Annotated in this window: 99 protein-coding genes and 3 tRNA genes (2 of these 102 only partly in view); 64 read left to right on the top strand and 38 right to left on the bottom strand. The window is 72.3% G+C overall.

Features of this window, described 5'->3' with window-relative positions; all coding sequences use genetic code 11:
* Positions 1-273, top strand: partial view of a radical SAM family heme chaperone HemW gene (hemW, locus tag ACWC97_RS12485; protein ID WP_450649036.1) — the 3' end only. Its footprint begins 960 nt before the window's first position; 273 of the gene's 1,233 nt are visible here — the last part of the coding sequence; its start codon lies beyond the left edge, outside the window; the stop codon is at positions 271-273.
* Positions 274-288: 15 nt separating this feature from the next.
* On the opposite strand, the gene ACWC97_RS12480 is transcribed toward hemW, so the two are convergent.
* Positions 289-1,110: a DUF3097 domain-containing protein gene (locus ACWC97_RS12480; protein ID WP_450649034.1), complete on the bottom strand. Its 822-nt coding sequence runs from the start codon at positions 1,108-1,110 to the stop codon at positions 289-291.
* A 32-nt stretch (positions 1,111-1,142) separates the two neighbouring features.
* Positions 1,143-1,877, bottom strand: a complete 735-nt coding sequence (locus ACWC97_RS12475) for an MBL fold metallo-hydrolase (protein WP_352275240.1) — start codon at positions 1,875-1,877, stop codon at positions 1,143-1,145.
* A gap of 211 nt (positions 1,878-2,088) precedes the next feature.
* On the opposite strand from ACWC97_RS12475, the gene hrcA reads away from it, so the two are divergent.
* From hrcA to ACWC97_RS12430, 9 genes are all read left to right on the top strand, one after another.
* The gene (gene hrcA / locus ACWC97_RS12470) at positions 2,089-3,105 is read left to right on the top strand and encodes a heat-inducible transcriptional repressor HrcA (RefSeq protein WP_352275239.1); all 1,017 of its coding nucleotides are present in this window, start codon (positions 2,089-2,091) and stop codon (positions 3,103-3,105) included.
* The gene (dnaJ, locus tag ACWC97_RS12465; RefSeq protein WP_352275237.1) at positions 3,106-4,242 is read left to right on the top strand and encodes a molecular chaperone DnaJ; all 1,137 of its coding nucleotides are present in this window, start codon (positions 3,106-3,108) and stop codon (positions 4,240-4,242) included.
* A gap of 124 nt (positions 4,243-4,366) precedes the next feature.
* Positions 4,367-5,440, top strand: a complete 1,074-nt coding sequence (locus ACWC97_RS12460; RefSeq protein WP_450649031.1) for a nitronate monooxygenase — start codon at positions 4,367-4,369, stop codon at positions 5,438-5,440.
* Positions 5,437-6,183: a 16S rRNA (uracil(1498)-N(3))-methyltransferase gene (locus tag ACWC97_RS12455; RefSeq protein ID WP_352275233.1), complete on the top strand. Its 747-nt coding sequence runs from the start codon at positions 5,437-5,439 to the stop codon at positions 6,181-6,183. Before ACWC97_RS12460 ends, ACWC97_RS12455 begins: the two co-directional genes overlap by 4 nt.
* A 174-nt stretch (positions 6,184-6,357) precedes the next feature.
* Positions 6,358-6,831, top strand: a complete 474-nt coding sequence (locus ACWC97_RS12450; RefSeq protein ID WP_352275232.1) for a hypothetical protein — start codon at positions 6,358-6,360, stop codon at positions 6,829-6,831.
* Positions 6,832-6,913: 82 nt separating this feature from the next.
* The gene (locus ACWC97_RS12445; RefSeq protein ID WP_450649028.1) at positions 6,914-10,156 is read left to right on the top strand and encodes a S41 family peptidase; all 3,243 of its coding nucleotides are present in this window, start codon (positions 6,914-6,916) and stop codon (positions 10,154-10,156) included.
* Positions 10,157-10,230: 74 nt separating this feature from the next.
* Positions 10,231-10,590, top strand: a complete 360-nt coding sequence (locus tag ACWC97_RS12440) for a histidine triad nucleotide-binding protein (protein ID WP_352275229.1) — start codon at positions 10,231-10,233, stop codon at positions 10,588-10,590.
* A 310-nt stretch (positions 10,591-10,900) separates the two neighbouring features.
* Positions 10,901-11,809 carry a ribonuclease Z gene (locus ACWC97_RS12435; protein ID WP_392278989.1) on the top strand — a complete coding sequence of 303 codons (909 nt, stop codon included), beginning with the start codon at positions 10,901-10,903 and terminating at the stop codon, positions 11,807-11,809.
* Positions 11,810-11,852: 43 nt separating this feature from the next.
* Positions 11,853-12,845 carry an adenosine deaminase gene (locus tag ACWC97_RS12430; RefSeq protein ID WP_450649025.1) on the top strand — a complete coding sequence of 331 codons (993 nt, stop codon included), beginning with the start codon at positions 11,853-11,855 and terminating at the stop codon, positions 12,843-12,845.
* On the opposite strand, the gene ACWC97_RS12425 is transcribed toward ACWC97_RS12430, so the two are convergent.
* Positions 12,809-14,164, bottom strand: a complete 1,356-nt coding sequence (locus ACWC97_RS12425; RefSeq protein ID WP_352275226.1) for an MFS transporter — start codon at positions 14,162-14,164, stop codon at positions 12,809-12,811. The genes ACWC97_RS12430 and ACWC97_RS12425 overlap by 37 nt on opposite strands.
* Positions 14,165-14,517: 353 nt before the next feature.
* Between ACWC97_RS12425 and ACWC97_RS12420 the strand changes: the two genes are divergently transcribed.
* From ACWC97_RS12420 to era, 9 genes are all read left to right on the top strand, one after another.
* Positions 14,518-15,624: a carbohydrate kinase family protein gene (locus ACWC97_RS12420; protein ID WP_352275224.1), complete on the top strand. Its 1,107-nt coding sequence runs from the start codon at positions 14,518-14,520 to the stop codon at positions 15,622-15,624.
* A gap of 142 nt (positions 15,625-15,766) precedes the next feature.
* Positions 15,767-17,878, top strand: coding sequence for a PhoH family protein (locus tag ACWC97_RS12415; protein WP_450649022.1), 2,112 nt, complete (start codon positions 15,767-15,769; stop codon positions 17,876-17,878).
* A 9-nt stretch (positions 17,879-17,887) separates the two neighbouring features.
* Positions 17,888-18,385 (top strand): rRNA maturation RNase YbeY, encoded by a 498-nt coding sequence (ybeY, locus tag ACWC97_RS12410; RefSeq protein WP_352275221.1) that lies wholly within the window; start codon positions 17,888-17,890, stop codon positions 18,383-18,385.
* A complete protein-coding gene (locus ACWC97_RS12405; RefSeq protein WP_385204317.1) occupies positions 18,382-19,674 on the top strand; it encodes a hemolysin family protein in 1,293 nt (430 codons plus the stop codon). Before ybeY ends, ACWC97_RS12405 begins: the two co-directional genes overlap by 4 nt.
* Entirely contained in the window at positions 19,671-20,024 is a 354-nt protein-coding gene (locus tag ACWC97_RS12400) for an MmcQ/YjbR family DNA-binding protein (protein WP_352275219.1), read from the top strand. Before ACWC97_RS12405 ends, ACWC97_RS12400 begins: the two co-directional genes overlap by 4 nt.
* Positions 20,025-20,092: 68 nt before the next feature.
* Entirely contained in the window at positions 20,093-20,446 is a 354-nt protein-coding gene (locus ACWC97_RS12395; protein ID WP_352275218.1) for a cytidine deaminase, read from the top strand.
* A gap of 164 nt (positions 20,447-20,610) precedes the next feature.
* Positions 20,611-21,993 (top strand): beta-xylosidase, encoded by a 1,383-nt coding sequence (locus tag ACWC97_RS12390; RefSeq protein WP_450649019.1) that lies wholly within the window; start codon positions 20,611-20,613, stop codon positions 21,991-21,993.
* A gap of 101 nt (positions 21,994-22,094) precedes the next feature.
* Positions 22,095-23,072 (top strand): WxL protein peptidoglycan domain-containing protein, encoded by a 978-nt coding sequence (locus ACWC97_RS12385; RefSeq protein WP_450649252.1) that lies wholly within the window; start codon positions 22,095-22,097, stop codon positions 23,070-23,072.
* Between the two features lie 216 nt (positions 23,073-23,288).
* The gene (gene era / locus ACWC97_RS12380; RefSeq protein WP_352275215.1) at positions 23,289-24,263 is read left to right on the top strand and encodes a GTPase Era; all 975 of its coding nucleotides are present in this window, start codon (positions 23,289-23,291) and stop codon (positions 24,261-24,263) included.
* Between the two features lie 30 nt (positions 24,264-24,293).
* Here era and ACWC97_RS12375 read toward each other — a convergent pair whose 3' ends face one another.
* Positions 24,294-24,560, bottom strand: coding sequence for a protealysin inhibitor emfourin (locus tag ACWC97_RS12375; protein ID WP_352275213.1), 267 nt, complete (start codon positions 24,558-24,560; stop codon positions 24,294-24,296).
* A gap of 35 nt (positions 24,561-24,595) precedes the next feature.
* Complete coding sequence (locus ACWC97_RS12370; protein WP_352275212.1) at positions 24,596-25,672, bottom strand: M4 family metallopeptidase; 1,077 nt, start codon at positions 25,670-25,672, stop codon at positions 24,596-24,598.
* Positions 25,673-25,966: 294 nt separating this feature from the next.
* Here ACWC97_RS12370 and leuA point away from each other — a divergent pair, with 294 nt between their 5' ends.
* From leuA to ACWC97_RS12350, 4 genes are all read left to right on the top strand, one after another.
* Entirely contained in the window at positions 25,967-27,718 is a 1,752-nt protein-coding gene (leuA, locus tag ACWC97_RS12365) for a 2-isopropylmalate synthase (protein ID WP_450649016.1), read from the top strand.
* A 171-nt stretch (positions 27,719-27,889) separates the two neighbouring features.
* Positions 27,890-28,588, top strand: a complete 699-nt coding sequence (locus tag ACWC97_RS12360; protein ID WP_450649014.1) for a TerB family tellurite resistance protein — start codon at positions 27,890-27,892, stop codon at positions 28,586-28,588.
* Between the two features lie 46 nt (positions 28,589-28,634).
* Entirely contained in the window at positions 28,635-29,381 is a 747-nt protein-coding gene (gene recO, locus ACWC97_RS12355; RefSeq protein WP_352275207.1) for a DNA repair protein RecO, read from the top strand.
* Positions 29,382-29,417: 36 nt separating this feature from the next.
* Positions 29,418-30,236, top strand: coding sequence for an isoprenyl transferase (locus ACWC97_RS12350; protein WP_352275205.1), 819 nt, complete (start codon positions 29,418-29,420; stop codon positions 30,234-30,236).
* Between the two features lie 40 nt (positions 30,237-30,276).
* Here the strand turns inward: ACWC97_RS12350 and ACWC97_RS12345 are convergent, their stop codons facing one another.
* From ACWC97_RS12345 to ACWC97_RS12330, 4 genes are read right to left on the bottom strand one after another with little or no spacing between them, the layout of a single operon-like run.
* Positions 30,277-30,723: a Fur family transcriptional regulator gene (locus ACWC97_RS12345; protein ID WP_450649012.1), complete on the bottom strand. Its 447-nt coding sequence runs from the start codon at positions 30,721-30,723 to the stop codon at positions 30,277-30,279.
* A 59-nt stretch (positions 30,724-30,782) separates the two neighbouring features.
* Entirely contained in the window at positions 30,783-31,682 is a 900-nt protein-coding gene (locus ACWC97_RS12340; protein ID WP_352275202.1) for a metal ABC transporter permease, read from the bottom strand.
* Positions 31,683-31,684: 2 nt separating this feature from the next.
* Positions 31,685-32,467: a metal ABC transporter ATP-binding protein gene (locus ACWC97_RS12335; RefSeq protein ID WP_352275201.1), complete on the bottom strand. Its 783-nt coding sequence runs from the start codon at positions 32,465-32,467 to the stop codon at positions 31,685-31,687.
* Between the two features lie 38 nt (positions 32,468-32,505).
* A complete protein-coding gene (locus ACWC97_RS12330; RefSeq protein ID WP_352275200.1) occupies positions 32,506-33,459 on the bottom strand; it encodes a metal ABC transporter substrate-binding protein in 954 nt (317 codons plus the stop codon).
* Between the two features lie 154 nt (positions 33,460-33,613).
* Here ACWC97_RS12330 and ACWC97_RS12325 point away from each other — a divergent pair, with 154 nt between their 5' ends.
* From ACWC97_RS12325 to ACWC97_RS12315, 3 genes are all read left to right on the top strand, one after another.
* A complete protein-coding gene (locus tag ACWC97_RS12325) occupies positions 33,614-34,996 on the top strand; it encodes a glycine--tRNA ligase (protein WP_450649009.1) in 1,383 nt (460 codons plus the stop codon).
* A 106-nt stretch (positions 34,997-35,102) separates the two neighbouring features.
* Positions 35,103-36,278 (top strand): UDP-N-acetylglucosamine--N-acetylmuramyl-(pentapeptide) pyrophosphoryl-undecaprenol N-acetylglucosamine transferase, encoded by a 1,176-nt coding sequence (locus ACWC97_RS12320; protein WP_450649007.1) that lies wholly within the window; start codon positions 35,103-35,105, stop codon positions 36,276-36,278.
* Positions 36,279-36,495: 217 nt separating this feature from the next.
* Positions 36,496-36,720 carry a DUF6243 family protein gene (locus ACWC97_RS12315; protein ID WP_352275198.1) on the top strand — a complete coding sequence of 75 codons (225 nt, stop codon included), beginning with the start codon at positions 36,496-36,498 and terminating at the stop codon, positions 36,718-36,720.
* 147 nt (positions 36,721-36,867) lie between these two features.
* Here the strand turns inward: ACWC97_RS12315 and ACWC97_RS12310 are convergent, their stop codons facing one another.
* Both ACWC97_RS12310 and ACWC97_RS12305 read right to left on the bottom strand, forming a co-directional pair.
* Positions 36,868-37,005: a hypothetical protein gene (locus ACWC97_RS12310; RefSeq protein WP_450649005.1), complete on the bottom strand. Its 138-nt coding sequence runs from the start codon at positions 37,003-37,005 to the stop codon at positions 36,868-36,870.
* Positions 37,006-37,126: 121 nt separating this feature from the next.
* Positions 37,127-38,614, bottom strand: coding sequence for an MFS transporter (locus tag ACWC97_RS12305; RefSeq protein ID WP_450649003.1), 1,488 nt, complete (start codon positions 38,612-38,614; stop codon positions 37,127-37,129).
* Between the two features lie 70 nt (positions 38,615-38,684).
* On the opposite strand from ACWC97_RS12305, the gene dusB reads away from it, so the two are divergent.
* The 4 genes from dusB to ACWC97_RS12285 all read left to right on the top strand — a co-directional run bounded on the left by dusB (position 38,685) and on the right by ACWC97_RS12285 (position 45,171).
* The gene (gene dusB / locus ACWC97_RS12300) at positions 38,685-39,833 is read left to right on the top strand and encodes a tRNA dihydrouridine synthase DusB (RefSeq protein WP_450649001.1); all 1,149 of its coding nucleotides are present in this window, start codon (positions 38,685-38,687) and stop codon (positions 39,831-39,833) included.
* A gap of 591 nt (positions 39,834-40,424) precedes the next feature.
* The gene (ppdK, locus tag ACWC97_RS12295; RefSeq protein ID WP_450648999.1) at positions 40,425-43,172 is read left to right on the top strand and encodes a pyruvate, phosphate dikinase; all 2,748 of its coding nucleotides are present in this window, start codon (positions 40,425-40,427) and stop codon (positions 43,170-43,172) included.
* 488 nt (positions 43,173-43,660) lie between these two features.
* Complete coding sequence (locus tag ACWC97_RS12290) at positions 43,661-44,635, top strand: ArsR/SmtB family transcription factor (RefSeq protein ID WP_352275192.1); 975 nt, start codon at positions 43,661-43,663, stop codon at positions 44,633-44,635.
* A gap of 119 nt (positions 44,636-44,754) precedes the next feature.
* Positions 44,755-45,171: a VOC family protein gene (locus tag ACWC97_RS12285; protein WP_450648997.1), complete on the top strand. Its 417-nt coding sequence runs from the start codon at positions 44,755-44,757 to the stop codon at positions 45,169-45,171.
* 10 nt (positions 45,172-45,181) lie between these two features.
* On the opposite strand, the gene ACWC97_RS12280 is transcribed toward ACWC97_RS12285, so the two are convergent.
* A complete protein-coding gene (locus tag ACWC97_RS12280; RefSeq protein ID WP_450648995.1) occupies positions 45,182-46,114 on the bottom strand; it encodes an oxidoreductase in 933 nt (310 codons plus the stop codon).
* Positions 46,115-46,223: 109 nt separating this feature from the next.
* Here ACWC97_RS12280 and ACWC97_RS12275 point away from each other — a divergent pair, with 109 nt between their 5' ends.
* Positions 46,224-47,012, top strand: coding sequence for a sulfite exporter TauE/SafE family protein (locus tag ACWC97_RS12275; protein WP_352275186.1), 789 nt, complete (start codon positions 46,224-46,226; stop codon positions 47,010-47,012).
* Between the two features lie 34 nt (positions 47,013-47,046).
* Here the strand turns inward: ACWC97_RS12275 and ACWC97_RS12270 are convergent, their stop codons facing one another.
* Positions 47,047-47,715, bottom strand: a complete 669-nt coding sequence (locus ACWC97_RS12270; protein ID WP_450648993.1) for a class F sortase — start codon at positions 47,713-47,715, stop codon at positions 47,047-47,049.
* A gap of 117 nt (positions 47,716-47,832) precedes the next feature.
* Entirely contained in the window at positions 47,833-48,609 is a 777-nt protein-coding gene (locus ACWC97_RS12265) for a hypothetical protein (RefSeq protein WP_352275471.1), read from the bottom strand.
* Between the two features lie 598 nt (positions 48,610-49,207).
* Here ACWC97_RS12265 and ACWC97_RS12260 point away from each other — a divergent pair.
* The 5 genes from ACWC97_RS12260 to ACWC97_RS12240 all read left to right on the top strand — a co-directional run bounded on the left by ACWC97_RS12260 (position 49,208) and on the right by ACWC97_RS12240 (position 55,665).
* Positions 49,208-50,191, top strand: coding sequence for an ABC transporter permease (locus ACWC97_RS12260; protein WP_352275454.1), 984 nt, complete (start codon positions 49,208-49,210; stop codon positions 50,189-50,191).
* A gap of 1 nt (position 50,192) precedes the next feature.
* On the top strand, positions 50,193-51,107 hold the full coding sequence (locus ACWC97_RS12255; RefSeq protein ID WP_450648991.1) for an ABC transporter permease: 915 nt from the start codon (positions 50,193-50,195) through the stop codon (positions 51,105-51,107).
* A complete protein-coding gene (locus tag ACWC97_RS12250; RefSeq protein WP_450648989.1) occupies positions 51,104-53,188 on the top strand; it encodes a dipeptide ABC transporter ATP-binding protein in 2,085 nt (694 codons plus the stop codon). The genes ACWC97_RS12255 and ACWC97_RS12250 overlap by 4 nt, the downstream gene beginning before the upstream one ends.
* A gap of 60 nt (positions 53,189-53,248) precedes the next feature.
* Positions 53,249-54,931, top strand: a complete 1,683-nt coding sequence (locus ACWC97_RS12245) for an ABC transporter family substrate-binding protein (RefSeq protein ID WP_450648987.1) — start codon at positions 53,249-53,251, stop codon at positions 54,929-54,931.
* Positions 54,932-55,053: 122 nt separating this feature from the next.
* The gene (locus tag ACWC97_RS12240) at positions 55,054-55,665 is read left to right on the top strand and encodes an NADPH-dependent FMN reductase (RefSeq protein ID WP_352275180.1); all 612 of its coding nucleotides are present in this window, start codon (positions 55,054-55,056) and stop codon (positions 55,663-55,665) included.
* A 7-nt stretch (positions 55,666-55,672) separates the two neighbouring features.
* On the opposite strand, the gene ACWC97_RS12235 is transcribed toward ACWC97_RS12240, so the two are convergent.
* A complete protein-coding gene (locus ACWC97_RS12235) occupies positions 55,673-56,353 on the bottom strand; it encodes a SanA/YdcF family protein (protein WP_450648985.1) in 681 nt (226 codons plus the stop codon).
* 216 nt (positions 56,354-56,569) lie between these two features.
* On the opposite strand from ACWC97_RS12235, the gene ACWC97_RS12230 reads away from it, so the two are divergent.
* From ACWC97_RS12230 to ACWC97_RS12215, 4 genes are all read left to right on the top strand, one after another.
* Positions 56,570-57,871, top strand: coding sequence for a deoxyguanosinetriphosphate triphosphohydrolase (locus tag ACWC97_RS12230; RefSeq protein ID WP_352275177.1), 1,302 nt, complete (start codon positions 56,570-56,572; stop codon positions 57,869-57,871).
* 154 nt (positions 57,872-58,025) lie between these two features.
* Positions 58,026-59,285, top strand: a complete 1,260-nt coding sequence (locus ACWC97_RS12225) for an NAD(P)/FAD-dependent oxidoreductase (RefSeq protein ID WP_450648983.1) — start codon at positions 58,026-58,028, stop codon at positions 59,283-59,285.
* A gap of 79 nt (positions 59,286-59,364) precedes the next feature.
* Positions 59,365-61,272, top strand: coding sequence for a DNA primase (gene dnaG, locus ACWC97_RS12220; protein WP_352275174.1), 1,908 nt, complete (start codon positions 59,365-59,367; stop codon positions 61,270-61,272).
* A gap of 212 nt (positions 61,273-61,484) precedes the next feature.
* Entirely contained in the window at positions 61,485-62,561 is a 1,077-nt protein-coding gene (locus tag ACWC97_RS12215) for an RNA polymerase sigma factor (protein ID WP_450649250.1), read from the top strand.
* A 72-nt stretch (positions 62,562-62,633) separates the two neighbouring features.
* Here the strand turns inward: ACWC97_RS12215 and ACWC97_RS12210 are convergent, their stop codons facing one another.
* The 4 genes from ACWC97_RS12210 to ACWC97_RS12195 all read right to left on the bottom strand — a co-directional run bounded on the left by ACWC97_RS12210 (position 62,634) and on the right by ACWC97_RS12195 (position 68,437).
* A complete protein-coding gene (locus tag ACWC97_RS12210; protein WP_352275172.1) occupies positions 62,634-64,565 on the bottom strand; it encodes an ABC transporter ATP-binding protein in 1,932 nt (643 codons plus the stop codon).
* Positions 64,565-66,298 (bottom strand): ABC transporter ATP-binding protein, encoded by a 1,734-nt coding sequence (locus ACWC97_RS12205; RefSeq protein ID WP_450648980.1) that lies wholly within the window; start codon positions 66,296-66,298, stop codon positions 64,565-64,567. Before ACWC97_RS12205 ends, ACWC97_RS12210 begins: the two co-directional genes overlap by 1 nt.
* 323 nt (positions 66,299-66,621) lie before the next feature.
* On the bottom strand, positions 66,622-68,067 hold the full coding sequence (locus ACWC97_RS12200; RefSeq protein WP_450648978.1) for an FGGY family carbohydrate kinase: 1,446 nt from the start codon (positions 68,065-68,067) through the stop codon (positions 66,622-66,624).
* A gap of 76 nt (positions 68,068-68,143) precedes the next feature.
* The gene (locus ACWC97_RS12195) at positions 68,144-68,437 is read right to left on the bottom strand and encodes a YtxH domain-containing protein (RefSeq protein WP_352275167.1); all 294 of its coding nucleotides are present in this window, start codon (positions 68,435-68,437) and stop codon (positions 68,144-68,146) included.
* Positions 68,438-68,611: 174 nt separating this feature from the next.
* Here ACWC97_RS12195 and ACWC97_RS12190 point away from each other — a divergent pair.
* Positions 68,612-68,684: transfer RNA gene (locus ACWC97_RS12190), tRNA-Asn, on the top strand.
* A 5-nt stretch (positions 68,685-68,689) separates the two neighbouring features.
* A tRNA-Asn gene (locus ACWC97_RS12185) sits at positions 68,690-68,762 on the top strand.
* A gap of 229 nt (positions 68,763-68,991) precedes the next feature.
* Here the strand turns inward: ACWC97_RS12185 and ACWC97_RS12180 are convergent.
* A tRNA-Ile gene (locus ACWC97_RS12180) sits at positions 68,992-69,065 on the bottom strand.
* 387 nt (positions 69,066-69,452) lie between these two features.
* Here ACWC97_RS12180 and ACWC97_RS12175 point away from each other — a divergent pair.
* The 6 genes from ACWC97_RS12175 to ACWC97_RS12150 all read left to right on the top strand — a co-directional run bounded on the left by ACWC97_RS12175 (position 69,453) and on the right by ACWC97_RS12150 (position 81,277).
* Positions 69,453-70,280 (top strand): glycoside hydrolase domain-containing protein, encoded by an 828-nt coding sequence (locus ACWC97_RS12175; RefSeq protein ID WP_352275165.1) that lies wholly within the window; start codon positions 69,453-69,455, stop codon positions 70,278-70,280.
* Positions 70,281-70,594: 314 nt separating this feature from the next.
* On the top strand, positions 70,595-76,789 hold the full coding sequence (locus ACWC97_RS12170; RefSeq protein ID WP_450649248.1) for a DNRLRE domain-containing protein: 6,195 nt from the start codon (positions 70,595-70,597) through the stop codon (positions 76,787-76,789).
* 134 nt (positions 76,790-76,923) lie between these two features.
* Positions 76,924-77,538 (top strand): hypothetical protein, encoded by a 615-nt coding sequence (locus ACWC97_RS12165; RefSeq protein WP_352275163.1) that lies wholly within the window; start codon positions 76,924-76,926, stop codon positions 77,536-77,538.
* A gap of 186 nt (positions 77,539-77,724) precedes the next feature.
* The gene (locus tag ACWC97_RS12160; protein ID WP_352275161.1) at positions 77,725-77,907 is read left to right on the top strand and encodes a hypothetical protein; all 183 of its coding nucleotides are present in this window, start codon (positions 77,725-77,727) and stop codon (positions 77,905-77,907) included.
* A 124-nt stretch (positions 77,908-78,031) separates the two neighbouring features.
* Positions 78,032-79,915, top strand: a complete 1,884-nt coding sequence (locus ACWC97_RS12155; protein WP_352275159.1) for an ABC transporter ATP-binding protein — start codon at positions 78,032-78,034, stop codon at positions 79,913-79,915.
* A gap of 93 nt (positions 79,916-80,008) precedes the next feature.
* Positions 80,009-81,277: an MFS transporter gene (locus ACWC97_RS12150; RefSeq protein WP_352275157.1), complete on the top strand. Its 1,269-nt coding sequence runs from the start codon at positions 80,009-80,011 to the stop codon at positions 81,275-81,277.
* Positions 81,278-81,323: 46 nt separating this feature from the next.
* Here ACWC97_RS12150 and ACWC97_RS12145 read toward each other — a convergent pair whose 3' ends face one another.
* Genes ACWC97_RS12145 through ACWC97_RS12135 form a run of 3 tightly spaced genes read right to left on the bottom strand, consistent with a single transcriptional unit; the run spans position 81,324 to position 85,351 of the window.
* On the bottom strand, positions 81,324-82,670 hold the full coding sequence (locus tag ACWC97_RS12145) for a carboxyl transferase domain-containing protein (RefSeq protein ID WP_450648975.1): 1,347 nt from the start codon (positions 82,668-82,670) through the stop codon (positions 81,324-81,326).
* On the bottom strand, positions 82,663-84,120 hold the full coding sequence (locus tag ACWC97_RS12140; protein WP_352275155.1) for an acyl-CoA synthetase: 1,458 nt from the start codon (positions 84,118-84,120) through the stop codon (positions 82,663-82,665). The genes ACWC97_RS12145 and ACWC97_RS12140 overlap by 8 nt, the downstream gene beginning before the upstream one ends.
* Before the next feature lie 22 nt (positions 84,121-84,142).
* Positions 84,143-85,351 carry an MFS transporter gene (locus ACWC97_RS12135; RefSeq protein WP_450648973.1) on the bottom strand — a complete coding sequence of 403 codons (1,209 nt, stop codon included), beginning with the start codon at positions 85,349-85,351 and terminating at the stop codon, positions 84,143-84,145.
* A 125-nt stretch (positions 85,352-85,476) separates the two neighbouring features.
* Between ACWC97_RS12135 and ACWC97_RS12130 the strand changes: the two genes are divergently transcribed.
* The gene (locus tag ACWC97_RS12130; RefSeq protein WP_352275152.1) at positions 85,477-85,908 is read left to right on the top strand and encodes an Lrp/AsnC family transcriptional regulator; all 432 of its coding nucleotides are present in this window, start codon (positions 85,477-85,479) and stop codon (positions 85,906-85,908) included.
* Positions 85,909-85,926: 18 nt separating this feature from the next.
* On the opposite strand, the gene ACWC97_RS12125 is transcribed toward ACWC97_RS12130, so the two are convergent.
* Both ACWC97_RS12125 and ACWC97_RS12120 read right to left on the bottom strand, forming a co-directional pair.
* Positions 85,927-86,964 (bottom strand): rod shape-determining protein, encoded by a 1,038-nt coding sequence (locus tag ACWC97_RS12125; protein ID WP_352275151.1) that lies wholly within the window; start codon positions 86,962-86,964, stop codon positions 85,927-85,929.
* 128 nt (positions 86,965-87,092) lie between these two features.
* Positions 87,093-87,536: a MarR family winged helix-turn-helix transcriptional regulator gene (locus tag ACWC97_RS12120; protein WP_352275150.1), complete on the bottom strand. Its 444-nt coding sequence runs from the start codon at positions 87,534-87,536 to the stop codon at positions 87,093-87,095.
* Positions 87,537-87,677: 141 nt separating this feature from the next.
* On the opposite strand from ACWC97_RS12120, the gene ACWC97_RS12115 reads away from it, so the two are divergent.
* The 3 genes from ACWC97_RS12115 to ACWC97_RS12105 all read left to right on the top strand — a co-directional run bounded on the left by ACWC97_RS12115 (position 87,678) and on the right by ACWC97_RS12105 (position 90,082).
* Positions 87,678-88,697 carry an NADP-dependent oxidoreductase gene (locus ACWC97_RS12115; RefSeq protein ID WP_352275148.1) on the top strand — a complete coding sequence of 340 codons (1,020 nt, stop codon included), beginning with the start codon at positions 87,678-87,680 and terminating at the stop codon, positions 88,695-88,697.
* A gap of 76 nt (positions 88,698-88,773) precedes the next feature.
* On the top strand, positions 88,774-89,205 hold the full coding sequence (locus ACWC97_RS12110; RefSeq protein ID WP_352275146.1) for an organic hydroperoxide resistance protein: 432 nt from the start codon (positions 88,774-88,776) through the stop codon (positions 89,203-89,205).
* Positions 89,206-89,293: 88 nt separating this feature from the next.
* Positions 89,294-90,082, top strand: coding sequence for an EI24 domain-containing protein (locus tag ACWC97_RS12105; protein ID WP_352275144.1), 789 nt, complete (start codon positions 89,294-89,296; stop codon positions 90,080-90,082).
* Between the two features lie 91 nt (positions 90,083-90,173).
* Here ACWC97_RS12105 and ACWC97_RS12100 read toward each other — a convergent pair whose 3' ends face one another.
* Both ACWC97_RS12100 and ACWC97_RS12095 read right to left on the bottom strand, forming a co-directional pair.
* On the bottom strand, positions 90,174-92,123 hold the full coding sequence (locus ACWC97_RS12100) for a flavin monoamine oxidase family protein (protein ID WP_352275142.1): 1,950 nt from the start codon (positions 92,121-92,123) through the stop codon (positions 90,174-90,176).
* A 120-nt stretch (positions 92,124-92,243) separates the two neighbouring features.
* A complete protein-coding gene (locus tag ACWC97_RS12095; protein ID WP_450648969.1) occupies positions 92,244-92,888 on the bottom strand; it encodes a TetR/AcrR family transcriptional regulator in 645 nt (214 codons plus the stop codon).
* 170 nt (positions 92,889-93,058) lie between these two features.
* Between ACWC97_RS12095 and ACWC97_RS12090 the strand changes: the two genes are divergently transcribed.
* Positions 93,059-95,539, top strand: a complete 2,481-nt coding sequence (locus ACWC97_RS12090; protein WP_450648967.1) for a glycoside hydrolase family 3 protein — start codon at positions 93,059-93,061, stop codon at positions 95,537-95,539.
* A 6-nt stretch (positions 95,540-95,545) separates the two neighbouring features.
* On the opposite strand, the gene ACWC97_RS12085 is transcribed toward ACWC97_RS12090, so the two are convergent.
* Both ACWC97_RS12085 and ACWC97_RS12080 read right to left on the bottom strand, forming a co-directional pair.
* Positions 95,546-96,550, bottom strand: coding sequence for an aldose epimerase family protein (locus ACWC97_RS12085; RefSeq protein WP_450648965.1), 1,005 nt, complete (start codon positions 96,548-96,550; stop codon positions 95,546-95,548).
* An 11-nt stretch (positions 96,551-96,561) separates the two neighbouring features.
* Positions 96,562-97,521, bottom strand: coding sequence for an SGNH/GDSL hydrolase family protein (locus ACWC97_RS12080; protein WP_450648964.1), 960 nt, complete (start codon positions 97,519-97,521; stop codon positions 96,562-96,564).
* 350 nt (positions 97,522-97,871) lie between these two features.
* Between ACWC97_RS12080 and ACWC97_RS12075 the strand changes: the two genes are divergently transcribed.
* Positions 97,872-98,366: a DUF3145 domain-containing protein gene (locus ACWC97_RS12075; protein ID WP_450648962.1), complete on the top strand. Its 495-nt coding sequence runs from the start codon at positions 97,872-97,874 to the stop codon at positions 98,364-98,366.
* A 97-nt stretch (positions 98,367-98,463) separates the two neighbouring features.
* Here ACWC97_RS12075 and fabF read toward each other — a convergent pair whose 3' ends face one another.
* From fabF to ACWC97_RS12050, 5 genes are all read right to left on the bottom strand, one after another.
* Positions 98,464-99,729, bottom strand: coding sequence for a beta-ketoacyl-ACP synthase II (fabF, locus tag ACWC97_RS12070; protein WP_352275135.1), 1,266 nt, complete (start codon positions 99,727-99,729; stop codon positions 98,464-98,466).
* 77 nt (positions 99,730-99,806) lie between these two features.
* Entirely contained in the window at positions 99,807-100,055 is a 249-nt protein-coding gene (locus ACWC97_RS12065) for an acyl carrier protein (protein ID WP_352275134.1), read from the bottom strand.
* A 63-nt stretch (positions 100,056-100,118) separates the two neighbouring features.
* Positions 100,119-101,150 (bottom strand): beta-ketoacyl-ACP synthase 3, encoded by a 1,032-nt coding sequence (locus ACWC97_RS12060; protein ID WP_450648959.1) that lies wholly within the window; start codon positions 101,148-101,150, stop codon positions 100,119-100,121.
* A 12-nt stretch (positions 101,151-101,162) separates the two neighbouring features.
* Complete coding sequence (locus ACWC97_RS12055) at positions 101,163-102,077, bottom strand: ACP S-malonyltransferase (protein ID WP_450648957.1); 915 nt, start codon at positions 102,075-102,077, stop codon at positions 101,163-101,165.
* An 89-nt stretch (positions 102,078-102,166) separates the two neighbouring features.
* A complete protein-coding gene (locus ACWC97_RS12050; RefSeq protein ID WP_352275131.1) occupies positions 102,167-103,366 on the bottom strand; it encodes a PucR family transcriptional regulator in 1,200 nt (399 codons plus the stop codon).
* 156 nt (positions 103,367-103,522) lie between these two features.
* Here ACWC97_RS12050 and ACWC97_RS12045 point away from each other — a divergent pair, with 156 nt between their 5' ends.
* Positions 103,523-104,185: a pirin family protein gene (locus tag ACWC97_RS12045; RefSeq protein WP_450648955.1), complete on the top strand. Its 663-nt coding sequence runs from the start codon at positions 103,523-103,525 to the stop codon at positions 104,183-104,185.
* A gap of 112 nt (positions 104,186-104,297) precedes the next feature.
* Complete coding sequence (locus ACWC97_RS12040) at positions 104,298-104,684, top strand: hypothetical protein (protein ID WP_450648953.1); 387 nt, start codon at positions 104,298-104,300, stop codon at positions 104,682-104,684.
* Between the two features lie 76 nt (positions 104,685-104,760).
* Here the strand turns inward: ACWC97_RS12040 and ACWC97_RS12035 are convergent, their stop codons facing one another.
* Positions 104,761-105,366, bottom strand: coding sequence for a GNAT family N-acetyltransferase (locus ACWC97_RS12035; RefSeq protein WP_450648951.1), 606 nt, complete (start codon positions 105,364-105,366; stop codon positions 104,761-104,763).
* 382 nt (positions 105,367-105,748) lie between these two features.
* On the opposite strand from ACWC97_RS12035, the gene ACWC97_RS12030 reads away from it, so the two are divergent.
* The 5 genes from ACWC97_RS12030 to ACWC97_RS12010 all read left to right on the top strand — a co-directional run bounded on the left by ACWC97_RS12030 (position 105,749) and on the right by ACWC97_RS12010 (position 110,888).
* Positions 105,749-106,852, top strand: a complete 1,104-nt coding sequence (locus ACWC97_RS12030) for a hypothetical protein (RefSeq protein ID WP_450648949.1) — start codon at positions 105,749-105,751, stop codon at positions 106,850-106,852.
* A gap of 72 nt (positions 106,853-106,924) precedes the next feature.
* On the top strand, positions 106,925-107,788 hold the full coding sequence (locus tag ACWC97_RS12025; RefSeq protein WP_450648947.1) for a DUF3592 domain-containing protein: 864 nt from the start codon (positions 106,925-106,927) through the stop codon (positions 107,786-107,788).
* 66 nt (positions 107,789-107,854) lie between these two features.
* Complete coding sequence (locus ACWC97_RS12020) at positions 107,855-108,403, top strand: YciI family protein (protein WP_450648945.1); 549 nt, start codon at positions 107,855-107,857, stop codon at positions 108,401-108,403.
* Positions 108,404-108,629: 226 nt separating this feature from the next.
* Positions 108,630-109,742 carry a polyprenyl synthetase family protein gene (locus tag ACWC97_RS12015; protein WP_450648943.1) on the top strand — a complete coding sequence of 371 codons (1,113 nt, stop codon included), beginning with the start codon at positions 108,630-108,632 and terminating at the stop codon, positions 109,740-109,742.
* A gap of 69 nt (positions 109,743-109,811) precedes the next feature.
* Complete coding sequence (locus ACWC97_RS12010; protein WP_450648941.1) at positions 109,812-110,888, top strand: terpene synthase family protein; 1,077 nt, start codon at positions 109,812-109,814, stop codon at positions 110,886-110,888.
* On the opposite strand, the gene ACWC97_RS12005 is transcribed toward ACWC97_RS12010, so the two are convergent.
* Positions 110,845-111,669, bottom strand: coding sequence for a serine hydrolase domain-containing protein (locus ACWC97_RS12005; protein ID WP_450648939.1), 825 nt, complete (start codon positions 111,667-111,669; stop codon positions 110,845-110,847). The genes ACWC97_RS12010 and ACWC97_RS12005 overlap by 44 nt on opposite strands.
* 43 nt (positions 111,670-111,712) lie before the next feature.
* Positions 111,713-112,117, bottom strand: coding sequence for a winged helix-turn-helix transcriptional regulator (locus ACWC97_RS12000; RefSeq protein ID WP_392278946.1), 405 nt, complete (start codon positions 112,115-112,117; stop codon positions 111,713-111,715).
* Positions 112,118-112,255: 138 nt separating this feature from the next.
* Here ACWC97_RS12000 and ACWC97_RS11995 point away from each other — a divergent pair, with 138 nt between their 5' ends.
* The 3 genes from ACWC97_RS11995 (at position 112,256) to ACWC97_RS11985 (ending at position 114,868) form a co-directional block, all read left to right on the top strand.
* The gene (locus ACWC97_RS11995; RefSeq protein ID WP_450649246.1) at positions 112,256-113,152 is read left to right on the top strand and encodes an NADP-dependent oxidoreductase; all 897 of its coding nucleotides are present in this window, start codon (positions 112,256-112,258) and stop codon (positions 113,150-113,152) included.
* Between the two features lie 238 nt (positions 113,153-113,390).
* Positions 113,391-113,852, top strand: a complete 462-nt coding sequence (locus ACWC97_RS11990) for a MerR family transcriptional regulator (protein WP_352275119.1) — start codon at positions 113,391-113,393, stop codon at positions 113,850-113,852.
* The gene (locus tag ACWC97_RS11985) at positions 113,852-114,868 is read left to right on the top strand and encodes an aldo/keto reductase (protein WP_450648937.1); all 1,017 of its coding nucleotides are present in this window, start codon (positions 113,852-113,854) and stop codon (positions 114,866-114,868) included. Before ACWC97_RS11990 ends, ACWC97_RS11985 begins: the two co-directional genes overlap by 1 nt.
* A 10-nt stretch (positions 114,869-114,878) precedes the next feature.
* On the opposite strand, the gene ACWC97_RS11980 is transcribed toward ACWC97_RS11985, so the two are convergent.
* Positions 114,879-115,343: the 3' end of an alpha/beta hydrolase gene (locus tag ACWC97_RS11980; RefSeq protein ID WP_450648935.1), read on the bottom strand. 579 nt of this gene lie beyond the right edge of the window; 465 of the gene's 1,044 nt are visible here — the last part of the coding sequence; its start codon lies off the right edge, out of view; the stop codon is at positions 114,879-114,881.

Below are 115,343 nucleotides of genomic sequence, written 5' to 3'. Positions count from 1 at the left end.
GCCTACGCCCAGGCCCTCGCCGAGGGGCGCTCGCCCGGCGCCGGCCGGGAGATCCTCTCCGCCGAGGACCGGCGCGTCGAGCGCATCCTGCTGGAACTCCGGCTCTCCGACGGCTGCCCGCTGTCGCTGCTGGCCCCGGCCGGTCTCGCCGCCGCCCGCCGCGCCCTGGCCGACGGCCTCCTGGAGCCCGCCCCGTACGAGGACGGACGGGCGGTGCTCACCCTGCGCGGGCGGCTCCTGGCGGACGCGGTGGTGCGGGACCTGGTTGACTGAGGGCCCCGGGGAAGGCTACTGCGGCGGCGCCGTGACGAAGTCGATCAGGTGCTCCACCGAGCCCAGCAGCGACGGCTCCAGATCCCGGTAGGAGCGGACCGAGGAGAGGATGCGCTGCCAGGCCGCGCCGGTGTTCTCCGGCCAGCCCAGCGCCCGGCACACCCCAGTCTTCCAGTCCTGCCCGCGCGGCACCGCCGGCCACGCCGGGATGCCCACCGAGGACGGCTTCACCGCCTCCCACACGTCGATGTACGGGTGCCCCACCACCAGCACGTCCGCCTCCGTCACCCGCTCGGCGATCCGGGACTCCTTGGAGCCGGGCACCAGGTGGTCGACCAGCACGCCCAGCCGGGCGTCCGGGCCGGGGGAGAAGGCGCGCACGATGCCCGGCAGGTCGTCGATGCCCTCCAGGTACTCCACGACCACGCCCTCGATCCGGAGGTCGTCGCCCCAGACCCGCTCCACCAGCTCCGCGTCGTGCCGCCCCTCCACGTAGATCCGCCCGGCCCGCGCGACCCGGGCCCGCGCCCCGGGGACCGCGACCGACCCCGAGGCCGTACGGGACGGGCGCGCCGGGGCGGCGGCCGCCGGGCGGACGAGGGTGACCACCCTGCCCTCCAGCAGGAAGCCGCGCGGCTCCATCGGGAACACCCGGTGCTTGCCGAAGCGGTCCTCCAGGGTCACCGTCGGACCCTGGGCCGTCTTCTCGCACCGGATCACCGCACCGCAGAATCCGGTGGACACCTCCTCCACCACCAGATCGGGCTCGGCGGGGATCTCGGGAACGGGGGCGGACCTCTTCCACGGCGGGGTCAGGTCCGGCTGGTAGCTGCGCATCGCACGACGATAGGACGACCGGACCCCGGGGGTCACGACACGCCGAAACGTCCGGCCAGTCGCCCGCGCTGCTCCCGTACGAACCCCGCGTCCACCACCGCCCCGTGCCCCGGCACGTACACCGCGTCCTCGCCGCCCAGCGCAAGCAGCCGGTCCAGCGCGCCCGGCCAGCGGGCCGGATGCGCGTCCTCGCCGGCCTGGGGCTCGCCGGACTCCTCGACCAGGTCGCCGCAGAGCACGACGGCGGGCGATCCGGGGGAGCCGGGGACGACCGCCACCAGGTCGTGGCCGCTGTGCGCGGGGCCCAGCTCGGCCAGCACCACCTCGCGCCCGCCGCCCAGGCCGACCGTCCACTCCCCGCGCACCGGGTGCCCCGGCACCACCAGCGCGTCGACGGCCTCCGCCGCGTCGCGCTCCGCGACCCCGTGGCGCACCGCCGAGGCGCGCAGCTCCGCCGCGCCGTCCTTCCGCAGGAACTCCGCCAGCCCGGCCGCCCCGTACACCTGGACGCCGGAGAACGCGGCGGTGCCCAGCACGTGGTCGAAGTGCGGATGGCTGAGTGCGACATGTGTCACCCTCCGGCCCAGCAGCGCCTCGGCCTGGGACCGCACCTCGGCCCCCTCGCGGAGCGTCGAGCCGGTGTCGAAGAGCAGCGCGCCGTCCGCCCCGACGACCAGCGCGACCGTCGCATCCCATCCGGGAAGGCGCCGCCGGCCCACTCCGTGGCCGATCCGTTCCCACCCGAACTCTTCCCAAGAAGCGTCCATACCGCGACGCTATCGGCAAAACACCCGCGGGGTCCCGTGACGGGCTGGCCGGTCGCCCTTGCTAGGCCCCCACTCGGCCGCCGTACACTGGCGGGGGATTGCTGGCACTCGGGGTGACAGAGTGCCAGGCGAAATCCTGGACAGGGACACTGGACAGGGACACGGGAACGGCCCGGGAACCACCGAGGAAACACAGCTGGAGGTGTGCGCGATGCTCAGTGAACGCAGACTCGAAGTGCTCCGCGCCATCGTCCAGGACTATGTCGGCACGGAGGAGCCCGTCGGCTCCAAGGCGCTCACCGAGCGGCACAAGCTGGGGGTCTCCCCGGCGACCGTCCGCAACGACATGGCCGTGCTGGAGGACGAGGGGTTCATCGCCCAGCCCCACACCAGCGCCGGACGCATTCCGACGGACAAGGGCTACCGGCTCTTCGTCGACCGGCTCGCGGGGGTCAAGCCCCTCTCGTCGCCGGAGCGCCGCGCGATCCACAACTTCCTCGACGGAGCGGTCGACCTCGACGACGTCGTGGGCCGCACCGTACGGCTGCTCGCGCAGCTGACCCGGCAGGTCGCCATCGTGCAGTACCCCTCGCTGACCCGGTCGACGGTGCGGCACGTGGAACTGCTCTCGCTGGCGCCCGCCCGGCTGATGCTCGTGCTCATCACGGACACCGGCCGGGTCGAACAGCGCATGATCGACTGCCCCGCCCCGTTCGGCGAGACCTCTCTCGCCGACCTGCGGGCCCGGCTCAACAGCCGGGTGGTGGGGCGCCGTTTCACGGACGTCCCGCAACTGGTGCAGGATCTGCCGGAATCCTTCGAGAGCGAGGACCGGGGCACCGTCTCCACCGTGCTCTCCATCCTGCTCGAAACCCTCGTCGAGGAGACGGAGGAGCGGCTGATGATCGGCGGCACCTCCAACCTCACGCGCTTCGGGCACGACTTCCCCGTGATGATCCGGCCGGTGCTGGAGGCTCTGGAGGAGCAGGTCGTGCTGCTGAAGCTGCTCGGCGAGGCCAAGGACTCGGGCATGACCGTACGCATCGGGCACGAGAACGCCCACGAGGGGCTCAACTCCACGTCCGTCGTCGCGGTCGGCTACGGTTCGGGCGACGAGGCAGTCGCCAAACTCGGCGTGGTCGGACCGACCCGCATGGACTACCCCGGAACGATGGGAGCGGTACGCGCAGTGGCACGTTACGTCGGACAGATCCTGGCGGAGTCGTAAGTGGCCACGGACTACTACGCCGTACTCGGCGTACGCCGCGACGCGTCCCAGGACGAGATCAAGAAGGCATTCCGTCGGCTCGCCCGCGAGCTGCACCCGGATGTCAACCCCGATCCGAAGACCCAGGAGCGGTTCAAGGAGATCAACGCCGCCTACGAGGTGCTGTCGGACCCGCAGAAGAAGCAGGTCTACGACCTCGGCGGCGACCCGCTGTCCTCCTCCGGCGGCGCCGGCGCGGGCGGCTTCGGACAGGGCGGCTTCGGCAACTTCTCCGACATCATGGACGCGTTCTTCGGTACGTCGCAGCAGCGCGGGCCCCGGTCGCGCACCCGGCGCGGCCAGGACGCGATGATCCGGCTGGAGATCGACCTCGCCGAGGCCGCGTTCGGAACGACCAAGGACATCCAGGTCGACACGGCCGTCGTCTGCACCACGTGCAGCGGCGAGGGTGCCGCGCCCGGTACCTCCGCCCAGACCTGTGACATGTGTCGCGGCCGCGGCGAGGTCTCGCAGGTCACCCGGTCCTTCCTGGGCCAGGTCATGACCTCGCGGCCCTGCCCGCAGTGCCAGGGGTTCGGCACGGTCGTGCCGACGCCGTGCCCGGAGTGCGCCGGTGACGGCCGCATCCGCTCGCGGCGCACGCTCACGGTGAAGATCCCCGCCGGTGTCGACAACGGCACCCGCATCCAGCTCGCGGGCGAGGGCGAGGTCGGCCCCGGCGGCGGCCCGGCCGGCGATCTGTACGTGGAGATCCACGAGCTGTCGCACGCGGTGTTCCAGCGTCGCGGCGACGACCTGCACTGCACGGTCACCATCCCGATGACGGCGGGCGCGCTCGGCACCAAGGTGCCGCTGGAGACGCTCGACGGGCTGGAGGAGGTCGACATCCGGCCCGGCACCCAGTCCGGCCAGTCCGTCCCGCTGCACGGCCGCGGTGTCACGCATCTGCGGGGCGGCGGGCGCGGCGACCTGATCGTGCACGTCGAGGTGATGACCCCGACGAAGCTGGACCCGGAGCAGGAACGACTGCTGCGGGACCTGGCGAAGATGCGGGGCGAGGAGCGGCCCACCGGCCAGTTCCAGCCCGGTCAGCAGGGGCTGTTCTCCCGGCTGAAGGACGCCTTCAACGGCCGCTGACCCGCGGTGTCCGGACGCCGGGCGGGCCCCCTCGACGGGGCCCGCCCGGCGTCCGCGCGTACCCGGGTCGCGGCCGGTGCGTCCCGGCGGGTCCGGTCCGGCCCGGACGTGACACGATGCGGTCATGTCATCCGCATTGACCGATCTCTGCCGGTATCCGATCGTGCAGGCCCCGATGGCGGGCGGCGCCTCCGGCCCCCCGCTCGTCGCGGCCGTCTCCGGGTCGGGCGGTCTCGGCTTCCTCGCCGCCGGCTACAAGACGGCGGACGGGATGTACCAGGAGATCAAACAGGTCCGCGGGCTGACCGCCCGGCCCTTCGGCGTCAACCTCTTCCTGCCGCAGCCCGGGCTCGCCGACCCGAGCGCCGTCGAGGTCTACCGCCACCAGCTCGCGGGCGAGGCCGCCTGGTACGAGACCCCGCTCGGTGACCTGGACGTCGACGGGGACGACGGCTACGAGGCCAAGCTGGCCATCCTGCTGGACGACCCGGTTCCGGTCGTCTCGTTCACCTTCGGCTGCCCCACCCGGGACACCCTGGACGCCCTCGCCGACGTCGGCACGTACACCGTCGTGACGGTCACCACGCCCGAGGAGGCCCAGGCCGCCCAGTGGGCCGGGGCCGACGCGGTCTGCGCCCAGGGCGTCGAGGCGGGCGGCCACCAGTCCACCCACCGCGACGACCCGCAGGCCGACGGCTCCGGGATCGGGCTGCTCTCGCTGGTGTCCCAGGTCCGCGAGACCGTGCAGATCCCGGTTCTCGCCGCCGGCGGGCTGATGCGCGGTGCGCAGATCGCCGCGGTCCTCGCCGCGGGCGCCGACGCGGCCCAGCTCGGCACGGCCTTCCTCGTCTGCCCCGAGTCCGGGGCGAGCCCGCTGCACAAGCAGGCGCTGACCAACCCGCTGTTCGTCCGGACCGCCCTGACCCGGGCGTTCTCCGGTCGCCCGGCCCGGGGCCTGGTCAACCGCTTCATGCGCGAGCACGGCCCGTACGCCCCCGCCGCCTACCCGCAGGTCCACCACCTGACCGCCGGGCTGCGCCGGGCGGCGGCGAAGGCCGGGGACGCGCAGGGCATGGCGCTGTGGGCCGGGCAGGGCCACCGGATGGCCCGCGAGCTGCCGGCCGGCCGGCTGGTCGGACTGCTCGCCGAGGAACTGGACGCCGCGCGTACGGCACTGAGCACCGGAGGCACCAAGTGACCGCACCCGTCTTCGTCGTCGAACAGGTCCCCGAGGGGCCCGGGTTCGTCCTGGAGGGCCCCGAGGGCCGGCACGCCGTGTCGGTGAAGCGGCTGCACGCGGGCGAGGCCGTCGTGCTCACCGACGGGCGGGGCCGCTGGACGGAGGGCGTCGTGGCCGCCGCCGAGGGCAAGGACCGCCTCGTCCTCGCCGAACTGGCTCCGGTCCGGGAGGAGGCGGCGCCCGCCCCGCGCATCACCGTCGTCCAGGCCCTGCCCAAGGGTGACCGGGGCGAGGTCGCCGTGGAGACCATGACGGAGACCGGCGTCGACGTGATCGTGCCCTGGCAGGCGGCCCGCTGCATCACCCAGTGGAAGGGCGACCGCGGCCTCAAGTCCCTGTCGAAATGGCGCGGTACGGCCCGGGAGGCGGGCAAGCAGTCCCGCCGGGTGCGCTTCCCCGAGGTGACCGACGCGATGACGACCAAGCAGGTCGCGGCGTTGCTGGCCGGGGCGGACTTCGCGGCCGTGCTGCACGAGGACCGGGACCACGACAGCGAACCGCTGGCCACCGTCGAACTCCCCGAGCGGGGCGGGATCGTGCTGGTCGTCGGGCCCGAGGGCGGGGTGTCGCCGCAGGAACTCGCGGTCTTCGCCGAGGCGGGCGCCCGGACCTGCCGGCTCGGTGCGAGCGTGCTGCGCACCTCCACCGCGGGCACGGCGGCGACGGCCCTGCTCCTGGGGCGCACCGGCCGCTGGTCCTAGGGGTGTTTCGAAAGTAGCGCCGCGCGATCCCCGGTTGTGCGCCCGGCGCCATTTGCGGCGCGCCCGCATGCCGTCTACCGTCCGGCGGGCGATCGGTGGGAAGCTGCCCGTATGGGGACAACAAGGGCATGGATTCAGGGGCGAGGCCGACGTGTTCCGGCCGCGTCCGCACTCGTGGTCGCGGCCGTCCTGGGCGTCGCCGCCTGCGAACCCACGGGTGGGCTGAACTCCGCCTCCATCGCCGTGACCACCGACCGGGTCGGCACCGGCGCACTGGAGAGCAACGGGGTGAACGTGCGGTGGCTGAGCTGCTCCGCCGGGGTCGACGGCGCCCGCGCCTGGGGCGCCTCGCCCGCCGCGTCCGTACCCCGCAGCGCGAACGTCGACTGCACGGGCCGGACCGGCAGCGGTGAGGCGATCACGCTCAGCGGCAAGGTGACCCAGGAGCTCGGCGGCCGGTGCGTACGGGGCGATCTGACCGCCAGGACGGGCGGGCGGTCCGTCTTCCGGGCCGATGTGCTCGGCGACTGCAACGCCCCGCCGCAGACCTCCGTGATCACCCCGGCCCCGCCCGCCGCGGGCGGGAACGGCTTCCGGCCCACCGTCACGGTCACCGTCACGGTGACCGAGACCACCCGGGGAAAGTGAGTGCGAACCGGAGCCCGGCCCACCCGTCGGACTCCGGCCAACCCGGTTACGGGCGGCACAGCGGCGTCCTAGGGTGAGCGGTGTGACGCAGCTTTCCTACCTCCGGTATCCCCATCTCCACGGCGACACGGTCGCCTTCACCGCCGAGGACGACGTCTGGCTGGCTCCGCTGGACGGGGGCCGGGCCTGGCGCGTCAGCGCCGACAACCGGCCGGTCGGCCCGCCGCGGATATCGCCGGACGGGACCCGGGTCGCCTGGACGACCACCCGGGACGGGGCGCCGGAGGTCCACCTCGCGCCGGCCGACGGCGGCCCCGCCACCCGGCTCACGTACTGGGGCGACAGCCGGACCGAGGTCCACGGCTGGACGCCCGGTGGCGAGGTGCTCGTCGTCAGCGCCCAGGGGCAGCCGTCGTTCCGCCGCACCCGGGCGCACGCCGTTCCGGTCGACGGCGGCCCGGCGCGGGTCCTCCCGTACGGACAGCTCGGCTCGCTCGCGTACGGGCCCGGCGGCCGGGCCCTGCTGCTCTCCGCCACCATGGGGCGCGAGGCCGCCTGGTGGAAGCGCTACCGGGGCGGCGCCGCGGGCAAGTTGTGGATCGAGGGGGAGACCCCGGGCGACGGCCCGGCGCGGTTCGTCCGGCTCCACGAGGAGCTCGACGGGAACATCGAATGCCCCATGTGGGTCGGCGACCGGGTCGCCTTCCTCTCCGACCACGAGGGCACCGGCGCCGTCTACTCCTCCCTCCCCGACGGATCCGGGCTGCGCCGCCACACCGGCCTCGACGGCTTCTACGCCCGCCACGCGAGCACCGACGGCACCCGTGTCGTCTACGCCTCGGGCGGTGAACTCCGGGTCCTGGACGATCTGACGGGCAGCGAGCCCCGCCGCCCGGACATCCGGCTCGGCGGCCAGCGCACCGACCTCCAGCCGTTCCCCGTGCACGCCGGGAGCCACGTCGAGTCCGTCTCCCCGGACCGCACCGGGCGCGGCAGCGCCGTCGTGACGCGCGGCGCCGTCCACTGGGTCACCCACCGGAGCGGCCCGGCCCGCGCGCTCGCCGCCGAACCCGGCGTACGCGCCCGGCTGGCCCGTACCTTCCAGGCCGAGGGCGACCCGCACGTCGTCTGGGTCACCGACGCCGAGGGCGAGGACGCGCTGGAGTGCGCCCCCGCCACCGGCGCCGCCCCGGGCACCGCGCCGCACCGGCTCGCCGCCGGCCGGCTCGGCCGGGTCCACGAACTGGCCGCCGCCCCCGACGGCAGCCGGTTCGCCGTCGCCACCCACGACAGGCGCGTCCTGGTCGTCGAACGGGAGAGCGGCGAGGTCCACGAGGTGGACCGCAGCGAACACGGCGACGCCTCCGGACTCGTCTTCTCGCCCGACTCCGCCTGGCTCGCCTGGTCCCACCCCGGCCCCCGCCCGCTCAGCCAGCTCAGACTCGCCCACCTCACCGACCTGTCGGTCGCCGAGGCCACCCCGCTGCGCTTCCGGGACTTCTCGCCCGCGTTCACCGCCGACGGCAAGCACCTCGCCTTCCTCTCCGAGCGCTCCTTCGACCCGGTCTACGACAGCCACGTCTTCGACCTGACGTTCCCCGCCTCCTGCCGCCCGCACCTGCTGACGCTCGCCGCCACCACCCCCTCCCCGTTCGGACCGCAGCGCCACGGCCTGCCCGTCGAGAAGGAGAAGAGCGGCGGCGAGGGCGACCAGGACAACCCGACCGCGCTGCCCATCACCCGGATCGACCTCGACGGGCTCGCCGACCGGATCGTGCCGCTGCCCGTCGCGGCCGCCGGGTACTCCACGCTCCGCGCCGCGAAGGACGGCCTGCTCTGGCTGAGCCACCCGACGACCGGGGTCCTCGGCACCAGCGCCGCCACCCCCGACGCAGCCCGCCCCGAGACCACCCTGGAGCGGTACGACCTGGAGAAGCTGCGCTCCGAGGAGATCGCCTCGGACGTACGGGACTTCGAAGTCAGCGGGGACGGCAAGCGGCTCGTCCTGCACACCCGCGGCGCCCTCCGTGTCGTCCCGTCCGACAGCCATGTCGCGGCCGACGACGAGGACGGCGGCAGCGACGGCGGGATCACCGTCGACCTCTCCCGCGTCCGGCGGCTCCTCGACCCGGCCGCGGAATGGCGCCAGATGTACGCCGAGGCCGGCCGCCTCATGCGGGACAACTTCTGGCGCCCCGACCTGGGCGGCGTCGACTGGGACGGCGTCCTGGACCGCTACCGCCCGGTGCTGGCCCGGGTCGCCACCCACGACGACCTGGTGGACCTGCTGTGGGAGGTCCAGGGCGAGCTCGGCACCTCGCACGCCTACGTCCGCCCCTCCTCCGGCTGGTGCGACGAGTCGACCCGGCAGGGACTGCTCGGAGCCGACATCTCCCGCACGGAGGAAGGGAGTTGGCGCATCGACCGGATCCTCCCCTCGGAGACCTCGGATCCGGAGGCGCGCTCACCGCTCGCCGCGCCCGGCGTGGCGGTACGCGCCGGGGACACCCTCCTCGCCGTCGACGGCACCCCGGTCGACCCGGTGACCGGCCCCGCCCCGCTGCTCACCGGCTCGGCGGACCACCCGGTCGAACTGACCGTCGCCCCGGCGGACGGCGGGGACCCCCGCCATGTCGTCGTCGTACCGGTCGACGACGAGGAGGCGCTGCGCTACCACGACTGGGTCGCCGGCCGGCGGGCCCGGGTGCACGAGCTCTCCGGCGGCCGCCTCGGCTACCTCCACGTCCCCGACATGAGCGGCGCGGGCTGGGCGCAACTCCACCGCGACCTGCGGATCGAGATGGCCCGCGACGGGCTGGTGCTGGACGTCCGGGAGAACCGCGGCGGCCACACCTCCCAGCTCATCGTGGAGAAGCTGGCCCGCCGGGTGATCGGCTGGGACGTACCGCGCGGGGCGCGGCCGCACAGCTACCCGCTGGACGCGCCGCGCGGCCCGGTGGTCACCGTCGCCGACGAGTTCGCCGGATCGGACGGCGACATCGTGACCGCCGCGGTCAAGGCGCTCGGCATCGGCCCGGTCGTCGGCACCCGCACCTGGGGCGGAGTGATCGGCATCGACAGCCGCTACCGCCTCGTCGACGGAACCCTGGTCACCCAGCCCAAGTACGCGTTCTGGTTCGAGCGGTACGGCTGGGACGTGGAGAACCACGGGGTCGACCCCGACGTCGAGGTCGTCGTCACCCCGCAGGACCATGTGGCGGGCCGCGACCCGCAGCTCGACGAGGCGGTCCGGATCGCCCTCGAAGCGCTGACCCGCAACCCGGCCGTCCGGGCACCCGGGCTGCCCGCACTGCCCGGGGCATAGCCGCCGAGGTGGCGGGGCGAACCGCCCCGCTACCATGCCGTACAACGATCACCAGCTACCGAGGAGCCAGTCCCATGGCGGGAGAACCGCAGCCCGACTGCCTGTTCTGCAAGATCGTCTCGGGCGAGGTCCCGGCCACCATCGTCCGGGAGACCGAGACCACCGTCGCCTTCCGGGACATCAACCCGCAGGCCCCCGTCCACGTCCTCGTCATCCCGCGCCTCCACCACCCCGACGCCGCCTCGCTGGCCGCCGCCGAACCCGCGGTCGCCGCCGACGTGCTGCGCGAGGCCGGGCAGGTCGCCGCCGACGAGAAGATCGTGGACACCGGCTACCGGATCGTCCTCAACACCGGCGCCGGAGCGGGCCAGACCGTCTTCCACGCCCACGCCCACGTCCTCGGGGGCCGCGGCCTCCAGTGGCCCCCCGGCTAGGGGGTGTCTGACACATGCCTGCGGCGTCGCGGGGTCCGGCACATCCCCAAGCTCTCGGCTTCGCTCGAGCAGGGGACACCCCACTGCTCGCGGCGTTGCCGAACCGCCCACGTGGCTCCTTCCCCGAGCTCTCAACTCCGTTCGAGCAGAGGAGACCCCATCCGCGGACGCCCCGGCGCCTTGCGATCGCACGCACCGGATCCCGCTCCTTCACCCGCACTCATTTATCAGACACCCCCTGGGGCCCGTCGTCCGGATCGGGCCCCGCTCCCTGATCCGGCCTGATCCGAACGAAAGGCCCCAGGCTCCCGTGTCCGTACGCGAACTCGTGGTCCTCGGCACCGCCAGCCAGGTCCCGACCCGGCACCGCAACCACAACGGCTATCTGCTCCGCTGGGACGGGGAGGGCATCCTCTTCGATCCCGGCGAGGGCACCCAGCGCCAGATGCTGCGGGCCGGTGTCGCCGCGCACGACATCGATCGGATCTGCGTCACGCACTTCCACGGCGACCACTCGCTGGGCCTGGCCGGGGTGATCCAGCGGATCAACCTCGACCAGGTCCCGCACCCGGTCACCGCGCACTACCCGGCGAGCGGGCAGCGCTTCTTCGAACGGCTCCGGTACGCCACCGCCTACCGCGAGTCCGTCGCCCTGACCGAGGCCCCCGTCGCCGCCGACGGGGCGCTCGCCACCACCGGCGGGTACACCCTCAGCGCCCACCGCCTCTCGCACCCCGTCGAGTCGTACGGCTACCGGCTCGTCGAGCCCGACGGGCGCCGGATGCTGCCCGGGAAGCTCGCCGAGCACGGCATCCGGGGCCCGGACGTCGGCCGCATCCAGCGCGAGGGCGCCCTCGGCGGCGTCACCCTCGACGACGTATCCGAACGCCGGCGCGGCCAGCGGTTCGCGTTCATCATGGACACCCGGCTCTGCGACGGCGTCCACGTCCTCGCCGAGGGCTGCGACCTGCTGGTCATCGAGTCGACCTTCCTCGACGAGGACGAACGGCTCGCCACCGACCACGGCCACCTGACCGCCGGCCAGGCGGGCCGGGTGGCCCGGGACGCGGGCGTACGGCACCTGGTGCTGACCCACTTCTCGCAGCGCTACGACGACCCGGCCGCCTTCGGGGCCCAGGCCCGCGCGGCCGGGTTCGAGGGCGAACTGACCGTCGCCCAGGACCTCTCCAGGATCCCCGTGCCCACCCGGCACCTCTGACCACCCCCGTACCAGCACCATCGTCTGTGAGCGTGAAGAACCCGTGCACCTCCCCAAGGCCGAACTCCATCTGCACATCGAAGGCACTCTCGAACCCGAGCTGGCCTTCGCCCTCGCCGCGCGCAACGGCGTGGACCTGCCGTACGCGGACACCGAGGAACTCCGCAAGGCCTACCTCTTCGACGACCTCCAGAGCTTCCTGGACCTCTACTACGCCCTGATGGCCGTGCTCCGCACCGAGCGCGACTTCGAGGAGCTCGCCGACGCCTACCTCGCCCGTGCCGCCACCCAGGGCGTCCGGCACGCCGAGATCTTCTTCGACCCGCAGGCGCACACCGCCCGCGGCGTCCCGATCGGCACCGTCGTCGAGGGGCTCGGCCGGGCGCTGGAGCGCAGCGAGGAGAAGCACGGCATCTCCACCCAGCTGATCATGTGCTTCCTGCGCGACGAGTCCGCCGACTCGGCGCTGGAGACCCTGGATGCGGCCCGGCCGCACCTGCACCGGATCAGCGCGGTCGGCCTGGACTCCGCGGAGGTCGGCCACCCGCCCGCCAAGTTCCGCGAGGTCTTCGAGGCGGCCGCCGCGCTCGGGCTGCGCCGGGTCGCCCACGCCGGGGAGGAGGGCCCGCCCGCCTACATCCGCGAGGCCCTGGACGTCCTCGGCGTCGAGCGGATCGACCACGGGCTGCGCTGCATGGAGGACCCGGAGCTGGTGGAGCGGCTGGTCGCCGAGCGGGTGCCGCTCACCCTCTGCCCGCTGTCCAACGTACGGCTGCGCGCCATCGACGTACTGGAGGAGCACCCGCTGCGCGAGATGATGGCCGCCGGCCTCCTGTGCACGGTCAACTCCGACGACCCGGCCTACTTCGGCGGCTACGTCGGCGACACCTTCCACGCCGTCCACGAGGCGCTCGGACTCGACCGCGAGCAGCTGCGCACCCTGGCCCGCAACTCCTTCGAGGCGGCCTTCCTCGACCACGACGAGGAGCGCCGGGCGCGCTACCTGTCCGAGGTCGAGGCGTACGCGTTCGACTGACCGGCGCCGCCCGCCGGCCCGGCCGTGCGGAACGCACCCCGCACCGGCCGCCTGCGCCGTACCGGCAGGCTGATCTCCGTGACGGCCTGCTCGGGCGAGCCCAGCCGGGGCACGGCACCGGGCACCGCCCCGGTGGTGACGGCGAGCAGCGCGGCCGGTGCGCCGCCCCGGCGGCGTACCGACCCCGGCACCAGCGGGCGGCCGCCGGTGTGCAGCGCGACGGCGGTGAACGGGGCGGCGATCAGCAGCGTGGCCGCGCCCAGCACCAGCCCCATCACCGGGTAGCCCGCCAGCTCCGACAGCACACTGCCGAGCACCGGGCCGCAGGCCACCCCGACCGACGACGCGGAGCCCGCGAGCACCGCCCAGCGGCCGCGCGCGTCCAGCGAGGCGGCCAGCCCGATCAGATACGACAGGACCACCGGGTACACGGTGTTCCAGAGGATCTCGCCGGTCGCGAACGAGCCGAGGCTCCCGGCCGAGGAGCTGAGCACGATGCTCACCGCGATGACCACGGTCCCCAGCCCGATCGGCACCGCCCGGCCCACCCGGGCCCCCAGCAGCCCGGCCCCCGCCACCCCGAGCAGCCCGGCCCCGAGCGCGGCGGCGAACACCGCGCCGATGACGACCTCGGAGAGCCCGACCTGGGCGACGCCGATCCGGCCGCTGACCCCCCACAGCGCGTTCTGCGCCATGGACCAGACGAGCATCCCGCCCGCGAGCACCAGCCCGGACCTGCGGTGCGGCAGCCGACCGCCGGCCGGAGCGCCGGAGACGGCGGGCGCGGGGCCGCCGAGCCGGGCGGTGGCGGGCCAGACGAGCAGCGCGACCAGGGCGATCGAGGCGAACGGCAGCCGGTGGCCGCCGCCCAGGTGCGGGATCGTCAGATAGAGGGCGCCCGCCGTGGCGGACACGCTCAGCAGCCCGAGCGAGGACGTCCGGTGCGGGTCGCGCTGGGCGGCGATGCCCGAGGCGGCCACGGCGGTCGCCGTCCCCGAACCGATCCCGCCGACCACCGCGCCCGCCACCACCAGCGGCACCGATCCGGCCAGCGCCGCGCAGCCGTACCCGGCCATGGCCAGCAGCAGCCCGATCCGGGCCGGCCGCCGCGGCCCGTACGACTCGACCCGGCCCGCCAGGGAGAACCCGGCGCTCGCCGAGCCCAGCAGCAGGGCACTGCCGACCAGACCGGCCTGGGCCGTGCCGAGGCCGAGATGGACGGAGAGCCGCCCGACGATGGTGGGGAGCAGGTAGGAGGCGAGGTAACCGGCGGTGAACACGGCGACCAGAGGCCACGCGGCGCGCGGGCGCGAGGACATGGGCGTTCCTGAAGACATGCCGGGACGCGGCAGAAGGCAAGGGGAGGGCAATGCGGGACATGCGAGATGTACGGGATGTACGGGGAATTCGCGCCACTCGTCGGCAACCGTCACCGAAGGGGCTCGCGAGCCAATTTGTATCAACCGCGGACAGTCCCCCGAAAGGCGGCCTCAAGTGATCTGGGTCACATCTGCGTTTACGCTCCGAGTGCGCGGGTAATAGCTGACGTTTGCGCTGGTCCGCGCCGTGTCCGCGGTGCTGCGACCGGCTCGCACGACCGGCGGCGCGCGCCCTCCGGTCACGCCTCCCGATCGGGCACACTGGCCGGATCCACCACGACCGGGAGTGCAAGGTGAGCGCGGACATTCCAGGCATCGACCCACTCGACGGGCTGCGCGCCCCGCAGGACCCGGACTGCGACGTCTTCCTCACCGGCACCGTCTTCCTCGACATCATCTTCACCGGCCTGGACAGCGCCCCCGTGCGCGGCACCGAGTCCTGGGCGCGCGGCATGGGCTCCAGCCCCGGCGGCGTCGCCAACATGGCTACCGCCCTCGCCCGGCTGGGCCTGCACACCTCCCTGGCCGCCGCCTTCGGCGACGACCACTACGGCGAGTACTGCTGGGACGCCCTGGAACAGGGCGAGGGCATCGACCTGTCCATGTCGCACACGGTCCCCGGCTGGCACTCCCCGGTGACCGTCTCGATGGCCTACGAGGGCGAGCGGACGATGGTCTCGCACGGCCACGAGGCCCCCGGCCCCGACGGCCCCGACGACGCCCCGGACGTCCCCCGCTGCCCGCCCCGGGCCCGCGCCGCCGTCGCCTCCCTCGCCCCCGGCCGCAGCGAACCCTGGGTTGCCGCCGCGGCCCGCGCCGGCGCCCGGATCTTCGCCGACGTCGGCTGGGACGAGACCGGCCGCTGGGACCTGGACGCCCTCACCGACCTGGAGCACTGCCGGGCCTTCCTCCCCAACGCGGAGGAGGCGATGCGCTACACCCGCACCGACTGCCCGCGCGCCGCCGCCCACGCCCTGGCCGAACGGGTGCCGCTCGCCGTGGTCACCCTCGGCCGGGAGGGCGCGTACGCGGTGGACGCGGCGACCGGACAGAGCGCCGAGGTGCCCGCGATCGAGGTCGAGGCGCTCGACCCCACCGGCGCCGGGGACGTCTTCGTCGCCGGATTCGTCACCGGCACCCTGGCGGACTGGCCGCTGGCCGACCGGCTGGCCTTCGCCGGACTCACCGCCGCCCTCTCCGTCCAGGAGTTCGGCGGCTCGCTCTCGGCGCCCGGCTGGACGGAGATCGCCGCCTGGTGGCAGCGGGTCCGCACCTTCGACGACCAGGACCCGGCCGCACTGCGCCGCTACGCCTTCCTGGACGACCTGCTGCCCGCCGCCGCCCGCCCCTGGCCGCTGCGCCGCGCCGTCCCGACGATCGGCTTCCGGCACCACGCCTGACGGCCGCGGGGCCCGGTTCGCCCATCTGTGCGAAAAAGCTCTCGGTGTTGCGGGTGCGGGGCCGTACGCTTGGTAATCCGAGAGGTTGTCGATCGGCGAGAACCTTGCAACGGGAGGTATGCGCAGGCCACAGAGCCGGCCCATGACTCAGACACCCACAGCCCAGACCCCTGCGCCGAGGCAGGCGCGAGCCCACTTCACCGTCCCCGCGAGCCATCCGATGGTGACGGTCCTGGGCTCGGGTGACGCCTTGCTGCGCGTGATCGAGACGGCCTTCCCGGCGGCCGACATCCACGTCCGGGGAAACGAGATCAGCGCCGTCGGGGAAGCGGCGGAAGTCGCCCTGATCCAACGCCTGTTCGACGAGATGATGCTGGTGCTCCGCACCGGTCAGCCGATGACGGAGGACGCAGTGGAACGCTCGATCGCCATGCTCCGGGCGGCGGAGCGCGGAGAGAAGGACGGCGAGGAGACCCCCGCCGAGGTGCTCACGCAGAACATCCTCTCCAGCCGCGGCCGCACCATCCGCCCCAAGACGCTCAACCAGAAGCGGTACGTCGACGCGATCGACAAGCACACGATCGTCTTCGGCATCGGCCCCGCGGGCACCGGCAAGACCTACCTCGCCATGGCCAAGGCCGTCCAGGCCCTCCAGTCCAAGCAGGTCAACCGGATCATCCTGACCCGCCCCGCCGTCGAGGCCGGCGAGCGGCTCGGCTTCCTGCCCGGCACGCTCTACGAGAAGATCGACCCGTACCTGCGCCCCCTCTACGACGCGCTGCACGACATGCTCGACCCCGACTCGATCCCGCGCCTCATGGCGGCGGGCACGATCGAGGTGGCGCCCCTGGCCTACATGCGAGGCCGGAGCCAACCGGTCTTCACGAACGTGCTCACGCCGGATGGCTGGCGCCCCATCGGCGAGCTCCAGGTCGGCGACCTTGTCATCGGCTCCGACGGCGAGCCCACGCCTGTCCTCGGCGTCTACCCGCAGGGCGAAAGAGACATCTACCGGGTCTCCGCCCAGGACGGTTCCTGGACTCTGTGCTGCGGCGAGCATCTGTGGACGGTCCGCACGGCGTCGGACAAGCGCCGTGATCGGCCCTGGCGGGTCATGGAGACCCAGGACATGATCGGCAATCTTCGCGCGGCGCACGCCCGCCGTTACGAACTGCCGATGCTCACCGCGCCCGTCAGCCTTCCCGCGCGAGAAGTCCCGATGGACCCGTATGCGGTGGGGCTTCTGCTCGGGGACGGCTGTCTGACCGGCTCGACCACCCCGGCGTTCGCCACCGAGGACCGCGAACTGGCCGAGGCGCTGGAAGAGGCACTGCCCGGTGTTTCGGTACGGCACAAGGGCGGGCCGGACTACGTTCTGAACAGGCAGAAGGCGCCGGGCGACGTCGTCACGCTGGAGAACCCGGTCACCCGTGTCCTGCGTGAGCTGGAGCTGCTGGGCAGCCGGTCCCACTCCAAGTTCGTGCCGGACGTGTACCTCCGTAATTCCGCGGACGTCCGCCTGGCCGTTCTCCAGGGGCTGCTCGACGCGGACGGTGGCCCGGTCACGCAGCGGGGACGTACCTGCCGTGTCCAGTACTCGACGGCATCGATCCTTCTCCGTGACGACGTGATCGCACTCGTGCAGTCCCTCGGGGGCACCGCGTACACCCGGCGCAGGGCTGCCGAGGGGCGCGCACCCGGGCTGGCGAGGGGCCGCGAGGTCCATCACCGCTACGACAGCCATGTGGTCGACATCCGCCTCCCCGAGGGCATCGAGCCCTTCCGCCTCGCCCGCAAGGCCGAGAAGTACCACGCGGCGGGCGGCGGCGGCCGTCCGACGCGTTTCATCGACAGCATCGAGCCGGCCGGACGGGAGGAGACGGTCTGCATCCAGGTGGCGGCGGAGGACTCGCTCTACGTCACACAGGACTATCTGCTGACCCACAACACCCTCAACGACGCCTTCATCATCCTCGACGAGGCGCAGAACACCAGCGCCGAGCAGATGAAGATGTTCCTGACCCGGCTCGGCTTCGACTCGAAGATCGTCATCACCGGTGACATCACCCAGGTCGACCTGCCGAACGGCACGAAGAGCGGTCTGCGCCAGGTCCAGGAGATCCTCGACGGGGTGGAGGACGTCCACTTCTCCAGGCTCACCTCCCAGGATGTCGTCCGGCACAAGCTCGTCGGCCGTATCGTCGACGCGTACGAGAAGTACGACAGCCGAGACAGCCACAACGGGAAGCAGTAGCAGCGCACCATGTCGATCGATGTCAACAACGAGTCCGGAACCGAGGTCGACGAGCAGGCGATCCTCGACATCGCCCGCTACGCACTCGCGAGGATGCGGATCCATCCGCTGTCCGAGCTCTCGGTGATCGTGATCGACGCCGACGCCATGGAGCAGCTCCACATCCAGTGGATGGACCTTCCCGGTCCGACCGATGTCATGTCCTTTCCGATGGACGAGCTGCGTCCGCCGTCGAAGGACGACGAGGAGCCCCCGCAGGGGCTCCTCGGTGACATCGTGCTCTGCCCTGAGGTCGCCAAGAAGCAGGGCGACGAGGCGGAGACCCGGCATTCCATGGACGAGGAGCTCCAGCTCCTCACCGTCCACGGGGTGCTGCACCTCCTCGGGTACGACCACGAGGAGCCGGACGAGAAGGCCGAGATGTTCGGGCTCCAGGCCGCGATCGTCGACGGCTGGCGCGCGGAGCGGGGCATGGAAGGCCCGTCGCCCGCCCCCACCGTCTCGTGAGCGTCCCCCTGGTCCTGGGTGCCGTGCTGCTGGTCGTCGTCGGCTGGCTGGCGGCCTGCGCGGAGGCGGGCATCGCCCGGGTCTCCAGCTTCCGGGCCGCCGAGGCGGTCCGCTCCGGCCGGCGCGGCAGCGCCCGGCTGGAGCAGGTCGCGGCCGACCCGACCCGCTACCTCAACATGGCCCTGCTGGTCCGGGTCGCCTGCGAGATGTCGGCCGGGGTGCTCGTCACGTACGCGTGCCTGCAGGAGTTCCCGGAGACCTGGCAGGCGCTGGCCGTCGCCATGGCGCTGATGGTGCTCGTCTCCTACGTCGCCATCGGCGTCTCGCCGCGCACCATCGGCCGCCAGCACCCGCTGAACACCGCCACCGCCGCCGCGTACGTCCTGCTGCCGCTGGCCCGGGTCATGGGCCCGATCCCGCAGCTGCTGATCCTCATCGGCAACGCGCTGACCCCCGGCAAGGGCTTCCGCAAGGGGCCGTTCGCCAGCGAGGCCGAGCTGCGGGCGATGGTCGACCTCGCCGAGGCGGAGTCGCTGATCGAGGACGAGGAGCGCCGCATGGTGCACTCGGTCTTCGAACTCGGTGACACACTCGTGCGCGAGGTCATGGTGCCGCGTACGGACCTGGTCTGCATCGAGCGCTACAAGACGATCCGGCAGGCGCTGACCCTGGCCCTGCGCTCCGGTTTCTCCCGCATCCCGGTCACCGGGGAGAACGAGGACGACATCGTGGGCGTCGTCTACCTCAAGGACCTGGTCCGCAAGACCCACATCAACCGCGACTCCGAGGCCGACCCGGTCTCCACCGCGATGCGCCCCGCCACCTTCGTGCCCGACACGAAGAACGCGGGCGACCTGCTGCGCGAGATGCAGCAGGAGCGCAACCACGTCGCCGTCGTGATCGACGAGTACGGCGGCACGGCGGGCATCGTCACCATCGAGGACATCCTCGAGGAGATCGTCGGCGAGATCACCGACGAGTACGACCGCGAGCTCCCGCCCGTCCAGGAGCTCGGGGACGACCGCTTCCGAGTGACCGCCCGCCTGGACATCGGCGATCTCGGGGAGCTGTTCGGCTTCGACGAGTACGACGACGAGGACGTGGAGACCGTCGGCGGGCTGCTGGCCAAGGCGCTGGGGCGGGTGCCGATCGCCGGTGCCTCGGCCGTGGTCGACCTGCCGGACGGGCGCCGGCTGCGGCTGACCGCGGAGTCCCCGGCCGGCCGCCGGAACAAGATCGTCACGGTGCTGGTGGAGCCGGTGGCGCCCGAGCCGGAGGAGGCCGCGTGACCCCGGAGAAGCTGCGGGCGCTCTGCCTGGGGTTCAACGCGAGCGTCGAGGAGTTCCCGTTCGGGCCCGAGACCTCCGTCTTCAAGGTGCTCGGCAAGATGTTCGCGCTCAGCGCGCTGGACGCCCGCCCGCTGACGGTGAACCTGAAGTGCGATCCGGACGAGGCGGTGCGGCTGCGGGAGAAGTACGAGGCCGTGGTGCCCGGCTGGCACATGAACAAGCGCCACTGGAACACGGTGACGGTCTCCGGCGTCCCCGACCGGGTACTGCGCGAGCTGGTCGAGGACTCCTACGACCTGGTGGTGGCCGGGCTGCCCCGGGCGGAGCGGCTCCGGCTCGACCGGCCGTAGGCCGGGTCCCGGCGGCCCGTGCGCGGGGGCTCGCGCACGGGCGCGGCGCCGGTTCGTATGCTCGGCACATGACTGAGAGCACCGACCTCGGCCCCGAGGACCGCAAGATCGTCACGCTGGCACGCAGCGCCCGTGCCCGCAACGGTGTGCCGGAGGGCGCGGCCGTACGGGACGAGACCGGGCGCACCTACGTCGCGGGCACCGTACGGCTGGAGTCGCTGAAGCTGAGCGCGCTCCAGACCGCCGTGGCCATGGCCGTCGCCAGCGGGGCCACCTCGCTGGAGGCGGCCGCGGTCGTCTCGGAGGCGCAGACCCCGTCCGAGGAGGACCGGGCCGCCGTGCGCGATCTGGGCGGTCCGGACACCCCGGTCCTGCTCGCCGGGCCGGACGGCGCCCTGCGGGTCAGTGTCACGGCGGGCTGACCCGGCCGCAGCTCCGTGCGCGCGTACGGATCTTGACAGCATCTGATGGTCCATCAGTGAACGTGCTCCGTCCCCATTGACTTCTTCGGGGGCGGAGCCGTCAATGGGCCCCCGTCGGCGCGGGCGCGGAAGAGCCGCTGCCCGCATCCGCAGGAGGGGGCTCCATGCGTTCGACCGTCCGCAGAGTCAGTACGCGAAGATCCGGCGCCCGCAGGCATCCCGCCCGCGCCCGCCGCTGGGCCGCCGCGCTGGGCGTCGGCGCGCTCGTCGTCGCCGGGGGAGGCGTGCTCGCGGGCCCCGCGCAGGCCCTGGCGACCGCCTCGGTCCCGGTGGACTTCCCCACCCACTGCATCCCGCCGGCCATCGCGGGCATCCCGCCGATCGACGGGACGACCAGGGCCGAGATCACGGTCGACAACGCCGCCCCGAAGGTCGGCGACACGGTCACCGTCACCTACACCGTGATCGAGGCCGCCGCGAGCAACCCGGTCGACCTCGCCCTGCCCGCCGACATCATGACGCCGACCGGCAAGGTCACCGTCGGCGGCGCCCAGAGCGCGAGCGTCACGGTCACCGGCCCGAAGAAGAACGACCCGGTGCCCGGCAAGGGCGTCTTCCCGTCGTTCTCGATGACCGGCACCTTCACGGTCACCGCCCCCGGGCAGATCAGGCTCTCGCCCGGCGACTACAACATCCACACCAGCTACATCATGGAGCTGGACACCCCCTGCACCGTGACCGATCCGCCCGCCCCCGTCTCCGAGACGATCATCGCGACGGACGAGGGCGGCCAGGTCAACGAGCGCGCCATCCGGCTCGGGGCCGCCTCCGGCCCGGCGGGCGGGGCGGTCGCCGTCACCGGGTCGAAGTTCACCCCGGGCGCCTCGGTCACCCTGGCCGGCCGGGCCGGTGACCGGCAGACCGCCGACACGGCCACCGTCACCGCGGACGGCTCGGGCGGCTTCGACGGACGGCTCACCGTCACCGACCCGGCGACCACCGGGATCGTCGCGTACGAGGGCGGCTCCTGGGACCCGGCCAAGGGGGCGGGCCCCCAGGCGTACACCGTCACCCCCGGCGGCGGTGAGGTTCCGGACGGCAGCCAGCGGCTGAAGACCTCCGTCCGGGCGGGCACCCTCTCCATGGTCCAGGACGGGGACACCGTCGAGATGTCGGCGGTCGACCTCGGCCGCGGCGGCGCCTCCCGGGGCTCCCTGCGGACGGTCACGGTCGAGGACTACCGAGGCGGCCCCGCGGGCTGGTCCCTGACCGGGAAGGTCACCGACTTCCAGGGCCCCGGCGGCGCGACGATCGGTGCGTCGGCGCTCGGCTGGACCCCGGCCTGCACGACGAAGGCCGGCAGCCCGAGCACCTGCCTGGCGGGCTCGGCCGGACCGGTCGGCAGCGGGGGCGCCACCCTGGCCTCCGCCCCGAACGGCACGGTGACCGGCGGCGAGTTCACCGTCGACGCCCGGCTCGCGCTGACCGTACCGGCGTACACCGCCCCCGGCGCGTACTCCGGAGTGCTCACGCTCACCCTCACGTGACCGAGCGTCTTCCCGCAGCCGGTGGTCCGGGCGCGCACCCGTCCGGACCGCCGGCACGTTCCGTCCCGCCCACCATCCGGGGGTCCCGTACCGTGCGCCGCATCCGCATCCGCATCCGCCCGTTCCTGCCGACCGGCATCCGCCCGGCCGGTCTCCTCCTGGCCGGTCTGCTCCTGGCGGCCGGGACGCCCCCCGCCCACGCCGCGGACAACGGCAGCTGGTCGGTCTACCCGGCCACCACCCGCCTCGGCCAGCGCCCGTACTTCTACCTGTCGGCCGACCCCGGGGCCACGCTCCACGACAAGGTCACCGTCACCAACAAGGGCGACCGGCCGCGGACCTACCGCCTCTACGCGGCCGACGCCTACAACACGGCCCGCGACGGCGGCTTCGCCGTACGAGGCGAGGACGAGCGGCAGCGCTCGGTCGGCGCCTGGGCCAGGACCGGCCGCCCACGGGTCACCGTGCCCCCGCGGGGTTCGGTGGACGTCCCGATCACCGTCACCGTCCCCGAGGACGCCGAACCGGGCGACCACCCCGGCGCGCTGGTCGCCCTCGACGAGCAGGTCGGCCCGGCCGGTGACGGATCCGTCGCCGTCGGCATCCGGCGGGCCGTCGGCGCCCGGATCTACCTGCGGGTGAACGGGCCGACCGTGCCCGCGCTCTCGGTGGACGACATCCGCATCGAGCACAGCCAGCCCCTGGTCCCCGGCACCGGCAGCAGCCGGGCGGTCATCTCGTACACGCTCCGCAACCGGGGCAACGTCACCCTCAGCCCCAAGGTCGCGCTCCGCGCCGAAGGGCTCTTCGGCCGCACCCTGCTCGCCCGCGACCTCAAGCGCGTCCCCTCCGAACTGCTGCCCCGCCAGCAGGTCCGGCTGACCGAGCAGTGGGCCGGCGCCCCGCAGCTGGAATGGGGCGAGGTCCGGCTCACCGCGAGCGCCGACCGGACCAGGGAGTCCGCCACCGCCTCGTACTTCGCGCTGCCCTGGCTGGTGGCGGGGGTCCTGCTGGTGGCCGTCGCCGGAGGGACCGCGCTGTGGGTACGGGCCCGCCGCGCCCGGAGCCGTACGGCCTGAGAGCGCGCCGGGCGGCCCCTGACCGGGCGGCCACGCCCCGGCACGCGCGCCTCCGGCATGCCGGAAGGGCCGAGCAGCCCCGCCACCGGGCCCTCCCGGTGCCCCGGAATCGCACGCACCGTGCCGCGTCCGCTCTGCGGTCGGAGGCCACCCGGCAGGCTCGGCGCCGGCACCGACCGGCCCCGCGGTACGGCGGGGCCGCCGGGATCGGGGACAATGGGCGCCATGAGCGTTCGACCTGACACAGACGCCGCCGCGCGGCAGGCCCCGGGCACAGCCCCCCACCGGGCCGGTTTCGCCTGCTTCGTGGGCCGCCCCAACGCGGGCAAGTCCACTCTCACGAACGCTCTGGTCGGCCAGAAGGTGGCGATCACCTCCAACCGGCCGCAGACCACCCGGCACACCGTGCGCGGCATCGTGCACCGCGAGGACGCCCAGCTGATCCTGGTCGACACGCCCGGCCTCCACAAGCCGCGCACCCTGCTCGGCGAGCGGCTCAACGACGTCGTGCGGACCACCTGGGCCGAGGTCGACGTCATCGGCTTCTGCCTGCCCGCCGACCAGAAGCTCGGCCCCGGCGACAAGTACATCGTCAAGGAGCTCGCGGCGATCAGGAAGACGCCCAAGCTCGCCATCATCACCAAGACCGACCTGGTCGACTCCAAGCAGCTCGCCGAGCAGCTGATCGCCGTCTCCCGGCTCGCCGAGGAGCTCGGCTTCGAGTGGGCGGAGATCGTCCCGGTCTCCGCCGTCGAGGACAAGCAGGTCGGGCTGCTGGCCGACCTGATCGTGCCGCTGCTCCCGGAGAGCCCGCCGCTCTACCCGGAGGGCGACCTCACCGACGAGCCCGAGATGGTCATGGTCGCGGAGCTGATCCGCGAGGCCGCGCTCGAAGGCGTACGGGACGAGCTGCCGCACTCCATCGCGGTCGTCGTCGAGGAGATGCTGCCGCGCGAGGACCGCCCGGCCGACAAGCCGCTGCTCGACATCCACGCCAACGTCTACATCGAGCGCCCCAGCCAGAAGGGCATCATCATCGGCCCCAAGGGCAAGAGGCTGAAGGACGTCGGGACCAAGTCCCGCAAGCACATCGAGGCGCTGCTCGGCACGCCGGTCTTCCTGGACCTGCACGTGAAGGTCGCCAAGGACTGGCAGCGCGACCCCAAGCAGCTGCGCAAGCTCGGCTTCTGAAGCCCGCTCCTCATCCGCCGTCGGCCGGTCTCACGCGCCCTCCTTCAGGACGCGTGAGATCAGGGCCCGCTGGGCGTCGGTCAGCTTCGGGTCCGCGCAGTGCACCGTGCGGCCGCCGACCGTGATCCGGTAGCGGAAGCCGTCCGGCACCCCCTGCGGAGGCGCCTCGTGGCCCTCGGCGAGCGCGGACGCGGCCAGCGCCTCCCACTCCGCCCCGTCGTCCCGCCCGGCGGTGTCGATCTCACGATCGCGTGGGATGCCGGTGAAACCACCGGTCCTGCTGACCTGAATACGCATGCGACGACCTCCGGGCCGGGCGGGCTGACTGGGTTCTACGAGGTCGGAACACCCACTTCCGACCACGCCTTCAGGACGGCCTCGACCTCGTCGCCCTCACCGAAGCGGCTGCGGGCGGCCTCGACCGTCAGCCGGGCGAAGTCCGAGAAATCGGCGTCCGTAGCCAGTTGACCACCTGTGAGCACATCGAACCAGAGCTGACCGGCCCGTTCCCACGCATGGCCGCCGAGCGCCGTCGCCAGCAGGTAGAACGCGCGGTTGGGAATGCCGGAGTTGATGTGCACCCCGCCGTTGTCCTGGCTGGTGCGGACGTAGTCGTCCATCGAGGCGGGCTGCGGGTCCTTGCCGAGCACGTCGTCGTCGTACGCCGTGCCCGGGGCCTTCATCGAGCGCAGCGCGACGCCCTGGACGTCGGGGGCCAGCAGGCCGGCGCCGATCAGCCAGTCGGCCTGGTCGGCGGTCTGGCCCAGGGTGTACTGCTTGACCAGGGAGCCGAAGACGTCGGACACCGACTCGTTGAGCGCGCCGGACTGGCCGTAGTAGCTCAGGTTGGCGGTGTACTGGGTCAGGCCGTGGGTCAGCTCGTGGCCGATCACGTCGATCGCGACGGTGAAGTCGAGGAAGACCACCCCGTCCCCGTCGCCGAAGACCATCTGCTCGCCGTCGAAGAAGGCGTTGTTGTACTTCTTGTCGTAGTGGACCGAGCCGATCAGCGGCAGCCCGTTGCCGTCGATCGAACGGCGGCCGTACGCCTTGAGGAGCAGCTCGAAGGTGGAGCCGAGCCCGGCGTACGCGCGGTTGACGCTGGCGTCCTGGGTCGGGTCGTCTCCCTCGGCGCGGACCTTGGTGCCCGGGAGATCGGTGCGGTGGCGGCAGTCGTAGATCGTCCGGTTCGGCTTGTCGGACTCCTCCGCACCGTCCGCGGGACGGGGCGCGACGGCGACCATCGTGGTCATCTGGCGCCGGGTGCGGCGGGCCGCGTCGCCCTCCAGGGTGCGGCGGGAGGGCCCGGCGAGGTCGGGGTTCTCGGACTGCGAGAGCTTGTCGAGAACGTGGGGCGGCACGATCGTGCAGAAGACGGGGTGGAACCCGTCGGGTGACTGAGGCTGCATACAACCGACTGTGGCACCGGCGTCACCGCGATGTCACCCATTGCGACGAGGATTGACGAAATGGAGTGATCGGTCGCCGTTGGGCGTTTCCTGCGCCCGGTCCCGCATACTGATACGGGACGGACGCATCAGCCGCCTCTCGGCTACGCTCGCCGCATCATGCGTTTCGGGCTGCTTCTTCTTAGCTGCCGCGGCGAGGGCCTGTAGTCGTAGGCCGACCCCCTCCCCGCGGAGTCTGGTGCTGCAGCGACACAGTCGGCCGTCCCACCGCTGGATCCCGAGGAGCCGTACGTCATGACCGCCACCCGCCCGACGCCGATCACCAACGCGACGCGGCTGCAGAAGCCGTCCGGGATGCCGATCCACAAGTACCGCGGTTACGACGCGGTCGACATCCCCGACCGCACCTGGCCGGACCAGCGGATCACCCGGGCCCCCCGCTGGCTCTCCACCGACCTGCGCGACGGCAACCAGGCCCTGATCGACCCGATGTCGCCGGCCCGCAAGCGCGAGATGTTCGACCTGCTCGTCCGCATGGGCTACAAGGAGATCGAGGTCGGCTTCCCGTCCTCCGGCGAGACCGACTTCGCGTTCGTCCGATCCATCATCGAAGAGGGCGCGATCCCCGAGGACGTGACGATCTCCGTCCTGACCCAGGCCCGCGAGGACCTGATCGAGCGGACCGTGGAGTCCCTGATCGGCGCCCGCCGCGCCACCGTCCATCTGTACAACGCCACCGCGCCGACCTTCCGCCGGGTCGTCTTCCGCGGCTCCAGGGACGACATCAAGCAGATCGCCGTGGACGGCACCCGGCTGGTCATGGAGTACGCGGAGAAGCTGCTGGGCCCGGAGACGATCTTCGGCTACCAGTACAGCCCGGAGATCTTCACCGACACCGAGCTGGACTTCGCCCTGGAGGTCTGCGAGGCCGTCTGCGACGTGTGGCAGCCCGAGGAGGGCCGCGAGATCATCCTCAACCTGCCCGCCACCGTGGAGCGCTCGACGCCGTCCACGCACGCGGACCGGTTCGAGTGGATGTCGCGCAACCTGACCCGCCGCGAGCACGTCTGCCTCTCCGTCCACCCGCACAACGACCGCGGCACCGCCGTGGCCGCCGCCGAGCTGGCCCTGATGGCCGGGGCCGACCGGATCGAGGGCTGCCTGTTCGGCCAGGGCGAGCGCACCGGCAACGTCGACCTGGTCACCCTGGGCATGAACCTGTTCTCCCAGGGCGTCGACCCGCAGATCGACTTCTCCCAGATCGACGAGGTCCGCCGCACCAGCGAGTACTGCAACCAGATGGAGGTCCACCCGCGCCATCCCTACGCGGGCGACCTGGTCTACACCGCCTTCTCCGGCTCCCACCAGGACGCCATCAAGAAGGGTTTCGACGCCATGGAGGCCGACGCGGCCGCCCAGGGGCGGACGGTCGACGACATCGAGTGGGCGGTGCCGTACCTGCCGATCGACCCGAAGGACGTCGGCCGCAGCTACGAGGCCGTCATCCGGGTCAACTCGCAGTCCGGCAAGGGCGGGATCGCCTACGTCCTGAAGAACGACCACAAGCTGGACCTGCCGCGCCGGATGCAGATCGAGTTCTCCCGGATCATTCAGGCCAAGACCGACGCCGAGGGCGGCGAGGTCACGCCGACCCAGATCTGGTCCACCTTCCGCGACGAGTACCTGCCCAACCCGGACGACGCCTGGGGCCGCGTACAGCTGCGCACCGGCCAGACCACCACCGGCTCCGACGGTCGCGACACGATCACCGTCGAGGCGACCGTGGACGGCACCGACACCGTGCTGAGCGGCACCGGCAACGGCCCGATCTCCGCGTTCTTCGAAGCGCTGCAGGCCATCGGCATCGACGCCCGGCTGCTGGACTACACCGAGCACACCATGAGCGAGGGCGCCAGCTCCCAGGCCGCCTCGTACATCGAGTGCGCCATCGACGGAAAGGTCCTGTGGGGCATCGGCATCGACCCCAACACCACCCGGGCCTCGCTCAAGGCCGTCGTCTCCGCCGTCAACCGCGCCAGCCGCTGACCCCGGCGCCCCGCGGGGCACCGCCCGGACCCCGTCCTCCCGTACCAGGAGGGCGGGGTTCGGCCATCTCCGCGGTGGTTGTGACGGGCGAGGTGCTGACGGCGCCTCACGACTGTGGTTAACATCACGTGCACCCGGCAATGTTGCCGGAGTGTTACGGAGGTGTGCGACGTGCGGTCAGCGCTGGGACGACGCGCCAGGAAGCTGCGCATCTGCGGCATTCGCACCACCTGGGACCCGGTCGGCGACGGGGAGTTCTTCTGCCCCGGCTGCGGCGGCGACCGGAACTACCGCCGCCTCACCGGCCGTCGGCGCTTCGCCGTGCTCGGCGTGCCGATGGTGCGCCGCGGCACCGTGGGCCCGGTCGTCGAATGCGCCGCCTGCCGGGAGCACTTCGGCATCGACGCGCTCGACCACCCCACCACCACCCGGCTCTCCACCATGCTCCGGGACGCCGTCCACACCGTGACGCTCGGCGTCCTGGCGGCCGGCGGCACCGCCTCCCGCCCCGTCCTGGAGGCCGCGACCGCCACCGTGCGCGGCGCCGGGTTCGACGACTGCACCGCGGAGCAGCTCCGTACCGTCGTCGAAGTCCTCGCCGCCGACGTTGGGGACGGCTCGGGGCCGGCCGCCGAGGCGTGCGGCGCGGCCCTCGCCATCGAGCTCCACGAGGCGCTGGAACCGCTCGCCCCCCACCTGGCCCCCGCCGGGCGCGAGGCGGTCCTGCTCCAGGGCGCCCGGATCGCGCTCGCCGACGGCCCGTACGGACCGGCCGAGCGCGAGGTACTGACCACCATTGGCGGCGCCCTCCAGCTCCGTGCCGAGGACACCGCCCGGCTCCTCGCCGAGGCCGCCCGCACCCCCTCCTGACCGCCCGGCGGCCCGGCACCCCCTCCCCGTACCGGACAATGGACGCATGAGCTTGTTCCGGGACGACGGCGTGGTGCTGCGCACGCAGAAGCTGGGCGAGGCCGACCGGATCATCACGATCCTGACCCGCGGCCACGGCCGGGTGCGCGCCGTCGCCCGAGGGGTGCGGCGCACCAAGTCCAAGTTCGGCGCCCGGCTGGAGCCCTTCTCCCACGTCGACGTGCAGTTCTTCGCCCGGGGCAGCGAGCTGATCGGCCGCGGGCTGCCGCTCTGCACCCAGAGCGAGACGATCGCCCCGTACGGCGGCGGCATCGTCACCGACTACGCCCGCTACACCGCCGGCACCGCGATGCTGGAGACCGCCGAGCGGTTCACCGACCACGAGGGCGAGCCGGCGGTCCAGCAGTACCTGCTGCTCGTCGGCGGGCTGCGCACCCTGGCCCGGGGCGAGCACGAACCGCATCTCATCCTCGACGCGTTCCTGCTGCGCTCGCTCGCCGTCAACGGCTACGCCCCCAGCTTCGCGGACTGCGCCCGGTGCGGACTGCCGGGGCCGAATCGGTTCTTCTCCGTCGCGGCGGGCGGGGTGGTGTGCGGCGACTGCCGGGTGCCCGGCAGCGTCGTACCCTCGGCGGAGGCCGTCACGCTGCTGAGCGCGCTGCTCAGCGGCGACTGGGAGACGGCGGACGCGTGCGAGACGCGTCATGCCAGGGAGGCGAGCGGGCTGGTGTCCGCGTATCTGCACTGGCATCTGGAGCGCGGGCTGCGCTCACTGCGGTATGTAGAGAAGTGACACAGGCGGATCAGGCACAGGGAGCGGGACAGTTTCATGGCAGTACGCGGGATGCTCGGCGGCCGTAACAAGCGCGACTACAAGACCCCGGAACCGCACCCGTCCGGTGCCACGCCCCCCAGGATCCCCGGAGAGCTGGTGCCCAAGCACGTCGCCGTCGTGATGGACGGCAACGGCCGCTGGGCCAAGGAGCGCGGTCTGCCGCGCACGGAGGGCCACAAGGTCGGCGAGGGCGTCGTCATGGACGTGCTCAAGGGCTGCATCGAGATGGGCGTCAAGAACCTCTCGCTGTACGCGTTCTCCACGGAGAACTGGAAGCGGTCCCCGGAAGAGGTGAAGTTCCTGATGAACTTCAACCGGGACGTGATCCGCCGCCGTCGCGACGAGATGGACGAGCTGGGCATCCGCATCCGCTGGGTGGGCAGGATGCCCAAGCTGTGGAAGTCCGTGGTCCAGGAGCTCCAGGTCGCCCAGGAGCAGACCAGGGACAACGACAGGATGACGCTGTACTTCTGCGTCAACTACGGCGGCCGGGCCGAGATCGCCGATGCCGCGCAGCGGATCGCCCAGGACGTGGCGGCCGGGAAGCTCGACCCGTCGAAGGTCAACGAGAAGACCTTCCAGAAGTACATCTACTACCCGGACATGCCGGATGTGGACCTCTTCGTCCGCCCCAGCGGGGAGCAGCGCACCTCGAACTACCTGATCTGGCAGAGCGCCTACGCCGAGATGGTCTTCCAGGACGTGCTCTGGCCGGACTTCGACCGCCGCGACCTGTGGCGGGCCTGCCTGGAGTTCGCCCAGCGGGACCGGCGCTTCGGCGGTGCGGTGGAGACGCAGCAGCTCGCGAAGTGACGGCGGGAGGTCCGGGGGCGGTGCTCCCGGACCTCGTCGCTCACGCCTTCTCGGTGTCCTGTTTGCCGGCGCACTCGGCGCAGGTGCCGAAGATCTCCACGGTGTGCGCCACGTTGACGTAGCCGTGCTGGGCGGCGATGGTCTCCGCCCACTGCTCCACCGCCGGGCCCTCGACCTCCACGGCCTTGCCGCACAGCCGGCAGACCAGGTGGTGATGGTGGTCCCCGGTCGAGCAGCGGCGGTACACGGACTCGCCCTCCGTGGTGCGCAGCACGTCGACCTCGCCCGCGTCGGCGAGGGACTGGAGGGTGCGGTAGACGGTGGTCAGTCCGACCGAGTCGCCGCGGTGCTTGAGCACGTCGTGCAGCTCCTGGGCGCTGCGGAACTCGTCCACCTCGTCGAGCGCCGCGGCCACCGCCGCCCGCTGGCGGGTCGACCGGCCGCGTACCGGGGCCGCGTTCGTTCCACTGATCGGCGCCGTCGCCACAGCAGCCTCCTCGTGTCGCCCGTACCTGTGTCGGGCCATTGTGCCAGCCCGGCCCGGTCTCAGGGCCGAACCACGAGATCGTCCCCGGCGGCCCGGGTGGCCGGTACTTCCAGGGTGCATCCGTCGGTGCCCGTCTCGTCCCGCCGGGCGCGGCGCCGGGCCAGCGGGGCGGCGAGCGCCGTCAGTCCGACGAAGACGGCGATGGCCAGCAGCACGATCGTCGCCCCGGGCGGGACGTCCTGGTAGTAGGAGGTGACGGTGCCGGCCAGGGTCACCGCCGTGCCGATGACGACGGCGAGGACGAACGTCACCCGGAAGGAGCGGGCGATCTGCTGCGCGGCGGCGACCGGCACCACCATCAGCGCGCTGACCAGCAGTAGCCCGACGACCCGCATCGCGACGGTCACGGTGACCGCCGCGGTGACCGCGACCAGCAGGTTCAGCGCGCGCACCGGCAGCCCGGTGACCCGGGCGAACTCCTCGTCCTGGCTGACCGCGAAGAGCTGGCGGCGCAGTCCCAGCGTCACCAGCAGCACGAAGGCGGCCAGCAGGCAGATCGAGGTGATGTCGCCGGTGGAGACGGTGGACAGCGAGCCGAAGAGGTACGAGGTGAGGTTGGCGCTGGAACCGGTGTCGGAGAGGTTGATCAGCAGCACCCCGCCCGCCATGCCGCCGTAGAAGAGCATGGCCAGCGCGATGTCGCCGCGGGTGCGGCCGTACCAGCGGATCAGCTCCATGACGACCGCGCCGGCCACCGCGACCGCCGTGGCCATCCAGACCGGGCTGGTGGAGAGCAGGAAGCCGAGGCCGACGCCGGTCATGGCGATGTGGCCGATGCCGTCGCCCATCAGGGCCTGGCGGCGCTGGACGAGGTAGACGCCGACGGAGGGGGCGATGACGCCGACGAGCACGGCGGCGAGCAGGGCCCGCTGCATGAAGGGGGGGTTCAGGAATTCCATGGTCAGCTCAGCAGTCCCGTCCGGGTGGGCTCGTAGGCCGCGTGGGGGTGTACGTGGTCGTGGCCGGGCAGGGCGTGCTGGCCCCGCGCCTCCGGGGGCGGCCCGTCGTGCAGGACGCAGCCGTCGCGTAGCACGATCGCGCGGTCGATCAGCGGTTCCAGCGGGCCGAGTTCGTGCAGGACGAGCAGGACCGTGGTGCCGGCCGCGACCTGCTCGCGCAGGGTGGCGGCGAGGATCTCCTGACTGGCCAGGTCGACGCCGGCCATCGGCTCGTCCATGATCAGCAGCTCCGGTTCGGCGGCCAGCGCGCGGGCGATCAGCACCCGCTGGTGCTGCCCGCCGGAGAGCGCCTCCACCGGGTCCCCGGCCCGGTCGGCGAGGCCGACCAGCTCGATGGCCCGGTCGACGGCGGCCCGGTCGGCCCGGCGCAGCAGTCCGAGCCGGGTACGGGACAGCCGTCCGGAGGTGACGACCTCGCGAATCGTGGCGGGGACGCCGCCGGACGCCGTGGTGCGCTGGGGCACGTAGCCGATCCGCGCCCACTGCCGGAAGCGGCGCAGCGGGGTGCCGAACAGCTCGACGGAGCCGCCGGTGAGCGGGACCTGGCCGATGACGGAGCGCACCGCGGTGGACTTGCCGGAGCCGTTGGCGCCGAGGAGGGCGGCGACCTCGCCCCGGTGGACGGTGAAGTCGATGCCCCGCAGCACCCGGCGGGCGCCCAGCGTGGCGGAGGCGCCGCGCAGGGCTATGACGGGTTCGGGGGTGGTGCTCCCGGTCGCGGGCATGGGTGCCTCCGGTGCTGCGGGGGTGGGGGTGGGGGACGTCACTTCGCGCCGAGCGCCTTCTGGAGGGCGGCGAGGTTGGACCGCATGACCTCCAGGTAGTCGGTGCCCTTGGACTGCTTGGTGATGCCTTCGAGCGGGTCCAGGACGTCGGTGCGCAGGCCGGTGTCCTTGGCGAGCGTCCTGGCCGTCCGGTCGCTGGCGAGCGTCTCGAAGAACACGGTGGTGGCCTTGTCCTTCTTGGCTATGGCGTGGATCTCGTTGATCCGGGCGGGGCTGGGGTCGGCCTCCGGGTCGACGCCCGCGATGCCCTCCTGGGTGAGGCCGTAGCGCTCGGCGAGGTAGCCGAAGGCGGAGTGGGTGGTGATGAACGTCCGGGTCGCGGTGGACCGCAGGCCGTCCTCGAAGGCGGTGTTCAGCTCGTCGAGCCGGGCGACCAGGGCGGTGGTGTTCTTCCGGTAGTCCGCGGCGTGGGCGGGGTCGGCCTTCTCCAGGCTCTTGCCGACGCCCTTGGCGACCTCGGCGTACTTGACCGGGTCGAGCCAGACGTGGGGGTCGGCCCCGGCCTCGTCGCCGTGGTGCTCGTGGCCGTGGTCGTCCGCGCCCACCTCGGTGCCGTGGTCCTCCAGCGTGGTGAGCGTCGAGGCGTCGAGGACGTGCTTGGCGCCGGAGAGCCCGATGGCGTCGTCGACGGCCGGCTGGATGCCCTTGAGGTAGAGGACGAGGCCGGCGTCGGTGAGCCCGCCGATCTGCCGCGGGCTGAGCTCCAGGTCGTGCGGTTCCTGGCCGGGCTTGGTGAGCGTGGTGACGGAGACGTGCTCGCCGCCGATCCGCTCGGCGAGGAACTGCATCGGATAGAAGGAGGCCACCACGTCCAGCCCGTCGCCCTTCTTGCCGTCCGCGCCGTCGGCGGCGGAGCAGCCGGTGAGCGCGGCGAGACCGAGGGCGGCCGCCGTGGCGGCGGCGGGGACGGGGACGAGGCGGCTTATGTTCATGACAGTCATTTTCAACAAAGCTGGAAACGATTGTCAACAAGGATGATGAGATGACCGCGCGACCGGCGGGGCCGGTCCCAATTTGTTCGACAGGGCGTGCCCGCCGGTAATCTGAAGCCCGCAGGAGCAGCACGCCGTCGTAGAAGAGAGCACCGTGGCCGCCGACAAGATCGACTCCATCGTCAGCCTGAGCAAGCGCCGAGGCTTCGTCTATCCCTGTAGTGAGATCTACGGTGGTCAGCGAGCCGCCTGGGACTACGGGCCGCTGGGTGTCGAGATGAAGGAGAACCTGAAGCGCCAGTGGTGGCGCTACATGGTCACCTCCCGCGAGGACGTGGTCGGTATCGACTCGTCGGTCATCCTCGCCCCCGAGGTCTGGGTCGCCTCCGGTCACGTCGCCACGTTCACCGACCCCCTCACCGAGTGCACCTCCTGCCACAAGCGCTTCCGCGCGGACCACCTGGTGGAGGCGTACGAGGAGAAGCACGGCCACGGCCCCGCGAACGGCCTGGCCGACCTCAACTGCCCCAACTGCGGCAACAAGGGCACGTTCACCGAGCCCAAGCAGTTCTCCGGGCTGCTCTCCACCCACCTCGGCCCGACCCAGGACTCCGGCTCCGTCGCGTACCTGCGCCCCGAGACCGCCCAGGGCATCTTCACCAACTTCGGCCAGGTGCAGCAGACCTCGCGCAAGAAGCCGCCGTTCGGCATCGCCCAGATGGGCAAGTCCTTCCGCAACGAGATCACTCCCGGCAACTTCATCTTCCGGACCCGCGAGTTCGAGCAGATGGAGATGGAGTTCTTCGTCAAGCCGGGCGAGGACGAGGAGTGGCAGCAGTACTGGATGGACCAGCGCTGGAACTGGTACACCGACCTCGGCATGCGCGAGGAGAACATGCGGTGGTACGAGCACCCCAGGGAGAAGCTCTCCCACTACTCCAAGCGCACCGCCGACATCGAGTACCGCTTCCGCTTCGGCGGCAGCGAGTGGGGTGAGCTGGAGGGCGTCGCCAACCGCACGGACTACGACCTCAAGGCCCACTCCACCGCCTCGGGCACGGACCTGTCGTACTTCGACCAGGAGGCCGGCGAGCGCTGGACCCCGTACGTCATCGAGCCCGCGGCCGGTGTCGGCCGGGCGATGCTCGCCTTCCTCCTCGACGCCTACGTCGAGGACGAGGCGCCCAACGCCAAGGGCGTCATGGAGAAGCGCACCGTGATGCGCCTCGACCCCCGCCTCGCGCCGGTCAAGGTCGCCGTGCTGCCGCTCTCCCGCAACCCGCAGCTCTCGCCGAAGGCCAAGGGCCTCGCGACCGACCTCCGGAAGAACTGGAACATCGAGTTCGACGACGCGGGCGCCATCGGCCGCCGCTACCGCCGCCAGGACGAGATCGGCACCCCGTTCTGCGTCACCGTCGACTTCGACACCCTCGACGACAACGCGGTGACCGTGCGCGAGCGCGACACGATGAAGCAGGAGCGCGTCTCCCTGGACCAGATCCAGGCCTACCTCGGCGCCCGCCTGCTCGGCTGCTGAGGCCCGTACGCCGGAGCCCCCGACCCCTCGCATCCGCCGGAGGGGCCGGGGGCTCCGGCGATTCCGGCGCACTGCCGCCGCCTGCCGCGCGAGTAGGGTGCGCGGGGTGAACACCGCACCCCCGCCCCGCCGCGCCTTCCGTCTGATCGTCACGGGGGGAGGCACCGGAGGTCATACCTACCCCGCCCTGACCGCGATCCGCGCTCTGCGGAGCAGGCTCGCGGCGGACGGCGGACAGCTCGACGTCCTGTGGATCGGGACGCCCGACGGGCTGGAGGCCCGCGTCGCACCGGCCGAGGGCATCGCCTTCACCACGGTCGCCACCGGAAAGATCCGGCGTTCCGGCAACCCGCTCAAGCTGGTATCGCCGGCCAACGTCAAGGACATGGCGCGGGTGCCGCTCGGGGTCGCGCAGGCCCGTCGGATCGTCGCCGACTTCCGGCCGGACGTCGTCCTGGCCACCGGCGGCTACGTGGCCGTTCCGGCGGGGCTGGCCGCCCGCCTGTGCCGACGCCCGCTGGTCCTCCACGAGCAGACCGTGCGCCTGGGCCTCGCCAACCGGAGACTCGCGGGCTCGGCGACGAGGATCGCGGTGTCCTCGGAGTCGTCACTGCCGCTGCTGCCGGACTCGGTGCGTGCCGCTGGGGTCGTCACCGGCAACCCCGTCCGGCCCGAGGTGCTGACCGGCCACGCGGACAAGGCGGTCGAGGCGCTGGGGTTGCGCGGGTTCGACCGGCGTCTGCCCACCGTGTACGTCACCGGCGGCGCCCAGGGTGCCCAGCAGATCAACGGAATCGTCCGTGACGCTCTGCCGTGGCTGCTGGAGCGCGCGAACGTGATCCACCAGTGCGGCCCGGACCACGTGGACGCGCTGCGGGCACACGGGGCGGTCCTGCCCGAGGCGCTGCGGGGGCGGTACCACCTGACCGGGTTCGTCGGTGCGGAACTGCCTGACGTCCTGGCGCTCGCGGAAGTCGTGGTCTCCCGCAGCGGGGCCGGGACACTCGCCGAGCTGACCGCCCTGGGCAAGCCCGCGGTCTTCGTCCCGCTCGCCACGTCGGCCGGGAACGAGCAGGCGCACAACGCCCGCCACCTGGAGGAGGCCGGCGCCGCCGTCGCCCTGCTCGGCGAGGTCACCGCCGACCGGCTCAAGGACACGGTCGGTCCGCTGCTCACCGACCGCGTACGGCGTGCGGCGATGGCGGAGCGGGCGCGTGCGCACGGCCGACCGGACGCGGCGGACAGGCTGGTGGACGTGCTCCTGTCCGCAGCTTCCGGGTGATCAGAGCGGTACTGGACCCGTACCGGCCCCGCCCGGGCGAAAAACCGGTGCGCGGGGTGGGGCGGGGCCGGTACGGTTCCGGCATGTATGCGTTCTTCCAGATCTACGAGTGAGAGCGCGGCGGGTCCGCGTACCCGCCGCCACCGGACCGATCACGGGTCGCCCGGACCGCATGTCGCACGGCGGCCTCACTTCGCACTACGAACGGGAGAACACCGTGGCCAAGAGCCGAAACAACCTGCTCGGCGTGGGCGGGCAGCGCAAGAAGCTGTCCCGGGCGGGCGGGCAGGGCGTCGGCCCCGCCAACGAAACCGACCGCCGGGCGGCCGCCGACCAGAAGCAGGAGCTGCTGCGCCGGATGCGCGAGCGCGCCCAGGGGGGTGCCGGGGCCGAGACCCCGGAGCCCGTCGAGGCGCCGGCGGAGGACGACGCGCAGAGCTGACGCCCCGCGTCCCGCATGTACGACCGTGGGCCCGGATCATCCGTGATCCGGGCCCACGGCCTTGTCCGGCGCCCGGCCGGGGACGCCGCTCATGCCACCGTGCGCGGCAGCCGCAGGCCGAGGAGGGCCCGTCAGGACGCTCGCGGGTCAGGTCACCGGCAGCATCATCACCGCCAGTGCGTCCCGCATGCCCGTGTCCGTGGCCAGGGAGCGGAACGGCGTGCCGAGGGCGGCCAGGCCCAGGGCCGGTGCCGCCTGCCGGGGCGGGCTCTCCGGGCCGGGCACTCCGATCCGTGGCCCGCCCGTCGAGCGGCCCGCGCAGGGTGATGACGTACGCCGACGCCGACGAGGGGAGCCGGCAGCGGCTGCACCGCCTCCAGGCCCCGGCCCCCGCCGGGGGCCGAGGTCAGGAGGCCCGGGAGTTCGCCGAGGAGCGGTTGCCGGGCAGGGGGGCCGACTGCTTCTCCAGCCGCAGGGCCGTCCGGGCGGCCGTCTCCATGGCCCAGCGGCCGCTGGTCAGCGCGCCCACCAGGAGGACGGCCAGGCCGCAGCCGGCGATGATCCACCAGGCGGGCCGGCTCGCGTCCACGAAGGCCGTCGCGTACGCGGCACCGTGCGGCGAGCCGGTGCCCGCCACCCCGGAGGCCAGCACCGCGCCGATCACGGCGACCCCGAGGGTTCCGCCGATCTGGCGGCTGGTCGAGGCGACCGCGGCCGCCACCCCGGCCTGGGCGCGGGGCATCCCGGAGACCGCGGTGTTGGTGATCGGCGCGTTCACCATGCCGAAGCCGAGGCCGAAGAGGACGTAGCCGGTGAAGAGCAGCGTGGTGTCGCCCTCCGCGTCGAACAGCGCGAACAACAGCCCGCAGGCCGTCATCGTCACGCCCGCCACGAGCAGCGGCAACCGCGGCCCCCGGTTGCCGACCAGTCGGCCGGACAGCGGGGCGCAGACGAAGGTCAGGGCCGCCATCGGGAGCATGTACAGCCCGGCGTGGAGCGCGCTCAGCCCGCGGACGTTCTGGAGGTACAGGGTGTTCAGGAAGAGGAACCCGCTCAGCGCCGCGAAGGAGCAGATCGCGATGACGGTGGCGCCGCTGAACGGCGCGCTGTGGAAGAAGCGCAGGTCGATCAGGGGTTCGGCGCGCCGGGGCTCGTACACCAGCAGACCGGCCAGCGAGCCGAGGGCGAGCGCGGCGAACAGCAGGATGCGCGGCGAGGTCACGCCCGAGGAGGGCGCCTCGATGATCGCGTACGTCAACGAGCCGAGCAGCCCGATCACCAGCAGCTGACCCACCGGGTCGGGGCGGCGGGGCCTGGGGGCACGGGATTCGGGGACGTACCGCCAGGTGAGCAGGAGCGCGGCGAGGCCGACCGGCAGGTTGATCCAGAAGATGGACCGCCAGCCGACCGAGTCCACCAGCAGACCGCCGACCACCGGGCCGGCCGCCATCGATATGCCGACCACCCCGCCCCACACCCCGATGGCGCGGGCCCGCTCGCGCGGGTCGGTGAAGGTGTTGGTGATGATCGACATGGCGACCGGGTTGAGCATCGAACCGCCCACCGCCTGCACCATGCGGAACGCGACCAGCGACTCCAGGTTCGGCGCCAGGGAGCAGAGCAGCGAGCCGAGGGTGAAGAGGACCAGCCCGGCCTTGAAGACCCTCCGGCGCCCGATCCGGTCGGCGGTGGAGCCCGCGAGCATCAGCAGCGAGGCCAGTACCAGGGTGTAGGCGTCGATCGTCCACTGCATGCCGGCGACCGTGGCGTGCAGTTCCTTCTGCATGGAGGGGAGCGCGACGTTGAGCACGGTGTTGTCGAGGCTGACGATCAGCAGACTCATGCAGCAGATCGCCAGGACCAACTGTCGGCGGCGGGGGCTGAGCTCGGGCATACAAGGATAGTACGGTTAACTAACGAACTCCGCCGCCGGAGTGGCTCGTCCGGTACGGGACAATGGGGCCATGACCACGCTCGCCCCCTCGCTCCCGCAGCTCCGCATCGGCCCGCACACGGTGCAGCCGCCGGTGGTGCTCGCCCCCATGGCCGGGATCACCAACGCACCGTTCCGCACCCTGTGCCGGGAGTTCTCCGGCGGCAAGGGGTTGTTCGTCAGCGAGATGATCACCACGCGGGCGCTGGTCGAGCGCAACGAGAAGACCATGCAGCTGATCCACTTCGACGCGAGCGAGACCCCGCGTTCGATCCAGTTGTACGGGGTGGACCCGGTCACCGTCGGCAAGGCCGTCCGGATGATCGTCGACGAGGGCCTGGCCGACCACATCGACCTGAACTTCGGCTGCCCGGTCCCCAAGGTGACCCGCAAGGGCGGCGGCTCGGCGCTCCCCTACAAGCGGCCGCTGCTGCGGGCCATCCTCCAGCAGGCGGTCTCCCACGCGGGCGATCTGCCGGTCACGATCAAGATGCGCAAGGGCATCGACGACGACCACACGACCTATCTGGACGCGGGCCGGATAGCGGTCGAGGAGGGCGTCACCGCCGTCGCCCTGCACGGCCGTACGGCCGCCCAGCACTACGGCGGGACCGCCGACTGGGACGCCATCGCCCGCCTGAAGGAGCACGTCCCGGAGATCCCCGTCCTCGGCAACGGCGACATCTGGTGCGCGGACGACGCGCTGCGGATGATGCGGGAGACCGGCTGTGACGGTGTGGTCGTGGGCCGGGGCTGCCTGGGCCGCCCGTGGCTCTTCGGCGACCTGGTGAACGCGTTCGAGGGCACGGCGGCGCGTCAGGCGCCGGGGCTGCGGAAGGTCGCCGAGGTGATGGTCCGGCACGCGACGCTGCTGGGGGAGTGGATCGGCGACGAGAAGCGCGGGGTGATCGACTTCCGCAAGCATGTCGCCTGGTACCTCAAGGGCTTCTCGGTCGGCTCCGAGATGCGCAAGCGGCTCGCGGTGACCTCCTCGCTGGAGGAGCTGGCCGGTCAGCTCGGGGAGCTGGACCTGGACCAGCCGTGGCCGGACGGCGCGGACGGGCCGCGCGGGCGCACCTCGGGCAACAACCGGGTCGTCCTGCCGGACGGCTGGCTGAAGGACCCGTACGACTGCGCGGGCGTGAGCCCGGACGCGGAGCTGGACACCTCGGGCGGCTGAGCCCCTCCCCGGGCCTTCGAGGCACGCGGCGCCACAGGCACCGCGTGCCTCTTGCTTTTGCTCGCTCATGTGAGCGCTTCATGCGGCCGAATTCGGCGCGGTTCCGGTCGATCCACGCCCGGAACGGGCGGATGGCGGTCTTCGGGCGCCGCCTCGGGTCGCCGGTGAGTCCGTTCCGTGATGCCGTGATGACGTACGGTCGCCCGTTCGGCGTCCAAATGGTGACATCTGAGCGGCGGCCGTAGAGTGATTCTCGCCACCTTGAGAGCTCTTGCGCTCAGATGAGCGCGTTTTCGAGGGCTTGACTTCTCAAATGGTGGCACCCGGTGCCAGTGGCCTCTATTTTGATCGATCGACGCAATGATGGCTCAGTGTGATCGGAATGGGGGCTGGCGGTGGCGCATCGTCATCATGCGTTCAAGAAGTGAATAAATTCTGCCGCCGGGGCAGCTGATCGTGTCACTTTCGATCCGCTGGCGGATGGGTGGTCGGGGCCTGGTGACGCGCAAGTGGACGTACCCAGAAACCTTCGATCTGGGTATGTTCCTCGCCGTCAGGGCAGCCACCCGCGTCCTCAAGGAGTCGAGACCCGTGTCGGAAAACAAAGATCCTCACGTAGCCAACCCGGAGTCCCGGGGGTCCGAGGGCGAGAAGTTCGTCTATGACTTCACCGAGGGCAACAAGGATCTGAAGGACCTTCTCGGCGGCAAGGGTGCGAATCTCGCCGAGATGACCAACCTCGGGCTTCCCGTCCCTCCGGGATTCACCATCACCACCGAGGCGTGCAAGGTCTACCTGGAGAGCGGCGAGGAGCCGAAGGAGCTGCGCGCCGAGGTCAGCGCGCACCTCGACGCCCTCGAATCGCGGATGGGCAAGAAGCTCGGCCAGGCCGACGACCCGCTGCTGGTCTCGGTCCGCTCCGGCGCCAAGTTCTCGATGCCCGGCATGATGGACACGGTCCTCAACATCGGCCTCTCCGACGAGTCCGTGACCGGTCTCGCCACGCAGGCCGGCGACGAGCGCTTCGCCTGGGACTCCTACCGGCGCCTCATCCAGATGTTCGGCAAGACCGTCCTCGGCGTCGACGGCGACCTCTTCGAGGAGGCGCTGGAGGAGGCGAAGGAGGCCAAGGGCATCACCGTCGACGTCGACCTCGACGCCGCCGACCTGAAGAAGCTGGTCGAGCGGTTCAAGGAGATCGTCGCGCGGGACGCCGGACGGGCCTTCCCGCAGGACCCGCGCGAGCAGATGGACCTGGCCATCAAGGCCGTCTTCGATTCGTGGAACACCGACCGGGCCAAGCTCTACCGCCGCCAGGAGCGCATCCCCGGCGACCTGGGCACCGCCGTCAACGTCTGCTCGATGGTCTTCGGCAACCTCGGCCCCGACTCCGGCACGGGCGTCGCCTTCACCCGCGACCCGGCCAGCGGCCACCAGGGCGTCTACGGCGACTACCTGCAGAACGCGCAGGGCGAGGACGTGGTGGCCGGCATCCGCAACACCGTGCCGCTCGCCGAGCTGGAGTCGATCGACAAGAGCTCCTACGACCAGCTGATGCAGATCATGGAGACCCTCGAAACGCACTACAAGGACCTGTGCGACATCGAGTTCACCATCGAGCGCGGCCAGCTGTGGATGCTCCAGACCCGGGTCGGCAAGCGCACCGCCGGTGCCGCCTTCCGGATCGCCACCCAGCTCGTCGACCAGGGCCTGATCGACGAGGCCGAGGCGCTCCAGCGGGTCAACGGGGCGCAGCTCGCGCAGTTGATGTTCCCGCGCTTCGACGACGGGGCGAAGACGGAGCTGCTGGGCCGGGGCATCGCCGCATCGCCGGGCGCGGCGGTCGGCAAGGCGGTCTTCGACTCGTACACCGCGGTCAAGTGGTCCCGCTCCGGCGAGAAGGTCATCCTGATCCGCCGCGAGACCAACCCCGACGACCTCGACGGCATGATCGCGGCCGAGGGCATCCTGACCTCGCGCGGCGGCAAGACCTCGCACGCCGCCGTCGTCGCCCGCGGCATGGGCAAGACCTGTGTCTGCGGCGCCGAGGAGCTGGAGGTCGACACCAAGCGCCGCCGGATGACGGTGGGCGGCCGGGTGATCGAGGAGGGCGACATCGTCTCCATCGACGGCTCCACCGGCAAGGTGTACCTCGGTGAGGTCCCCGTCGTGCCGTCCCCGGTCGTCGAGTACTTCGAGGGCCGGATGCACGCCGGTGCCGACGACGCCGACGAGCTGGTCGCCGCCGTGCACCGGATCATGGCGTACGCGGACCGGGTGCGCCGGCTGCGGGTGCGGGCCAACGCCGACAACGCCGAGGACGCGCTGCGGGCCCGCCGCTTCGGCGCCCAGGGCATCGGGCTGTGCCGTACCGAGCACATGTTCCTCGGCGAGCGCCGCTCGATGGTCGAGAAGCTGATCCTCGCCGACACCGACGCCGAGCGCGAGACCGCGCTGGCGGAGCTGCTCCCGCTCCAGAAGGCCGACTTCATAGAGTTGTTCGAGGCGATGGACGGGCTGCCCGTCACCGTCCGGCTGCTCGACCCGCCGCTGCACGAGTTCCTGCCCGACATCACCGAGCTGTCGGTGCGGGTCGCGCTCGCCGAGTCCCGCAAGGACGCCAACGAGAACGATCTGCGCCTCCTCCAGGCCGTCCACAAGCTGCACGAGCAGAACCCGATGCTGGGTCTGCGCGGGGTCCGGCTCGGCCTGGTCATCCCCGGCCTGTTCGCCATGCAGGTACGGGCGATCGCCGAGGCCGCGGCCGAGCGGAAGAACGCCAAGGGCGACCCGCGCGCCGAGATCATGATCCCGCTCGTCGGCACGGTCCAGGAGCTGGAGATCGTCCGCGAGGAGGCCGACCGGGTCATCGCCGAGGTCGAGGAGGCCAGCGGCACCCGGCTGCGGCTGACCATCGGCACGATGATCGAGCTGCCCCGGGCCGCGCTGACCGCCGGCCAGATCGCCGAGGCCGCGGAGTTCTTCTCCTTCGGCACCAACGACCTGACCCAGACGGTGTGGGGCTTCTCCCGCGACGACGTGGAGGCGTCCTTCTTCACCGCGTACCTGGAGAAGGGCATCTTCGGGGTGTCGCCGTTCGAGACGATCGACAGGGACGGCGTGGGCTCGCTGGTCCGCAGCGCCGTCGCGGCCGGCCGGGCCACCCGCCCGGACCTGAAGCTCGGCGTCTGCGGTGAGCACGGCGGCGACCCGGAGTCGGTGCACTTCTTCCACGAGGCGGGCCTGGACTACGTGTCCTGCTCCCCGTTCCGCATCCCCGTCGCCCGGCTCGAAGCGGGGCGCGCGGCGGCGGGCTCCACCGGCAGCGACAGCCGCTGACCCGGTAGCCCACCGGCCGGGCGCGCCCTGTGGCCCGGTACGGGAACACCGTGATCCACCGCCCGGAGACGGCGGCACCCTGTGCGGGGGTGCCGCCGTCTCGTTTCGTTCCGGGTAAAACGGTTGTTCGGCATTGTTCTTTTTTCTTCGTTAAGAAGACAGGCGTCTTTGTTTAATGCGCAAAGAAGGGACCGGAAACGGACCGGGACGCGCCCCTTGGATCCCCACCCATGGGTCGCGTCCCGGGTTACCCCCATCGGGAACGGTGCCGCACCGTCGACCACCGCCGCCAGGCTCGCGAAACCCCCCACGGCCTTCGCTCGCCCTTCCGGTGGCGTCGGATTCGTGCCCGACGTCGTACAGCTTTTCGGGTGGTGGCGGTCCGGTGCGAGGCGTTTCACCTGTGGCCGAAACCCCGTGGTGACGTGCTGTTACGGATCACCTACCCTGGGATGGGGGTAATTGCAGGTGCAACAAGTGGGGGACCGGTGCTGCGTATCCATATGTCCGGGGTGGACCTGTCCAAGGTCCGGATGGCCTCCCGGCCGGACGCGCTGTGGGAAACCGCGCTGAGTTTCCACCGGTTGCGGGACCGGCGCGGTTCCGCGGTGTTCGGTGAATGGCGTACGGAAACCCGCTCCCGGTTGAATGGTGAAGCACGTCTGCTGTCCGCGGTGATTCCGGCCCGCGGCTATTTCCCGGATTTCCTGACGCCTTCTCAGGAAAGCGCCGAGCCGTACGGCATCGACGCCGGGATGGAGGCCCTGCGCGCCACCCCGACCGGCCGGGTCCTCGCCGAGCTGGCCCTGCTCGGCGCCGAGAGCCGCGCCGCGGCCCGCCTGCCCGACGTCCACGCCGACCCGCTCGGCCGGATCGCCGACGCGCTCCGCCGCTACCACCGCGCGGCCATCGAGCCCTACTGGCCGCACATCCGGGCCAGCGTCGAGGCCGACCGGGCGGTGCGCGGCCGGGCCCTCCTGGACGGCGGGGCCGACGAACTGCTCGCCTCCCTCGCGCCGATGATCCGCTGGCGGGCCCCGGTGCTGGAGGCGGACTACCCCGTCGACCGGGAGCTCCGGCTGGACGGGCGGGGGCTGCTGCTCCAGCCCTCCTTCTTCTGCCGCGTCACCCCGGTCGTCTACCGCGACCCCGGCCTCCCGCCGGTGCTCGTCTATCCGGTGACCCACTCCCGCGCCCCGGTCTTCGCCGAGCCGGGCCCCTGGCTCGGCCGGCTCCTGGGCAACACCCGCTCCACAGTCCTGAGCGCCATAGGGAGCGGCTGCACGACCAGCGAGCTCGCGCTGCGGGCCGGGGTCTCCCTCGCCTCGGCGAGCCAGCACGCCTGCGTGCTGCGCGAGGCGGGCCTGGTCCACACCCTGCGGCACGGCGGCTCGGTCGTGCACACGCTGACCCCGCTGGGCGGTTCGCTGCTCCGGGGCGGTGCGCCGCTCGCCCTGTCCTGACCCCGGGTGGCGGGTGCGTTCGAGGTCGACGAAAGTTTTTTCGAGACGAGCGATGAGTTCTCCGAGGTCCCGCCGTCTACCTGTCGTACCCGTTCGGACAACGAGAGAGCGAAGCGACCATGCCTCAGATGATCTTCGTCAACCTGCCGGTCAAGGACCTGGAGAGGTCCAAGGACTTCTTCGGCAAGCTGGGCTACTTCAGCAACCCGCAGTTCACCGACGAGACCACCGCCTGCGTGGTCATCAGCGAGACCATCTTCGTGATGCTGCTGACCGAGGAGCGCCTCCGGCAGTTCACCAAGAAGGAGATCGCCGACCCGGCGACGTCCACCGGGGTCATCCTCGCGCTGAGTGCCGAGAGCCGTCAGAAGGTGGACGAGCTGGCCGACGCCGCCCTCGCGGCCGGTGGCTCGTTCGCCAACGACCCGATGGACTACGGCACCATGTACGGCCGCTCCTTCCAGGACCCGGACGGCCACATCTGGGAGGTCATGTGGATGGACCCGGCCGTCGTCGAGGGCGGGCAGAACGGCTGAGCCCGGCCGGTCAGACCGTGCCGAGCTCCGGGTACGTCACGCCGGTGAGCTGCTCGGACGCCACCCAGAGCCGTTCGCCGCGCACGTCGTCGCGGGTCCGCCGGGCCCGCCACGAGGGGGCCGGGGCGCCGCGCCAGCCCAGCGGTCCCGGCCCGGTGAACGAATCGGGGCGCACGCCGGGCGCGGTGGCCGCGTACAGGGTGGGCAGCGCCCCGGCGGAGGCCGGCTGGGCGACGATCCGGTTGCCCAGCTCGAAGAACCGCTCGGCCGCCCGGCGGTTCTCCATCCGGGCGGCGGCGGACTGCAGGTTGGTCGACGCGTAGCCCGGGTGCGCGGCGGCGGCCACCAGCCGGGAGCCCGCCCGGGTGAGCCGCCGGGCCAGCTCGTGGACGAAGAGCAGGTTGGCGGTCTTCGAACGGCCGTAGGCGATCCAGCGGCGGTACCCGCGCTCGCTGTTGAGGTCGCCCATGTCGATGTCGGCCAGCGCGTGCAGCCCGCTGGAGACGGTCACCACCCGGGCCCCGGGGGTGTCCAGGAGGCGGGGGAGCAGCAGTCCGGTCAGCGCGAAGTGCCCCAGGTGGTTGACGCCGAACTGCCGCTCGAAACCGTCGGCCGTCGTCCCGTACGGGAGGGCCATCACGCCCGCGTTGTTGATCAGCAGGTCGATCCGCTCGGGCGCGTGGGAGGTGGCGAATTCCCGTACCGAGCGGAGATCGGCCAGGTCGAGGGGGACGAACGCCACGTCCGCGCCGGTGACCGCCTTGCGCAGCAGGCTCTCGGCCGCCCGGCCGCGGGATTCGTCGCGGCAGGCCAGCAGGACCCGCGCACCGTGCCGGGCCAGCTCCCGGGCGGTGTTCAGGCCGATGCCGCTGTTGGCCCCGGTGATGACGGCCGTGCGGCCGCGCTGGTCCGGGATGTCGTCGGCGTTCCAGCCATGGCTCATGCGCCCCAGCGTACGGCCGCGGCCACCGGCCGGGGGAAGCCCGTGGGGAAGCTCAGTTTTGGCTCAACGGAATGGACGGGGCCCGGACCGCGTCCCTAGGGTCGCGATCATGCCCGACATAGCCATAACGACCCTGGTCGTCCTGTGTATCGCCGCCGCCGCGGCCGGCTGGATCGACGCGGTGGTGGGCGGTGGCGGACTGCTGTTGCTGCCCGCGCTCCTGCTGGGGCTGCCGCAGGTACCGGCCGCGCACGTGCTGGGGACGAACAAGGCGGTCGCGATCGTCGGCACCTCCGGCGCGGCCGTGGCGTACGTGCGCAGGACCCCGGTGCGGCTGGGGACCGGACTGCGGATCGGGCTCGCGGCGCTGGCCGGTTCGATGGCCGGGGCGTTCTTCGCCGCGGGGCTCAGCAGCGAGGTGCTCCGGCCGGTGATCATGGTCGTGCTGCTGGCCGTCGCGGCGTTCGTCCTGCTGCGGCCGTCCTTCGGCAAGGAGCTCGGCGACGGGGAGCACAAGAGGGTCACCCGGGCCCGTACGGTCACCGCGATCGTGCTGGTCGGCGGCGGCATCGGCTTCTACGACGGGCTCTTCGGCCCCGGCACCGGCACGTTCCTGGTGCTGGCGCTGACCGCGGTCCTCCATCTCGACCTGGTGACCGCCTCCGCCACCGCGAAGATCGTCAACGTCTGCACCAACGCCGGTGCGCTGGCCATGTTCGCCTATCAGGGCAGCGTGCTGTGGCAGTTGGCCGCGCTGATGGCGGTGTTCAACCTGGCGGGCGGGATCGTCGGGGCGCGGATGGCGCTCAGCCGGGGCAGCGGGTTCGTCCGGGGCGTGCTGCTGGTCGTGGTGTTCTCGCTGGTCGCGAAGTTGGCCTTCGACCAGTGGGTCGCCTGAGCGGGGGCTCCGCCGGACCCGCCCCGGCCCGGTCTCAGCGGACGGCGGTCAGGTGCGCGTACGCCACCACGTTGCCCTGGTAGCCCGTCGCCTTCGAGAAGCCGCCGCCGCAGGTGATCAGCCGCAGTGAGGCGAAGGGGGCGGCGCCGTACACCCGCTTGTCGGGGAAGGCGTCGTTCTCGTAGACCTCGACCGCGTCGAGCGAGAAGACGGCGGTGCGGCCGTCCTGGCGGACCACCTCCACCGTGCTGCCCCTGCGCAGGGCGCCGAGGTCGTAGAAGACCGAGCGGCCCTCCGCGTTGTCCACGTGTCCGGCCATGATGGCGCTGCCCTCGGAGCCCGGGGGAGTGCCGTCCTTGTACCAGCCGACGACATTGCGGTTCTCGGCCGGCGGCACGTCGAGCCGGCCGCCGGGCCCGAGGCCGAGCCGCGTCACCGGGGCGTCCACCCGGATGCTCGGGATGCGCAGCCGGACCGGGGCGGACGGCTTCAGCGGGGCGGCCAGCAGGGAGCCCGGCTGCGGTACGGGGCCGTCGGCGAAGGACTGGGCGGCGGTGGGTCCGGGCGGGACCACCTGGGTGTCGGCGCCGTTGCGGATCAGCCAGACACCGGCCAGCGCCGCGATGGCCAGCAGCCAGCCCTTGGCCTTCTGGGACACGGTCGTCCTCCGGTCGGCGGTACGGGAAGGGCACGTACCGGGCATCGGCGGTACGCGTCGGGGCGCGTACCGGACACCGGCGGTACGGGAACGGTCCCGTCCCGGTGGCACGCGGCCACCGGGACGGGCACCGGGCGGTACGGAGCCGTGAATCCGGCTCCGTCAGCCGGCTCCCTGCGTGCCGCTCGCCCGGCGACGCAGGAGCCAGGCTCCGCCGACGGCGGCCACGGCGAGTACGCCGGCGCCCGCCGCGATCTGGGTGGTGTCGGAGTGGACACTGCCGCCGACACCGGTTCCGACATGCCCGGTGGGGCCGGTGGGGCGATGACCGGACGGTGCGTCCCCGCGCCCCGGGGCCTCGCGCCCGTCGCCGGGGCCGTCGTCGCGGCGGCCCGGATCCTCCTTCTCGCCCCGGCCGGAGTCCCCGTGCGAGGAGTCCCGGCCGGAGTCCCCGTGCGAGGAATCCCCGTGCGAGGAGTCCCGGCCGCCCGACGGCTCGCGTCCGTCCGGGCCGCTGTCGTGGCCCGACGCGTGGTCGCCGCGACCGGACGAGTCGCCCCGGCCGCCGCCCCCGTCGTGGCCGCCGCCCCGGTCCGAACCTCTGCCGCCGTCTCCTCCGTCCCCCTCCCCGTACCCGCTCCTGTCCCCGTCCCCGGAGGCGTCGCCGAATCCGGAGAAGGCGCCGCCCCCGCCCGCCGCGTCGAGCAGCGAGGGCACCTGGCGCCCGGAGAGGACGTCGAGGGGGAACAACTCCTCGGCGCCGTCCCCGGAGCCGTCGCCCGCAGGGTCCTCGTCGGTGCGCGACACGGCCTGGGCCGGACCGGACCGCGGTGCGTCGGCCCCTGCCGCGTAGGCCGACGGCCCGGTGGTGAGGAGGCCGAGCGCGGCTATGGTGACCGCGGATGCGGCGGTACCGGTCGCTATGCGGACAGGGCGCATGGGGGGTTCCTCCGGCGATGGTCACGAGTCGGTGTGTCCTGACCACGAGCTAACGGGCGACACGCCGTGCACGCCTGCTGACACGGGGTCAGCTTCCACCCGTTCGGACCGGCGCGCCGTCCTTGCCAAGGCGCGATCGTGCAGGTCACAGCCGTGATCGGGGTGGATGTGGTCAGCCCTTTGCCATCCGGTGCCGATCGGGTGACGCGAGGCATACGCGGTGTGGCGTACGTCACACGCATGACCCGGCGACCGCCGGGCACATGTTCCACACCCCCCACGGGACGGTGTCACGGCCGCCCCCGGCTGCCGCCCCCGCCGAGCCCGCCCCCCTGGGCCCGGCGGGGGCGGATTCGTGTCCGTGCGTGATTGCTTCCGCGCTTTCCGTGACGCTTTGTTGCCGATTGCTTCGGCGTTATGTCGAGTGCATGGCGAGAGTGGCTGAAACCTGGTGTCCCTCGACGGTGCGAACCAGGCTGGAACTCGCACATTCGTGCCCATGGTCCGTCCGTAGAAAGCCCACGCCGCAGATGCACACGTCCCTTCGATCCGGCATCCCCGAGATGCGCCTTCCGCGCGCGGGGAGGAGGTGGCGCACGTGCTCCGCTACGTGATCCGCAAGGCGGTCGGCTGGCTACTGATGATCGTGGTCGCGACCAACGCCACCTATTTCCTCGCCAGTTGGTTCCTGGACCCGCGGGCGAACTTCCGGGAGCTGCGTCCGGTCCGTACCGAGGAGCAGATCGACCGGGCCCTCGCGCCGTACAACCTGAGCCCGCAGGAACCGGTGCTGCACCGCTGGTGGGACTGGTTCACCTCGGTGGTGCTCCACTTCGACTGGGGCCGGTCGCCCACCGGCGTCGCCGTCAACGGCGAGATCGGCTACCGGGCACTGATCAGCGGGGAACTGGTCATCGTCGCCACGGTCCTCTCCGTGGTCATCGGTGTCGGACTGGCCGTGTACACCGCCTCGCGGCAGTACGGCTGGGCCGACCGGATCTCCCAGGCCGTGTCCATCGCGGTCTTCAACGTCCCGACCGCCGTCGCCGCGCTCGCCGTGGTCTTCGTGGCCATCTGGCTCAACCAGCACGCCGGGCTGACCTTCCTCTACGTCGCCGGGGAGAACTCCCCCGACGTACAAGGGGTGTTCGCGACGATCGGCGACCGGCTGCTGCATCTGATCCTGCCGACCGTGAGCCTGACGCTCATGGGCTACGTGGGCTACCACCTGACCCAGCGCTCCCTGCTGCTCGACACGATCAACGCGGACTTCGTCCGGACCGCCCGGGCCACCGGCCTCACCCGGTCCCGGGCGATCCGCAGACACGCCCTGCGCGCCGCGCTCATCCCGACCGCCACCTCCGTGGCGTTCAGCATCCCGGCCATGTTCACCGGCGCCGTCATCACCGAGACGATCTTCGGCTGGAACGGCATGGGCCGCTACTTCATCCAGACCATCAGCAAGAACGACGTGCACGGCACGGTCGCGACGGCCGCCTTCGCCGCCGTCCTCACCGCGATCGGCGCGATCCTCGCGGACGTCGCCACCGTCTTCCTCGACCCCCGAGTGAGGGTGAACTGACGTGGCGACAGACCTTCGGACCAACACCCCCGAGGAGACCGGGGGCGCGCCCCACCTGGGCCTTGGCCGGCTCTACCTGCGGCGCTTCCTGCGCAACCGGTTCGCCGTCGTCGGCGTGGTGATCTTCCTGCTGCTGGTGCTGTTCAGCGCCTTCGGCGGGCTGCTCACCCCGTACACCTACTCCGACGTCGACTTCGCCGCGCTCACCCAGGCACCGAGCGCCACCCACTGGTTCGGCACCAACCAGGGCGGCAACGATGTCTACGCCTCCGCCGTCCACGGGCTCCAGCGCTCCCTGGTGATCGCGGTGAGCGTCTCCGTCCTGACCGTCGTCGTCGCCGCGGTCATCGGCTCCAGCGCCGCGTACTTCGGCGGCCGGGTGGAGAAGGCGACCCTCGCCCTCATCCACTTCCTGCTGGTCGTCCCCTCGTTCCTGATCCTCGCCCTGGTCTCCCACCGGCTGGCCGGGGACTGGCGGGTCCTCATCGTCGTCCTCACCGTCTTCGGCTGGATGTCGACCGCGCGGGTCGTCTGGTCCGTCTCCACCTCGCTGCGGGAACGGGACTACGTGACGGCCGCCGAGTTCATGGGCGTCCGCGCCTCCCGGATCATCCTGCGCCACATCATCCCCAACCTCGGCTCACTGCTGATCGTCAACCTGACGCTCGGCGTCGTGGCGACCGTGCTCAGCGAGACCGCCCTGTCCTTCCTCGGCTTCGGCGTCCAGACCCCGGACGTCTCCCTCGGCACGATGCTGGCCGACGGCGCGTCCACCGTCACCAGCGCCCCCTGGCTCTTCGCCTTCCCCGCCGGGCTGGTCGTGCTGCTCACCGTGTCGATGACCTTCGTCGGCGACGGGCTGCGCGACGCCCTCGACCCCACGTCCGTGACCGGTGCGGCAGGAGGCCGACGATGACCCTCACCACCCAGGCCGGGCCCCAGGCCGCTCCCGCCACCGCCGAACCGGTCCTCTCGGTACGGGACCTGCGTGTCACCTTCCCCTCGGAGGCCGGGCCCGTCGAAGCGGTGCGCGGCGTCGGCTTCGACCTGCTGCCCGGCCGCACCCTCGGCATCGTCGGCGAGTCCGGCTCCGGGAAGTCGGCCACCGCGATGGCCGTGATGGGCCTGCTGCCCGCCTCCGCCGAGGTGAGCGGTCAGGTGCTGCTCGGCGGGCGCGACCTGGTCGGCCTCGGCGACAAGGAGCTCTCCGCGATCCGCGGCAACTCCATCGGCATGGTCTTCCAGGACCCGCTCTCCGCGCTCACCCCGATCTTCTCCGTGGGCCGGCTCCTCGCCGACGCCCTCCGCGTCCACCAGGACCTGACGAAGAAGGCCGCCTGGGAACAGGCGGTCGAACTCCTCGACCTGGTCGGCATCCCCGACCCCCGGGGCCGGGCCAAGTCCTTCCCGCACGAGTTCTCCGGCGGCATGCGCCAGCGCGTCGTCATCGCGATGGCCATCGCCAACCGGCCCCCGGTGCTCGTCGCCGACGAACCCACCACCGCCCTCGACGTCACCGTGCAGGCCCAGATCCTGGACGTGCTGCGGCTCGCCCAGCGGGAGACCGGCGCCGGGCTCGTCCTCATCACCCACGACCTCGGCGTGGTGGCCGGCCACGCCGACGACGTCGCCGTCATGTACGCGGGCCGGGTCGTGGAACGGGCCGGTGTCGACGAGCTGTTCCGCCGTCCCGCGATGCCCTACACGGCACGGCTCCTCGCCGCCGTGCCCACCGTGGACAGCGGCGTCCACCGGCCCCTGGTCCCGATCGGCGGCGAACCGCCCGCGCTCGTGGACCTCCCGGCGGGCTGCCCCTTCGCGAGCCGCTGCGCCGTCGCCGAGGACGCCTGCCGGACCGAGGAGCCCGCCCTCCGCGAGATCACCGGCCACGGCCACGCCGCCTGCCTGCGCGCCGACGAGATCGTCGCCAGGACCCTGGACCCCGGCGGGGACCCCGTACCGGAGACCCCGTCCGACGCGGCCGGGGAGCCGGCCGTCGGCGAGGTGGTGCTCCGGGTCGAGGACCTGGTCAAGACCTTCCCCGTCACCAAGGGCGCGCTGCTCCGACGCCGGGTCGGCACCCTGCACGCCGTCAACGGGGTGAGCTTCGAGCTGCGCGCCGGGGAGACCCTCGGCCTGGTCGGCGAGTCGGGCAGCGGCAAGACCACCACCCTGATGGAGGTCCTGAGGCTGAAGCGGCCCGAGAGCGGCCGGATCGAGGTCTCCGGCACCGAGACCGGCACGGCCGAGTCCGCCGCCCGCGCCCGGGAGCTGCGGCAGGACGTACAGATCGTCATGCAGGACCCGCTCGGGGCCCTGAACCCGCGACTGCCCGTCTTCGAACTCCTCGCCGAACCGCTCCGGGCGGCCGGGAAGGACCGGGAGACGATCACCGCCCGGGTCCGTGAACTCCTCGCGCTGGTCGGCCTCGACCCCTCGGTGGGCGGCCGCTTCCCGGCCGCGCTCTCCGGCGGCCAGCGCCAGCGGATCGGCATCGCCCGGGCCCTGGCCACCGAGCCGAAGCTGCTCGCGCTCGACGAGCCGCTGTCGGCGCTGGACGTGTCCGTACAGGCCGGGGTGATCAACCTGCTGGCCCGGCTCCGGCGCGAACTCGGCCTCGCCTACCTGGTGGTCGCCCACGACCTGGCCGTGGTCCGGTACGTCTCCGACCGGATCGCGGTGATGTACCTCGGGCACATCGTCGAGACCGGCGAGACCGAGGCGATCTTCTCCGACCCCCGGCACCCCTACACCCGGGCGCTGCTGTCGGCGATCCCGGTGCCCGACCCGGGACGGGAACGGGCCCGCGAACGGATCGTGCTCCAGGGCGAGCAGCCCAGCGCCACCCGCCCGCCGGCCGGCTGCGTCTTCGTCGACCGCTGCCCGCTGTACCGCCTCGCCGAAGAGGACGTGCGGGCCCGCTGCCGCACCGAGCGCCCCGCCACCACGGAGGTGGCCACGCGCCCCGGCCACCGGTACGCCTGCCACGCCGTCTGAACCCGCCCGCACCCCCTGAACACGCCCCCCGCCACCGAACCAGTAAGGACATCCTCCGCCATGCGCGCAAGACTCGCCCTGCCCCTCGCCCTCGTCGCCGCCGTCTCGGTCGCGGCCACCGCGTGCGACTCCTCGTCCGGGAAGGGCGGGGGCGGCGCGGCGGGCAAGGACGCTCCCAAGGCCGCCTCGTCCGTGACCGACTACAACCCCGTCCCGTACGACAAGGTCAAGGACGGCGGGACGTACACCAGCGCCGGGACCTTCGACGACCAGGGCAACCCGTTCAACGTCAACGCCACCCTGACCGCGTCCCGGATCTGGGCCTGGTACAACGCCGACGCGATCACGTACGCGCCCACCGGCGAGGTGCAGTACAACCCGGACTACTACAGCGACGTGAAGGTCACCACCGAGGGCGGCAACCAGAAGGTCGTCCTGACGATCAACGAGAAGGCCACGTTCAACGACGGCACCCCGATCGACTGGACTGCCATCGAGGCCACCTGGAAGGCCAACAACGGCTCCGACAAGGGCTTCGCCGCCTCCACCACCGACGGCTACAGCCAGATCACCTCGGTGACCAAGGGCGCGAACGCCAAGCAGGCCGTCATCACCTTCAAGGGCGTCGACGCCGCCTGGTCGACCCTGTTCAGCACCTTCCTGCACCCCGAGGCGGCCACCGTCGCCAACTTCAACAAGGCGTACGTCAAGAAGGCCCACCCGGAGTGGGGCGCGGGCCCGTACACCGTCGGCGAGTGGAACACCCACTCCGGCAACATCACCTTCGTCCGCAACCCCAAGTGGTGGGGGAAGAAGGGCAAGCTCGACAAGCGCGTCTACGTCAACCTGGAGTCGACCGCCGCCGTCAACGCCTTCAAGAACGGCCAGCTCGACTACACCTCGGCCGTCGACGCCGAGAGCCTCAAGCAGCTCAAGGGGCTGAAGGGGACGGAGATCCGCAGCGGCGGCTCCCCCTTCGAGTACTCGCTCTACTTCAACACCAAGTCCGCGAACCTCGCCGACCAGGCCGTCCGCAAGGCCATCCAGCAGAGCGTCGACCGCTCGCAGATCGCGAAGATCCAGTTCCAGGGGCTCGACTACACGGAGCCGCTGCCCGGCTCGGCCGTGCTGTACAGCTTCCAGAAGGGCTACGAGGACAACGTCTCGAAGGTGCTGACGTACGCGCCGGACGAGGCGAAGAAGAACCTCGACGAGGCCGGCTGGAAGCCCGGCGCCGACGGCGTCCGCGCCAAGGACGGCAAGAAGCTGACGGTCGGCTACACCATCGTCGGCGAGGACCCGCTGGACAAGGCCATCGCCGGTGCCTTCACCGCGATGCTCAAGCCGGTCGGCGTCGAACTGGTCGTCAAGAAGGCCGACGCGGCGGACTTCGCGAAGGTCATCAGCGAGCGCAGGTTCGACCTCTTCCTGTCCGGGAACCGCTCCATGGACCCGTACGGCGCCCGCTACCTGTGCGACTTCTACTGCTCCGACCGTGACTCCAACATCACCGGTTCCGGCACCCCGGAGCTGGACAGGAAGATCCGCGACGTCCTCGGCATCGCCGACCTCGACAAGCAGGCCGCGGCCGCCAACGAGGTCGAGCGCGAGGCGCTCCAGCAGTACGCCTTCCTGCCGCTGTTCAGCGGGCCGTCCACGTACAGCGTGAAGAAGGGCCTGGCCAACGTCGGCGCCACCATCTTCCACAGCCCGCTCCCGGAGACGATCGGCTGGGAGAAGTAACCGCACACGCACGGTTCGCCGCCCCGGTACGGCCACCCCGGCCGCACCGGGGCGCGGCGCGTCCGGGGCCGGTCCCCGAACGGGCTTGACCTCAAGTCTTGTTGAGGTACGAAGCTCTTCGCATGGACCTCACCACAGCGCCCACGACGCCCGCCACCGCACCCCTGAAGGTCGCGGTCATCCTCGCCAGCAACCGCGAGGGCCGGTTCGCCCCGGTCGTCGCCGACTGGCTCCTCACCCACACCGGGGCCCACCCCGACATCGAGACCGACCTGATCGACGTCGCGGAGGCCGACCTCCCGACCGCCATCTCCTTCCGGCCCGCCCCGGACGCGCAGGCCCGGCTCGACGCCGTCGCGCCCCGGCTGGCGGCGGCCGACGCCTTCGTCGTCGTCACCCCCGAGTACAACCACTCCTACCCGGCCCCGCTGAAGAACCTCATCGACTGGTACCGGAACGAATGGCAGGCCAAGCCGGTCGGCTTCGTCTCGTACGGCGGGGTCTCCGGCGGCCTGCGGGCCGTCGAGCACCTGCGGCAGGTCTTCGCCGAGCAGCACGCCGTCTCCGTCCGCGAGACCGTCTCCTTCCACAACGCGGGCGCCCTCTTCGACGAGCGGGGCGGGCTCCGCGACCCGGAGGGCAGCGACGCGGCGGCCAAGGCGCTGCTCGACCAGATGCTGTGGTGGGGGAGGGCGCTGCGCGAGGCCAGGGCCACGCACCCCTACACGGGCTGACCGCCCGTCAGGGCGCGTCCGTCCCCAGGGCTTCCACGATTCCGGTCTCGCGCGGGCCCAGGAAGTGCGGATCGCGGTCGAGGAGCGCGTCCAGCGCCGCCTTCCCCGCCGCGAACACCTCCCGGGTCCCGCCGTAGTACCAGGTCGCGTCGTGCACCGCGTCCACGCCGACCCCGTACGCGTCGATCCCGGCGGTCCGGCAGAGGGCGACCGCCCGGCGGATGTGGAAGCCCTGGCTCACCAGCACCGCGCGGTCGACCCCGAATATCTTCTTGGCCCGCACACACGAGTCCCAGGTGTCGAAACCGGCGAAATCGCTCACGATGCGCCGGTCCGGCACCCCGTGCTCCCTGAGGTAGGTGCGCATGGCGTCCGGCTCGTCGTACTCCTCGCGACTGTTGTCGCCGGTCACCAGCACGACCCGCACCTTCCCGTCCCGGTACAGCTGGGCGGCGGTCTTCAGCCGGTTCGCGAGATACGGGGACGGCCTGCCCTGCCACAGGCCGGCCCCGAACACCACCGCCACCTGGCGCGACGGCGCGTCCGCGACCGTCCCGACCCGGGCGCCGGCGGCCGCGTACGTCCACGTCATGGGCGCCAGCCCGAGCACACACGCGGCCATCACCCCCTGCACGGCCCGCCGCTGCCCACGCCGCGTCCGCAGCCACCCGGGCCGTCCCACCCGCATACCGAACCCTCCCGTCCTCACCCCTACGACCTGATGGACGATCCGGAGATCGAAAAGGTTCTCGAATCGACACAAGAGGGCGGAATCCGCTGCCGGAGTGCCCGGAGTGCCCCGGAGCATCCGGAGCGTCTGGAGTGCCCGGAGTGCCCCGGAGCATCCGGAGCGTCTGGAGTGCCCGGAGCGTCACTGTCGGTGCGGCCGTCTACTGTCGGAACCATGGACGGTACGCACGGCACGCACAGCTCGTACGGCACGAATCCCTACGGTCCGGCGGACACCGAGCGCTGGGACACCGAGCCGGACAAACGGCCCGGCCGCACCGCGTTCCAGCGCGACCGCGCCCGCGTGCTGCACTCCGCCGCGCTGCGACGGCTCGCCGGAAAGACCCAGGTCGTCGCCCCCGGCACCGTCGGCCGCTCCTGGGACGCCAGCCCGCGCACCCGGCTCACCCACTCCCTCGAATGCGCCCAGGTCGGCCGGGAGCTCGGCGCCGCCCTCGGCTGCGACCCCGACCTGGTCGAGACGGCCTGCCTCGCCCACGACCTGGGCCATCCGCCCTTCGGGCACAACGGCGAACAGGCGCTCAACGACTTCGCGTCGGACTGCGGGGGCTTCGAGGGCAACGCCCAGTCGCTGCGCCTGCTGACCCGGATCGAGCCCAAGCGCTTCGTCCCCGACACCCGCACCGGCGAACCGGTCAGCGTCGGCCTCAACCTGACCCGCGCCGCCCTGGACGCCGCCACCAAGTACCCCTGGCCCCGCGGCGGACACCCCACCGACCCCGGCTCCCCGAAGTTCGGGGTCTACGAGGACGACCTCCCGGTCTTCACCTGGGCCCGCAAGGGCGCGCCCGGACACCGCACCTGCTTCGAGGCCCAGGTCATGGACTGGTCCGACGACGTCGCCTACTCCGTGCACGACTTCGAGGACGGGCTGCACGCCGGGCACATCGACCCCGACCGGCTCTGCGCCCCCTCCGAGCGCGACGGCATCCCCGCGGTCGCCCTCGGCCGCTACGTACCGGCCGACACCGACCCGGCCGAGCTGACCGAGGCGCTGGACCGGCTCACCGCCCAGGAGTGGTGGCCGCGCGGCTACGACGGGACGGCCGTCGCCCAGGCCCGGCTCAAGGACGCCACCAGCCAGCTGATCGGCCGGTTCTGCCTCGCGGCCGAACGCGCCACCCGCCGGGCGTACGGAACCGGCCGCCTCGGCCGCTACACCGCCGAGCTGGTCGTCCCTCGCGAGGCCCGTCTGGAGTGCGCGGTACTCAAGGCGGTCGCCGACCGGTACGTGATGCGCCGCGCCGAGCAGGAGGCGGTCCGCGCCGAGCAGCGGGTCGTCATCGCCGAGCTGGCCGCCGCCCTGACCGCCAGCGCCCCCGAGGGGCTGGAACCGCAGTTCCGGGCGCTCTTCGACGCCGCCCGTGACGACACCGCCCGCAAACGCGTCCTGGTCGACCAGATCGCCTCCCTCACCGACGCCTCCGCCCGCTCCCTGCACGCGGCGCTCGCCTGACCAATCCGTCCCCATCGGGCCGGGCTCGCGTGCCGTGCCCCGCCCGGCGCCCCGGTCCCACCAGACTGGTGACCGGGTACACCCCTACCGCCATCACGCCGCGTGCGGGAGGCTCGCAGGCGGCGGAGCGCAGCAAGCACCGAGGAGGCATCACGTGGTCGACGCACACCAGACGTTCGTCATCGTCGGCGGAGGACTGGCCGGAGCCAAGGCGGCCGAGACGCTCCGGACGGAGGGATTCAGCGGCCGGGTGATCCTGCTCGGCGACGAACGCGACCATCCCTACGAACGGCCCCCGCTCTCCAAGGGCTACCTGACGGGCAAGGAGGATCGGGGCAGCGTCTTCGTCCACGAACCCGCCTGGTACGCGGGCGCCGAGATCGAGCTGCACCTGGGCCAGCCGGTCACCGCCCTCGACCGCAAGGCCCGCACCGTCCGGCTCGGCGACGGCACCGTCGTCCACTACGACAAGCTGCTGCTCGCCACCGGGGCCGAGCCGCGCCGCCTCCAGATCCCCGGCACGGACCTGGCCGGCGTCCACCACCTGCGCCGCCTCGCCCACGCCGACCGGCTGCGCAACGTGCTCTCCGCACTGGGCCGCGACAACGGCCACCTGGTGATCTCCGGGGCCGGCTGGATCGGCCTGGAGGTCGCGGCGGCGGCCCGCGGCTACGGCGCCGAGGTCACCGTCATGGAGCCGGAGCCGACCCCGCTCCACCGGGTGCTGGGCCCCGAGCTCGGCCAGCTCTTCACCGACCTCCACAGCGACCACGGCGTCCGCTTCCACTTCGGCGTCCGCCTCACCGAGATCATCGGCCAGGACGGCCTGGTCCTCGCCGTCCGCACCGACGACGGCGAGGAGCACCCCGCCCACGACGTGCTCGCCGCGATCGGCGCCGCCCCCCGCACGGCCCTGGCCGAGACCGCCGGGCTGGCCATGGCCCCGCGCGCGGACGGCGGCGGCATCGCCGTCGACGCCTCGCTGCGCACCAGCGACCCGCACATCTTCGCCGCCGGGGACGTCGCCAACGTCGCCCATCCGCTGTTCTCCACCCGGCTGCGGGTGGAGCACTGGGCCAACGCGCTGAACGGCGGCCCGGCCGCGGCCCGCGCCATGCTCGGCCAGGAGGTCAGCTACGACCGGGTGCCGTACTTCTTCTCCGACCAGTACGACCTCGGCCTCGAATACTCCGGCTGGGCGCCGCCCGGCAGCTACGACCAGGTGGTGGTCCGGGGCGACACCGGAAAGCGGGAGTTCATCGCCTTCTGGCTGAAGGACCAGCGGGTGCTGGCCGGGATGAACGTCAATGTGTGGGACGTCACCGAGCCCGTCCAGGCACTGATCAGGTCCGGCCGCCAGACCGACCCCGAGGCCCTGGGGGACCCGTCCGTGCCCCTGGAGTCCCTGGCCTGAGCCGGGCCGACGGCCCCGTGCGCGGGGCCGGTCCACGGCGGGCGGCAGGACTGTCGCACCTCACCCGTAGAATTCACTCGTGGCAGGCAGGATCAATGACGACGATGTGAAGGCGGTACGGGACGCGGTCCCGATCGACGCCGTCGTGTCCGAGTACCTCCAGCTGCGCAACGCGGGTGGCGGCAACCTCAAGGGCCTCTGCCCGTTCCACGACGAGAAGTCACCCTCCTTCCAGGTCAGTCCGAGCAAGGGACTCTTCCACTGCTTCGGCTGCCAGGAGGGCGGGGACACGATCGCCTTCGTGATGAAGATCGACCATCTCTCCTTCTCCGAGACGGTCGAGCGCCTCGCCGCCAAGGCGGGCATCACCCTGCGCTACGAGGAGGGCGGCTACAACCCCTCCCACCAGCGCGGCGAGCGCATCAGGCTGGTCGAGGCGCACAAGGCGGCCGCCGAGTTCTACACCCGGCAGCTGGAGGGGCCCGAGGCCGAGATCGGCCGCACGTTCCTCGCCGAGCGCGGGTTCGACCAGGCCGCCGCCGCCCACTTCGGCGTCGGCTACAGCCCGGCCGGCTGGGACCACCTCACCCGCTACCTGCGCGGCAAGGGCTTCAGCGACAAGGAGCTGATCGCCTCCGGCCTCTCCCAGGACGGCCGCCGCGGCCCCATCGACCGCTTCCGCGGCCGCCTGATGTGGCCGATCAGCGACACCTCCGGCGACATCGTCGGCTTCGGCGCCCGCAAGCTCCGCGAGGACGACAACGGCCCCAAGTACCTGAACACCCCCGAGACCGCGATCTACAAGAAGTCCCAGGTGCTCTACGGCATCGACCTCGCGAAGAAGGACATCGCGAAGGCCAGCCGGGCCGTGGTCGTCGAGGGCTACACCGACGTCATGGCCTGCCATCTCGCCGGGATCACCACCGCCATCGCCACCTGCGGCACCGCCTTCGGCGGCGACCACATCAAGATCCTCCGCCGCCTCCTGATGGACAACGGCAGCGCCCGGGTGATCTTCACGTTCGACGGTGACGCGGCCGGCCAGAAGGCCGCCCTGCGCGCCTTCGAGGACGACCAGAAGTTCGCCGCGGAGACGTACATCGCGATCGCCCCGGACGGCATGGACCCCTGCGACCTGCGCCTGGTCAAGGGCGACGAGGCCGTCCGCGAGCTGGTCGAGCCCCGCACCCCGCTCTTCGAGTTCGCGCTCCGCCAGATCGTCGCCCGGTACGACCTGGAGACCCCGGCGGGCCGGGCCGCCGCGCTCGACGAGGCGGCCCCCGTCGTCGCCAAGATCAAGACGCTGAGCATCCAGCGGGAGGTCGCCGTCCAGCTCGCCGGCCTCGTCGGCATCCTGGACCAGGAGTTCGTCGTCCACCGCGTCGCCCAGTTCGCCCGCTGGGCCCGCGACCGCGGGGAGCGGGGCGACCGGGGCCGCGCCCCCGCCCGCCGCGAGCAGCAGCAGTCCGCCCCACCGGCGCCCCGAGGCCCCTCCGGCCCGGCGCTCCACCTCCGCAGCCCCGCGTTCCACACCGAGCGGGAGCTGCTGAAGCTCGCCCTCCAGCGCCCCGAGCTGGTCTCCCCGGCCTTCGACGCCTACGGCGAGGACGAGTTCACCGCCCCGCCCTACGCGGCGGTGCGCCGGTGCATCGAGGAGGCGGGCGGCGCGGAGCGCGGCCTGGCCGAGGCCCGGGAGTACCTGGCCGCCGTGCTGGACGCCGCCCCCGACGACTCCGTGCGCAGCCTGGTCACGGAGCTCGCCGTCGAGGTGTTCCGCGGCAAGTCCATCGACGAGACGTACGCGGGCATCCAGCTCGTCCAGGTCCGGCTGCGCGCCGTCGACCGCCGCATCGGCGACGTCCAGGGCAGCCTCGCCCGCCTCGGCAGCAACGTCGCCCCCGACCACCTGGCCGCCGCGCAGAACGAGGTCTGGGTCCTCCAGCAGTACGCCCAGTCCCTGCGCAGCCACGGGGCCGCCGCGCTCTGAGCGGGGGCGCCGGGGAGCGGGAGCGCCGGGGAGCGGGACCGTCCTCACCGGCGGTCACGGGACGGACTCAGAAAGTCGCCGCACGCCCCTCGTGGCGGAGAGATGCTTCCCCCACACTGGTGGCGGTGCCTGATACATCGGAGCGCGGCCGGTCCACCCAGCGGTGGGCCTCCCCGCCGCGGCCCGGCAGCGATCACCTGGAGGTCGCCCCCGTGCAGACCCGGACCCCGACCACGACCGAGCACGTCTCGGCCATCCCCGCGCAGAACCGGGCCGTACGCCATCCGGAGACCGCGGTGGAACCGCCGGACGAGCCCGGGCCGCGCGAGGCACCCGGGGCGTCCGGGCCCCGGCGCGGACGTGGAGCGGAGCCCACCGGACCGTCCTCCGACCTCTTCCGCCAGTACCTGCGGGAGATCGGCCGGATCCCCCTGCTCAGTGCCGAGGACGAGGTGGAGCTGGCCCGCCGCGTCGAGGCCGGGCTCTTCGCCGAGGAACGGCTGGCGGGCGCCCCCGACCTGGACACCCGGCTCGCCGTCGACCTGGACCGGCTGGTCGTGATGGGGCGCACGGCCAAGCGCCGCCTCATCGAGGCCAACCTCCGGCTCGTCGTCTCCGTGGCAAAACGCTATGTGGGCCGCGGGCTGACCATGCTCGACCTGGTCCAGGAGGGCAACCTCGGGCTGATCAGGGCCGTGGAGAAGTTCGACTACGCCCGGGGCTACAAGTTCTCCACGTACGCGACCTGGTGGATCCGGCAGGCCATGTCCCGCGCCCTCGCCGACCAGGCGCGGACCATCAGGGTCCCGGTCCACGTGGTCGAGCTGATCAACCGCGTCGTCCGCGTACAGCGCCGGATGCTCCAGGAGCGCGGCTACGAGCCCACCCCCGAGGAGGTCGCCGAACAGCTCGACCTCACCCCGGAACGGGTCGGCGAGATCCTGGTCCTCGCCCGGGAGCCGGTCTCGCTGCACGCCCCGGTCGGCGAGGAGGACGAGGTCGCCCTCGGCGACCTCATCGAGGACGGCGACGCCGCGTCCCCGGTCGAGTCCGCCGCGTTCCTGCTGCTGCGCGAACACCTGGAGGCCGTGCTCTCCACCCTGGGCGAGCGCGAACGGAAGGTGGTCCAGCTCCGCTACGGGCTGGACGACGGGCGGCCTCGCACCCTGGAGGAGATCGGCCGGATCTTCGGCGTCACCCGCGAACGCATCCGTCAGATCGAGTCCAAGACCCTCGCCAAACTCCGCGACCACGCCTACGCCGACCAGCTCCGCGGCTACCTCGACTGACGGCGCCGGAGACGCCGGGAGGGCCCGTACCACCGGTACGGGCCCTCCCTGACTTCCTCAGGAAGCGTCGACCTAGTCGACTTCGGCGACCGCCTGGGCGAACTGCGCCGAGTACAGCCGCGCGTAGGCGCCACCGGCCTCCAACAGCTCGTCGTGCGTGCCCTGTTCGACGATCGAGCCGTTCTCCATCACCAGGATGACGTCGGCGTCCCGGATGGTGGAGAGCCGGTGCGCGATCACGAAGCTGGTACGGCCGTGGGCCAGCCGCGCCATCGCCTTCTGGATCAGCACCTCGGTACGGGTGTCGACCGAGCTGGTCGCCTCGTCGAGCACCAGGATCACCGGGTCGGACAGGAACGCCCGCGCGATGGTGATCAGCTGCTTCTCGCCCGCGCTGACGCCGGAGCCCTCGTCGTCGATGACCGTGTCGTAGCCGTCCGGCAGCGTACGGATGAACCGGTCCGCGTGGGCCGCCCGTGCCGCCTCCTCGATCTCCTCGCGGGTGACCTCGCGGGAGGCCCCGTACGCGATGTTGTCCGCGATCGAACCGCCGAACAGCCAGGTGTCCTGGAGGACCATGCCGATGCCCTGCCGCAGATCGTCGCGCGACATCCGCGCCACGTCGACGCCGTCCAGGGTGATCCGGCCGCCCGTCACCTCGTAGAACCGCATCAACAGGTTGACCAGCGTGGTCTTCCCGGCGCCGGTCGGGCCGACGATCGCGACCGTGTGGCCGGGCTCGACGTTCAGCGACAGGTCCTCGATGAGCGGCTTCTCCGGCTCGTAGCGGAACGACACCTTCTCCAGCGAGACGCTGCCCCGCAGCTCCTCGGGCCGCTCGCGCTCCTCGGGCGCCGGGTCGGCGCCCTGCTCCTCGGCGTCCAGCAGATCGAAGATCCGCTCCGCCGAGGCGATGCCCGACTGCACCAGGTTCGCCATCGAGGCGACCTGGGTCAGCGGCATCGAGAACTGCCGCGAGTACTGGATGAACGCCTGCACATCACCGATCGACAGCGCCCCCGAGGCCACCCGCAGACCACCCACGACGGCGATCAGCACGTAGTTCAGGTTGGAGACGAACATCATCAGCGGCTGCATGATCCCGCTGTTGAACTGCGCCTTGAACCCGGCCTCGTACAGCGCCTCGTTCTGCTCGGCGAAGTCCTTGGCGGACTCCTCCTGCCGGCCGAAGACCTTCACCAGCGTGTGCCCGGTGTACATCTCCTCGATGTGGGCGTTGAGCTTGCCCGTCACCTGCCACTGCTGCACGAACTGCGGCTGCGAGCGCTTGCCGACCTTCGCGGCCACGAACGCCGAGAGCGGCACCGTCACCAGCGCGACGACCGCCAGCAGCGGCGAGACCCAGAACATCATGACCAGCACGCCGACGATGGTCAGCAGCGAGTTGATCAGCTGGCCCAGCGTCTGCTGCATCGTCTGCGAGATGTTGTCGATGTCGTTGGTCGCCCGGCTGAGCACCTCGCCGCGCTTGGCCCGGTCGAAGTACGACAGCGGCAGCCGCGACAGCTTCGTCTGGATGTCCTCGCGCATCTGGAAGATGATCCGGTTGATGATCCGGATCGACAGCCGCGTCGCCACCAGCATCAGCAGACCGGCGCCGACGTAGACCGCCAGCGCCACCAGCAGCACGTCGCGCACCGCGTCGAAGTCGATGCCGTGACCGGGGACGAAGTCCACCCCGGCGAGCATGTCGGCCAGCGTGCCGTTGCTGTGCCGCAGTCCCTCGACGGCCTGTTCCTTGGTCGTCCCCGCGGGCATCTGCCGGCCGACGACCCCGGCGAAGATCAGGTCGGTCGCCCGGCCGAGGATCTTCGGCCCGACCACCGACAGGCCGACGCTCAGCGCGCAGGCCACCAGCATCACGTACAGCGAGGTCTTCTCCGTCGCGAAGCGCTTCAACAGCCGCTTCGAGGACCCCTTGAAGTCCATCGACCGGTCGGTCGGCGCCCCGCCCGCCATCATGCGTCCGCCAGGCCCGGCCATTACGCGGCCTCCGCTTCCGTCAGCTGGGAGAGCACGATCTCCCGGTACGTTTCGTTGCCGTCCATCAGCTCGCGATGGGTGCCGGAGCCGACGACCCGGCCCTCGTCGAGCACCAGGATGCGGTCGGCGTCGCGGATGGTGGAGACCCGCTGGGCCACGATCACCACGGTCGCCTCGGCCGTCTCCCGCGTCAGCGCGCCGCGCAGCGCCGCGTCGGTGGCGTAGTCGAGCGCGGAGAACGAGTCGTCGAAGAGGTAGATCTCCGGCCGCTGCACCAGCGTCCTGGCGATGGCCAGCCGCTGCCGCTGCCCGCCCGAGACATTGGTGCCGCCCTGCGCGATCGGCGCGTCCAGACCGTGCTCCAGCGCCGAGACGAACTCCTTGGCCTGCGCCACCTCCAGCGCGTGCCACAGCTCCTCGTCGGTCGCGTCCGGGTTCCCGTAGCGCAGGTTCGTCGCCACCGTCCCGGAGAACAGGTACGGCTTCTGCGGTACGAGGCTCACGGTCCGCGCCAGCAGCGCCGGGTCCAGCGTCCGTACGTCCGTGCCGTCGACCAGCACCTGGCCGTCCGTCACGTCGAACAGCCGGGGCACGAGACCGAGCAGCGTCGACTTCCCGCTGCCGGTCGAGCCGATGATCGCGGTGGTCTCGCCGGGGCGGGCCACCAGGTCCACCGCGCGCAGCACCGGCTCCTCTGCTCCCGGGTAGCGGAAGTCCGCGCCGCGCACCTCCAGATGGCCGCGGGCCGTCAGCTCGCGGACCGGCTTCACCGGCGGGACCACGCTGGACTCGGTCTCCAGGACCTCCTGGATGCGCTCGGCGCACACCTCGGCGCGCGGCACCATCATGAACATGAAGGTGGCCATCATCACCGACATGACGATCTGCATCAGATAGGCGAGGAAGGCGGTCAGCGCGCCGATCTGCATGCCGCCGCTGTCGATGCGCTGGGCGCCGAACCAGAGCACGGCGATCGACGAGACGTTGACCACCGTCATCACGGTCGGGAACATCAGCGCCATCAGCCGGCCGGTGGACAGGGCCACATCGGTCAGCTCGGTGTTGGAACCGCGGAACCGCTCCTCCTCGTACCCGTCCCGGACGAAGGCCCGGATGACGCGGTTGCCGGTGATCTGCTCGCGCAGCACCCGGTTCACCGTGTCGAGCCGCTCCTGCATCGTGCGGAACAGCGGACGCATCCGCTTCACGATCAGACTCACCGCGATACCGAGGACCGGCACCACCGCCAGCAGCACCGCCGACAGCGGGACGTCCTGGCCGAGCGCCATCACGATGCCGCCGACACACATGATCGGCGCCGACACCATCAGCGTGAACGTCATCAGCACCAGCATCTGGACCTGCTGGACGTCGTTGGTGGTGCGGGTGATCAGTGAGGGCGCCCCGAACCGCCCGACCTCGCGCGAGGAGAACGACTGCACCCGGTCGAAGATCGCCGCCCGGACGTCACGGCCGAGCGCGGAAGCGGTACGGGCGCCGTAGAAGACGGCGCCCATGTTGCAGACCACCTGGCCGATGCTGACGGCGATCATGATGCCGCCGAACTCCAGGATGTAGTTCGTGTCACCCTTCACGACACCGTTGTCGATGATGTCGGCGTTCAGGGTGGGCAGATAGAGGCTGGCGCAGGTCTGGAGCAGCTGGAGCACGACCAGCAGCAGGATCGGCTTTCTGTACGGGCCGAGATGGGCCCGCAGGAGTTTTATGAGCACGCGTGTCTCTCGGAGTCGGCAGAGGTCGGGAGTCGATCCATCTTCCGGTACCGGCTACGGGGGCCGCGACCGTTTTTACTCAAGACCAGGTCAAAAAACAGACCGAGTACACAAGTGGGACGAGGTACTCCACCGGCGTACGCGACCCTGCCGCGCGGCCCCTTCGCGCACGCCGTCGCACGCGGGCGTTCTTCGGCCCGCGAGCCCTCCTCGGCCGCGAGCCCTCCTCGACCCGCAGACCCTTCTCCTCGACCCGCAGACCCTCTCCTCGGCCCGCGGGCCCTCACTCAGCCCTCGGAAACTCCTCAGCCCGCGGACCCTCCTCAGCCCGCCGGGTCGAAGGCCCCCGGGTGGATCTGGTCCCGCGTCGCCGCGTACTGCTGGCGCACCGCCTGCCCGACGGACAGCTCCGCACCCGGCTCCAGCACCTGCGCGGCGGCACCCTGCCAGGCCGGCGGGGTGAGGGGATCGGCGGTGCCCCGCGAGACCCCCAGCGCCCAGGCGGCCTGCCGGGCCGCGCCCAGCGCCGCGTACTCGGCGGGCTGCGGCACGACCACCTGCGTTCCCAGGAGCGCCGGGGCGATGGTCTGCACGGCGTGCAGCGCGGCCGCCGCTCCCAGCAGGAACACCCGCCGCACCTCGACGCCCCGCCCGCGCAGCACGTCGAGCGCGTCGGCCAGCGAGCAGAGCATCCCCTCGAAGGCGGCCCTCGCCAGGTGCTCCGGCTTCATCGACTCGCGCCGCAGCCCGCACAGCGTTCCGGCGGCGTGCGGCAGCCTGGGCGTCCGCTCGCCCTCCAGGTACGGCAGCAGGACGAGCCCGGAGGCGCCCGGAGTGGACTTCAGCGCCAGGGTGGAGAGGTCGTCGAGGCTCTCGACACCGAGCATCTCGGCACTCCCGCGCAGCGCCCGTACGGCGTTGGAGGTGTGCACCACCGGCATGTACTGCCCGGTCGCGTCGGCGAACGACGTGATGGTCCCGGTCGGATCGGAGAGCGCCTGGTGGTGCACGGCCATGACCGAGCCCGACGCCCCCAGCGACACCACCGCGTCACCGGCCCCGAGCCCGAGCCCGAGCGCCGCCGCCATCGTCTCGCCGGTCCCCGCCGAGATCAGCAGCCCCTCGGGGGTCGTGCCGGCCGTGTCGGAGGGGCCGAGCACCTCGGGCAGCGCGGCCTGGTGCCCGAGCGCGAGCTCCACCAGGTCGGGCCGGTAGGCCCCTGTCTCCGCGGACCAGTAGCCGGTGCCGGACGCGGCGCCCCGGTCGGTGGTCCGCCGGGCGGGGCGGCCGAGCAGCTGCCACACCAGCCAGTCGTGCGGCTGGAGCACCGAGGCCACCCGCTGGGCCGCCTCCGGCTCGGTCCGCGCCATCCAGCGCAGCTTCGACACCGGCTGCGCGGCCTGCGGCACCGAGCCGACCGCCTCGGCCCAGGCCTGCCGCCCGCCGAGCCCGTCGACCAGATCGGCCGCCGCGGCCTGCGCCCGCCGGTCGTTGCCGAGCAGCGCCGGGCGGACGGGGTTGCCCTGCTGGTCCAGGGGCACCAGGCCGTGCTGCTGGGCGGAGACCCCGATGGCCTCCACCCCTTCGAGCAGCCCGCCGGTGGCGGCCTCGCCGAGCGAGAGCAGCCACGCCTGCGGGTCCACATCGGTGGCCTTCGCCTCGACGGGATGCGCGGCGAACCCCTGACGCAGTACGGCGCCCGTGTCCGTGTCGCAGACGACGATGTGCGTGAAGGCGGAAGAACTGTCCAGCCCGGCGACTATCCCCATGCACAAGATTCTGCCGCACCGCGGGGACGTTTCCGTACCCGTGGTGCGGCAGGGGCGGGACGCCCTCGGCGGGGCCCTACGTGTTGCTGGTTCCCCAGTCGTCCTCCGTGGCCCTGTCCTGGCGCGGCCGCAGCCGCGAGGCCACCGAGGCCGGCACCTTCTCGCCCACCTTGCCGCTCACCGCCTGGTACGCCTTTCCGGCCAGGTCCCGGCCGCTCTGGGCGGCGGATTCGGCGGTGTTCCGGACGGCCGGGTTCCGGGCGACCCGGCGCGCGGACTCCTTCAGCTGCTCGTAGCGCTCCCGCCCGGCCCGTGTCCCGATCACGTATCCGAGGGCCAGTCCGGCGATGAACGTGAGCCGGTACCGCATGGGTGCCACCCTTCCTTGCGACGTGTGCTGCCCGCGTGCCTGCGGGCACCGGAGATCACCCCGGGGGATACCGATTGGCAAAGCACCCCCCTGCTTGCGCTAATGTATGTGTCGCAGCGAGCACGCGCCGCCCGGCAGGAGCCAGGGTGGTCAGGTTCGGTGCACACGCAGCAATCCCCTGTAGCTCAATTGGCAGAGCAGCCGGCTGTTAACCGGCAGGTTACTGGTTCGAGTCCAGTCGGGGGAGCGCGATCCCCTGTAGCTCAATTGGCAGAGCATTCGGCTGTTAACCGGAGGGTTACTGGTTCGAGTCCAGTCGGGGGAGCAGATCGGAAGAGGACCCTTCGGGGTCCTTTTTCGTGTGCCCGCGCCCATGGGTGGACCTGCCGGACGGTGGGCAGTGGGCGGGATCCGTCCCGGCATTCCTCTCCGCACGTGCGGTGCCTCGTTCACCGGCCCGGTGGGCACCGGGCCAGACGCGGTCGACGCGCGCGAAAAACCGCCCGAAAAACACGTTTCCCCAGGTCAGAACGATTCTGCCTGGGGATACCGTGTGGGGCGGGTGGGACTCGAACCCACGGCCGACGGATTATGAGTCCGCTGCTCTAACCGGCTGAGCTACCGCCCCTTTTCGGCGTGGCGCGTACAAGTGTGCGCGCCGTCTGCCGCAGCATAGCCGGTCATACGATCTCCCGCTCCGGATGGTCGGCTACCCATGACCATGAAGACTCCACCGTGCTCCGCGTGGTTCCGGACCGGGTGAAGTCCATGCGAAAGAGTCACTCCAGCCCCACCCGCACCATGGCGAGGGCCGTGGGGCGGGAAGTCCGGGTGGCGTCCCGAGCATGTCAATCTCGTCGGCTATCGTGCGATCCGTTCCGGCCATCCGGAACGGAGAATCACACCACCGCGCGGATCGTGCGTATCGGTGTCGCGGCAGGGGTCGCCGCCGGTGTCCGCCAGGCGCGGGCGTGCGTCGGATGCGGCCGGGGGCCGCGAGGAATGGGGTGGGGAATTGTCCCGACACAGGCTGTCCAGGAAGGGCCGCTACATCGCGTGGGCGACCACGGGTGTGGTCGTGGCCACGGGGGCCGGGATCGCGGCGCAGACGTCCATGGCGGCCACCACCTGGCCCGCGCAGAAGACGTACACCGGGCGGGCGTTCGACGCCTGCACCGCGCCCTCGCTCGCCGCGATGAAGGCGTGGAACACCGGGTTCTACGGCGCCGCCGCCGTCTACATCGGCGGGAAGAACCGCGGCTGCGCCCAGCCCAACCTGACCAAATCCTGGGTGAAGTCGGTCAGTACCGCGGGCTGGAAGCTGATCCCGCTCTACGTCGGAGCCCAGCCGCCCTGCCAGAAGAGCGCCAACCCCGAGAAGTTCACCGCCGCCACGGCCGCCTCCGTCGGCGCGAGCAACGCCAAGGACGCGGTGGCCAAGGCGTCCGCGCTGGGGATGAAGGCCGGCAGCCCCGTCTACCTGGACATGGAGCCGTACGACATCACCGACAAGGCGTGCAACGACGCCGTCCTGACGTACGTACGCTCCTTCACCAGGACGCTGCGCAACGCCACTTACCGGGGCGGCTTCTACGGGTTCAGCAGCTCCAGCGCCAAGGCGATCGCCACGGCCACGAACAAGACGGACCTGCCGGGCAACCTCTGGTACGCCCTGTGGGACAAGAAGAACACGACGACCACGGACTGGCCGTGGAAGCCGGACCAGTTCACCGGACACAGCCGGGGTCACCAGTACATGGTCAACAGCAAGGAGACCCGCGGCGGTTACACCATCACTGTCGACCGCAACGCCTGGGACGCCCCCGTCGCGATCATCGGCTGACGGGAAGCCGCCCGAGGCGCCGCGATCGGCCCCCGTTGCTCTCGGTTCATCAAATTCCGTCCGCCTCTTCATGTTTGACGTTCCATGGTGATCGACAACACATCGCCCTGAGTGGCCGAGTCGTGGCCCTTGGGTGAGCTGGTCCAGGTTCGTGCACAACTTCTCCTCGTTACCTTTGAATTTGCTTCACATAAGTGAGGCGAAGGCCCTTCGTGGACCGAGGAACAATGAGAAGTCAGAGATATGTGCACGAACCTGGACGGTTCAGATCGGCCAGGGTGCTGCGCCACGTGGCGGGCGGTCTCGCCCTCGCCCTGTCGGTCAGCCTGATCGACGGTGCCGGTGCGGCGGTCGCCGCGGCACCGTCGATCCCTGCCGCGCCGAAGAAGGCCGCGGTCACCCAGGCCGCGGACATCCCCTCCGCCCGCGTTGCCGCGCGCCTGTCCGGCAAGCGCGTCGAAGCGCTGTCGGAGCGTACGGAAACATCCACGACCTGGGTGAACGAGGACGGCTCGCTGACGACGGAGCTGGCCGCCGGCCCCGTCCGCTTCCAGGACGGCGACGCCGGCCAGTGGCGGGACGTGGATCTCGATCTCGTCACCCGTGCCGACGGCTCGGTCCGGCCCCAGGCGCATCCGCACGGCCTCGCGCTCGCCGGGCGGACGGGGACCCCCGCCGCCTCGCTGAAGGCCGCGCAGGCGTCGAAGGCCACCGACCTGGTGACGCTCGGCGAGGGTGACGAGCAGATCACGCTGCAGTGGAAGGGCGGACTTCCCGCGCCGAGGCTGGACGGCACGCGTGCCGAGTATGTCGATGCGATCCCCGGCGCGGACGTGGTCGTCGAGGCGACACGCACCGGCTTCGAGCAGTATGTCGAGATCAAGCAGCGGCCCGCCACCGACGCCTACACGTACACGCTTCCGCTGCGGACCAAGGGCCTCAAGGCGGAGCAACGGGCGGACGGAAGCGTCCTGTTCACGGACCGGAAGAACAAGAAGCAGGCCGTCATGCCCGCCCCGGTGATGTGGGACGCCACCGTGGACGAGCGTTCCGGTGAGCACACCCGGCGGGTGCCCGTCGCGATGAAGGCCGTCGTCAAGGGAGCCTCGGTCGATCTGGTGATCACCCCGGACGCGGACTTCCTGGCCGACCCGGCCACCAAGTACCCGGTGACGGTGGACCCCTCCACGTCGTCGCTGTCCAACGTCTTCGACACCTACGTCCAGCAGGGCGAGACCGTCGACTGGTCGGCCGACACCGAGCTGGACCTCGGCAACCCGGGCACGAAGAACGCCGACGGAACCCCGCGCACCGCGCAGTCCTTCATCTCCTGGAACACGTCGCCGATCCAGGACGCCCTGGTTCTGGACGCGAAGCTGTCCCTGTGGAACTTCCACTCGGGCAACAACGTGGACTGCAAGAACTACCCCTGGGAAGTCTGGTCCTCGCCCGCGGCGACCACCGCCAGCCGGTGGACCAACCGCCCCACGATGACGGCGAAGAAGGCCACCTCCACCGAGACCCGCGGCAACGCCTCCTGCGCCGCGCAGCCCGACGGCTGGATCAACGCCGACGTCACCACCCTGGCGCAGGAGTGGGCCTCGGCGAAGGCCACCCGCGGACACATGGGTCTGCGCGCTTCCGACGAGGGCGTGGTGGCGCAGTGGAAGCGGGTCAACTCGGCCAATGCCGCCTCCAACCCGCCCAAGTTGACCGTCAGGTACAACTACCGGCCCCGCACCGGCACCAAGCAGGAGGCCGGACCGCCGTACTTCTCCTACGGCGGGGCCTACACGGTCAACACCCTCACGCCGACCCTGCGCGACACGTTCGTCGACGCCGACGGTGACAAGGTCAACGGCACCTTCCAGATCTTCGACAACGCCACCAACACCCAGGTCGGCGATGTCATCGTCTCCAAGTTCGTCCCCTCCGGGCAGGTCGCCTCGGTGACCGTCCCGGCCGGTGTGCTGACCAACGGCAAGACGTACAAGTTCCGCACCTCGCCGTACGACGGGGCGCACTACAACACCGGCTGGTCGGCGTGGAAGGTCTTCACCGTCGACACCAAGGCTCCCTCCGCGCCCGGCGCGATCACCTCCACCGACTATCCGGCCGGTGCGTGGGTCAAGGGAGCGGGGCAGGCCGGCACGTTCACGGTCACCCCGCCGGCCGCCGATCACCAGTGGCTCGAATGGACCCTGGACGACGCGACCTGGACCAAGGTCGTGACCTCCGGCTCCACGGCTGCCAAGAGCATCGGCATCACGCCTCCGAAGGACGGCACCCACACCCTCCAGGTGCGGGCCGTCGACAAGGCCGACAACAAGTCCGAGGCCGTCGAGTACGTCTTCCACGCCGGCCCCGGCGGCTTCGTCCGGCCCACCGAGGGCGACCGGACGGCACGCCGCCTTCCGCTGGTGGCCGAGGCCGAAGCGGGCAAGTACAACGCGGTGTCCTTCTCGTGGCGCCGTTCCGAGGCCGACCCGTGGGTGAGGATCCCCGCGGGTGACGTGATGTCCGGCGACACCGCGCTGACCGCGTGGCCGGTGCCGATGGTGAACGGGCGGAACGCCCCGCTGGTCTGGAACGCCACGGACACGGTCGACCCCGACGGCAGCATCCAGATCAAGGCGGACTTCACCGGCCCCGGTTCCGCCTCCGGCAGCACGCAGCCGCTCAACGCCGTCGTCGACCGGACGGCCCAGGGCGCCGCGCCGGGCAGGATCGGTCCGGGCGCGCTGAACCTGCTCACCGGCGAGTACACGCTGTCCGAGTCGGAGGCGTCCTACTTCGGCATGTCGGTCACGCGTACCGCCTCCTCGCTCCAGCCCGAGCTGGCGGCGGACCAGGAGGGCCAGCTGCCGATCTTCGGCAAGCAGTGGTCCGCGGGCATGAACGCGGAGGCGTCCGAGTCCGACTACGTCTACGTCCAGAAGATCTCCGACACGGCCGTCCGCGTGGCGGCGGGCAGCGGCGACGCCGTCCACTTCACCGCGAACGCGGCGAGGACGGGCTGGATAGCCGAGCCGGGCGCGCCCAAGCTGACCCTGAAGGGCAGCGTCACGGGCACCTTCACCCTGACCGACACCGAGGGCGCGGTCACCACGTTCAGCAAGCTGGACGCCGCGTCCGTCGTCTGGAACGTGGCCTCGACCATGCTCGACGGCAAGGACGATTCGACGGTCACCATGGTCTCGCAGACCGTGACCGTGGACGGCAAGAAGCTGGCCCGCCCGCACCGGGTGATCTCCCAGGACTCGGGGGTCCCCTCCGACACGTGCGCGACGACCCCGTCCACCAGGGGCTGCCGCGTCCTGGAGTTCGTCTACGCGACGAGTACCACGGCGACGGATTCGGCCCTCGGCGACTACACCGGCCAGGTCAAGGAGATCCGGCTGTGGTCGACCGCGCCCGGAGCCTCCGCCGCCACGGCCAAGGCGGTCCAGTCGTACGCGTACGACGGCCTCGGCCGGCTCCGGGAGAGCTGGCAGGCCCAGATCTCGCCCCCGATCAAGACGGTCTACGGATACGACGCGAAGGGCCGGGTCACGACCTACACCCCTCCGGGGCAGCTTCCCTGGACCTTCACGTACGGCAAGGCGGGCTCCTCCGCGAACGCCCGTGACGGAATGCTCCTCAAGGCGGCCCTGCCCACGCTCAAGCCGGGCACGGTCGACACCGTCGATGGCGAGGCCGTGACCAGCGTCGTCTACGAGGTGCCGCTGACCGGTTCCGCGGCGCCCCACCAGATGGGTGCGGCGGCCGTGAAGGCATGGGGCCAGAGCGAGGCGCCCACCGACGCGACTGCGGTGTTCCCCTCCGACTCGGTGCCCGCCGGGCACGTCGGCACCGCGCTGGGCGCGTCCGACTACCGGCGGGCCGGCGTCAACTACCTGGCCGCCTCCGGGCAGCAGGTGAACGCGGCGGCCCCCGGCGGGCACGTCTCCACCACCGAGATCGACCGCTTCGGCAACACCGTGCGCGAGCTGAGCGCGTCCAACCGGTCCGTGGCGCTCGGTCTCACCCCGGCGGACAAGGCAGTCCAGGCGGAGCTCGGGATCGCCCAGCTGACCGGTGCCGAGCGCGCCGAACTGCTCTCGTCCCGCTCGGTGTACAACGCCGCGGGGACGCGCAAGCTGGAGGAGTTCGCCCCGCTGCGGCGGATCGACCTCACGGCGGACCTCATGTCCGGCACCACCCTGCTGGTCCCCGCGGGCACCCCCGTGACCGCCCGGACCTGGACGGTCAACGAGTACGACGCCGGCCGTCCCACCGACGGAACGGCCACGGTCAAGGACCAGATCACCAAGGTCGCCGTCGGCGCCCAGGTCCGTGAGCACCCGGCCACCCACGCCGAGGTCCGCCGGACGCAGTACACCTACGACTGGGCCAAGGGTGTCCAGGTCAAGACCATCAAGGACCCCGGCGGCCAGGCACTCACGACCGAGACCGTCCACGACGCCCAGGGCCGGGTCGTCAAGCAGCTGCTGCCCGGCTCCAACGGCGCCGACGCGGCGGCCCGGGTGACCGCCTACTGGTCCGCGACCGGCACCGGTGCCTGCGCCGGGCGTCCGGAGTGGGCGGGCAAGGTGTGCTCCACCGGCCCCGCGGGTCCGGTCACCGGCGGTGGCACCAACCCGACGCAGTTGGTCACGACCACGACCGAGTACGACTGGTGGGGCAACACGGCGAAGACCACCGAGTCGGCCAACGGTGTCACCCGCACCACCACGACCACCCACGACGCGGCGGGCCGCCCGGTCGACGTCGCGATCACCGGGGGTTCCGGCGCGGCCGTTCCGCAGGTCGCCATCGTGTACGACCCGGTCAACGGAGAGGCGGTCAAGTCCGTCTCCGCGACCGGCGGGACGATCACCCGGGTCTACGACAGGCTGACCCGTCTGATCTCGTACACGGACGCCGACGGCGGCCGGACCCAGGTGGAGTTCGACGCACTCGACCGTCCGGTCAAGGTGACCGACTCGGTCCCGTCCACCGTCACCCTCACCTACGACCACGCGGCCGAGCCGCGCGGTCTGCCGACGAAGGTCACCGACTCCGTGGCCGGAGCCTTCACGGCGGTCTACGACCCGGACGGCGGCGTGGTGAGCGAGCAGCTGCCCGGCGGCTACACGCTCACCCAGACCAAGGACACCGCGGGCTCCGCGGTCGCCCGGACCTACACCCGGGACAGCGACGGCACGGTCCTGTTCTCCGACCGTGTCAGTGAGTCCGTGCACGGCCAGGTGACCGCGCAGGCCGGCTGGTCGGACCAGGAGTACACGTACGACACCGTCGGCAGGCTCAGTGCTGTCAAGGACACCGCGGAGACCGTCTGCACCCGACGCGCGTACGGCTTCGACCAGCGCGGCAACCGCACCTCGCTCACCACGGCGGTCGGTGCCCCCGGCGCCGACTGCCCCACCACGGGCGGCACGGCCAGGTCCTACGCGTACGACTCCGCCGACCGGGCGGCCGACACGGGCTCGACGTACGACGCCTTCGGCCGGGCAACGGCCGTGCCCGGTCACGGCACGATCGGCTACTACGCCAACGACCTGGCCCAGCAGCAGACCGCGAACGGCAGCCGCCAGACCTGGCAGCTCGACGCCGCGCTGCGGTTCCGTTCCTGGAAGGTGGAGACCGGAAGCGGCAGCACCTGGACCCAGACCGGGGCCAAGCTGAACCACTACGACAGCGACGGCGACAACCCGCGCTGGATCGTGGAGGACACCGCCACCGGCGCGCTGACCCGCAACGTCGAGACGGTCACCGGAACCCTGGGGGCCACCACCGGCAAGACGGGCGACACGGTGCTGCAGCTCACCGACATCCACGGTGACGTCGCGCTCCAACTGCCGCTCGACACGGCCAAGGCACCGGTCGCGCTCGACAACGACGAGTACGGCAAAGCGCGTTCCGGGAACCCTGCCGCGCGGTACGGCTGGCTCGGCTCGCAGCAGCGTTCCTCCGAGACACCGACCGGTCTGATGCTCATGGGCGTCCGGCTGTACGACCCGGTGCGGGGCAGGTTCCTCCAGACCGACCCGGTCTACGGTGGCTCCGCCAACGCGTACGACTACTCCAACGCCGATCCGTGCAACGCCACCGACACCGACGGCACGTACCCGAAGTGCGGCTCACGCCGTATCAGGAACGGCTACGGGATGCGGATCATCACGACCCGGCGAGGAGGCGGCGTCGCGAAGAACGGTTACCGCTACATGGGCTACTACATCAACGTCCAGGTGACCGGATTCGCCAACCGCTATCTCTCGAAGAACGCCACCCAGGCCGAGACCTGGGGGGTCAAGCCGGGACGGAGCGGCAAGATGGTCAAGCTCCAGAGCAAGAAGAGCTGGTACACACCGCTGAAGCTCCAGTGGGCCGTCCACTACAACATCCAGGTGAAGCCGGGAACACGCATCTGGACCGGCGGTATGGTCGCGGTCTTCGGCTGGCGGGGATTCGTCGCCAACATGACCGACAACTGCATGGCCAAGTGACCGGCGGGATCATCCGTTGATCAGGTGGCGCGCCCTTCCCGAGGAGGGGTGCGCCACCGCTGTGCGGTACTCCGTCCGGCTCTCCCTACGATCGACCGCACGGCGGAAGCACGCTGCGACGGAAGGCGGAAGAAATGACACGCCCCCTGGCCGAGACGGCCCTCGAAGCCCTTGAGGACGGTCCTCCGGCGGCCACCGCGGGCCCCGGCGGCATGGTGGAACCGGTCGTCGCGGACGTCTGGACCGGGCATGCCATCGGCTGCGTCCTGATCCTCCACCGCCGGGACGACGGCCTTGTCGCGGAAGAGCTCTTCCACTCCGTGCGCGGCCCCGGTGGCTGGGCAGACTGCGACCACCTCAGCGGCGGGCTGCTGGGGTTCGATCCCCGGGACGTCGCGTCCCGGGAGGCGGTGCTCGCCGGGCGGGGGCTGGCGGTCGTCACGGAGTCGGAATCCCTCGTCCACACCGGCAGATCGGCCGAGGACGAGGGCGATGAACTGCTGCGCTTCGTGGAACTCCTGGTCGCCGCGGAGGCCGACGTCCTCGACGTCGAGAACCTGACGGAGCCGTCCCGCGGCCACCGCCCGGTCCCCTCGGACCTGGCCCTGCTCGTGCTCTTCCCCGGAGACCGCCTCCGTGTCCGGGCGGTCCGCTCCACGCCCGCCGGGAACGTTCCGGTCGGCGAGGCCGTCGAGCTGTCCCAGCCGCCCCGCCCGTCCGACGCGGCCACGGTCGGTGGCTGGTGGTGACCCTGCGGCGACTTCCGCTACGGGAGGTAGCGAGCGGCAACGCTGCGGAGAATTAAGGGGATTTGTTGCTATTAATCCTTGATTACGGCTTCTACGACTTGTTGGCCTCAGAGGGCGGACGTAGTGTCGAAAGTGCCGCAGCAAGAGCAAGGAGCGGCGACTTCAATACCTCCGGAGGAGGCGAAGATGAAGGTTCGTAGCATCTTCGACCGCAGAGACAGGGGCGGCCACGGCGGACGCGGTGGATACGGCGGCCGCGGTGGTTACGGACGCGGCGGATACGGCCGCGGACGTGGCTTCGGCGACTACGGCGACTACGGCGACTTCGGCTACGGCCGGTTCGGTCGCGGGCGTCGCTGGGGTTGCTGACCCTTCGCTCTGACCCGAACAAAGAGGCAGGCTCGCGCGACTCGCGCGGGTCCGCCTCGATTTTTGGGCCCGTTCCCCTGACGTGCGACATCCGTGACGACGGCTCCCCCATGGTGTGATGCCCATGCGTTTCCGTAGCCCGCTCGCGAGTTCCGACGGTTTCGACGAACCGGCCGACCCCGTGACCGACGTCCCGATCCGTACCGACCCGGTCAGCATCCTCGCCTCCTTCCGGCGCTTCTGGCCGCTGACCAAGGGCGATCGGCGCTGGCTCGTCATCGTCTTCATCTGCGCGATCCTGGCCGCACTGGCCGAGACCGCCACCGTCCTGCTCTTCGCCCAACTCACCGACAAGGCGCTCACGAGCGGGGACGTCAGCGCGTTCTGGCGGCCGGCCGGTCAGTGGCTCGCGGTCGCGGTCGCCGGTGCCGTGCTGGGGTATCTGGGCAGTTCGCTGGCGGCCTGGACCGCCGAGCGCTTCGTGCTCCGGCTGCGGGCCCGGGTGTTCGGCCACCTCCAGAACCTTCCGCCCCACTTCTTCCAGCGCAACCGCCGGGGCGACCTGGTGGAGCGGCTCACCGGCGACGTGGAGGCCATCGAGGCGCTGGTGGTCTCCGGCATCGTCGGCGCGGCCTCGGCGCTCTTCGGTACCGCCTTCTACGCGGCGGCCGCCCTCTGGCTGCGCTGGGACCTGGCCCTGGCCACCTTCGTCATGGTCCCGGTCCTCCTCTTCGTCACCCGCCGGTTCGCCGGGCCGCTGCGCGCGGTCTCCCGGCGCGGTCGCGCCGCGGACGGCGCCATCACGGCGGTGGTCGAGGAGACGCTGGTCAACGTCGTCATGACCCAGGCGTACAACCGGCAGGAGGCCGAGGAGGAGCGGCTGCGGAGCAAGGCGTGGACCCGGTTGCGGGCCGCGGTGAGGGCGGTCCGGCTCACCGAGTTCTACGCGCAGTTCATCGAGGTCCTCGAAACGATCTGCGTCCTCACCATCATCGGCCTCGGGGCGTGGGAGATCTCGGCCGGCCGGATGACCCTCGGCCAACTGCTGGCCTTCGCCGCCTTCATCGGCTACCTCTACCCGCCGATCCGCCAGCTCGGCACCCTCGGGCTGACGGCCACCGCCGCGACCGCCGGCGCCGAGCGCCTGCTGGAGATCCTCGACGCCGACCCCGCCGTCACCGACCCGGCCGGCTCCGTCCCCGAGCCGGCGAACGAGCGGGCTTTCGGCGAGGTGGAGGCCCGCAGGGTGTCCTTCCACTACCCGGGCAGCGACGAGCAGGTGCTCCAGGACCTGTCGTTCACCGCGAGCCCCGGGGAACTGCTGGTCCTCACCGGCCCCAGCGGTGCGGGCAAGTCGACCCTGGCCGCCCTGATGCTGCGCTTCTACGACCCGGACACGGGCAGCGTCCTGCTGGACGGGGTCTCCCTCGACCGGCTGCCGCTGACGTATCTCCGCCGCAACGTCACGCTGTTGCCGCAGGACACCCTCGTCCTGCACGACACCATCGAGGAGAACATCGGCTGCGGCAGCCCCGGATCCAGCCACGACGACGTGGTGCGGGCCGCCCGGGCGGCGGACGCGCACGAGTTCATCGAGCTCCTTCCGGAGGGATATGACACCGTCATATCCACGGGCACCTCCCGGCTCTCCGGCGGCCAGTTGCAGCGGATCGCCATCGCCCGCGCCATGCTGCGCGACGCCCCCGTCCTCATCCTCGACGAGCCCACCACCGGACTGGACCGGCTGGCCGCCGAGCGCATCCTCGAACCCCTGCGCCGACTGGCCAAGGGCCGCACCACCATCGTGATCACCCACGACCTGGCCCTGGCCGCCGACGCCGACCGCATCCTCGTCTTGGACGAGGGGCGGCTCGTGGAATCCGGTACCCACACCCAACTCCTCGACCGCAGCGGCCTCTACGCCACCCTCTTCGAGCGCAAGGGGCACTCGCGGTACAACGGCACCGTCCACCGGGCCGTGCGGACCACCGGCATCGACCGACCGTAGAACACGTCCGGCGGGCCATGGCCGGGCGCGCCCCGGCGGCCCGTCGGCGGGATACCCGGTTGGTCCGTCCGGGGCCGGTCGTTACCATCCGCTGTGACCGAAACGACCGAGGAACCCGCCGCCCGGCGCCGCATATTCGCCGATCTGACCCCTTTGCGTACTTCGCCGGACTACCGGCGCCTCTGGTTCGGGAACACGGTCTCCTGGATCGGGCAGGGGATGACCTCCCTCGCCGTGTCGCTCCAGGTCTACGACATCACCGGCTCCGCCTTCTCGGTCGGGCTCATCGGCTTCTGCTCGTTCCTGCCGCTGGTGGTCTTCGGCCTGTACGGCGGGGCCGTCGCCGACACCCTCGACCGGCGCAAACTGGGCCTGGCCAGCGCCTTCGGCTCGTTCCTGCTCTCCCTCGCCCTGGTCTCCCTCACCGTCGCCGAGGTGGAGCAGGTCGGGCTGCTGTACGCGCTCGTCGCCCTCCAGGCGGCCTGCTTCGCGGTCAACTCCCCGGCCCGCAGCTCGATGATCGCCCGGCTGCTCCCGGCCGAGCAGCTGCCCGCCGCCAACGCGCTCTCCTCCATGACCAGCACCACCGGCAACCTGGTCGGGCCGATGCTCGGCGGGGTCATCGTCGGCTGGTGGGGCTACCGGGCCGCGTACACCGTCGACGCCGTCACCTTCACCGCCGCCCTCTACGCGATGTGGCGGCTGCCCGCCATGCTGCCGGACCGGGGGGAGGCGAGCGGGCCCGCCAAACGGGCGTCCGTCGCGGACGGGCTGCGCTTCCTGGCGAAACGTTCCAACCTGCGGATGACCTTCTTCACCGACCTGTGCGCCATGGTGCTCGCCCAGCCCAAGGCCCTGTTCCCGGTCGTCGCCGTCGTCTGGTACGGGGGCGACGCGAGGACCACCGGCCTGCTGGTCGCCGCCCCGGCGTTCGGGGCGCTGCTCGGCGGCGTGTTCTCCGGCTGGCTGGGACGGGTACGGCGGCACGGCCTGGCCGTCCTGGTCGCCGTCGCCTGCTGGGGCGCGGCCATCGCGGTCTTCGGGCTGACCCGGCAGCTCTGGCTCGGGCTGCTCTTCCTGGCGCTCGCGGGCTGCGCGGACACCATCTCGATGGTCTTCCGCAACACCATGCTCCAGGCGGCCGTCCCCGACGAGATGCGCGGACGGCTCCAGGGCGTGTTCATCGTCGTCGTCGCGGGCGGGCCCCGGCTCGGCGACTTCTTCTCGGGCTCGGTCTCCGATCTGACCTCGCCCGGCCTGGCGGTGACCGGTGGCGGGATCGCCTGCGTCGTCGCCGTCTGCCTGCTGGCGCTGCGCTGGCGCGGCTTCGCCCGCTACGACGCCCGCGACCCGCAGCCGTGACCGGGGACCGCCCCGGACACGGCCCCGGGCACGGTCCCGGCCCCGGTCACTCCGGCCCGACCACCGACCGGGCGAAGCCCAGCTCCACCAGGTCCTGCGGGCGCAGCCGCAACTGGTCGGCGGTGGCCCGCACCTGGTCCGGGGCGCGCTTCAGGATGGCCGCCGCCAGCTCCGGGGCGATCACCGAGAAGTAGCTGTCCGGGGTGACATGGGTGTTCCCCGGGGCCGCGAGGGCCAGTGCGCCGCCCGAGCCGCCCTCGCCGATCACCAGGGTGGTGAGCGGCACCCGGGCCGCCGCCACCGCCGCGAAGGCGTCGGCGATCGCGGCGCCCGCGCCCGCCCGTTCCGCCGCCGCGTCGTTGGCTGCGCCCGGGGTGTCGACCAGGGTCAGCACGGGCAGCCCGAGCCGGTCCGCCAGCCGGATCACCCGGGCCGCCGTGCGGTACCCGGCCGGGCGGGTCGCGGTGCCGCACTGGGCGACGTACGCGACCGACCGGCCCTCCCGCCAGCCGAAACCGGCGAGCAGCCCCGGATCCGTACCCCCGCAGCGGTCGCCGACGAGCGGCAGCCGGTCCGCGAAGTAGTCGTCCAGATACGCCTCGGCGCGCGGCCGGGACAGCGAGCGGGCCTGCCGCACCGCGTCCCAGCCGGTCTCCGGAAGGCCCGCCGCCGACAGCGCCCGCGGCACCGGGGCCGGGTCCGGCGGGGTGTCCGGCAGCCGCAGCGCCCGCAGCCAGCGGCCCACCGTCCCCGGCAGCCCGTCCGGGGCCACGACCGCGTCCACCTGCCCCGCCGCCCACTGGCCCTCGGCCGTGTACGCGGCGGGGTCCGCGTCCGGCGGCCGCACCCGGGAACCGGCGAAGCCGACCTGGGCGCCCGGCAGCGCCAGCACCACATCGGCGCCCGCCCCCAGGGTGGCCCAGCCGCCGCCCGTCGTCGGGTCGCGGAGAACGGCGATCTGCGCCGGCCCCGCCGCCCTCAGCCGCGCGGAGGCGTGGGCCACCCGCTGGAGCTGGGTCAGCGCGACCATGCCCTCCTGCATCCGGCTGCCGCCCGTCGCGATCAGCGAGACCAGCGGCAGCGCGCGCCTGCGGGCCGCCTCGTACGCGGCCACCAGCCGGTCCCCGGTGCGCTGCCCCAGCGAACCGCCCAGGAAGCCGAACTCGAACGAGACCAGCACGCAGCCGTGGCCGCCGACCGAGGCGAGGCCGTGGACGACGGACTCCCGCTCGCCGGTCCGGGCGATGGCGCGGGCCCGGGAGTCCGCGTACCCGGCCCAGGCGAGCGGCCCGTCGTCCCCGGCCGTCGTGTCACCGGGCGGGGCCTCGGTGAGCTCCTCGAACTCCGTGGTGAGGGCCGCGATCGCCGCCCGCGCGCTCTGCCGGTCAGCCATGGAGCGCCCGCTTCATGATCTTGCCGAGGTCGTTGCGGGGCAGCGCGTCCAGGTGGCGGACGGTGCGCGGGCGCTTGTGCGGGGCGAGCTGGGCGGCGACATGGTCGGCCAGCTCCTGCTCGGACGGGGGCGCGGCCGGGTCGGCGGGGACCACCCAGGCGACGATCCGCTCGCCCAGGTCGGGGTCCGGCTCACCCGTGACGGCGGCCTCGCGGACCCCGGGGTGGTCCAGCAGCGCGTTCTCGATCTCCCCGGCGCCGATCTTGTAACCGCCGCTCTTGATCAGGTCGGTGGCCTTGCGGCCGACGATCCGTACATAGCCGTCGGGGTCCCGGGTCGCCATGTCGCCGGTGCGGAACCAGCCGTCGCCGGTGAACGCGGCGGCGGTGGCGTCGGGGCGGTTCAGATAGCCGGTGAACAGGTTCGGCCCGCGCACCTGGATCTCGCCGATGACCTCGGGACCGGTGCCGGTGAGGACGGTGCCGTCCTCCTCGGTCAGCCGGAGCTCCACCCCGCGCAGCGGGGCGCCGACGGTGCCGGGGCGCGGCTCGCCGTCGGCCCGTACGCCGGTGTTCATCAGGGTCTCCGTCATGCCGTACCGCTCGATGACCCGGCGCCCGGTCGCCGCCGCGATCCGCTCGTGGTCGTGGACCGGCAGCGCCGCCGAGCCGGACACCAGCAGCCGGGCCCCGGCCAGCGCCTTCGCCAGCCCGGCCGCCTCGGGGCCGGAGCCCTCCAGGGCCTCCGCCAGCCGGTGGTACATCGTCGGCACGCCGAACAGCATGGTCCCGCCGGACGACAGCTCCCGGGCCACCCCCTCGGTGGAGAACCGGCCCAGGTGCCGCACCGAGCCGCCCCGGCGCAGCGGCCCGAGCACCCCGAGGACCAGGCCGTGGACGTGGAAGAGCGGCAGGGCGTGGACGAGCACGTCGTCCCCGGTCCACTCCCAGGCGTCCGCCAGCGCGTCGAGCGAGGCGGCGACCGCCCGGCGGGGCAGCACCGCGCCCTTCGGCGGGCCGGTGGTGCCCGAGGTGTAGACGACCAGGGCGGGGGACTCGGGGCCGGGCTCGGGGAACGCGGCGGGGCCGCCCGTCCCGGCCGGGTCGGCGTCGATCCGGTCCAGCGCGTCGAGCGGCGGCGGGAGGACGTCGCCCGCCCCGGCCAGCACCACGGCCGGTCCGCTGTCCGCCACGATGTGGGCCAGCTCGCGCGTACCCGTACGGGGGTTGAGCGGCACCGCGGGCACCCCGGCCCGGAGCGCGGCCACCACGGCGACCACCGTCGAGGGCGTCGGGGTGGCCCAGACGGCGACCCGCCCCGCCCCGGAGATCCGGGCGGCGAGCGCGCCCGAGGCGGCGGCCAACGCGTCGTAGGTCAGGCTGTGTTCGCCGAACCGGAGGGCTTCCCGGCGCGAACCGTCGTCCGGTACGGACAGAAGAGGATGCGTCACTCTCCGCACCCTACGGAAGGCCCTACTCCCCGCGCAGCCCCCGCATGCGGCCGTACGCGTACACGCAGCCCGCGAGCGCCAGGTCCGACAGGAGCATGAAGCCGATCGAGTACGAGCCCTGGGCGCTGTAGATCGCCCCCATCACCAGCGGTGGCACGAAGCCGCCCAGGCCGCCCATCGCGCCGACGATCCCGGTCACGCTGCCCACCTGTGCCTGCGGTGTGACCTGTGACACCAGGGCGAAGATGCTGCCGCTGGAGGTGCCGAGGCCCGCGGCCATGCAGAGCAGCGCGATCGTGCCGACCGGGTTCAGTGGCGGGTCGAATGCCTGGACGATCGCCATCAGGGCGGCCAGGCCGAGCGCCGCCGCCGTGACCACGGCCGGGTGGACGCGGTCCGAGAGCCAGCCGCCGATCGGCCGGAAGACGACGGTGACCAGGGCGAACCCGGCGGCCTTCGTCCCGGCGTCGGTGGGCGACAGGTCGTACCAGGTCTTCAGATACGTGGGCAGGTACACGCCGAACGCGACGATTCCGCCGAAGCCGATCGCGTACAGCGCGGACAGTTCCCAGGTGACCCGGAGCCGTCCGGCGCGGCCCAGCCGGCGGACCGGTGACTCGGTCGGCACCGGGCGGCCCGGCCGGTCGCTGACCAGCGCGGCGGCCAGCGCCGCGTACACCACGAGCGCCGCCGCGACCACCAGGTACGGCAGGTTCCTCCCGTGCTCCGCGATCCGCGGGGTGAAGTACCCGGAGAGCGCCACCCCGCCCATGCCCATGCCGAAGACGCCGAGCGCGAGACCGCGTTTGGCGGGCGGGAACCACGAGTTGACCAGCGGGATGCCGATCGCGAACGTGGTGCCGCCCAGCCCCAGCAGAAAGCCCACCACGAGCATCGCGCCGTACGAGTCCCGTGCCGGGATCAGCAGCAGCACCGGCACGACGGTGAGCGCCGAGACCAGCGGGAACATCAGCCGGGCGCCGTACTTGTCGGTGAACGCGCCCGCCGGGATCCGGCCCAGCGAACCGACCAGCACCGGCACCGCCACCAGCAGCGACTGCTCGAACGAGGTCAGCCCCAGCCGCTCCTTGTAGTCGCCCGACAGCGGCGCGATCAGGTTCCAGGCCCAGAAGGTGAGCCCGAACCCGATCGTGGCCATCACGAGATTGCGGTACGCGGCCGAGGACGGCGCGTCGACCGCGGCCGGGGACTGCTTGACCGTTGTGTCCACCCCTCAAGTCAAGGGCGGCCCCCTCCCGGCGGCGCGCCGGAATACGCCGGGCGAGTGATGTCGAACCAGGAGTGACGAATGACTTCAGACACCCATACAGCGGACAAAGCTGCGACAATCGCAGTATGGACCGTCTGGACAGGGACATCCTCGGCATCCTCCAGGAGGACGCCCGGATCTCGTACCGGGACCTGGGCGAACGGGTCGGGCTCAGCGCCAACGCGGCGGCCGACCGGGTGCGTCGGCTCCGTCGCGACGGGGTGATCCGGGGCTTCACCGTGATCATCGACCCGGCCGCCGACACCCGCACCGGGCTCGTCGTCTTCATCGACGTGTCCCTGCGGATCGACACGACCAACGAGACCTTCGAACGGGCGGTGCTCGCCCTGCCCGGCATCACCGAGGTGGTCCATGTGACCGGCGCCCACGACTACCTCGTACGGGCCGCCGTCGCCGACACCGCGGCCCTGGACGGGCTGCTGCGCCGGCTCAAGCGGGAGGCGGGGGTGGCCCACTCCAACACCAGGGTCGCGCTCCGGGCCGCGCCCGCCAGATGACCGCCGGGGCGCCTGTCCTCAGCAGCCGAGCGGGTCGAGGACCATCGGCTCGATCTCCCCGTCCAGCATGGCGCCGAGCCCCATCACCGCGCAGGTGTCCGGCCGCTCGGCGATGCGCACCGGCAGCCCCGTCGCGTTCCGCAGCATCTGGTCGAGGCCGGGCAGCAGCGCGCTCCCGCCGACCATCATGATCCCGCAGTCCACCAGGTCGGCCACCAGGTCGGGCGGGCACTCGCGGAGGATCTTGCCGAGCCCGTCCAGCACATTGGTGAGCGGGGCGTGGATGGCCTGCCGCACGGCGGCGGTGTCGACCCGCACCGAGCGGGCCAGCCCGGTCGCCACGTCCCGGCCGTGGATCTCGGTGGTGGCGGGTCCCTCCGAGGTCAGCCCGCTGTCGTTGAGCGCCAGTTGGAGCGGGCGCACGGACTGGCTCGGCAGCATCAGCTCGTGGTGCTGGCGCAGATGCTGGATGACCGCGTGGTCGATGGCGTCGCCGCCGACCGGGATGCGCACCGCGCTCACGATCGAGCCGAGCGAGAGCACCGCGATCTGAGTGGTCGCCGCCCCGCACACCATGATCATGGTGGCGGTCGGCTGCTCGACCGGCAGCCCGCAGCCGACCGCCGCCGCGATCAGGGTGTCCACCAGCTCGACCCGGCGGGCGCCGATCCCGACCATCGTCTCCACGGTGGCCCGCTGGGCGAGCGGATCGCTGCCGTGCGGGGTGCAGGCGGCGGCCCGGAGCCGGGGCTTGCGGCGCAACTGGCGGCGGAGCTTGTCGCCGAGGAGGTGGCGCAGCATGCGCTGGGCCATCTCGATGTCGATGACGGTCCCGCCGGTGACCGGCCGGGTCACCTTGATGTAGTCGGGGGTGCGGCCCGTCATCTGCTCGGCGAAGGTGCCGACGGCGATGAGCGATCCGGTACGGGTGTTCACCGCGGCGGCGCTCGGCTCGTCGACGACCAGCCCGAGCCCCTTGACGTACACCCGGGTCCGGGCCGCTCCGAGGTCGACGGCGACATGGCAACGGCGCAACTGCTCAAGACTGACGGCCACGGCAGATCTCCCGGGGGCGCGGGCGGAGGTACCGGCGGCCGCCGGTACCTTCGCATCGTGCGCCGCCCGGGGGCGCGCCGCGCGCTGGGCTGAGCCGTAGGAGGGGACCCCGTCGGCCGGGGGTGCCCTCAGGGAATGTCCGGCCCTGCCTCGCCCAGCATCCGGCGCAGCAGGTCCCGCAGCACCGTCCGCTCCGCCTCCGACAGCTCGGCCAGCGGCTCCCGGGCGAAGGTCAGCGAATCGCGCAGCTCCCGCGCCGTCCGCGTGCCCAGCTCCGTCGGCGCGGCCAGCTTCACCCGCCGGTCGGCCGGATCGGGCCGCCGCTCCACCAGGCCGCGCACCTCCAGCCGGTCGACGATGCCCGTCACGTTCGACGGCTCGCACTTCAGCTTCCGGGCGATCCGGCGCATCGGCATCGGCTCCACGGCGAGCAGCCCGAGCACCCGGGCCTGCGCGCCGGTGAGCGAGTGGGCGGCGGCCGCCTGGTCGTACTCCTCGTAGTAGCGCGCCACGACGGTGCCGATGAGCTCGACGACCTCAAGGGTCAGCGGGTCTGTACGGGGGAGTGCCATGACACCCAGGATAGCCGGTTGCTTGACAAGGTGAAATATTCATGCACATTGTTGTTTCACGATCTGAAGTAATTCCGTCCGGCGCCCGGGGCGATCCCCCGCCCCGCAGGACACCCAGGACCCCGAGGAGAGCCCGAGCCCATGTCAGCAACACTTCCCACGTCCGGCCGTGAATGGCACCTCGTCGCCCGACCGCACGGCTGGCCGAAGGCCGAGGACCTCGCGCTGCGCGAGGCGCCGGTGACGGCCCCCCGCGAGGGCCGGGTCCTGGTCCGCAACCGGTACTTCTCGGTCGATCCGTACATGCGGGGCCGGATGAACGACGTGAAGTCGTACACCCCGCCGTTCAAGCTCGACCACCCGATGGACGGCGGCGCGGTCGGCGAGGTCGTCGCGTCGAACGCCGAGGGCATCGCGGTCGGCGACCACGTCCTGCACGGCCTCGGCTGGCGGGAGTACGCCGAGGTCCCCGCCCAGCACGCGGTGAAGGTCGACCCGGCCGTCGCCCCGCTCTCCGCCTACCTCGGAGTCCTCGGGATGACCGGGCTCACCGCCTACGCGGGCCTCTTCGACGTCGCGTCCTTCAAGGAGGGCGACGCGGTCTTCGTCTCCGGCGCGGCCGGGGCGGTCGGCAGCCAGGTCGGCCAGATGGCCCGGATCAAGGGCGCCTCGCGGGTCATCGGCTCGGCCGGCTCCGACGAGAAGGTCAAGCTCCTCGTCGAGGAGTACGGCTTCGACGCGGCCTTCAACTACCACGACGGCCCGGTCGTCGAGCAGCTCCGCGCCGCCGCCCCCGAGGGCATCGACGTCTACTTCGACAACGTCGGCGGCGAGCACCTCGAAGCGGCGATCTCCGCGCTCAACGTGCACGGCCGGGTCACCGTCTGCGGAATGATCGCCCAGTACAACGCGACCGAACCGACCCCCGGCCCGCGCAACCTCGCGCTCGTCATCGGCAAGCGGCTGCGCATCCAGGGCATGCTCGTCGGCGACCACGCCGCGCTCCAGCCGCAGTTCGTGAAGGACGTGGCGGGCTGGCTGGCCTCGGGCGAGCTGAAGTACCGCGAGACCGTCGTCGAGGGCATCGAGAACGGCTTCGACGCCTTCCTCGGCCTGCTCCGCGGCGAGAACACCGGGAAGATGATCGTCTCCCTCGCCTGACGCAGGCATTATTGTCATCCCAGGCCGTCGCGATCGTGGGCGCGAGTCGCGGCGCACAGCAGGAGGAATCCTCAGCATGACCATTCAGGACATCAACGTCCTCTACACCGCCGTCGCCACCGCCGAGAACGGCCGCGACGGCCGGGTCTCGTCCGACGACGGCAACCTCGACGTCGTCGTCAACCCGCCGAAGAGCATGGGCGGCAGCGGTGCCGGCACCAACCCGGAGCAGCTCTTCGCCGCCGGCTACAGCGCCTGCTTCCAGGGCGCGCTGGGCGTGGTGGCCCGTCAGGAGAAGGCGGACATCTCCGGTTCCACCGTGACCGCCGAGGTCTCCATCGGCAAGACCGCCGAGGGCGGCTTCGGGTTGTCGGTCGCGATCCGCGCCACCATCCCGAACGTCGACACCGCCACCGCGCAGGCGCTCGTCGAGAAGGCCCACCAGGTCTGCCCGTACTCGAACGCCACCCGGGGCAACATCGCGGTCGAGCTGTCGGTCGCTTCCTGACCACCCACGCTCGCGGCGTTTTTGAGGGCCGCACCCCGTACCGGGGTGCGGCCCTCGGGCTGTGCGGCACCGCCAGTACGCTGACGCCATGCGTGATCTAGGGGCGGGCTTCGGCTACTTGATACAGGGGCAGCGCTGGGTCGGCCGGCACGGACGGTGGTTCGGCTTCGGGCTGCTGCCCGGGCTGATCACCCTGGCGCTGTACGCGGCGGCCCTCGTCGGCCTCGGCTACGGCGCCGACGACCTGGTGGACTGGGCGACGCCGTTCGCCGACGGCTGGTCCTCGCCCTGGCTCGGCGTCTTCCGCACCACCCTGACCGTGCTGGTCTTCGGCCTCGGCCTCTTCCTCGCCGTGATCACCTTCACCGCGGTGACCCTGCTGGTCGGCCAGCCCTTCTACGAGTCGCTCTCCGAGCAGGTCGACCGCACGGAGGGCGGCGAGGTCCCCGAGTCCGGGCTGCCGCTCTGGCGGGAGCTGTGGATCTCCGCCCGGGACAGCCTCCGCATCCTGGTGCGGGTGGGGCTCTACTCGCTTCTGCTCTTCGCCCTCGGTTTCGTCCCGGTGCTCGGCCAGACGGTGATACCCGTCCTCGGCTTCTGCGTCACGGGCTACTTCCTCACCGAGGAGCTGACCGCCGTCGCGCTCCAGCGCCGCGGCATGGTGCTGCGGGACCGGCTCGCCCTGCTGCGGGGGCGGCGGATGCTGACCCTGGGCTTCGGCGTACCGCTGGGGCTGGCCTTCCTGGTGCCGTTCGTCGCCGTGTTCCTGATGCCGGGAGCCGTCGCCGGTGCCACCCTGCTCGCCCGCGACCTGACGGCCCCGGAGAGCGGGGACGGGGACGGCGACCCCGCCCCGTACACCCTCGACAAGGGCTGACCGCCCACGGGAGCGGCGGCCCGGTCGTGGTGGTACGACGGGCCGCCGGCCCACGGGCCGTCCCGGCGGTAAGGCGGGCGGCCCGTCCCGGTCAGGCGCCGTGCACCTCCAGGGCCGAGCGGACCGCCGACTCCAGCGCCCCCTCGATCCAGGCCGGCTTGACCGAGGTGTGGTCGCCCGCGAAGTGCAGCGGACCCTCCACCGCGCGTACATGGGCGAGGAGTTCGGTGTGCTGGCCGGGCAGCAGCACCGACGCCTCCCCGTACGCGTACGGGTCGCGCATCCACGACTGGGTGGCGCCGACGCCGGTGTAGAACACCTCGACCCGCTGCCCGTACACGTCCTGCACCCCGGCCAGGGTGAGCGGGTAGCGCTCGTCGTCGTCGAGCGAGTCCCACTTCAGGGCGTCGTCGGCCCAGCTGTACGAGGCGAGCAGGACGCCGCCCGCGCTGCCCTCCACCGGGTGCGAGGGCTGGTACATGAACCGGTTGGCGTTGTCGGTGACCGAGCCGCCGCCGATCACCCGGGCCGCCTCGGGCTGGTCGCGGGCGACGGTCCGGTGCGCCGCGTAGTGCACCCGCTGACCGGCGGGCAGATGACCGTTCGGGACGGAGGGGTGGGCGCCCAGCAGCGAGCCGTCGGCCGGTGCCCTGCCCTGCCGGTAGGCGTCGTACAGGCCGGGCCTGATCCGGTCCAGCTCCCGCTTCCAGTCCTTCTCCTCGAACTCCCACCAGCGGCGGCTGAATTCGAGCAGCACCTTGGTCGCCGCGTCGTAGTGGACCTCGGTGATCGCCCGCCGCTTGCCGTACGAGAGCGCGGGCGCGACGGGGATGTGGCGCAGCCCGGAGAACGGCACGGTGATGATGGCCCGGTCGCCGCGGAAGGTCTGGCGGACCAGCGGCTTGCCGTCGCGGCCCTCGGAGACCGTCTCGACCTCCACGCCGTGCTCGCCGTGGCTGATCCGGGTGACCCGGCGGTCCAGCTTCACCAGGCCCTTGACCCGCTCGTACATCGCGTCGGCGAGGACGCCGGTGCCGCCGGGCAGCTCGAAGAAGGAGGTGTCCGGGCTGATCAGGGAGGCGCCGATGAAGCTGTGCACGAAGGAGAGGTGGAGCCGGGAGGTCATGTTCTCGACCGAGCCGATCAGGTCGATCGTGCGCTCGTCGAGCTTGGCCGCCTCGGTCAGGAAGCGGAACATCGACCAGTGCCCGTACCGCTGGACGACCCGTGCCCAGCCCTCGACGAGCTCCCGGCCCTCCTTGCCCTCGAACTCCCTGCGCACCGGGGCGAACGCCTCCCGCACGATCTGCGCGGCGGGCTTGTCCTCGAACGAGGCGGGCACGCCGAACGTACGGTTCACCTTCCGGGGGTTCTTCGCGTACTCGGCCTTGCGCATCCGGACGCCGTTGACGTGCAGCCAGGTGTGGTTGACCGGGCGGCCGTGGGCGTCGACGTCCACCAGGTGGAAGGGGCGGCGCTTCAGGCCGAACCCGTCCATCAGCCCGGTGACCAGCGGATGACTGTCGGGGATGCGCATCGCGCCGGCCTCGGCGTACTGCTTCGGGTCGGCGAACGGTGCCTCGGCGCGCTCGTGGCCGCCCCGGCGGAAGGTCTTGATCCGGCCGCCGACGCGGTTGCCGTTGGCCTCGATGACGGTGACGGTGTGCCCGGCGCGGTGGAGCAGATGGGCGGCGGTGAGCCCGGCCGGGCCCGCCCCGACGATCAGCACCTTCTTGGGGGCCCGGCGGCCGCGCGGCAGCCCCTTGGAGAGCAGGATCTCGCGGTAGCGCGGCACCAACGGCCGGTCCTGGGCGTCGCGTACGAGGATGGCGCGGGCGACGGAGAGGCAGGTCTCCCAGTCCGAACCGGCGGCCGCGGCGGCGAGCGGCGCGGTGTCCGCAGCGGTGCCGGTGGCGGCGTGCGCGGTGCCGGGGCCGGTGGCGGCGGTCACGGCCAGCGCGGCGGCACCGGCGGTGGCGCCCGAGAGCAGGGTACGGCGGGAGGTCAGGCCGGATGACGGGCCTGCGGGCGTGGAAGTCATGCGGTCAACCTTGGGGCGCCCGCCGGGGTGCCCGACGCCCGGACGCGCGTAGACCGGCCCCGAATCACCCGCAGGTGGCGGGGGTTCGGGCATCCCGTCCCCACCGCCCCGCGGCGGGTGTCATGATGAGCGGTTCTCCGGAACTCCGGCTTCCGGAGGGGGAGTTGGGGCATTTGCCCTACCCGGCCCCGTTGTTGCCCCCGGTGTCCGCAGCAGCGTCAGGAAGTCCTCGAAGGCCGCGGGCATGTCCACCGACTCCGGGTCCAGCAGCCACTGGTACTGGAGCCCGTCCAGCACCGCGACCAGCAGCGGGGCCGCGCGCTCCGGGGTCAGCCCGCCCGGCAGTCGCTCGCCGTACTCCGCGCGCAGGATCGCCGCCATGCTCGCCCGGACCTGTGTGTAGCGGCGGGTGAAGAACTCCCGCGCCGGATGGCCCTCCGTCACGCTCTCGCCCAGCAGTGCCGAGAAGGTCTGGACGATGCCGGGCCGCATCGCGTTGTACTCCACCAGCGAGGCCAGCAGCTCGACCGGCCAGACGCCGTCGCTCCGGGAGGAGGCGCCGGGGTCCCACTGGTCGCGCTCCGCCAGCACGGCGAGCAGCAGCGCGTCCTTGGTGGGGAAGTAGTGCAGCAGCCCCTGCTGGCTGAGGCCGACCCGCTCGGCGACGGCGCTCAGCGAGGCGCCCCGGTAGCCCCGCTCGGCGATCACCTCCAGCGCCGCCCGGACGATCTCCGCCCGCCGCTCCGTACTTCTGCCCCGCACCATCGCCCCGGCCCCTCTCGGCGCTCGTCCACCCCCGTACGGGGACCGTACGTCATCCCCGTAAATAACATAAAGGTAACGAAACCTACTGGCCTACCTGGTCCGGGGTCAGTATGGAGTCGGCACACAGCAACCGAATCCGACAGCACAGAATCCGACGCGGAGGTACGGCCGTGGCAGACGCGCCCACACCCACCCACCCCGACGAGCTCCGCGAGGCGGCGGTCGAAGCGGCGCTCGCCGCGCTGGGCCTCGACGACAAGGCGCGGCTGCTGGCCGGTCAGGACATGTGGTCGCTGCCCGCACTGCCCGCCGTGGGGCTCGGCCCGCTGGTGATGTCCGACGGGCCGATCGGCGTCCGGGGCGTCGCCTGGAGCGCCGACGACCCGTCCGTGGCCCTGCCCTCACCGACCGCGCTGGCCGCCACCTGGGACCCCGCCCTGGCCCGCCGCGCCGGCCGGCTGCTCGCCCAGGAGGCCCGCCGCAAGGGCGTCCACGTCCTCCTCGCCCCGACCGTGAACCTCCACCGGTCCCCGCTCGGCGGGCGCCACTTCGAGACGTACAGCGAGGACCCGTACCTCACCGGCGAGATCGGCACCGGCTATGTGCGCGGGGTGCAGGACGGCGGGGTCGGCACCACCGTCAAGCACTACGTCGCCAACGACGCCGAGACGGACCGCTTCACCGTGGACAACGTCGTCGCCCCGCGGACCCTGCGGGAGATCTACCTCGCGCCCTTCGAGCGGATCGTCGCAGGCGCCCACCCGTGGGGCATCATGGCCGCCTACAACCGGGTCAACGGCACCACCATGACCGAGCACCACTACCTGCTGAACACGGTGCTGCGCGGCGAATGGGGCTTCGACGGCTGCGTCGTCTCCGACTGGCTGGCCGCCCGCTCCACCGCCGCCACCGCCAACGGCGGCCTCGACATCGCCATGCCCGGCCCGAAGACGGTGTACGGCAAGGCCCTCGCCGAGGCGGTACGGGCCGGAGAGGCGGCGGAGCCCGTCGTCGACGGCGCCGTCCGCAACGTGCTGCGGCTGGCCGCCCGCGTCGGCCTCCTGGACGGCGCCCCGCCCGCCGTCGCCCCGGCCGACCTCCCGGCGGAGACCGACGGCGACGCGCTGGCCCGCGAGATCGCCCGCCGCTCCTTCGTCCTGGTGCGCAACGAGACGCGCGACGGGCGCCCCGCCCTCCCCGTCGACCCGGCGGCCGTCCGCACCGTCGCGGTCAGCGGGGCCCTCGCCCGCGACGCCCGGGTCCTCGGCGGCGGCTCCGCCCAGGTCTTCCCCGACCATGTCGTCACCCCGCTCGACGGCCTGCGCGCCGCCCTCCCCGAAGGCACCGTCGACTACCGCGTCGGCGCCGACCCCAACACCGAACTCACCCCCGCCGACCAGGGCTTCGAGCTGCGCGCCGTCTGCCGCGACGCGACCGGCGCCGTCATCGGCTCCGCCCCGCTGCCCGGCGGCACGGTCCAGTGGATCGGCGACGACCTCCCCGAAGGCGTCACCCGAGCCGCCCTGCACAGCGTCGAGATCACCGGAACCTTCGTCCCGCGCGACAGCGGCGAGCACGTCTTCGGCACCCGGGGCACCGGCGCGCTCACCCTCACCGTCGCGGGCGAGACCCTGTACGACGAGGTGCACCGGGTCGTCTCCGCCGACCCCGGCGAGGCGTTCTTCGGCAACCCGCTGGAGCGCGGCCGGATCACCCTCATCGCCGGCGAGCCCGTCGAGGTCTCGCTGCGCCAGCTCCCCGAGACCCTCGGCGACGACGCGCCCGTCCTGGGCGTCTCGTTCGCCCTCTGCCACCTCGGCCCGCGCCGCGACCCGGCCGAACTGATCGCCGAGGCCGTGGAGTCGGCCCGCGCCGCCGACACCGCGATCGTCGTCGTCGGCACCACCGAACGCGTCGAGTCCGAGGGCTTCGACCGCACCGACCTCCGCCTCCCCGGCCACCAGGACGAACTGGTCCACGCCGTCGCCGCCGCCAACCCGAACACCGTGGTGATCGTCAACTCCGGTTCCCCGGTGGAGCTTCCGTGGCGCGAGGAGGTCGCCGCCGTGCTGCTCGCCTGGTTCCCGGGGCAGGAGGCGGGACACGCGCTGGCCGACGTCCTGCTCGGCGCCGCCGAACCGGGCGGCCGGCTCCCCACCACCTGGCCGGTCGCCCTCGCCGACGTACCGGTCGCGAACACCACCCCCACCGGCGGCCGACTCCCTTACGACGAGGGCGTATTCGTCGGCTACCGGGCCTGGGAGAAGGCCGGCGCCACGCCCGCCTACCCGTTCGGCCACGGACTCGGCTACACCACCTGGGCGTACGAGAACCTCACCGCGGGCCCGGACACGGCCACCGTGCGCGTCCGCAACACCGGCACCCGGCCGGGCGCCGAGACCGTCCAGATCTACCTGGCGCCCCGCCAGGACACCGCGGACCGCCCGGCCCGCAGGCTCGTCGGCTTCGCCCGCGCCGAGGCGGCACCCGGCGAGAGCACCGAGGTGACGATCGCCCTGGACCCGCGCGGCTACGAGATCTGGGACGAGGACGCGTACGGCTGGACCCGGCTGCCCGGCGGCTACGAGGTCCAGGCGGCCCGCTCGCTCGCCGACGTACGCCTGACGGCGGCCGTGGAGATCGGCGCGTAACGGGCCTCAGCGCACCGAGAAGCCGTACACCGTCGTCGAGACGGACTCCTCGCCCGGCCGGAGCACCGTGCTCGGGAACTCCGGCCGGTTCGGGGAGTCCGGGAAGTGCTGGGTCTCCAGCGCGACCCCGGCGCACGGGCCGAACGGGCGCCCGTCGAAGTGGTCCGCCGTGTAGAGCTGGAGCCCCGGCTCCGTCGTCGTCACCGTCAGCACCCGCCCCGAGCCCGCGTCGTACAGCTCGGCCGCCGGACCCGCGCCCGGCGCGTCCAGCACGAAGTTGTGGTCGTAGCCCGCACCGACCGGCACCGGCTCGCGGAAGTCGAACCGGGTCCCGGCCACCGGCAGCAGCTCACCGGTCGGCAGCGACTCGGCGTCCACCGGGGTGATCCGCCCGGCCGCGATCCGCAGCACCTGGCCCAGCGCGCTGCCGCCGCCCGCACCCGCCAGGTTCCAGTACGTGTGGTTCGTCAGGTTCAGCACGGTCGGCGCGTCGGTCGTCGCCCGATAGGTGATCCGCAGCGCCCCGCCCGCCTCCAGGGTGTACGCGGCACGCACCGCCAGGCGGCCCGGGAAGCCCTCCTCGCCGTCCTCGGAGAACAGCGACAGCTCGACACCGTCCGCCACCTCGTCGGCCCGCCAGACGCGCTTGTCGAAGCCGACGCTCCCGCCGTGCACCTGGTTGCGCCCCTCGTTCGGCGTCAGCCGGTACGTCCGCCCGTCCAGCTCGAAGCGGGCCCCGCCGATCCGGTTCGCGTACCGCCCGACCAGCGCGCCGAAGTACGGGCCGGTGAACGTCCGGTACCCGTCCAGGTCCGGCAGCCCGAGCGCGATCTCCGCCCGCGCCCCGTCCCGGTCCGGCACCTCGACCGACTGGACGATCCCGCCGTACGTCAGCACCCGCACCCGCGTGCCGTCCCGCTCCAGCGTCCAGCGGTGCACCGGGGTGCCGTCCGCGAGAGTGCCGAAACCGTCCGCCCGTACCGCCGTACCCGAACCCGAACCCGTGATCATGATCCGCAAGCTTATGCGGGAGGCCGGGCGGCGGTGACGTTGCGGTAGGCGATCTCCGCCAGCCGGGCCTGCCCGTCGCGCCCCGGATGGAACCAGTCCCACCGGCTGAGCTGCCGGCCGGTGAACGGGTAGTCGAAGACCGCGCCGCCGTCGTAGCGGCAGAGCCGGTCCTTCCCGCAGACGTCCCGGAGCACCTCGTTGTACGCCACCACCCGCTCCCGCACCTCCGCGCGCCGGGCCGTCGCCTCCGGGCCCAGGTCGTCGGCGTCGCCCAGCATCGACGGGCAGATCCCCAGCTTCCAGATCTGCTTGCCCAGCGCGTTGTCGCGCCCCGTCGACCAGAGCCGCTTGAGGTCCGGCACGCTCGACACGTACACCTGCGCCTTGGGCGCACCGGCCCGCAGCTGCCGCATCGACGCCTCGAACGAGCTGCGGAAATCGGCCACCGGGGTCATGTGCCGGACGGAGTCCCGGCAGGCGTCGTTGGCGCCGATCATCACCGTCACCAGATCGGGCCTCTCCTGCGCGGCCAGCGCCATCTGCTCCGGCAGCTGAGCCATCCGGGCCCCCGTCCGGGCGTGGTTCCAGCTCTGCGAGGCGGCCTTGGTACCGCCGAGCAGCCGCACCGCCAGGCTGCGCACCTCGCCGTCGGTGCCGGTCGCCCAGGAGACCTCCGGGCAGTCCGCCAGCACCGAGCAGGCGTCGAAGCCCCGGGTGATGGAGTCGCCCACCGCGGCCACCGACCCCGGCTTCCGGTCCCAGACCGGTGCGGGCCGGGCGGCGGCCCCCTTCGTCGTGCTCTCCGCACCGGAGTCGCAACCGGCCAGCGCCGCCGTACCGAGCAGACAGGCCGCCGCCAGCAGGGCCGCGGCGGCACGGGGACGGCCGGCGGCGGTACGCGGACGGGCGGCAGCGGTGTGCGGACGGGCGGCGGCGCTGTGCGGACGGTGGCGGGAAGAGCGGTCCTGCATGCCGTGGTCCCCTCGGTTATGCCCCCGGCAACCCCTGGTGGCACCGGTCGGAAGGCCCCGACGCCCTGGCGGGTGAAAGCTGAGCGAAGGAAGGGCCCAGGACCGACCGTACGTCACACCGGGGCCCCCGCCGCGCGGTAGCTTTTCCTCGTCGGACCGGCGGCGCTGTCCCCCACTCGGCTCCACTTGAGTGGCTTTCCGGAAATCACACCACGTCACATACTGTCCTTTTTCAGGAGCTTCACCCCGATGCTGTTTACTGATGACAACCTCGGGATCCGGCCGATAATCGACGGTTCGGACGCGAGGCCGCAGGAGAAGACGAACTTCGTTCCACACTGGAGGTCCCGGTGACGACACGTGGAGTTCTGTACGTTCACTCCGCACCGCGCGCGCTCTGCCCCCACGTCGAATGGGCGGTCGGGGGTGTTCTCGGCGTCCGGGTCCAGCTCGACTGGATCAGACAGCCCGCCGCGCCCGGCACCTGGCGGTCCGAGTTCTCCTGGCAGGGCCGCGCCGGCACGGCGTCCAAGCTGGCCTCCGCGCTGCGGGGCTGGGACATGCTGCGCTTCGAGGTGACGGCCGAGCCGAGCGCCGCGGCGGAGGGCGAGCGCTACAGCTCCACGCCGGGCCTGGGCATCTTCCATGCCGTCACCGGGGTCCACGGCGACATCCTGGTGCCCGAGGACCGGTTGCGGGCCGCGCTGGCCCGCTCGAAGCAGGGCGAGAGCGATCTGGCGGCCGAGATCGCCAAGCTGCTCGGCAAGCCCTGGGACGACGAGCTGGAGTCCTTCCGGCATGCGGGCGAGGGCGCCCCGGTCCGCTGGCTCCACCAGGTGGTCTGAGCACGACACGGCCGAGGCCCGCCTCCCCACGCGCGGGGAAGGCGGGCCTCGGCCGTGTGCCGGTGCGCGGGCCGGGGGAACCGGACCGCGAGGCGGGTCAGACGCTGCGGAAGGCCAGCACCACGTTGTGGCCGCCGAAGCCGAACGAGTTGTTGATCGCGGCGATCGAGCCCTGCGGCAGCGCCCGGGGCGTGTCGCGCACGATGTCCGCGTCCACGTCCTCGTCGAGCTGGTCGACGTTGATCGTCGGCGGGGCCATCCGGTTGACCAGCGCCAGCACCGTCGCGACGGTCTCGATGCCGCCCGCGCCGCCGAGGAGGTGACCGGTCATCGACTTCGTGGCCGAGATCGCGACGTGGTCGAGGTCGTCGCCCAGGACCTTGCGCAGCGCCTTCACCTCGGCGATGTCGCCCTGCGGGGTCGAGGTGGCGTGCGCGTTGAGGTGCACGACCTCGGACGGCTTGAGGTCCGAGTGGTCCAGCAGGTCCTCCAGCGCGGCGGCGATGCCCCGGCCGGTCGGCTCGGGCTGCGCGATGTGGTGGGCGTCGGCGGAGAGGCCCTGGCCCAGCACCTCGCAGTAGACCTTGGCGCCGCGCGCGGCGGCGTGCTCCGCGGACTCCAGGACCACGACCCCGGCACCCTCGCCGAGGACGAAGCCGTCACGGCCGGTGTCGTACGGGCGGGAGGCCTTCTGGGGCTCCTCGTTGTTCTTGGACATCGCCATCATGTTGGCGAACGCGACGATGGGCAGCGGGTGGATCGCCGCCTCGGTGCCACCGGCGAGGACCACGTCGGCGCGGCCGGTGCGGATCATCTCGACCGCGTACCCGATCGCCTCGGCGCCCGAGGCGCAGGCCGAGACCGGCGTGTGCACACCGGCGCGGGCGTTGACCTCCAGGCCGACGTTGGCCGCCGGGCTGTTGGGCATGAGCATGGGAACGGTGTGCGGGGAGACGCGGCGTACGCCCTTCTCCTTGAGCACGTCGTACTGGTCGAGCAGGGTGGTCACACCGCCGATGCCGGAGGCGATGACCGCGCCCAGCCGCTCGGGCCGGACCTTCTCGTCCTCGTCGCCGGCCCGGCCGGTGTAACCGGCGTCGTTCCACGCCTCGCGGGCCGCGATCAGCGCGAACTGCGCCGAGCGGTCCAGCTTGCGGGCGAGCGGACGGGGCAGTACGTCGCCCGGGTCGACGGCCGCGCGGGCCGCGATCCGGACGGGCAGCTCGGCGAAACGTTCGCCCTCGAGGGGCCTGACACCGGAACGACCGGCCATCAGACCTTCCCAGGTCGACGCCGAGTCGCCACCCAGCGGAGTGGTTGCGCCGATACCGGTGACGACCACGGTGCGATTGGTCGAGTTCACTGGAAAATCTTCTCCACGTGTAGAGGGTCGTGAATCAGCGGCGCCACCGCCGGGTGGCGACACAGGGGCAGGCCGGATCAGGCCTGGTGCTTCAGGATGTAGTCGGCGGCGTCGCCGACCGTCTTGAGGTTCTTGACGTCCTCGTCGGGGATCTTCACGTCGAAGCGCTCCTCGGCGGCGACGACGACCTCGACCATGGACAGCGAGTCGACGTCCAGGTCGTCGGTGAAGGACTTGTCCAGCTTGACGTCCTCGGTCGGGATGCCGGCGATCTCGTTGACGATGTCGGCGAGGCCCTCGACGATCTGATCCTGGGTGTGAGCCATTTTGACGCTCCTTAGAGGTTTAGTAGCAGGTTGAGGCTGGTGGGACCGAACGGCCCGGTGTGCCTAGGGGAGGGTAACGACCGTCGCGGCGTAGACGAGACCCGCCCCGAAGCCGATGACGAGAGCGGTGTCGCCGCTCTTCGCCTGACCGGTCGCCAGAAGCCGCTCCATGGCGAGCGGGATCGAGGCGGCGGAGGTGTTGCCGGTGGTCTCCACGTCGCGGGCGACGACCACGTTCTCCGGCAGCTTCAGGGTCTTCACCATCGAGTCGATGATCCGCATGTTGGCCTGGTGCGGGATGAAGACGTCCAGGTCCTGCGGGGCGATCCCTGCCGCGTCCAGCGCCTGCTGGGCGACCTTCGCCATCTCGAAGACGGCCCAGCGGAAGACCGCCTGGCCCTCCTGCGTGATGGCCGGGAACTTGACGTTCCCCTCGGCGTCCAGCGGCAGCTGGAACCCGTCGCCGGAACGGAACGCGTCCCAGGCGACGGTCTGCTTGATGGTCTCGGACTTGTCGCCCTCGGAGCCCCAGACGGTCGGGCCGATGGCCGGCACCTTGGAGGGGCCGACGACGACCGCTCCGGCGCCGTCGCCGAACAGGAAGGCCGTCGCACGGTCCGACTTGTCGGTGAGGTCGCTCAACCGTTCCACGCCTATGACCAGCACGTACTCCGCCGAACCCTCGACGATCATGCCCTTGGCGAGGGTCAGCCCGTAGCCGAAGCCCGCGCAGCCGGCCGAGATGTCGAAGGCGGCGGGCTTGCCCGCGCCGACCAGGTGGGCGATCTCGGTCGCGATGGCCGGGGTCTGCTTGAAGTGCGAGACGGTGGAGACGATCACGGCACCGATCTGCTCGGGCGAGATCCCGGCGTCCGCGATGGCCTTGCCGGACGCCTCCACGGACATCGCGGCCACGGTCTCCTCCTCGGAGGCCCAGTGGCGGGTGGCGATGCCCGAACGCGAGCGGATCCACTCGTCGGACGAGTCGATCGTTTCGAGGATCACCTCGTTGGGCACGACCCGGGTCGGCCGGTAGCCGCCGACCCCCATGATCCGTGCGTACGGGGCGCCCTGGCTGGGCTTGATCTTCGACATCTCTCTCGCTCCTTAGGCGCCCGCGTGCTCGGCGATGAGAGCACGGGCCGCGTCGAGGTCGTCGGGGGTCTTGAGCGCGACCGTCTTCACACCGGGCAGCGCGCGCTTCGCGAGCCCCGTGAGCGTGCCGCCGGGGCACGCCTCGACGAGCGCCGTGACACCCAACTCCTTGAAGGTCTCCATGCACAGGTCCCAGCGGACCGGGTTGGCGACCTGGCCGACCAGCCGCGAGAGGACCTCGTCACCGGTGGCGACGGCCTTGCCGTCGGCGTTCGACACGTACGTCACGGCCGGGTCGGCGGGGGTCAGCGCCGCGGCGGCCTCGCGCAGCCGCTCGACGGCGGGGGCCATGTGGTGCGTGTGGAAGGCGCCGGCGACCTTGAGCGGGACCACCCGTCGCACCCCCTCCGGCGGGGCGGCGACCAGCGCGGCGATCTGCTCGGCGGTGCCCGCGGCCACGATCTGGCCGGCGCCGTTGACGTTGGCCGGGGTCAGCCCCAGCTTCTCCAGGTGCACGACCGAGGTGTCGGGGTCACCGCCCAGCAGGGCGGCCATGCCGGTCTCGGTGACCGCGGCGGCGTCGGCCATCGCGAGCCCGCGGGTACGGACGAGGCGGAGGGCGTCCTCCTCGCCGATGACCCCGGCGAGGGCGGCGGCGGTGATCTCACCCACGCTGTGGCCCGCGACGACGGCCGGCGACGCGCCGAGCGCGGCGGCGGACAGCAGCCCCGCGGCGACCAGCAGCGGCTGCGCCACCGAGGTGTCACGGATCGCCTCCGCGTCGGCCTCGGTGCCGTAGTGGACGAGATCGAGCCCGATGGCGTCCGACCAGGCCGCGACGCGGTCCGCGGCACCGGGGAGGTCGAGCCAGGGGGTCAGGAAGCCGGGCGTCTGAGCGCCTTGGCCAGGAGCGACGAGTACGAGCACCCTCACACTCTCTCTTGTGAACGGTTCCGAAGACCCGTGGGGACAGGGACGAAGAACGGTAGGGGGAATTGTTGGGGTCCGACAAAAGTTTAGGGCTGCTGATCCCGCGCGGCCAAGCGCCCCAGAATCAGGGCGATCCGCAGCGTGAAGGCCGAGCGGACATCGGACGGCGACCACCCGGTGACGTCCGTCACACGTCGCAGCCGGTAGCGCACGGTGTTCGGGTGGACGAAGAGCATCCTGGCCGCGCCTTCCAGACTGCTCGCCTGCTCCAGATAGACACTCAACGTTTCGAGCAGCGCGGATCCCGCTTCCTCCAGCGGTCTGTAGATCTCCTCCACCAGCTGATCGCGTGCGGCCGGATCGCCCGCCATCGCCCGCTCCGGGAGCAGGTCGTCGGCGAGCACCGGGCGGGGGGCGTCCTGCCAGGCGCAGGACGCCTTGAGCCCGGCCGCCGCCGCCTGCGCGGACCGGGTCGCCGCCAGCAGGTCCGGCACCACCGGACCGGCCACCACCGGACCCGCCGCATACGGGCCGATCAGCGCCTTCGCCACGTGTATCGGGTTGTTGCTGCCCCCCGCGATGACCACCAGCCGGTTCCCCAGCACCCCGGTCAGGACCTGGAGCTTCGCGTGCCGGGCGGCCCGCCGGATCGCCTCCACGGTCAGCTCGCTGTCCCCGTCCGGGGCGGTGCCGAGCACCACGCACACGTGCTCGGGGGAGTTCCAGCCGAGCGCTGCCGCCCGCGACACCGCGCCCTCGTCGGCCTCGCCGGACAGCACCGCGTTGACCACCAGCGACTCCAGCCGGGCGTCCCAGGCGCCGCGCGCCTCGGCGGCCTGGGCGTACACCTGGGCGGTCGCGAAGGCGATCTCCCGGGCGTAGACGAGCAGCGCCTCGCGCAGTACCGACTCGTCGCCGGGCGCCGCGACCTCCTCGATCGCGGCCTCCATCACCTCGATCGTGGTCCGCACCATCTCGACGGTCTGCCGCAGCGTGATCGCCCGGGTCAGCTCGCGCGGAGCCGTCCCGAACACATCGGTGGAGATCGCCTGCGGGGTCTCCGGATGCCGGAACCACTCGGTGAACGCCGCGATACCGGCCTGGGCCACCAGGCCGATCCAGGACCGGTTCTCCGGGGGCATCGCCCGGTACCACGGCAGCGACTCGTCCATGCGGGCGATCGCGTTCGCGGCGAGCCGGCCGGACGACTGCTCCAGACGTTTCAGGGTCGCCGCGTGCAGATGGGCGGCGGTGGCATCGGGCTGCTCAGGATCGGGTCGGGACACGCAGACAAGATTGCCTCATCCGGCGACGGACACGGAGCGCCGGGGCCGCCACGGGGTGTACCGGCGGGTAGGGAGCCCACGGGGCGATCCGCGCGCCCCGCCGTGGTCAGGGGGCGGGTGGCCCCGCGCACGCCCCGGCCGGGCTACCGTGGCCCGGTGATCTCCGTACACCGCGCCGAGGACCGTTACCTGGGCGGCGACCGGGCGGCAGGCATCCTGTCCCGGCACGCCTTCTCCTTCGCCGGCTTCTACGACCCGGACAACCTCCGCTTCGGCCCGCTCATGGCCTGCAACACGGAACGGCTGGAGCCCGGCGCCGGTTTCGAGGAGCATCCGCACAGCCATACGGAGATCGTCACCTGGGTCGTCGAGGGCGAGCTGACCCACCGCGATTCCACCGGCCACGCCACCCGCGTACGCCCCGGCGACCTCCAGCACCTCAGCGCCGCCTCCGGCGTCCGCCACGTCGAACGCAACGACGGAGACACCCCGCTGACCTTCGTCCAGATGTGGCTGGCCCCCCTCGAACCGGGCGGCGAGCCCGCGTACACCGTCGTCCCCGGCCCGGTCCGCGCGGGTGACCCGTACGCCGTACCGGCCGCCGGAGCCGTGCTCCACGCGCTCCGCCCGGCGGCGGGGGAGCGGGTCGGGCTGCCGGACGCGCCGAAGGTGTACGTCCAGGTGGTGTCCGGCACGGTACGGCTCGGCGGCGAGGAGCTGGGGCCGGGCGACTCGGTACGGATCAGCGGCGAGCCGGGGCTGAGCCTGCTCGCGGACGGCCCGGCGACCGAGGTCCTGGTCTGGGAATTCGCGGGCTGAGGCCCTGCGGGTGCACGGCCAACGATGTGGCTGGGGCCAAAGGGTCGCGCGTGGCGTGGGAGAGCTGCCGCAGTCTTTCGGCGTCAGCCAACCGCTCCACAGGGGGAGACCCATGAAGCACTTCAAGCGCGCACTCGCGGGCGGCACCACGTCGATCGCTCTCGCGGCGGGCCTGCTGGCGGGGGCCGCCGCGGGGTCGGCGTCGGCCGTCGAGGCGGCGAGTGCCCGGTACGGGTGCAACTCCGGATCCGCGTGCATCTACCCGGAGGGCGTCTTCGACTACCGGAACAGCAAGCCGACCAACCAGTACTTCCAGGCCGGTGTCCACAAGCTCTACTCCCAGGAGGGCTACCACTGGATCTACAACAACCAGACCGACGGCTGGACCATCCGGATGTGCACGGGGAGCAACGGCACGGGATGCGAAGCCCCCATCCCTCCGGGCGGCGGTGTGTGGATGAACCTCACCCCGATCAACTCGGTCGTCATCCAGCCTTAGCCGTAGCGGTAGTCGGCTCCCACCGTCCGGGGCCGGTCCTCCGCGCACCGGTCCGGGGCGGTGGGCCCGAAGAGCGTCACGCCGGGCCCGGTCCCGGGCCGTGGTCCCCGCGCCACATCGACCACATCGGCGGCCCCAACCGGAAGGCCATCTCCTCGTGCACGGCGAACCCGTGCCGCTGATAGAAGGTGAGGTTGCGGCGGTTGCTGGACTCCAGGAAGACCGGCCGCCCGTCCGCGTCCGCCCGCTCCAGCAGCCCGCCCAGCACCCGCGCCCCGCGCCCGGTGCCGCGCGCCTCGGCCCGGGTGCCGATGTACTCCACGTACCAGTGCTCGGGCCCGGCCGGATGGCGGTGCTCCATGGTGAACAACCGCCCGATGGTGCGCGGGAGTTGGGCCCGCGTCGCGCGCAGCAGCGGCCCCGCGTTCCGCAGCAGGTACGTCGCCGGGAGCTTCCAGGCCCCGGGCTCCGCCCACACCGCCGCGACGGTGCGTTCCGGATCGGTCCACACCCGCCCGGCCGGGACCTGCTGGGCCAGATGCGCGGTGAACAGCAGCCGCAGCCGCCGGTCCCGGTCACGCGGCATCAGCCAGCTCCAGACGGGGTCCTCGGCGTACGCGTCGGCGAGCACGGCGGCGAGCGCGGGGACGTCGGCGGCGGTCGCGCGGACTATGTCGGCCATGGCCGAGGAGTGTAGGTCCGCCCGTGCGGCAGAGGCCATGGGTGCGGCCGGTGCGAAGCACCTGTTGATCGGATCACCTGAGCGAAATCCGGGAAGAAGGGGGCGTTCGTACGGGCTCCAGGTCGCCTGCGCCGGAACCGGGCAGATCGTTCTGTCTGTGACGGGCGAGGACCGTGCCCGTCGTAGGATCGACTGCGACGGTGCTCCGGTCCACCAGCGAATCACGGCACCGGCGACCACGGTCGTGATCAAGGCCGAGGCGGCTTCGGGAGCCACGGGAATGGTGGGCTGGCGGCTGGACAGGGTCACGGAGTAGAGAGAACGGCCGATTCCGCCGCGCGAGGTCTACCGGCCACCGCCCCGGCCCAGCACAATCGTCCTTATGCCGACCGCCCCGGGCACGCCGCCGCCCACGCACCACACGCCTGTCCGGCTCGCCCGGGGGTTCCTCACCGGTGGAGTGGCCGGGGCGTCGCTCGCTGCGCTCGTCGTGGGCGCGGTCGTCGAGAGCGTGCCGCTGTTCGTCACGGGGCTCGTCCTGCCCCTGGTGTACGGGGCGTTACTCTTCCTCGCCGGCGCGCCGAGACGTGCCCGCGAGGCGGCGGTCGTGCCCCGGAAGGCGCTCGCGGTGATCGAGACCCTGGAGGCCGTCGGGGGCGAGTCGAGCGACGTGCCGGTGCGGTTCGGGCTCACGGTCGTACCGGACGACGGGGCGCCGTTCCGGGTGCAGTTCACGCAGGACGTCAACCTCGTCGAGCTGCCCGACTACCGGCCGCGCGGTGTTGTGGTCGTCCAGTACCCGCCGGACCGGCCGTGGCAGGTGCGGATCGTCAAGCGGCCGACACCGGAGTGGGCGGACCGGGCGGCCTTGGCCCGCTTCGACGCGGTGCCCGGGGCCGGGGCGGCCCGGTGGGCCGAGCCGCCGGAGGGTCGCGCCGACGGCCTGGTCGCGCTTCTCGGGCTGCTGGTCGGCGCGCTCGCCGTGGTCCTGCTCTTCCGCGCGGACCTCTTCGGTACGGACCCCTCCGGCCGGGACGGTGCCACGGAACCAGGGCCCTCCGCCTCCTCCACGGCGCCGACCACGGTCGTGTCGTCGGCGTCCGGAACGGTCACCCTGGGGCCGGGACGGTCGTTCCTCGACAAGGGCGAACTGGCGCGTGCCGTGGGCTCGTTCACCGAGGGCGGGCGGGCGCGCCGGGCACTCACCCTCGTCGTACAGGAACGCATGCTGACGGTGGTCTTCCTGCCGTCCGGGACACCGGCCCCGGGGTTCGCCCCCGGTGCGCTGCCCCGCGACCGCTTCCCCGCCCTGGTCGAGGAGGCCACGACCACCCTCGGCGTCCGCTCCCCGCAAACGTGGCAGATCACCGCCGACCGCCTCACCGGCTCCCTCGTCGTCAGGGTCGTCGTGACCGGTCCCGACGGAGTGGCGTCCCTGGAGGCGAACGGACAGGGCGAGGTGGTGCGGCGCGCACCCGTACGGTGACGCGCCCGGGACCACACCGCTCCGGACGGCGGCCGTCCCTCGGACTCTCGAAGTGGCAGGAGAGGAAAACGGATGGGCTGGCACGGATATCTGGCGCTGTGGGGCGGTGTGTGCGGCACGGTCGCGCTGGTCGGCCTCGGGCGGTCGCTGGCCGGGGCGACCCGGGAGCAGCGCACGGTGCGGACGAGGGGGCGGATCGAGTGGGTGGGGGAGCCCCGGCACGGCAGCTCCCCGAGCGACGGGATACCCGTGGTCGTCACCTTCCAGGACCCCGCCACCGGGCAGGAGTTCACCGTCACCAACGACGGCGACCGGGGCGAGCGGATCGGCGCGGCCTGGACGGGCCGGGAGATCGGCGTCCACTACCCGCCCGGCAGACCGCACGCCCACCGGTTCACCAGCGACCTCTCCGGGGGCGGGTGCGGTCTGGGTGTGCCGCTCTTCGCGCTCTTCCTCGCCTACGCTGGACTGGTCGTCGCCGCCGCGATCGAGCGGGGCTGGCCGTGGGCCGTGCTCGGCTTCTGCGGGCCGTGGGCCCTCTCCGGCATGTACCACCTGCCCGGGAACGTCCGCGACAGGAACCGTCGGCTGGACGAACTGGCCGGCCTGACCGCCGTACCCGGCCGTGTCGTCGCCGTGCTCAAGAACGTCAGCGTCGACGCCGACGACGGCCACGTCTCCACCCGCCTGGTGCCGGTCCTCGCCTTCACCACCCTCGACGGCAGGGCCGTCACGGCCTACCGCGAGTCGGGGCTGCGGGACCCCGCCGGATCGCGGGGCCGGGACGTCACGGTCCACTACGACCCCGACGACCCGGCCGTCTTCGTCCTGGACCCCGACGCCGAACGCCGGTCCCGCAAGCGCGACTTGGTCATCGACGTCGTGGTCCTTCTGGCCGTGCTGGCGGCGGCCGTGGTGGGAGCGGTGGCGCTGTGACGCGGGGGACGGCCGGGGGCCCGGGGCCCGCGCACCGGGCGTCCCTTCCGAGGGCACCATAGGGGCATGGAGTTCCTCTGCTACCACCGTGACCGCCCTGGCTCCCTGCCGCTCCGCCACGAACTGCTGGAAGAGCACTGGTCCTACATGGACCGGTACGCGAAGGAGATGATCGCCCGGGGCCCGACCCTCACCGACGACCGCGAATCGCCCACGGGCAGTGTGCACATCGTCGACCTGCCCGATCCCGCCGCCGCCCGCGCGTTCGCCTTCGACGAACCGGGTTACCAGGCCGGTGTCTACCGGGACGTACTGCTGCGGCGGTGGCGCAACCTGCTGGGGCGCACCATGTGGGAGCTCCCCGGCGGTGGGACCGACGGCGACCTGTACCTGGTGCTCGGTCTCGGCGCGGGGCAGGCCGCCGACCTCGCCGTACCGGCCGACCGGGACCAACTGGTCGCCTACGGGCCGCTGCTCTCCGACGACGGTGCCGCCTGGCTCGGCACGGCGGTACTCCTCCGGGCACCGGACCCGGGGACGGCACGCACCGTCCTGACGGCGGACCGGTACGCCGACATCGAGGTGCACCCCTGGCAGTTCGGCGGACGGTCGTGACCTGACGCGCCCCGGCGTGGAGAGCGGACCGCGACGCCGACCATGGAAGGCTCGGGGGCCGGGGACCGGGGGCCGCGGGCCGGGCCGGACGGCGGTCGCCCGTTTGGACGGCTTGAGGTGCCCGGCGCGTCATGAAGGGGGAGCGTGGGGGAGTGAAGGGCGCGGTTCCGTTCGGGAGCCGTGCCCGGGCCGATCCAGCCTGCCGAGCGGTGAGCGGAAGACTCTTATGCCGGGAAGCGCCGAATGGGGAAGTCCGCCCCCCGTCCTGCCGGACCAGATCGCCGCGGCCGCGCGCAGGATGCTGCTGCCGCACCTGCGGGACGTCGTCGGCCGGATTCCCCCGCCGCTCCACACACCGTGCGCGTACTACTTCGGGTGGGTCGACGAAGCGGGGCGGACGGTGGCCTACCGGGGCCCCAGCTTCCGGGTCGTCACGCTCGTCCTGCTCAGCGCCGGTGTCGGGGGCGGCTCCTGGCGGCGGGCGCGGTCGGTGGCCGCCGCGTGTGCTCTCATCCACGGCTACGGTCTCATCTGCGACGACGTCATCGACGAGGACGCGGCGCGGCGTGGCGTTCCGACCGTGTGGAAGGCGTTCGGAGTGCCCACCGCCATCCTGGCCGCCGACACCCTGCTGACGATGGCCCTCACCGAACTGACCGAGCTGACCGAGCCGTCCGGGCGGACGCCGCCCGTCACCGCCGAAGTGCGGCGGGTCCTGCTCGACGCGATGCACGGGGCGTTCCGCGCGCAGGCCCTGGAAGCCCAGTACCAGCGACGCGGCGGGGCCTCCCTGCGGAAGGCGCTGGAGGTCGTCGACGGCAAGAGCTCCGACTGGGTGGCCGCCTGTTGCGAGGCCGGTGCGCTCCAGGGCGGAGCCGGCCCGGCCCGTGCGGAGCTGATGCGGTCCTTCGGGTGGCACCTGGGCAGGGTCATGCAGATGCGTGACGACCTTCTGGACGTCTACGGGGAACCCGGGAAGGACGTGCCGCCCCGGCGCGACGACCTGAGGGCCCGCAAGAAGACGAGCATCGTGTGTGCCGCCCTGGAGTCCGGCCACCCCTTCCAGGACGAGCTCGCCCTCTACTACCAGCGGCCCGACGGCCCGCACGACGGAGAACTCGGCCGCATGGCGGACCTCGTCGAGCGGTGCGGCGGACGCGACTGGGCCGAGCGCGCGATCGCCCACCACCTGAGGCAGGCCCGTTCCTGCGTGCGCCGCGCGGTGACGGACCGGCGGCTGGCGGAGCTGATGTGCGCCTACGCCGATCAGTTCACGCACCGGTCCGTCGGGGACGAGGCCATCGAGCCGGCCGGGCACCCGGTCGGCCCCGGTCCGTGACCGGAGACCGGCCCGCGCCCACCGCCTTTCCCGGTTCCACCTGGCCGAAGGCCGAAGGACGAAGGACACATGCCGAGCGACGTCGAGTTCCACATCCCCTTCCCCAGCGCCGTCAGCCCGGACGCCGCGGCGGCGGACGAACACCTCGTGCGGTGGGTTCTCGCGCAGAATCTGCTGGCACCGGGGCAGGCGGGCTACTTCGCGGCCATGCGGCTGGGGACCTGCGCCGCCCGTGTCTACCCCGGCGCCCGGGGCGAGGACCTCCACCTCGCCGCCGACCACATGGCTCTGTGCAGCCTCGTCAACGACCTCGTCGGCAGCACCGGTGGAGTACGGGCCGAGAACGCCGCCGAGGTCTGCCGCGACCTGCTGGCTCTCTTCGAACACGACGAACCGTCCCGCCCCGCCACGCCGGTGGGCGCCGCCTGGTGCGGTCTGTGGCAGCGCCTGCGCGACGGCATGCCGGAAGCGTGGCGAAGGCGCGTCCGCCAGGAGCACACCGCGGTCTTCGGCGCCTATCTCGGCCACCGCATCCGCCGCACGATGCCGACCGCCGACCAGTACCTCCGGCGGCGGTACGTCACCACCGGGCTGCCCCTGGGCCTGGCGATCGCCGAACGGGTCGAGCACTGGCACGCGCCGGAGTGGTTCCTGGGCACGCCACGTGCCCGCGCACTCCTCGAGGAGGCGACGAAGCTCGCCATCCTGCCGAACGACGTCTTCGCCGTCGAACGGGAGGAGAACCGGGGCGAGGTCGACAACATGGTGCTGGTCCTCGAAGCCGCCGGCCGTACCCGGGACGAGGCCGTCGCCGAGATCCGGGCGATGGTCCGGCACGCCGGCGAACGCTTCCGCCGGCTCACCGACCGACTGCCCGCCCACTACGACGACCTCGGGCTCGGCCCGGCCGACCGCACCGCGGCCGACACCTACGTGCGCGGGATGCGCCACATGTTCCGCGGCAACTACGACTGGATGATCACCGGCTCCGCCCGCTACGACCGAGGGGCCGCCTCCCTTGCCGTCGCCTCCGGCTACGAGGACGGCCCGGCCGTCGCCGGGGCGACGGCGTCCCGGGGGCGGGGCCCGGAGGGCGCCCGGCTCAGCGGCCGCCGCCGCGCAGCTCCGCGAGGACCGCGTCGGTGAACGGGGGCCACGCCTCGACGGCCCACGGGCCGAAGGCCCGGTCGGTCAGGGCGACGCACGCCGCGCCCGCGACGGGGTCGATCCACAGGAACGTCCCCGACTGCCCGAAGTGGCCGAAGGTCGCCGGGGACGACGAACCGCCCGTCCAGTGCGGGGACTTGGAGTCGCGGATCTCGAAGCCGAGGCCCCAGTCGTTGGGGTTCTGGTGGCCGTAGCCCGGCAGCACGCCCTTGAGGTCGGGGTGGACGACGGTCTGCGCGGCCGCCACCGTGCGCGGGTCGAGCAGGCGCGGGGCCTGCACCTCGGCGGCGAAGCGGACCAGGTCGTCGACGGTCGAGACGCCGTCCTTGGCGGGCGAGCCGTCCAGCGTGGTCGCCGTCATCCCGAGCGGTTCCAGCACGGCCTGGCGCACGTACTCCGGGAACGGGATGTCGGTGGCCTTGGCGATGTGGTCGCCGAGCACCTCGAAGCCCGCGTTGGAGTAGAGCCGCCGGGTGCCCGGCGCGGCCATGGCCCGGTGCTCGTCGAAGGCGAGCCCGCTGGTGTGCGCGAGCAGATGCCGTACGGTCGCGCCCTCGGGCCCGGCCGGCTCGTCCAGCTCGACCGCGCCCTCCTCGTACGCCACCAGCGCCGCGTAGGCCGCGATCGGCTTGGTGACCGAGGCCAGCGGGAAGCGGTGCGCGGTCGGGCCGTGCGTACCGACGACCGTGCCGTCCGCTCGTACGACGGCCGCCGCCGCGGTGGGGACGGGCCAGTTGTCGGTCATCGCCAGGCTCTGCATGCGTACGAGCGTAACGGGCGGGGGAGGACGGGCCCCGGGCGGATCAGGAGGACGGCGGGGTGGCCGCGTCGAAGCGGGCGCGGTGGGCGGCGATCTCGTCGTGGTGGGTGCCGGCCCAGTCGATCAGGGGGGTCACGGCGGAGAGCAGCGTGGTCCCCAGACCGGTCAGCGCGTACTCCACCCGAGGGGGCACCTCGGGGTAGGAGGTCCGGGTGACGAGCCCGTCGCGGCGCAGTTGGCGCAGGGTGTGCGTCAGCATCCGCTGGGAGACGCCGGGGACGGCGCGCTGGAGGTCGGTGTAGCGCAGCGGCCCGTCCTGGAGGGCGCTGATCACGAACACCGCCCACTTGTCGCCCGCCCGCTCGACGATCTGCCGGATGACCTCGCCGTTCTCGGCCGGCCAGCGGGCGCAGGGGCCGGGCGGGACGGGCCGGGGGACTGCCTCCATGGCCTGCGGCCCTCCTCTTCCGCACACGCGTGTGCCTTTTGTGGCGGACTCCGTACCCCTCCATCATGGCGCCGTACGGCCGGGCCCGGAGAACCGGCCCCGGGCCGCGCCCCCCACCTGAGGAGAACGACGATGCTGATGCATGCCGCGACCGTGTCCCGTTTCGGCGGCCCCGAGGCGGTCGGGATCACGGAGGTCCCGGTTCCCGCCCCGGGCCCCGGCCAGGTGCGGATCAAGGTGGCCGCGGCGGCGCTGAACCCGGTGGACGCGGCCATGCGCTCCGGCGTCTTCGGCGGCGCGGGTGAGCGGATCGGGCTGGGCTGGGACGTCGCCGGCGTGATCGACGCCGTGGGCCCGGGAGTGGAGCGGGTCCCCGGCGACCGGGTGATCGGCCTGTCCACCGGCCACCACACCCCGCTCGGCACGCACGCCGAGTACGTGGTGCTCGACACGGAGGCCGTCGCCCCGGCGCCCGCCCGCCTCGACGACGTACACGCGGCGACGCTGCCCCTCAACACGCTGTCCGCCGCCCAGTCGCTGGACATCCTGGCGCTGCGCCCCGGGCAGGGGCTGCTGGTCACCGGGGCCGCCGGTGCGGTCGGGGCCCACGCGGTGGAACTCGCGCACCTCCAGGGGCTGGGCGTCACCGCGCTCGCCTCGCCCGCCGACGAGGAGTTCCTCCGGTCCAGGGGCGCCGAGCACTTCCTGCCCCGGGGCGAGCGGCCCGCGCCGGGTGGCTGGGACGGTGTGCTGGACGCCGCGGGGCTGGGCGCGGAGGCGCTGGCCGCGGTCCGGGACGGCGGCGCCTACGTGGGCCTGTGGCCCGGCCGGGAGCCGTCGCCCGAGCGCGGTGTCCGGGTCGGCGCCCTGGACGTACGGGCCGACGCCGCCCGCCTCGCCGAACTGTCCCGCCTCGCCGACCGGGGCGAGGTGCTGGCCCGCGTCGCCGCGACCCACCCCCTCGCCGAGGCGGCCGAGGCCCACGCCCGCCTCGCCGAAGGCGGCCTGCGCGGCCGCATCGTCCTCGTACCCTGAGCACCGGGGCCTTCGGCCCGTTCCGCGCGGGGTGGCGGGGCGGAACCGGGGACGTGGTGGTGCCCTGGGTAGACGGACGCGCCTACTGGCCCGAATCCGGGCTCCAGTCGTTCGAACCGGACAATCCGCGGCACCTGCGGTCGCTGTCGGAATTGATCCGCCCCGAATAGCGGCCTCCCGCGCCGGGGTGTCCGGCGCGCTTGCTTCGAGTGCACTCCAAGGTTCTAGCGTGGAGGGCATGACGGTGATGGAGAGCACTTCCCCGAGGGTGGACGTCTGTACCGCGCCCCCGCAGCCCCATCCGCGTCCCGAGGGGCGGGACCGGTACACCATCAGCGAGGTCGCGGCCCTCACCGGCCTCACCGCGCACACTCTGCGCTGGTACGAGCGGATCGGGCTGATGCCGCACGTCGACCGGTCCCACACCGGCCAGCGCCGGTTCACCAACCGCGACCTCGACTGGCTGGCCTTCGTCGGCAAGCTGCGGATGACCGGGATGCCGGTCGCCGACATGGTCCGGTACGCGGAGCTGCTGCGCGAGGGCGAGCACACCTTCGAGGAACGGCAGGAGCTGCTGGAGGCGACCCGCCGCGACGTACGGACGCGGATCGCGGAGCTGCAGGACACCCTCGCCGTGCTCGACCACAAGATCGACTTCTATGCGAGCGCCCGGACGGCGCCGGAAAGGCCATGTGCCTGATGACTGAGGACAGGATCACCACGGTGGAGCTCGGCGACGGCGGCCCGCGGGTCGGTGTGCAGGGGCTCGGCTGCATGGGCATGAGCGAGTTCTACGGCGACACCGACGAGGCCGCGGCCCGCGAGACGCTGGAGACGGCGCTGGCGGCGGGCGTCACGCTCTTCGACACCGCCGACGTCTACGGCAGCGGCGCCAACGAGACCTTCCTCGCCGCGTTCGTCGGCGCGCACCGGGACGAGATCACCCTCGCCACGAAGTTCGCCATCGAGCGGCGGGACGACGACCCGCACTACCGGGGCGTGCGCAACGACCCCGCGTACATCCGCACGGCCGTCGAGGCCAGCCTGCGGCGGCTGGGCACCGACGTCATCGACCTCTACTACATGCACCGGCGCGACCCGGCCGTCCCGCTCGCCGAATCCGTCGGCGCGATGGCCGAGCTGGTCCGGCAGGGCAAGGTCAAGCACCTCGGGCTGAGCGAGGTGACCGGGGCCGAGCTGCGCGAGGCGCACGCGGTGCACCCGATCGCGGCGCTCCAGTCGGAGTGGTCGCTCTTCAGCCGGGACGCCGAGCGCAGCGCCGTACCGGCCGCCGCCGACCTGGGGGTGGCGCTCGTGCCGTACTCGCCGCTCGGCCGGGGCTTCCTCACCGGGGCGTTCACCGACGCGGCCAAGGAGCTGTCGGACGGCGACTTCCGGAAGCACCAGCCCCGCTTCACCGGTGACAACGCGAAGAAGAACGCCGCCCTGCTGGAGCCCGTCCACAAGATCGCCGCCGCGCACGGGGCGACGGCCGCGCAGGTCGCCCTCGCCTGGGTGCAGCAGCGCGCCCAGGTCCACCAGCTGGCCGTGGTCCCGATCCCCGGTACGCGCAGGAGCAGCCGGCTGCTGGAGAACGTCGCCGCGACCCGGCTCACCCTGGGCGCCGGGGAACTGGCCCTGCTGGAGCCGATCGCCGGCCTGGTGGCGGGCGACCGCTACCCGGACATGAGCAACACGGCCACGGCACGCGAATAGGCCCCCGGGCTCACCGCGCCGTCCCCTCGGTGATCGCGGCGAAGGCGCGGAGCGAGTCCGTACCCGGGGCGAAGTAGCCGGTGTGCCCCCGGGCGTCCTCGGCCGGGACCCGGCGCGCCCCGAACTCCGGGTCGGCCGGGTCCGGGCCGTGCCCCAGCCCCGCCACCCGCACGTTCGGCACCCGGCCGATCCAGTCCGTGGCGTCCTTTGCGGCCCACACCCGGGCCCGGGTGTGCAGCGCGGCGGCACTGTCCGCGCGCATCCCGGGCGAGCCGAGGACGACCAGGTCGCGGACGCGCAGCCGGGAGGCGGCGAGCCCGCAGACCACGGAGCCGTAGCTGTGGCAGAACACGGCGGGCGCGGGGACCCCGTCGGCGGCGAGCCCGTCGGTGAACCGGGCCAGCCGGTCCGCCCCGGCCTCGGCGAGCGTCCCCGTCGCGGCGTCGACACCGAGGCCCACGGGAGTGGTGTAACC

Source organism: Streptomyces sp. NPDC001108 (assembly GCF_053598535.1).
This window is presented reverse-complemented; position numbering and strand designations above follow the sequence as displayed.

Excerpts from the sequence above, each read along its gene's own strand:
- ACWC97_RS12480 (WP_450649034.1), bottom strand. The coding sequence starts at position 1,110 with ATGCGCAGCTACCAGCCGGACCTGACCCCGCCGTGGAAGAGGTCCGCC.
- ACWC97_RS12475 (WP_352275240.1), bottom strand. The coding sequence starts at position 1,877 with ATGGACGCTTCTTGGGAAGAGTTCGGGTGGGAACGGATCGGCCACGGA.
- hrcA (WP_352275239.1), top strand. The coding sequence starts at position 2,089 with ATGCTCAGTGAACGCAGACTCGAAGTGCTCCGCGCCATCGTCCAGGAC.
- ACWC97_RS12460 (WP_450649031.1), top strand. The coding sequence starts at position 4,367 with ATGTCATCCGCATTGACCGATCTCTGCCGGTATCCGATCGTGCAGGCC.
- ACWC97_RS12440 (WP_352275229.1), top strand. The coding sequence starts at position 10,231 with ATGGCGGGAGAACCGCAGCCCGACTGCCTGTTCTGCAAGATCGTCTCG.
- ACWC97_RS12425 (WP_352275226.1), bottom strand. The coding sequence starts at position 14,164 with ATGTCCTCGCGCCCGCGCGCCGCGTGGCCTCTGGTCGCCGTGTTCACC.
- ACWC97_RS12415 (WP_450649022.1), top strand. The coding sequence starts at position 15,767 with ATGACTCAGACACCCACAGCCCAGACCCCTGCGCCGAGGCAGGCGCGA.
- ybeY (WP_352275221.1), top strand. The coding sequence starts at position 17,888 with ATGTCGATCGATGTCAACAACGAGTCCGGAACCGAGGTCGACGAGCAG.
- ACWC97_RS12395 (WP_352275218.1), top strand. The coding sequence starts at position 20,093 with ATGACTGAGAGCACCGACCTCGGCCCCGAGGACCGCAAGATCGTCACG.
- ACWC97_RS12390 (WP_450649019.1), top strand. The coding sequence starts at position 20,611 with ATGCGTTCGACCGTCCGCAGAGTCAGTACGCGAAGATCCGGCGCCCGC.
- era (WP_352275215.1), top strand. The coding sequence starts at position 23,289 with ATGGGCGCCATGAGCGTTCGACCTGACACAGACGCCGCCGCGCGGCAG.
- ACWC97_RS12375 (WP_352275213.1), bottom strand. The coding sequence starts at position 24,560 with ATGCGTATTCAGGTCAGCAGGACCGGTGGTTTCACCGGCATCCCACGC.
- ACWC97_RS12370 (WP_352275212.1), bottom strand. The coding sequence starts at position 25,672 with ATGCAGCCTCAGTCACCCGACGGGTTCCACCCCGTCTTCTGCACGATC.
- leuA (WP_450649016.1), top strand. The coding sequence starts at position 25,967 with ATGACCGCCACCCGCCCGACGCCGATCACCAACGCGACGCGGCTGCAG.
- recO (WP_352275207.1), top strand. The coding sequence starts at position 28,635 with ATGAGCTTGTTCCGGGACGACGGCGTGGTGCTGCGCACGCAGAAGCTG.
- ACWC97_RS12350 (WP_352275205.1), top strand. The coding sequence starts at position 29,418 with ATGGCAGTACGCGGGATGCTCGGCGGCCGTAACAAGCGCGACTACAAG.
- ACWC97_RS12340 (WP_352275202.1), bottom strand. The coding sequence starts at position 31,682 with ATGGAATTCCTGAACCCCCCCTTCATGCAGCGGGCCCTGCTCGCCGCC.
- ACWC97_RS12335 (WP_352275201.1), bottom strand. The coding sequence starts at position 32,467 with ATGCCCGCGACCGGGAGCACCACCCCCGAACCCGTCATAGCCCTGCGC.
- ACWC97_RS12330 (WP_352275200.1), bottom strand. The coding sequence starts at position 33,459 with ATGAACATAAGCCGCCTCGTCCCCGTCCCCGCCGCCGCCACGGCGGCC.
- ACWC97_RS12305 (WP_450649003.1), bottom strand. The coding sequence starts at position 38,614 with ATGCCCGAGCTCAGCCCCCGCCGCCGACAGTTGGTCCTGGCGATCTGC.
- dusB (WP_450649001.1), top strand. The coding sequence starts at position 38,685 with ATGACCACGCTCGCCCCCTCGCTCCCGCAGCTCCGCATCGGCCCGCAC.
- ACWC97_RS12285 (WP_450648997.1), top strand. The coding sequence starts at position 44,755 with ATGCCTCAGATGATCTTCGTCAACCTGCCGGTCAAGGACCTGGAGAGG.
- ACWC97_RS12280 (WP_450648995.1), bottom strand. The coding sequence starts at position 46,114 with ATGAGCCATGGCTGGAACGCCGACGACATCCCGGACCAGCGCGGCCGC.
- ACWC97_RS12275 (WP_352275186.1), top strand. The coding sequence starts at position 46,224 with ATGCCCGACATAGCCATAACGACCCTGGTCGTCCTGTGTATCGCCGCC.
- ACWC97_RS12270 (WP_450648993.1), bottom strand. The coding sequence starts at position 47,715 with ATGCCCGGTACGTGCCCTTCCCGTACCGCCGACCGGAGGACGACCGTG.
- ACWC97_RS12265 (WP_352275471.1), bottom strand. The coding sequence starts at position 48,609 with ATGCGCCCTGTCCGCATAGCGACCGGTACCGCCGCATCCGCGGTCACC.
- ACWC97_RS12250 (WP_450648989.1), top strand. The coding sequence starts at position 51,104 with ATGACCCTCACCACCCAGGCCGGGCCCCAGGCCGCTCCCGCCACCGCC.
- ACWC97_RS12245 (WP_450648987.1), top strand. The coding sequence starts at position 53,249 with ATGCGCGCAAGACTCGCCCTGCCCCTCGCCCTCGTCGCCGCCGTCTCG.
- ACWC97_RS12240 (WP_352275180.1), top strand. The coding sequence starts at position 55,054 with ATGGACCTCACCACAGCGCCCACGACGCCCGCCACCGCACCCCTGAAG.
- ACWC97_RS12235 (WP_450648985.1), bottom strand. The coding sequence starts at position 56,353 with ATGCGGGTGGGACGGCCCGGGTGGCTGCGGACGCGGCGTGGGCAGCGG.
- ACWC97_RS12230 (WP_352275177.1), top strand. The coding sequence starts at position 56,570 with ATGGACGGTACGCACGGCACGCACAGCTCGTACGGCACGAATCCCTAC.
- ACWC97_RS12210 (WP_352275172.1), bottom strand. The coding sequence starts at position 64,565 with ATGGCCGGGCCTGGCGGACGCATGATGGCGGGCGGGGCGCCGACCGAC.
- ACWC97_RS12200 (WP_450648978.1), bottom strand. The coding sequence starts at position 68,067 with ATGGGGATAGTCGCCGGGCTGGACAGTTCTTCCGCCTTCACGCACATC.
- ACWC97_RS12195 (WP_352275167.1), bottom strand. The coding sequence starts at position 68,437 with ATGCGGTACCGGCTCACGTTCATCGCCGGACTGGCCCTCGGATACGTG.
- ACWC97_RS12165 (WP_352275163.1), top strand. The coding sequence starts at position 76,924 with ATGACACGCCCCCTGGCCGAGACGGCCCTCGAAGCCCTTGAGGACGGT.
- ACWC97_RS12160 (WP_352275161.1), top strand. The coding sequence starts at position 77,725 with ATGAAGGTTCGTAGCATCTTCGACCGCAGAGACAGGGGCGGCCACGGC.
- ACWC97_RS12155 (WP_352275159.1), top strand. The coding sequence starts at position 78,032 with ATGCGTTTCCGTAGCCCGCTCGCGAGTTCCGACGGTTTCGACGAACCG.
- ACWC97_RS12145 (WP_450648975.1), bottom strand. The coding sequence starts at position 82,670 with ATGGCTGACCGGCAGAGCGCGCGGGCGGCGATCGCGGCCCTCACCACG.
- ACWC97_RS12130 (WP_352275152.1), top strand. The coding sequence starts at position 85,477 with ATGGACCGTCTGGACAGGGACATCCTCGGCATCCTCCAGGAGGACGCC.
- ACWC97_RS12120 (WP_352275150.1), bottom strand. The coding sequence starts at position 87,536 with ATGGCACTCCCCCGTACAGACCCGCTGACCCTTGAGGTCGTCGAGCTC.
- ACWC97_RS12115 (WP_352275148.1), top strand. The coding sequence starts at position 87,678 with ATGTCAGCAACACTTCCCACGTCCGGCCGTGAATGGCACCTCGTCGCC.
- ACWC97_RS12110 (WP_352275146.1), top strand. The coding sequence starts at position 88,774 with ATGACCATTCAGGACATCAACGTCCTCTACACCGCCGTCGCCACCGCC.
- ACWC97_RS12105 (WP_352275144.1), top strand. The coding sequence starts at position 89,294 with ATGCGTGATCTAGGGGCGGGCTTCGGCTACTTGATACAGGGGCAGCGC.
- ACWC97_RS12100 (WP_352275142.1), bottom strand. The coding sequence starts at position 92,123 with ATGACTTCCACGCCCGCAGGCCCGTCATCCGGCCTGACCTCCCGCCGT.
- ACWC97_RS12095 (WP_450648969.1), bottom strand. The coding sequence starts at position 92,888 with ATGGTGCGGGGCAGAAGTACGGAGCGGCGGGCGGAGATCGTCCGGGCG.
- ACWC97_RS12085 (WP_450648965.1), bottom strand. The coding sequence starts at position 96,550 with ATGATCACGGGTTCGGGTTCGGGTACGGCGGTACGGGCGGACGGTTTC.
- ACWC97_RS12080 (WP_450648964.1), bottom strand. The coding sequence starts at position 97,521 with ATGCAGGACCGCTCTTCCCGCCACCGTCCGCACAGCGCCGCCGCCCGT.
- ACWC97_RS12065 (WP_352275134.1), bottom strand. The coding sequence starts at position 100,055 with ATGGCTCACACCCAGGATCAGATCGTCGAGGGCCTCGCCGACATCGTC.
- ACWC97_RS12060 (WP_450648959.1), bottom strand. The coding sequence starts at position 101,150 with ATGTCGAAGATCAAGCCCAGCCAGGGCGCCCCGTACGCACGGATCATG.
- ACWC97_RS12040 (WP_450648953.1), top strand. The coding sequence starts at position 104,298 with ATGAAGCACTTCAAGCGCGCACTCGCGGGCGGCACCACGTCGATCGCT.
- ACWC97_RS12035 (WP_450648951.1), bottom strand. The coding sequence starts at position 105,366 with ATGGCCGACATAGTCCGCGCGACCGCCGCCGACGTCCCCGCGCTCGCC.
- ACWC97_RS12030 (WP_450648949.1), top strand. The coding sequence starts at position 105,749 with ATGCCGACCGCCCCGGGCACGCCGCCGCCCACGCACCACACGCCTGTC.
- ACWC97_RS12025 (WP_450648947.1), top strand. The coding sequence starts at position 106,925 with ATGGGCTGGCACGGATATCTGGCGCTGTGGGGCGGTGTGTGCGGCACG.
- ACWC97_RS12020 (WP_450648945.1), top strand. The coding sequence starts at position 107,855 with ATGGAGTTCCTCTGCTACCACCGTGACCGCCCTGGCTCCCTGCCGCTC.
- ACWC97_RS12015 (WP_450648943.1), top strand. The coding sequence starts at position 108,630 with ATGCCGGGAAGCGCCGAATGGGGAAGTCCGCCCCCCGTCCTGCCGGAC.
- ACWC97_RS12010 (WP_450648941.1), top strand. The coding sequence starts at position 109,812 with ATGCCGAGCGACGTCGAGTTCCACATCCCCTTCCCCAGCGCCGTCAGC.
- ACWC97_RS12005 (WP_450648939.1), bottom strand. The coding sequence starts at position 111,669 with ATGCAGAGCCTGGCGATGACCGACAACTGGCCCGTCCCCACCGCGGCG.
- ACWC97_RS12000 (WP_392278946.1), bottom strand. The coding sequence starts at position 112,117 with ATGGAGGCAGTCCCCCGGCCCGTCCCGCCCGGCCCCTGCGCCCGCTGG.
- ACWC97_RS11995 (WP_450649246.1), top strand. The coding sequence starts at position 112,256 with ATGCATGCCGCGACCGTGTCCCGTTTCGGCGGCCCCGAGGCGGTCGGG.
- ACWC97_RS11990 (WP_352275119.1), top strand. The coding sequence starts at position 113,391 with ATGACGGTGATGGAGAGCACTTCCCCGAGGGTGGACGTCTGTACCGCG.
- ACWC97_RS11985 (WP_450648937.1), top strand. The coding sequence starts at position 113,852 with ATGACTGAGGACAGGATCACCACGGTGGAGCTCGGCGACGGCGGCCCG.